This is a genomic window from Roseateles saccharophilus, from assembly GCF_031458095.1.
Classification (GTDB): Bacteria; Pseudomonadota; Gammaproteobacteria; order Burkholderiales; family Burkholderiaceae_C; genus Pelomonas; species Pelomonas saccharophila_A.
In genome coordinates this window covers 113323-225949 of record NZ_JAVDXU010000005.1, presented here as the reverse complement: position 1 = coordinate 225949, position 112627 = coordinate 113323, and the positions used below count along the sequence as shown (strand labels likewise).

At 68.9% G+C, this 112627-nt stretch carries 105 protein-coding genes, 2 tRNA genes and 1 riboswitch (2 of these 108 running past the window's edge); of the genes, 49 read left to right on the top strand and 58 right to left on the bottom strand.

Features of this window, described 5'->3' with window-relative positions:
- The 8 genes from ccmC to J2X20_RS26395 form a co-directional block, all read left to right on the top strand.
- On the top strand, positions 1-603 hold the 3' portion of the coding sequence (ccmC, locus tag J2X20_RS26430) for a heme ABC transporter permease CcmC (RefSeq protein ID WP_310272101.1). 150 nt of this gene lie to the left of the window's left edge; only the last 603 of its 753 coding nucleotides appear in the window; the start codon falls outside the window, past its left edge; its stop codon occupies positions 601-603.
- Between the two features lie 91 nt (positions 604-694).
- The gene (gene ccmE / locus J2X20_RS26425) at positions 695-1114 is read left to right on the top strand and encodes a cytochrome c maturation protein CcmE (RefSeq protein WP_310272099.1); all 420 of its coding nucleotides are present in this window, start codon (positions 695-697) and stop codon (positions 1112-1114) included.
- Complete coding sequence (locus tag J2X20_RS26420; RefSeq protein WP_310272096.1) at positions 1111-3048, top strand: heme lyase CcmF/NrfE family subunit; 1938 nt, start codon at positions 1111-1113, stop codon at positions 3046-3048. Before ccmE ends, J2X20_RS26420 begins: the two co-directional genes overlap by 4 nt.
- Positions 3045-3569, top strand: a complete 525-nt coding sequence (locus J2X20_RS26415) for a DsbE family thiol:disulfide interchange protein (RefSeq protein WP_310272092.1) — start codon at positions 3045-3047, stop codon at positions 3567-3569. Before J2X20_RS26420 ends, J2X20_RS26415 begins: the two co-directional genes overlap by 4 nt.
- A gap of 4 nt (positions 3570-3573) precedes the next feature.
- Positions 3574-3909, top strand: a complete 336-nt coding sequence (locus J2X20_RS26410) for a cytochrome c-type biogenesis protein (RefSeq protein ID WP_310272089.1) — start codon at positions 3574-3576, stop codon at positions 3907-3909.
- Positions 3906-4529 carry a tetratricopeptide repeat protein gene (locus J2X20_RS26405; RefSeq protein ID WP_310272086.1) on the top strand — a complete coding sequence of 208 codons (624 nt, stop codon included), beginning with the start codon at positions 3906-3908 and terminating at the stop codon, positions 4527-4529. The genes J2X20_RS26410 and J2X20_RS26405 overlap by 4 nt, the downstream gene beginning before the upstream one ends.
- Positions 4526-5911 carry a chromate efflux transporter gene (gene chrA, locus J2X20_RS26400; RefSeq protein WP_310272083.1) on the top strand — a complete coding sequence of 462 codons (1386 nt, stop codon included), beginning with the start codon at positions 4526-4528 and terminating at the stop codon, positions 5909-5911. The genes J2X20_RS26405 and chrA overlap by 4 nt, the downstream gene beginning before the upstream one ends.
- A complete protein-coding gene (locus tag J2X20_RS26395) occupies positions 5908-6873 on the top strand; it encodes a glycoside hydrolase family 88 protein (RefSeq protein WP_310272080.1) in 966 nt (321 codons plus the stop codon). The genes chrA and J2X20_RS26395 overlap by 4 nt, the downstream gene beginning before the upstream one ends.
- On the opposite strand, the gene J2X20_RS26390 is transcribed toward J2X20_RS26395, so the two are convergent.
- Both J2X20_RS26390 and J2X20_RS26385 read right to left on the bottom strand, forming a co-directional pair.
- Entirely contained in the window at positions 6870-7562 is a 693-nt protein-coding gene (locus tag J2X20_RS26390; RefSeq protein ID WP_310272077.1) for a hypothetical protein, read from the bottom strand. The two genes, J2X20_RS26395 and J2X20_RS26390, sit on opposite strands and share 4 nt — an antisense overlap.
- Positions 7563-7623: 61 nt before the next feature.
- Positions 7624-8157: an EVE domain-containing protein gene (locus tag J2X20_RS26385; RefSeq protein ID WP_310272074.1), complete on the bottom strand. Its 534-nt coding sequence runs from the start codon at positions 8155-8157 to the stop codon at positions 7624-7626.
- A 294-nt stretch (positions 8158-8451) separates the two neighbouring features.
- On the opposite strand from J2X20_RS26385, the gene J2X20_RS26380 reads away from it, so the two are divergent.
- The 3 genes from J2X20_RS26380 (at position 8452) to J2X20_RS26370 (ending at position 11780) form a co-directional block, all read left to right on the top strand.
- Positions 8452-11088, top strand: coding sequence for a TonB-dependent receptor (locus J2X20_RS26380; protein WP_310272071.1), 2637 nt, complete (start codon positions 8452-8454; stop codon positions 11086-11088).
- Positions 11089-11130: 42 nt separating this feature from the next.
- Entirely contained in the window at positions 11131-11337 is a 207-nt protein-coding gene (locus J2X20_RS26375) for a hypothetical protein (protein ID WP_310272068.1), read from the top strand.
- Positions 11338-11423: 86 nt separating this feature from the next.
- Positions 11424-11780 (top strand): hypothetical protein, encoded by a 357-nt coding sequence (locus J2X20_RS26370; protein WP_310272066.1) that lies wholly within the window; start codon positions 11424-11426, stop codon positions 11778-11780.
- A 54-nt stretch (positions 11781-11834) separates the two neighbouring features.
- On the opposite strand, the gene J2X20_RS26365 is transcribed toward J2X20_RS26370, so the two are convergent.
- From J2X20_RS26365 to J2X20_RS26335, 7 genes are all read right to left on the bottom strand, one after another.
- Complete coding sequence (locus tag J2X20_RS26365; RefSeq protein ID WP_310272063.1) at positions 11835-14006, bottom strand: putative bifunctional diguanylate cyclase/phosphodiesterase; 2172 nt, start codon at positions 14004-14006, stop codon at positions 11835-11837.
- A gap of 136 nt (positions 14007-14142) precedes the next feature.
- Complete coding sequence (locus tag J2X20_RS26360; RefSeq protein WP_310272060.1) at positions 14143-15519, bottom strand: sulfatase family protein; 1377 nt, start codon at positions 15517-15519, stop codon at positions 14143-14145.
- 4 nt (positions 15520-15523) lie between these two features.
- A complete protein-coding gene (locus tag J2X20_RS26355; protein WP_310272058.1) occupies positions 15524-16276 on the bottom strand; it encodes an energy transducer TonB in 753 nt (250 codons plus the stop codon).
- A gap of 18 nt (positions 16277-16294) precedes the next feature.
- A complete protein-coding gene (locus tag J2X20_RS26350) occupies positions 16295-16747 on the bottom strand; it encodes an ExbD/TolR family protein (RefSeq protein WP_310272053.1) in 453 nt (150 codons plus the stop codon).
- Positions 16744-17169 (bottom strand): ExbD/TolR family protein, encoded by a 426-nt coding sequence (locus J2X20_RS26345; protein ID WP_409034210.1) that lies wholly within the window; start codon positions 17167-17169, stop codon positions 16744-16746. The genes J2X20_RS26350 and J2X20_RS26345 overlap by 4 nt, the downstream gene beginning before the upstream one ends.
- A gap of 14 nt (positions 17170-17183) precedes the next feature.
- On the bottom strand, positions 17184-17966 hold the full coding sequence (locus tag J2X20_RS26340; RefSeq protein ID WP_310272047.1) for a MotA/TolQ/ExbB proton channel family protein: 783 nt from the start codon (positions 17964-17966) through the stop codon (positions 17184-17186).
- Positions 17967-18048: 82 nt separating this feature from the next.
- Positions 18049-19167, bottom strand: a complete 1119-nt coding sequence (locus J2X20_RS26335) for a sigma-54 interaction domain-containing protein (RefSeq protein WP_310272043.1) — start codon at positions 19165-19167, stop codon at positions 18049-18051.
- 114 nt (positions 19168-19281) lie between these two features.
- Between J2X20_RS26335 and J2X20_RS26330 the strand changes: the two genes are divergently transcribed.
- Together J2X20_RS26330 and J2X20_RS26325 are read left to right on the top strand one after the other, a co-directional pair.
- A complete protein-coding gene (locus J2X20_RS26330) occupies positions 19282-19836 on the top strand; it encodes a DUF1439 domain-containing protein (protein WP_310272041.1) in 555 nt (184 codons plus the stop codon).
- A gap of 142 nt (positions 19837-19978) precedes the next feature.
- Positions 19979-20359 (top strand): hypothetical protein, encoded by a 381-nt coding sequence (locus tag J2X20_RS26325; RefSeq protein WP_310272040.1) that lies wholly within the window; start codon positions 19979-19981, stop codon positions 20357-20359.
- 20 nt (positions 20360-20379) lie between these two features.
- On the opposite strand, the gene J2X20_RS26320 is transcribed toward J2X20_RS26325, so the two are convergent.
- From J2X20_RS26320 to J2X20_RS26305, 4 genes are read right to left on the bottom strand one after another with little or no spacing between them, the layout of a single operon-like run.
- The gene (locus J2X20_RS26320) at positions 20380-21963 is read right to left on the bottom strand and encodes a hybrid sensor histidine kinase/response regulator (RefSeq protein WP_310272037.1); all 1584 of its coding nucleotides are present in this window, start codon (positions 21961-21963) and stop codon (positions 20380-20382) included.
- Positions 21960-22415, bottom strand: a complete 456-nt coding sequence (locus tag J2X20_RS26315; protein WP_310272033.1) for a response regulator — start codon at positions 22413-22415, stop codon at positions 21960-21962. The genes J2X20_RS26320 and J2X20_RS26315 overlap by 4 nt, the downstream gene beginning before the upstream one ends.
- Positions 22381-23853 (bottom strand): sensor histidine kinase, encoded by a 1473-nt coding sequence (locus J2X20_RS26310; RefSeq protein WP_310272030.1) that lies wholly within the window; start codon positions 23851-23853, stop codon positions 22381-22383. The genes J2X20_RS26315 and J2X20_RS26310 overlap by 35 nt, the downstream gene beginning before the upstream one ends.
- Positions 23850-24878, bottom strand: coding sequence for an ABC transporter substrate-binding protein (locus tag J2X20_RS26305; protein ID WP_310272027.1), 1029 nt, complete (start codon positions 24876-24878; stop codon positions 23850-23852). The genes J2X20_RS26310 and J2X20_RS26305 overlap by 4 nt, the downstream gene beginning before the upstream one ends.
- 339 nt (positions 24879-25217) lie before the next feature.
- Between J2X20_RS26305 and J2X20_RS26300 the strand changes: the two genes are divergently transcribed.
- The 6 genes from J2X20_RS26300 to J2X20_RS26275 all read left to right on the top strand — a co-directional run bounded on the left by J2X20_RS26300 (position 25218) and on the right by J2X20_RS26275 (position 31952).
- Positions 25218-25886 (top strand): methyltransferase, encoded by a 669-nt coding sequence (locus J2X20_RS26300; RefSeq protein ID WP_310272025.1) that lies wholly within the window; start codon positions 25218-25220, stop codon positions 25884-25886.
- A 12-nt stretch (positions 25887-25898) separates the two neighbouring features.
- Positions 25899-27131, top strand: a complete 1233-nt coding sequence (locus J2X20_RS26295) for a hypothetical protein (protein WP_310272021.1) — start codon at positions 25899-25901, stop codon at positions 27129-27131.
- Positions 27122-27952 carry an arginase family protein gene (locus tag J2X20_RS26290; RefSeq protein WP_310272018.1) on the top strand — a complete coding sequence of 277 codons (831 nt, stop codon included), beginning with the start codon at positions 27122-27124 and terminating at the stop codon, positions 27950-27952. Before J2X20_RS26295 ends, J2X20_RS26290 begins: the two co-directional genes overlap by 10 nt.
- A 105-nt stretch (positions 27953-28057) precedes the next feature.
- Positions 28058-28489, top strand: coding sequence for a hypothetical protein (locus J2X20_RS26285; protein WP_310272016.1), 432 nt, complete (start codon positions 28058-28060; stop codon positions 28487-28489).
- A complete protein-coding gene (locus tag J2X20_RS26280) occupies positions 28486-29949 on the top strand; it encodes an ATPase domain-containing protein (RefSeq protein ID WP_310272011.1) in 1464 nt (487 codons plus the stop codon). The genes J2X20_RS26285 and J2X20_RS26280 overlap by 4 nt, the downstream gene beginning before the upstream one ends.
- A 20-nt stretch (positions 29950-29969) precedes the next feature.
- Positions 29970-31952, top strand: a complete 1983-nt coding sequence (locus J2X20_RS26275) for a diguanylate cyclase domain-containing protein (protein WP_310272008.1) — start codon at positions 29970-29972, stop codon at positions 31950-31952.
- A gap of 56 nt (positions 31953-32008) precedes the next feature.
- Here J2X20_RS26275 and J2X20_RS26270 read toward each other — a convergent pair whose 3' ends face one another.
- Entirely contained in the window at positions 32009-32842 is an 834-nt protein-coding gene (locus J2X20_RS26270; RefSeq protein ID WP_310272006.1) for a MipA/OmpV family protein, read from the bottom strand.
- Positions 32843-32903: 61 nt separating this feature from the next.
- Positions 32904-33992: a GTP 3',8-cyclase MoaA gene (moaA, locus tag J2X20_RS26265; RefSeq protein ID WP_310272003.1), complete on the bottom strand. Its 1089-nt coding sequence runs from the start codon at positions 33990-33992 to the stop codon at positions 32904-32906.
- A gap of 142 nt (positions 33993-34134) precedes the next feature.
- On the opposite strand from moaA, the gene J2X20_RS26260 reads away from it, so the two are divergent.
- Positions 34135-34527, top strand: a complete 393-nt coding sequence (locus J2X20_RS26260) for a ribonucleotide reductase subunit alpha (RefSeq protein ID WP_310272000.1) — start codon at positions 34135-34137, stop codon at positions 34525-34527.
- A 1-nt stretch (position 34528) separates the two neighbouring features.
- On the opposite strand, the gene J2X20_RS26255 is transcribed toward J2X20_RS26260, so the two are convergent.
- The 23 genes from J2X20_RS26255 to J2X20_RS26145 all read right to left on the bottom strand — a co-directional run bounded on the left by J2X20_RS26255 (position 34529) and on the right by J2X20_RS26145 (position 62656).
- Positions 34529-35218, bottom strand: a complete 690-nt coding sequence (locus tag J2X20_RS26255) for a carbonic anhydrase (protein WP_310271997.1) — start codon at positions 35216-35218, stop codon at positions 34529-34531.
- Between the two features lie 4 nt (positions 35219-35222).
- The gene (locus tag J2X20_RS26250; RefSeq protein WP_310271995.1) at positions 35223-35972 is read right to left on the bottom strand and encodes a peptidylprolyl isomerase; all 750 of its coding nucleotides are present in this window, start codon (positions 35970-35972) and stop codon (positions 35223-35225) included.
- A gap of 3 nt (positions 35973-35975) precedes the next feature.
- Positions 35976-36677 (bottom strand): respiratory nitrate reductase subunit gamma, encoded by a 702-nt coding sequence (gene narI, locus J2X20_RS26245; RefSeq protein WP_310271993.1) that lies wholly within the window; start codon positions 36675-36677, stop codon positions 35976-35978.
- Positions 36674-37366: a nitrate reductase molybdenum cofactor assembly chaperone gene (narJ, locus tag J2X20_RS26240; protein ID WP_310271990.1), complete on the bottom strand. Its 693-nt coding sequence runs from the start codon at positions 37364-37366 to the stop codon at positions 36674-36676. Before narJ ends, narI begins: the two co-directional genes overlap by 4 nt.
- An 11-nt stretch (positions 37367-37377) precedes the next feature.
- Positions 37378-38901, bottom strand: coding sequence for a nitrate reductase subunit beta (gene narH, locus J2X20_RS26235; RefSeq protein WP_310271986.1), 1524 nt, complete (start codon positions 38899-38901; stop codon positions 37378-37380).
- A gap of 17 nt (positions 38902-38918) precedes the next feature.
- Positions 38919-42710, bottom strand: coding sequence for a nitrate reductase subunit alpha (locus tag J2X20_RS26230; RefSeq protein ID WP_310271983.1), 3792 nt, complete (start codon positions 42708-42710; stop codon positions 38919-38921).
- A gap of 11 nt (positions 42711-42721) precedes the next feature.
- Complete coding sequence (locus J2X20_RS26225; protein ID WP_310271980.1) at positions 42722-44053, bottom strand: MFS transporter; 1332 nt, start codon at positions 44051-44053, stop codon at positions 42722-42724.
- Between the two features lie 120 nt (positions 44054-44173).
- A complete protein-coding gene (locus tag J2X20_RS26220; RefSeq protein WP_310271978.1) occupies positions 44174-45814 on the bottom strand; it encodes an MFS transporter in 1641 nt (546 codons plus the stop codon).
- Between the two features lie 19 nt (positions 45815-45833).
- Complete coding sequence (locus J2X20_RS26215) at positions 45834-47099, bottom strand: MFS transporter (RefSeq protein ID WP_310271975.1); 1266 nt, start codon at positions 47097-47099, stop codon at positions 45834-45836.
- Positions 47100-47227: 128 nt separating this feature from the next.
- Positions 47228-47899, bottom strand: coding sequence for a response regulator (locus tag J2X20_RS26210; protein WP_310271972.1), 672 nt, complete (start codon positions 47897-47899; stop codon positions 47228-47230).
- Positions 47896-49761, bottom strand: a complete 1866-nt coding sequence (locus tag J2X20_RS26205; protein ID WP_310271969.1) for a type IV pili methyl-accepting chemotaxis transducer N-terminal domain-containing protein — start codon at positions 49759-49761, stop codon at positions 47896-47898. The genes J2X20_RS26210 and J2X20_RS26205 overlap by 4 nt, the downstream gene beginning before the upstream one ends.
- A gap of 62 nt (positions 49762-49823) precedes the next feature.
- A complete protein-coding gene (locus tag J2X20_RS26200) occupies positions 49824-50036 on the bottom strand; it encodes a DUF3079 domain-containing protein (protein ID WP_310271966.1) in 213 nt (70 codons plus the stop codon).
- A 12-nt stretch (positions 50037-50048) separates the two neighbouring features.
- A complete protein-coding gene (locus J2X20_RS26195) occupies positions 50049-50693 on the bottom strand; it encodes a hypothetical protein (RefSeq protein ID WP_310271964.1) in 645 nt (214 codons plus the stop codon).
- 28 nt (positions 50694-50721) lie between these two features.
- Positions 50722-51906 (bottom strand): NnrS family protein, encoded by a 1185-nt coding sequence (locus tag J2X20_RS26190; RefSeq protein WP_310271961.1) that lies wholly within the window; start codon positions 51904-51906, stop codon positions 50722-50724.
- A gap of 15 nt (positions 51907-51921) precedes the next feature.
- On the bottom strand, positions 51922-52206 hold the full coding sequence (locus tag J2X20_RS26185) for a DUF2249 domain-containing protein (protein ID WP_310271958.1): 285 nt from the start codon (positions 52204-52206) through the stop codon (positions 51922-51924).
- Between the two features lie 134 nt (positions 52207-52340).
- On the bottom strand, positions 52341-53693 hold the full coding sequence (locus tag J2X20_RS26180) for a porin (protein ID WP_310271955.1): 1353 nt from the start codon (positions 53691-53693) through the stop codon (positions 52341-52343).
- Positions 53694-53757: 64 nt separating this feature from the next.
- Positions 53758-53904 (bottom strand): hypothetical protein, encoded by a 147-nt coding sequence (locus tag J2X20_RS26175; RefSeq protein WP_310271953.1) that lies wholly within the window; start codon positions 53902-53904, stop codon positions 53758-53760.
- An 81-nt stretch (positions 53905-53985) separates the two neighbouring features.
- The gene (locus J2X20_RS26170; RefSeq protein ID WP_310271950.1) at positions 53986-54792 is read right to left on the bottom strand and encodes an oxidoreductase; all 807 of its coding nucleotides are present in this window, start codon (positions 54790-54792) and stop codon (positions 53986-53988) included.
- A gap of 169 nt (positions 54793-54961) precedes the next feature.
- Entirely contained in the window at positions 54962-55855 is an 894-nt protein-coding gene (locus tag J2X20_RS26165) for an NAD(P)/FAD-dependent oxidoreductase (RefSeq protein WP_310271947.1), read from the bottom strand.
- Positions 55856-55946: 91 nt separating this feature from the next.
- Positions 55947-56795: a class I SAM-dependent methyltransferase gene (locus J2X20_RS26160; protein WP_310271944.1), complete on the bottom strand. Its 849-nt coding sequence runs from the start codon at positions 56793-56795 to the stop codon at positions 55947-55949.
- 112 nt (positions 56796-56907) lie between these two features.
- On the bottom strand, positions 56908-60048 hold the full coding sequence (locus tag J2X20_RS26155; protein ID WP_310271941.1) for an efflux RND transporter permease subunit: 3141 nt from the start codon (positions 60046-60048) through the stop codon (positions 56908-56910).
- Positions 60045-61178: an efflux RND transporter periplasmic adaptor subunit gene (locus J2X20_RS26150; protein WP_310271938.1), complete on the bottom strand. Its 1134-nt coding sequence runs from the start codon at positions 61176-61178 to the stop codon at positions 60045-60047. The genes J2X20_RS26155 and J2X20_RS26150 overlap by 4 nt, the downstream gene beginning before the upstream one ends.
- The gene (locus tag J2X20_RS26145) at positions 61175-62656 is read right to left on the bottom strand and encodes an efflux transporter outer membrane subunit (RefSeq protein WP_310271936.1); all 1482 of its coding nucleotides are present in this window, start codon (positions 62654-62656) and stop codon (positions 61175-61177) included. The genes J2X20_RS26150 and J2X20_RS26145 overlap by 4 nt, the downstream gene beginning before the upstream one ends.
- Positions 62657-62734: 78 nt before the next feature.
- Here J2X20_RS26145 and J2X20_RS26140 point away from each other — a divergent pair, with 78 nt between their 5' ends.
- Positions 62735-63373 (top strand): TetR/AcrR family transcriptional regulator, encoded by a 639-nt coding sequence (locus J2X20_RS26140; protein ID WP_310271934.1) that lies wholly within the window; start codon positions 62735-62737, stop codon positions 63371-63373.
- Positions 63374-63631: 258 nt separating this feature from the next.
- Here J2X20_RS26140 and J2X20_RS26135 read toward each other — a convergent pair.
- Positions 63632-63708, bottom strand: a tRNA-Ile gene (locus tag J2X20_RS26135).
- A gap of 59 nt (positions 63709-63767) precedes the next feature.
- Positions 63768-64775, bottom strand: coding sequence for a heat-inducible transcriptional repressor HrcA (gene hrcA / locus J2X20_RS26130; protein ID WP_310271931.1), 1008 nt, complete (start codon positions 64773-64775; stop codon positions 63768-63770).
- A gap of 67 nt (positions 64776-64842) precedes the next feature.
- On the opposite strand from hrcA, the gene J2X20_RS26125 reads away from it, so the two are divergent.
- From J2X20_RS26125 to J2X20_RS26100, 6 genes are all read left to right on the top strand, one after another.
- Complete coding sequence (locus J2X20_RS26125) at positions 64843-65709, top strand: NAD kinase (protein ID WP_310271928.1); 867 nt, start codon at positions 64843-64845, stop codon at positions 65707-65709.
- A gap of 10 nt (positions 65710-65719) precedes the next feature.
- A complete protein-coding gene (gene recN, locus J2X20_RS26120) occupies positions 65720-67417 on the top strand; it encodes a DNA repair protein RecN (protein WP_310271925.1) in 1698 nt (565 codons plus the stop codon).
- Positions 67414-68328, top strand: coding sequence for an RNase adapter RapZ (gene rapZ, locus J2X20_RS26115; RefSeq protein ID WP_409034206.1), 915 nt, complete (start codon positions 67414-67416; stop codon positions 68326-68328). Before recN ends, rapZ begins: the two co-directional genes overlap by 4 nt.
- Before the next feature lie 199 nt (positions 68329-68527).
- Positions 68528-68914: a BlaI/MecI/CopY family transcriptional regulator gene (locus tag J2X20_RS26110; RefSeq protein ID WP_310271921.1), complete on the top strand. Its 387-nt coding sequence runs from the start codon at positions 68528-68530 to the stop codon at positions 68912-68914.
- On the top strand, positions 68911-70644 hold the full coding sequence (locus J2X20_RS26105) for a M56 family metallopeptidase (protein ID WP_310271918.1): 1734 nt from the start codon (positions 68911-68913) through the stop codon (positions 70642-70644). Before J2X20_RS26110 ends, J2X20_RS26105 begins: the two co-directional genes overlap by 4 nt.
- Positions 70645-70646: 2 nt before the next feature.
- Positions 70647-71783: an FAD-dependent oxidoreductase gene (locus tag J2X20_RS26100; RefSeq protein WP_310271915.1), complete on the top strand. Its 1137-nt coding sequence runs from the start codon at positions 70647-70649 to the stop codon at positions 71781-71783.
- On the opposite strand, the gene J2X20_RS26095 is transcribed toward J2X20_RS26100, so the two are convergent.
- The 4 genes from J2X20_RS26095 to mutM form a co-directional block, all read right to left on the bottom strand.
- Positions 71780-73531 carry a methyl-accepting chemotaxis protein gene (locus tag J2X20_RS26095; RefSeq protein ID WP_310271913.1) on the bottom strand — a complete coding sequence of 584 codons (1752 nt, stop codon included), beginning with the start codon at positions 73529-73531 and terminating at the stop codon, positions 71780-71782. The two genes, J2X20_RS26100 and J2X20_RS26095, sit on opposite strands and share 4 nt — an antisense overlap.
- A 77-nt stretch (positions 73532-73608) precedes the next feature.
- On the bottom strand, positions 73609-73911 hold the full coding sequence (locus J2X20_RS26090) for a hypothetical protein (protein ID WP_310271911.1): 303 nt from the start codon (positions 73909-73911) through the stop codon (positions 73609-73611).
- Between the two features lie 3 nt (positions 73912-73914).
- Positions 73915-74946 (bottom strand): A/G-specific adenine glycosylase, encoded by a 1032-nt coding sequence (gene mutY / locus J2X20_RS26085; protein ID WP_310271908.1) that lies wholly within the window; start codon positions 74944-74946, stop codon positions 73915-73917.
- On the bottom strand, positions 74931-75749 hold the full coding sequence (gene mutM / locus J2X20_RS26080; RefSeq protein ID WP_310271905.1) for a bifunctional DNA-formamidopyrimidine glycosylase/DNA-(apurinic or apyrimidinic site) lyase: 819 nt from the start codon (positions 75747-75749) through the stop codon (positions 74931-74933). The genes mutY and mutM overlap by 16 nt, the downstream gene beginning before the upstream one ends.
- Positions 75750-75790: 41 nt before the next feature.
- On the opposite strand from mutM, the gene J2X20_RS26075 reads away from it, so the two are divergent.
- The 6 genes from J2X20_RS26075 to J2X20_RS26050 all read left to right on the top strand — a co-directional run bounded on the left by J2X20_RS26075 (position 75791) and on the right by J2X20_RS26050 (position 80790).
- Positions 75791-77536: a tetratricopeptide repeat protein gene (locus tag J2X20_RS26075; protein WP_310271902.1), complete on the top strand. Its 1746-nt coding sequence runs from the start codon at positions 75791-75793 to the stop codon at positions 77534-77536.
- On the top strand, positions 77533-78048 hold the full coding sequence (locus J2X20_RS26070) for a lipoprotein insertase outer membrane protein LolB (RefSeq protein WP_310271899.1): 516 nt from the start codon (positions 77533-77535) through the stop codon (positions 78046-78048). Before J2X20_RS26075 ends, J2X20_RS26070 begins: the two co-directional genes overlap by 4 nt.
- Entirely contained in the window at positions 78045-78938 is an 894-nt protein-coding gene (gene ispE, locus J2X20_RS26065) for a 4-(cytidine 5'-diphospho)-2-C-methyl-D-erythritol kinase (protein WP_310271896.1), read from the top strand. The genes J2X20_RS26070 and ispE overlap by 4 nt, the downstream gene beginning before the upstream one ends.
- Before the next feature lie 40 nt (positions 78939-78978).
- Positions 78979-79055, top strand: a tRNA-Gln gene (locus J2X20_RS26060).
- A 64-nt stretch (positions 79056-79119) separates the two neighbouring features.
- On the top strand, positions 79120-80082 hold the full coding sequence (locus J2X20_RS26055; protein WP_310271893.1) for a ribose-phosphate pyrophosphokinase: 963 nt from the start codon (positions 79120-79122) through the stop codon (positions 80080-80082).
- Positions 80083-80163: 81 nt separating this feature from the next.
- The gene (locus J2X20_RS26050) at positions 80164-80790 is read left to right on the top strand and encodes a 50S ribosomal protein L25/general stress protein Ctc (protein ID WP_310271890.1); all 627 of its coding nucleotides are present in this window, start codon (positions 80164-80166) and stop codon (positions 80788-80790) included.
- A gap of 51 nt (positions 80791-80841) precedes the next feature.
- Here J2X20_RS26050 and J2X20_RS26045 read toward each other — a convergent pair whose 3' ends face one another.
- Genes J2X20_RS26045 through J2X20_RS26030 form a run of 4 tightly spaced genes read right to left on the bottom strand, consistent with a single transcriptional unit; the run spans position 80842 to position 89893 of the window.
- Positions 80842-82230, bottom strand: coding sequence for an efflux transporter outer membrane subunit (locus tag J2X20_RS26045; RefSeq protein WP_310271887.1), 1389 nt, complete (start codon positions 82228-82230; stop codon positions 80842-80844).
- Between the two features lie 4 nt (positions 82231-82234).
- The gene (locus J2X20_RS26040) at positions 82235-85342 is read right to left on the bottom strand and encodes a multidrug efflux RND transporter permease subunit (RefSeq protein ID WP_310271884.1); all 3108 of its coding nucleotides are present in this window, start codon (positions 85340-85342) and stop codon (positions 82235-82237) included.
- The gene (locus J2X20_RS26035; RefSeq protein WP_310271881.1) at positions 85339-88461 is read right to left on the bottom strand and encodes a multidrug efflux RND transporter permease subunit; all 3123 of its coding nucleotides are present in this window, start codon (positions 88459-88461) and stop codon (positions 85339-85341) included. The genes J2X20_RS26040 and J2X20_RS26035 overlap by 4 nt, the downstream gene beginning before the upstream one ends.
- 10 nt (positions 88462-88471) lie before the next feature.
- Positions 88472-89893 carry an MdtA/MuxA family multidrug efflux RND transporter periplasmic adaptor subunit gene (locus tag J2X20_RS26030; RefSeq protein WP_310271877.1) on the bottom strand — a complete coding sequence of 474 codons (1422 nt, stop codon included), beginning with the start codon at positions 89891-89893 and terminating at the stop codon, positions 88472-88474.
- Between the two features lie 82 nt (positions 89894-89975).
- On the opposite strand from J2X20_RS26030, the gene pth reads away from it, so the two are divergent.
- From pth to J2X20_RS25965, 13 genes are all read left to right on the top strand, one after another.
- Positions 89976-90608, top strand: a complete 633-nt coding sequence (gene pth / locus J2X20_RS26025; protein WP_310271874.1) for an aminoacyl-tRNA hydrolase — start codon at positions 89976-89978, stop codon at positions 90606-90608.
- The gene (locus J2X20_RS26020; protein ID WP_310271870.1) at positions 90605-91015 is read left to right on the top strand and encodes a hypothetical protein; all 411 of its coding nucleotides are present in this window, start codon (positions 90605-90607) and stop codon (positions 91013-91015) included. Before pth ends, J2X20_RS26020 begins: the two co-directional genes overlap by 4 nt.
- Positions 91011-91244, top strand: a riboswitch (cobalamin riboswitch). It overlaps the preceding gene by 5 nt.
- 65 nt (positions 91245-91309) lie before the next feature.
- Entirely contained in the window at positions 91310-93178 is a 1869-nt protein-coding gene (locus J2X20_RS26015) for a TonB-dependent receptor domain-containing protein (protein WP_310271867.1), read from the top strand.
- Between the two features lie 7 nt (positions 93179-93185).
- A complete protein-coding gene (gene cobU, locus J2X20_RS26010; RefSeq protein WP_310271864.1) occupies positions 93186-93734 on the top strand; it encodes a bifunctional adenosylcobinamide kinase/adenosylcobinamide-phosphate guanylyltransferase in 549 nt (182 codons plus the stop codon).
- The gene (locus J2X20_RS26005; protein WP_310271861.1) at positions 93727-94584 is read left to right on the top strand and encodes an ABC transporter substrate-binding protein; all 858 of its coding nucleotides are present in this window, start codon (positions 93727-93729) and stop codon (positions 94582-94584) included. The genes cobU and J2X20_RS26005 overlap by 8 nt, the downstream gene beginning before the upstream one ends.
- Positions 94584-95564 (top strand): FecCD family ABC transporter permease, encoded by a 981-nt coding sequence (locus J2X20_RS26000; protein WP_310271859.1) that lies wholly within the window; start codon positions 94584-94586, stop codon positions 95562-95564. The genes J2X20_RS26005 and J2X20_RS26000 overlap by 1 nt, the downstream gene beginning before the upstream one ends.
- Positions 95561-96319, top strand: coding sequence for an ABC transporter ATP-binding protein (locus J2X20_RS25995; protein ID WP_310271856.1), 759 nt, complete (start codon positions 95561-95563; stop codon positions 96317-96319). The genes J2X20_RS26000 and J2X20_RS25995 overlap by 4 nt, the downstream gene beginning before the upstream one ends.
- Complete coding sequence (locus J2X20_RS25990) at positions 96316-97605, top strand: cobyrinic acid a,c-diamide synthase CobB (protein WP_310271853.1); 1290 nt, start codon at positions 96316-96318, stop codon at positions 97603-97605. Before J2X20_RS25995 ends, J2X20_RS25990 begins: the two co-directional genes overlap by 4 nt.
- A 3-nt stretch (positions 97606-97608) precedes the next feature.
- A complete protein-coding gene (gene cobO / locus J2X20_RS25985) occupies positions 97609-98178 on the top strand; it encodes a cob(I)yrinic acid a,c-diamide adenosyltransferase (protein ID WP_310271850.1) in 570 nt (189 codons plus the stop codon).
- A complete protein-coding gene (locus J2X20_RS25980; protein ID WP_310271847.1) occupies positions 98178-98519 on the top strand; it encodes a DUF1636 family protein in 342 nt (113 codons plus the stop codon). The genes cobO and J2X20_RS25980 overlap by 1 nt, the downstream gene beginning before the upstream one ends.
- Positions 98516-99430, top strand: coding sequence for an adenosylcobinamide-phosphate synthase CbiB (gene cbiB, locus J2X20_RS25975; protein WP_310271845.1), 915 nt, complete (start codon positions 98516-98518; stop codon positions 99428-99430). Before J2X20_RS25980 ends, cbiB begins: the two co-directional genes overlap by 4 nt.
- Positions 99427-100422 (top strand): aminotransferase class I/II-fold pyridoxal phosphate-dependent enzyme, encoded by a 996-nt coding sequence (locus J2X20_RS25970; protein WP_310271842.1) that lies wholly within the window; start codon positions 99427-99429, stop codon positions 100420-100422. Before cbiB ends, J2X20_RS25970 begins: the two co-directional genes overlap by 4 nt.
- Complete coding sequence (locus J2X20_RS25965; protein ID WP_310271840.1) at positions 100419-101861, top strand: cobyric acid synthase; 1443 nt, start codon at positions 100419-100421, stop codon at positions 101859-101861. The genes J2X20_RS25970 and J2X20_RS25965 overlap by 4 nt, the downstream gene beginning before the upstream one ends.
- On the opposite strand, the gene J2X20_RS25960 is transcribed toward J2X20_RS25965, so the two are convergent.
- Entirely contained in the window at positions 101858-102718 is an 861-nt protein-coding gene (locus tag J2X20_RS25960) for an OmpA family protein (RefSeq protein ID WP_310271837.1), read from the bottom strand. The two genes, J2X20_RS25965 and J2X20_RS25960, sit on opposite strands and share 4 nt — an antisense overlap.
- A gap of 109 nt (positions 102719-102827) precedes the next feature.
- On the opposite strand from J2X20_RS25960, the gene J2X20_RS25955 reads away from it, so the two are divergent.
- Complete coding sequence (locus J2X20_RS25955) at positions 102828-103832, top strand: S1/P1 nuclease (RefSeq protein WP_310271834.1); 1005 nt, start codon at positions 102828-102830, stop codon at positions 103830-103832.
- Here the strand turns inward: J2X20_RS25955 and J2X20_RS25950 are convergent.
- The 3 genes from J2X20_RS25950 to J2X20_RS25940 all read right to left on the bottom strand — a co-directional run bounded on the left by J2X20_RS25950 (position 103829) and on the right by J2X20_RS25940 (position 107393).
- Positions 103829-105163 carry a DUF1501 domain-containing protein gene (locus J2X20_RS25950; RefSeq protein ID WP_310271831.1) on the bottom strand — a complete coding sequence of 445 codons (1335 nt, stop codon included), beginning with the start codon at positions 105161-105163 and terminating at the stop codon, positions 103829-103831. The two genes, J2X20_RS25955 and J2X20_RS25950, sit on opposite strands and share 4 nt — an antisense overlap.
- Complete coding sequence (locus J2X20_RS25945; protein WP_310271828.1) at positions 105160-106896, bottom strand: DUF1800 domain-containing protein; 1737 nt, start codon at positions 106894-106896, stop codon at positions 105160-105162. Before J2X20_RS25945 ends, J2X20_RS25950 begins: the two co-directional genes overlap by 4 nt.
- An 89-nt stretch (positions 106897-106985) precedes the next feature.
- Positions 106986-107393, bottom strand: a complete 408-nt coding sequence (locus tag J2X20_RS25940; protein WP_310271825.1) for a RidA family protein — start codon at positions 107391-107393, stop codon at positions 106986-106988.
- Positions 107394-107507: 114 nt separating this feature from the next.
- Between J2X20_RS25940 and J2X20_RS25935 the strand changes: the two genes are divergently transcribed.
- Positions 107508-108425, top strand: coding sequence for a LysR family transcriptional regulator (locus J2X20_RS25935; protein WP_310271822.1), 918 nt, complete (start codon positions 107508-107510; stop codon positions 108423-108425).
- A gap of 1 nt (position 108426) precedes the next feature.
- On the opposite strand, the gene J2X20_RS25930 is transcribed toward J2X20_RS25935, so the two are convergent.
- The 4 genes from J2X20_RS25930 to hisF all read right to left on the bottom strand — a co-directional run bounded on the left by J2X20_RS25930 (position 108427) and on the right by hisF (position 110609).
- Positions 108427-108678 (bottom strand): YfhL family 4Fe-4S dicluster ferredoxin, encoded by a 252-nt coding sequence (locus tag J2X20_RS25930; RefSeq protein WP_310271819.1) that lies wholly within the window; start codon positions 108676-108678, stop codon positions 108427-108429.
- Positions 108679-108802: 124 nt separating this feature from the next.
- On the bottom strand, positions 108803-109300 hold the full coding sequence (gene coaD / locus J2X20_RS25925) for a pantetheine-phosphate adenylyltransferase (RefSeq protein WP_310271816.1): 498 nt from the start codon (positions 109298-109300) through the stop codon (positions 108803-108805).
- Positions 109297-109845 (bottom strand): 16S rRNA (guanine(966)-N(2))-methyltransferase RsmD, encoded by a 549-nt coding sequence (gene rsmD / locus J2X20_RS25920; RefSeq protein WP_310271810.1) that lies wholly within the window; start codon positions 109843-109845, stop codon positions 109297-109299. Before rsmD ends, coaD begins: the two co-directional genes overlap by 4 nt.
- Positions 109846-109847: 2 nt before the next feature.
- On the bottom strand, positions 109848-110609 hold the full coding sequence (gene hisF / locus J2X20_RS25915; RefSeq protein WP_310271809.1) for an imidazole glycerol phosphate synthase subunit HisF: 762 nt from the start codon (positions 110607-110609) through the stop codon (positions 109848-109850).
- 112 nt (positions 110610-110721) lie between these two features.
- On the opposite strand from hisF, the gene J2X20_RS25910 reads away from it, so the two are divergent.
- Entirely contained in the window at positions 110722-111321 is a 600-nt protein-coding gene (locus J2X20_RS25910) for a CHRD domain-containing protein (protein ID WP_310271806.1), read from the top strand.
- A gap of 241 nt (positions 111322-111562) precedes the next feature.
- Here the strand turns inward: J2X20_RS25910 and hisA are convergent, their stop codons facing one another.
- Entirely contained in the window at positions 111563-112312 is a 750-nt protein-coding gene (gene hisA, locus J2X20_RS25905) for a 1-(5-phosphoribosyl)-5-[(5-phosphoribosylamino)methylideneamino]imidazole-4-carboxamide isomerase (protein WP_310271803.1), read from the bottom strand.
- A 66-nt stretch (positions 112313-112378) separates the two neighbouring features.
- Positions 112379-112627: the end of an imidazole glycerol phosphate synthase subunit HisH gene (gene hisH, locus J2X20_RS25900; RefSeq protein WP_310271800.1), read on the bottom strand. Its footprint extends 399 nt past the window's final position; the window shows 249 of its 648 coding nt (coding positions 400-648); its start codon lies beyond the right edge, outside the window; it ends in the stop codon at positions 112379-112381.

Here is a 112627-nt window from a genome sequence, read left to right as displayed (position 1 = left end):
CAGCAGGGCGAGGCCTACCGCATCCTCTATCTGCATGTGCCTGCGGCCTGGATCGCGATGGTCTGCTATGCCGCCATGGCTTTCTGGGCCCTCTGGGGCCTGGCCTGGAAGACGCGGCTGGCCTTTGTGCTGATGCGCTCACTCGCCCCCACCGGCGCCCTGTTCGCCGTGCTGACGCTGCTGACCGGTTCGCTCTGGGGCCGGCCCACCTGGGGCGCCTGGTGGGTCTGGGATGCGCGCCTGACCTCGGCCCTGCTGCTGGCCCTGCTCTACATCGGCTTCATCGCCCTGACCTCGGCCGTCGACACGCCCGACGACCCCAAGCGCGGCGACCAGGCCGGTGCGCTGCTGGCCCTGGTGGGGGCGCTGAACCTGCCGGTGCTGTATTTCTCCGTCAGCTGGTGGAACACCCTGCACCAGGGCGCCTCCATCAGCACGCGCGGCAGCGCGATTGCGCCCGAGATGCTGGCCGGCCTGCTGCTGTCAACGCTGGGCTTCTGGTCCTACGCCGGCGCAGCGGTGCTGAGGCGCGCCAGGCGGCAACTGCAGGCGCGTGTCGAGTCGGAAGCCCATTGGCCGCGCGCCCTCGGGAGCCTGGCATGACGGAACTCTTCGGCACCCACGCGCCCTATGTCTGGGCCTCGCTCGCGGCCGTGGCCGTCGGCATCGCCATCGAACTCTGGTCTCTGCACCGATGAAACCTCGCCACTTTCGCCTCTTCGGCCTGCTCGCCATGCTGGCCCTGTTCGCCCTGGCCGGCGGCCTGGTGCTGAAGGCCTTCCGCCAGAACCTGGTCTTCTTCGTCACGCCCAGCGAGATCGCCCGCGGCGAGGCACCGGCCGGCGCGCGCTTTCGCCTCGGCGGGCTCGTGCAGGCGGGCTCCGTGCAACGCGACGGCAGCAACCTGAGCTTCACCATCACCGACGGCGCTCAAGCCGTCAAGGTGAGCTACCGCGGTCCGCTGCCCGACCTCTTCCGCGAGGGCAAGGGTGTCGTCGCCCAGGGCAGGCTGGCCGGCCTGGGCTTCGTCGCCGACGAGGTGCTGGCCAAGCATGACGAGAACTACATGCCGCCCGAGGCCACCGCGGCCATGAAGCAGGCGAGCGCGCGATGACACCCGAGCTGGGTCAGTTCGCTTTGCTGCTGGCGCTCGCCGTCACGCTCGCACAGGCCGTGCTGTCGCTGTGGGGCGCGCAGGCCGGACATGCGCGCTGGATGGCGCTGGCGCGGCCGTTGGCCAGCGTGGGCTTCGGCTTGGTCAGCTTCGCTTTCGCCACGCTGGTGGCCAGCTTCGTCCAGGTCGACACCTCGGTCGCCTATGTCGCCGCCAACGCGAGCCGCGAATTGCCGCTGGGCTATCGCATCACGGCGACCTGGGGCGGGCATGAGGGCTCGCTGCTGCTGTGGGTGTGGATGCTGTCGGCCTGGGGTGCCCTCGTCGCTGCGCGCAGCCGTGCGCTGCCGACTGCCTTCGCCGCGCGGGTGCAGGGCGTGCTCGGCGCCGTGGCGGCCGGCTTTCTCGCCTTCATCGCCTTCACGTCCAACCCCTTTGCCCGCCTGCTGCCGGCACCGCTGGAGGGTCGCGACCTGAACCCGCTGCTGCAGGACCCCGGCATGGCGGCCCACCCGCCGCTGCTCTATCTGGGCTATGTCGGCTTCGCGGTGGGCTTTGCCTTCGCGGTCGCGGCCCTGCTGGACGACGCACCCGATGCCCGCTGGACGCGCTGGGCCCGGCCCTGGGTGCTGGCCGCCTGGTCGGCGCTGACAGGCGGCATCCTGCTCGGCAGCTTCTGGGCCTATTACGAACTGGGCTGGGGCGGCTTCTGGTTCTGGGACGCGGTCGAGAACGCGGCCTTCATGCCCTGGCTGCTGGGCACGGCCCTCATCCATTCGCTGGCCGTCGCCGACAAGCGGCCGGGCTTTCTGCGCTGGAGCCTGCTGCTGGCCCTGCTGGCCTTTGCGCTGTCGCTGCTGGGTACCTTCCTCGTGCGCTCGGGCGTGGTCAGCTCGGTTCATGCGTTCGCGAGCGACCCTTCCCGCGGCCTCTTCATCCTCGGCTTGCTGGCTTCAGCCGTCGGCGGGTCGCTGACGCTGTATGCGCTGCGCGTGGGGCGCTTGCCGGCCACCGAAGGCTATGCGCTGGGCTCACGCGAATCCCTGCTGCTGCTGAACAACCTGCTGCTGGCCACGGCCACCGGCACCGTGCTGCTCGGCACCCTCTACCCGCTGGCGGCGGAGGTCATCAGCGGCACCAGGCTGTCGGTCGGTGCGCCCTATTTCGACACCGTCTTCCCGCCCCTCATGCTGCCTCTGGTCGCCTTGCTCGTCGTCGGGCCGCTGGCGCGCTGGCGGGCCGCGGCTCTCGGCGCCGTGAAGCCCTTGCTGCCGCTGGCCTTGGCCGCGCTGGCCAGCGCCGCGGTGCTGGCGCTGGCGCTGCAGGGCTCGTTGTGGCTGGCGGCCGGCATCGCCACCGGCCTGTGGGCCCTGGGCGGCACGCTGGCCCTGGCCTGGCGGCAGCGCGCCGCCTGGCGCCAGGGCCTGCCGCTGTGGCTGGCCCATGCCGGCGTGGCCGTCTTCGTGCTGGGGGTGACGCTGGTACGCAGCCTGGAGCAGGCGCATGACGTCCAGCTCGCGCCCGGCGAGCAGTTGCGCGTGGCCGGCCATCTGCTGGACTTTCAGAAGCTGGAGGCGGCGAGCGGCGCCAACTACCGCGCCGCCCGCGCCACGCTGAGCTGGCACCGCGGCGGCGAACCCCTGCTGCTGACGCCCGAGAAGCGGGTCTACACGCGTCGCCAGGCCGCGATGACCGAAGCGGCCATCTCGCGCAGCCTGTGGCGCGATGTCTACGTGAGCCTCGGCGACGCCGATGCCGACGGCCGCTGGGCGGTGCGCCTGCAGGTCAAGCCCTTCATGGGCTGGGTCTGGACGGGCGCCTTGCTGATGGCCGCCGGCGGCCTGTGGGGCGCCCTCGCGCACCGCCGTGGGCGGCGCGCGGCGTCCGGCATCGAGCTGCAGCCTCATTTCGTCCCCACGCTGTCGACGCCATGAAACTCAAGCTCGCCGCCCTGATTCCGCTGCTGGCCAGTGCCGCCCTGGTCGCCCTGCTCGCGCGCGGCCTGAACCGCGACGCGCGGGCCGAAACCACTTCACCGCTGATCGGCAAGCCGGCGCCCGCACTGGACCTCGAGCGCCTGGACGGCGAGGCCCAAGCCTTGCAGGGCCAGGTCTGGGTGCTCAACGTCTTCGCCTCCTGGTGCGGGCCCTGCCGCACTGAACTGCCGGTGCTGGGCCAGCTGGCGCAGCAAGGCGGCGTGCGCATTGTCGGCCTGGACTACCGCGACACGCCCGAACTGGGCCTGGCCTTCCTGAAGCGCCACGGCAACCCCTACGCGCTGACCTGGCTGGACCCGCTGGGCCAGGGCAGCCTGGCCTGGGGCATCACCGGCGTGCCTGAGACTTTTGTCATCGACAGGCGCGGCATCGTGAGGCTGCGGCACACCGGACCGGTGACGGCGCAAGACTTGAACCAGCGCCTGCTGCCCCTGATCGAAAGGCTCAAGCGTGCGTAGCCTGGTGCTGATCTCCCTCTTGCTGGCGACGGCCGCGCGTGCCGACGGCCTCGATGCCCGCGTCGAGCGCCTGGCCCAGGAGCTGCGCTGCGTCGTCTGCCAGGCCCAGAGCGTGGCCGAGTCCAATGCGCCGCTGGCCGTCGACATGAAGCGCCGGCTGCGCGAGGGCCTGGCCGCCGGCCGCAGCGAGCAGGCGCTGAAGGACGAACTGGTGCAGCGCTATGGCGAGCAGGTGCTCTACCGCCCCGCCCTGCATGGCGGCACCGTGCCGCTGTGGTTCGGCCCGCTGGCCCTGCTGGGCGTGGGCGGCCTCGTCTACTGGCGCAACGCCAAGCGATGACTGCCGGCTTCGTCCTCGCCGCCGCCACCGTGGCCCTGCTCGCGCTGCTGCCGCTGGCGCCGGCCTTGCTCGGCGGCCCCGGTCCGCGTGCCTGGCGCAGCGCCGCGGCCCTGGGCCTGGCCCTGCCGCTGGCGGCCGGCGTTCTCTATGCGCGGCTTGGCCAGCCTGAAGCCATCAACCCGCCGCCCGCCAACCCGGTGCAGCAGATGGTGCAACGCCTCGCCGACCGACTGCAGCTCACCCCCGACGATGCCGAAGGCTGGGCCCTGCTGGCCCGCGCCTACGAACAGCTCGGCCGCCCCCACGATGCCCTGCCCGCCTATGAGCAGCTGGAGCGCCTGCGCCCCGCCGACCCTCAACCCCTGAGCCAGCACGCCGTCACCCTGGCCCTGGTGCAGGGCAAGGGCTTGGACGGCGAACCCGAGACCCTGCTGCAGCGCGCGCTGAAGCTCGACCCCAAGCACGTACCGACGCTGGCCCTGCTCGGCAGCGCCGCCCATGAACGCGGCGACACCGCGGCGGCGGTGGCCTACTGGCGCCGCGTGCTGGCCGAGGTGCCGGCCGACAGCGACATCGCCGCCTCGCTGCGCGACAGCATCGCGAAGGTCCAGGGACGATGAGCAGGGCCTACATTGCGGCTGGTCTCGCATCAGGAGCTCCAGCCATCAACGCGCCGCCGCAATCCATCGCCTTCTGGGAAGCCTTGCGCTTCTGGCTCAAGCTCGGCTTCATCAGCTTCGGCGGGCCTGCCGGGCAGATCGCCATCATGCACACCGAACTGGTCGAGCGGCGCCGCTGGATCAGCGAGAAGCGCTTTTTGCATGCGCTGAACTACTGCATGGTCCTGCCCGGCCCCGAGGCCCAGCAGCTGGCCACCTATATCGGCTGGCTGATGCATCGCAGCTGGGGCGGTATCGTCTCCGGCGCCCTGTTCGTGCTGCCGTCGCTGTTCATCCTCATCGCCCTGTCCTGGGTCTATCTGGCCTGGGGCCAGCTGCCCGTCGTGGCCGGCCTGTTCTATGGGCTGAAACCCGCCGTCACGGCCCTGGTCGTGCATGCCGCCCACCGCATCGGCACGCGGGCGCTGAAGAACGCCTGGCTGTGGGGCATTGCCGCGGCGGCCTTCGTCGCCATCTTTGCGCTGGACGCGCCCTTCCCCCTCATCGTGCTCGCGGCCGGCCTCATCGGTCACATCGGCGGGCGGCGCGCGCCGCACATCTTCGCCCTCGGCGGCGGCCATGGCGCGGCCAAGCAGAGTTACGGCCCGGCCCTGATCGCCGACGACACGCCGACGCCGCCACATGCCGTCTTCACGCGCGCACGCCTGGCGCGCGTGCTGGCCATCGGCCTCGGCCTGTGGGGGGCTGCCATGGCCGGCCTGGTCGCCGCCTACGGTCTGCAGGGCGCGCTGACGCAGATGGGCTGGTTCTTCACCAAGGCCGCGCTGCTGACCTTTGGTGGCGCCTATGCCGTGCTGCCTTACGTCTACCAAGGCGCCGTCGAACACCACCAGTGGCTGAGCGGCACTCAGATGATCGACGGCCTGGCTCTGGGCGAGACGACGCCGGGGCCGCTGATCATGGTGGTGGCCTTCGTCGGCTTTGTCGGCGGCTGGACCCAAGCCCTCTTCGGGCCTGACGCCCTCTTCCTCGCCGGTGCAGCGGCCGCCAGTGTCGTCACCTTCTTCACCTTCCTGCCGTCCTTCGTCTTCATCCTGGCCGGCGGGCCGGTCATCGAGTCCACCCATGGCAAGCTGAAGTTCACCGCGCCGCTGACGGCCATCACGGCCGCCGTCGTCGGCGTCATCCTCAACCTCGCGATGTTCTTCGCCTGGCATGTGCTGTGGCCGCAGGGCTGGAGCGGCCGCTTCGACTGGATTTCGGCCTTGATCGCCGTGGCCGCGGGCGTGGCGCTGTTCCGCTTCAAGCTCGGCGTCATGCCCCTGCTGGGCTTGTGCGCCGGCCTGGGTTTTGCGCTGAGCCTGGCAGGCGTGGCGGCGTGATTCGCCGCGAGCTGCTGCTGGCCGCTCTCGCCCTGCCGATGCCGGGCCACGCCGCTTCGCCAGGGAACATCGCTCGACAGCTGGCCGAGAGCTACCCGGCCACTGCGTCGCCCGGCTACGTCGGCGCGCTGATCGGCGCGGCCCAGCGCCGCCTGGGACTCAAACCCAATCGGCCCGCCCCGCCTGCCACGCTGCCTGACGAATGGCCGCAGCGCGCCGGCTATGCGGCCTTTGCAGAGGCCGCTCGCGACGACGGCGACGAGGCGGCTCGCCTGCTGGCGCTGCAGGCGCTGCGCGCTTCCATCGTCGACACGCCCCAGGGCCCGCGCGTCGCCGGCCTGCGCGCCTGGACCGACGATCTCTTCATGCCGACGCTGCTGTTCGACCGCGCTCTGCCGCTGCTGCCCGCGGCCGAGCGGCTCCGCGCGGCCGAGGCGCTGAACGCCTCGCTGCTGGCCCTGGCCGAGCGCCTGCAGCGTGCCGACGGCCTGTTCAATCACGCCGTCGGGTCGCCGGTGGCCTGGGGCCGCGGCAATGGCTTCGCGGCCCTGGCGTTGACCCAGGCGCTGACCGGGCCTCTGCCCGATTCACCCGCGCTGCTCGCCCGTTTGCAGGTCCATCTGCAAGCCGTCCTGCCGCTGCAGCGCGATGACGGCCTGTGGCGCCAGGTGCTGGACCATGCCGGTGCCGCGCCCGAGCTGACCGTCACGGCCATGAACCTGGCCGCCCTCGTGACGGCACGCCGCCAGGGCTGGCTGCCCGCCAGCTCGCTGGATGACGCCATCGGCCGCGCCTGGACGGGCGTGCAATCGCGCTTCGATGCCGACGGCGGCTTGCGCGATGTCTGCGCCGGCACGCCGGCCGGGCCGACGCTGGATTTCTATCTGCAGCGGCCGATGGTGAACGGCCGCGATGAGCGCGCCGCAGCGATGGTGCTGCTGGCGGCGCTCTCCGTGGCCTAGTTTTGCTGGCTCAACAGCGCCTTGGCCGCCTCGATGCGCAGGGCCAGCGTGACCGTCTCGTCGTTCAGCACCTGCTGCAGAAAGCGCCTCGGGTCCAGGTCTGCACCCGCCGCCTTCGCGAGGGGCACCGGAGATGCCACGGGCTGCAGGCCCTGCAGCAGCGCGTCGAAAGCCGCCGGCTTGATGCTCTCCAGCCGCGCGAGCAGATCGGCCTGCCCTTCGATGCCCGGTGGAATGTCCAGCCACGGCGTGTCGGCAAACACCGGCGCGAGGTCGGGCGCGACAAAGGCCGACCAGTTGCCCGTCGACGCCTGCTCCGCGGGCACGAGGGCGGTGCCGAAAGACTGCCCCGACGGACTCCAGCGCAGGCGCGAAGGCGGCGCGATGTCCGCCAGATAGCGCGACTGCAGATGCGCGAGAAACGCTGCCGCACGCGCTGCGCTCACCGGTTGCTGCAGCGAGAACCACAGCTGCAGCCCGTCGGTGCCCGATACGGCGATGGCGGGTGCCGGCCACTGCAGGTCCAGTTGCACGCCGCGCCAGACCCGGGACAGCGCCTCCCAGTCGGCCGGTCCGGTCAGCTCCATGACCATGGCCCGCATCTGGCCCGCCTCATCCATCAAGCGCCCGCCATCCTCGGGCGAGGGCAAGAGATACAGGCGGTGCAACTCGGACTGCAGGCGATTCATGGCTCGGACGGAGGTCGGACCGCGCGAATCTACCGCAGCGCGCCGCAGCCCCGCCTGGCGCTCACAAACCCAGTGCCCGCACATCCGCGCCCATGGCTTCGGCGATCAGCCGCATGTCATGGTCGCTGATGGCGAACAGCCCGAAGCGCAAGGCATAGCCCCAGCGCGCGCGGTCCTGCACGAACTCGAAGTGGTCGAGCAGGGGCGCGATGGCTGCTTCGGCGGCGGGCAGATAGTCCACATCCTTGCGATAGGGCACGAAGCCGTCGCCCATGTCGAAGGCATAGGCCTCGCCCGGCTTGACCACACCCAGCGACACGAAGGCCTGCAGCTTGTCGCTGCCACCCATGGTGACGGTGGGCGCGTAGTAGGCCACGCGGTCACCCGGCTTCACGCGCCGCAGCGGTGCAACCTTGCCATGGCAGACCTGCATATAGCCAGCATCGGGCTGCGCGCAGCCCCGGCGCGCATGGGTGGCGCTGGCCACGGCAATCCAGTTGCCGCGCGAAGCGGCCGCGGCGGGGGCCGCCGATTCGGTCCACAAGGTGGCCTGCCGGAAGGTCTGGCTCTCGGCTGAGCTGATGGCGTTTCTCATGGCACAACTGGTGTTCGATGGTGAGGTCGCCATGATGGCCAAAGGCGTGACAAGCGCTTGTCAGCAGGTGAGAGCCACGCATGGCCCGCTAGGGTCAACACCGAGCCCGCTATGCCTGTTTGAGCCTTGAGCTATGCCGCCTCGGGCAGGGCGATGTGCTTTCGCTCCCACACATCCGAAAACACGATAGCTGCGGGCGAAGAAGTCATAGGTTTGGCATGTAACCGCTCCGTACCATTTTTGCAGCCGGCCCCACCAGAGGGCCGTCTTCACAACGAAAACCCCGGAGACCCCATGCCAAAGAACCCCTTCAAGCCGACCCGGCTGGCCCTGCTGTTGCCGGCTTTCGCGCTGCTGCCCGCCGCGGCACAGACCACGCCGAATGACAACGATGCCAGCAAGCTGGACACCGTCATCGTCAGTGGCATCCGCGCCTCGGTGCGCAAGGCCCTGGACACCAAGGAGGCGTCCAACAGCATGATCGAGGTCATCGCCTCGGAGGACATCGGCAAGCTGCCCGACACGACCGTCGCCGAGTCCCTCGCCCGCCTGCCCGGCCTGTCCGCCGGCATCGACCGCGGCAACGCCAGCCAGATCGTCGCCCGCGGCCTGGGCCCGCGCTTTGTCGGTGCGACGTTGAACGGCCGCGAGTTCGCCTCCTCCGAGCCCGACCGCGCCGTGCGCTTCGAGATGTTCCCGGCCGAGTCGGTGTCGGGCGCCACGGTCTACAAGACGCAGTCGGCGGAGATCGTCGAAGGCGGCATCGCCACCACCATCGACCTGCAGACCGTACAGCCGCTGGCCTACCGCGAGCGCACCGTGTCGCTGAAGGCCGACGCGCTGTACTACCAGCTCGGCAAGGACATCCAGGGCGCCAAGAAGCTTGCGCCGCGCCTGGGCGGCATCTATGTCGACCAATTCCTCAACCGGACGCTGGGCGTGGCCCTGGCCTTCAGCTACTACGACCAGCCCTCGCTGGAGGATCGCGTCGACAACTGGGGCTTCAACGAGACCCACTCAGCCGACGTGACCGGCGACGGCAAGGTCGACAAGACGCCCTGGGGCTTCCAGAACGGCGTCAAGAAAGGCACCGACAAGCGCTCCAGCCTGCTGGGCAAGGTCGAATACAAGCCGAGCAGCAATGTCGCCATCACCGGCGACGTCTACGCGGCGCGCTCCAACATCCTCGAACCCACCCTCGTGCACGTGGAGGGCAATGTCGGCAACTGGGACGGCTGGCAGAGCGGCAACTTCAGCAAGGTCACGACCGACGGCGGCTACGTGACCGGCGCCACGGTATCCGGCGTCAACCTGGACAACCTGAACGCGCGCTGGAAGCAGAACATGCGCAACTTCGCCGCCGGCCTGAACGGCAAGTTCAAGCTCGACGACTGGCAGCTCGATGCCGACATCGCCCGCTCCACCGCTGGCCGCGACACGATGTGGACGGCCGTGCAGATGAGCATGCTGCAACCCGGCTCGGTCACCTGGAGCTTTCCTCGCGACGGCTGGATGACCTATGGCTTCAGCACCGACACCGGCAACCCGGCCAACTTCTCCACCAACGTGACCGAGCAATGGGGCCCGACCTATGTGGGCAAGCTCAACGACTCGCTGAACTCCCAGCAGTTCAACGCCAGCCGCGCCGTCAAGTGGGGCGACATTAGCAAGCTCAAGTTCGGCCTGCGTGCCACCCAGCGCGACAAGTCCTATGCCCAGACCTCGTGGTATTACTCGGGCGCAGCCACCGTGCCGACCAGCGCCTTCCAGCGCGTGACGGTCGCCGGCCGGCCCGACTTCATCGAGTTCGCCGAAGGTTTCGACAGCGCCGTGCCCAAGTACTTCGGCAATGCCGCGCTGAGCGCCGACGGCCGCAGCCCCACCACCAGCGACCTGGTGCAGAACAGCTGGCGCGCCAAGGAAAGCAGCAGCGCCGCCTTCGCCCAGGCCGACCTGAACGGCAGCGTCTTCGGCGACCTGAGCTACCGCGGCAATGTGGGCCTGCGCGCTGTGCACACCAGCCAGACAGGTTACGGCATGGAGCAGGTCAACAGCGGCGCGCCCACGCCCGTGTCGGCCGGCACCAGCTACACGCGCTTCCTGCCCAGCCTCAACCTCATCCTCAACCTGGATGCGGAGGACGTGAACCAGCTGCGCTTCGGCGTCTCGCGCGCCATGGCCCGCGCGCCGCTGGACGTGATGAACGCGGCCCACACCGTCAGCATCGACCCCAATGGCGTCAACCCGACGACGGTCTCGGGCGGCAACCCGCAACTCAAGCCCATGATGGCCAGCCAGGTCGACCTGACCTTCCAGCGCTACTTCGACAAGGACAGCCTGGTCTCGGTGGGCCTGTTCTACAAGCACATCAGCGACTACATCGGCATCGCCTCGGTGGCGGGCACGTTCAACGGCAAGGCGGCCTATTACACGCAGCAGGTCAATCGCGACGGCGGCAACGTCAAGGGCATTGAGCTGGTCTATCAGCAGGCCTTCACCAAGCTGCCCGAGCCGTGGAACAGCCTGGGGCTGATGGCCAACTACACCTACAGCGACAGCAATATCAAGGAGAACGGCGACCGCAGCGGCGGCTCGTTCACGCCCATCGCCACCAACGGCCTGATGAAGAGCAACGGCGGCCTGACGCTCTGGTATGCCCGCAACGGCTTCGAGGCCCGCCTGGCCGCCAACCACCACTCGGCCTACAACCGCGCGCCGACCTGGGACTCGACCGCCTTCCAGCTCAACGGCGCCGAAACCTGGGTGTCGGCCAATGTGTCGCAGCAGCTCACGTCGCAGCTGCAGGTGCGCTTCGGCGTCGAGAACGCCACCAACCAGCGCGTCACCTACACCGACCCGCTCAACCCCTGGCACCAGAGCAACTTCCAGTTCGGGCGGCGCTTCAACGTGGGGCTGACCTACAAGCTGTGATGCCGGCGTAGCATGAGCGTTCCAACGTCGTATCGGGACGCCATGAAGCACCCTCTCGTGACCGCCCTCCTCCTCGTCGCCGCCCTGGCCTGCTACGGCTTTGGGCTGGGCGGGGACATCGCGCTGCTGCTGGCCCTGGGCGCCGTCTTCGAGCTGGGGTTCTGGGCCCGCGCGGTGCCGGGCTTTGGCTTGCTGTCGCGCAAGCGGGAGCAGCGGGCCGAAAGCGCGTCAACAGGTCACCCGGGGTAACCGGAAATCTCTGCCCGTCCGGCCGCCCGGCTTGACGGGCATTGGAATTGCCCCTCCCGCCTGCCAGCAATGGGTAGGGCACGGCCATGCTGGCCAAGCCCTGTCAGTGCCTGATCCAGCAGGAGTACGTCATGAACATGCGCCAATCCACTTCATGGCAGACACCGGTCCGCGCGACGGTTGCCGCAGCGGCCGTGGTCGCGATCGTCTTGCCCCTCACCGCGCAAACCCAGACCGCCACCGAGATCTATCAGCAGGAACGCGCCAACTGCCTGGCCGGCAAGACCCAGCAGTCGCAGGCCGACTGCCTCTACGAAGCCCGCTCGGTGCTGCGTGACCGGCGTGCCGGTGGCCTGGAGCCCGGTGAATCGCCTGCGGCAATTGCTCCCACCGGCGATGCCGCCGGGGCGGATGCACTGCCGCCGCGTGCCGACCGCCACTGAGCTTCCCTGGCGAATCCGCCGGGTGGCATCCGGCCGACATCGCGGCGCGCTCTACTAGCCCGTCGCACCAGCCCCGCCGTCCATCATGAGATGACCACCCAGCACGGACGGCGAGAAATCGGCTGTGCCAACGGGTTTTCGCCCTTCGGTCCAGGCCTCGAGCGTCGCGGCAGCCATCGGCCGCGCCAGGAAATAGCCCTGCAGCTCGTCGCAATGCAGCGCCAGCAGGATGTCGCGCTGCCCCTGGGTCTCCACGCCTTCGGCGACGACGCGCAGCCCGAGTTCATGGGCCAGCTGGATGACGGCACTGACGATGGCCCTGGCATCGGCGCTGCCCTCCACGTCGCAGACGAAGCTGCGATCGATCTTGAGCTGGCGCGCGGGCAGTTGGCGCAGATAGCTGAGGCTGGAATAGCCGGTCCCGAAATCGTCGATGGACAGAAACACGCCGATGCGGGCCAATTGCTCGAAGGCGCGCTGGGTGCTCTTGATGTCCTCCATCGCGACGGATTCGGTGATCTCGCAAAGCAGTTGCGAGGGCTCGACGAAATTCCTGGCCAGCGCCGCTTCGATCCGCCTTGCGAGGTCTTCCTCGCGCAACTGATGCACCGACAGATTGATGGCCACGCGCATATGCAGGCCGATCTCGGCCCAGGCGTGCATCTGCCGGCAGGCCTCGTCGATGACCCAGTTGCCCAGGCTGTTGATGAGGCCGAAGCGCTCGGCAATCGGGATGAACAGGCCCGGATTCAGCAGGCCGCGCTCCGGATGATTCCAGCGCAGCAGGGCTTCAACGCCGCGGATCTGGCCGTGCTGGCCATCGATCTTGGGCTGGTAGTGGAGCTGCAATTGCCCTTGATCGATGGCGAGCCGCAGGTCGTTCAGCAGATGGAGTTGCTCTTGTGCGCCCTCGTCCATATGGGTCTCGTACAGCGCATAGGTGCTGCCGCCGGCGCGTTTGGCGGTGTACATCGCGGCATCCGCATGCATGACCAGCTTGGCGCCATCACCGTGATCAGGGTAGGCGGCGATGCCGACCGACCCAGACAAGGCGACCCGGCGGCCACCGATCTCCAGAGGTGCCGCCAACGCCTCGATCAGGCGGCGGGCGAGGCTGACGCAGTCCGCCAGGCTGCTGACGTCCTCCATCAGCAGCACGAATTCGTCGCCGCCGATGCGCGCCACCGTGTCGGCATCGCGCGCCGCTGAACTCAGGCGCACGGCGACCTCCTTCAGCACGGCATCGCCAGCGGCATGGCCCAGCGAGTCGTTGATCGGCTTGAAGCCGTCGAGATCGACAAACAGCACCGCCACCTTGCCGGCATTGCGTTCCGAAATCTGCTCCCCGGCGCGCGCATGGCGCTGCAGCGCATGGGCCAGGCGGTCTTCGAACAGCATGCGGTTGGGCAGGCCGGTGAGCGGATCCTGGAAGGCCCGCCGCCGCAATTCCTCGTTGGCCGTTTCCAGCTTCACGTTCGCGACCTTCAGCGAGCTGCGCATGCGAGCGTCCAGGGTCGACGTGAACAGGGTCATGGCCAGCAGTGCAATGGACGACACCGACACCACCATCCCGAGCTGCGGGCCCGCCAGCGCATCCGCGCTCAGGCAGACGGTGCCGGCCGGGAAACTCGCCGCCGCCATGCCCGTGTAATGCATGCCGCAGATGGCGATGCCCATCACCAGGGCTGCCAGCGGCTGGAAGATCATGCCGCGCTTCTCCCCCATCTTGCGCAGCCAGAAGAAGATCAGCAAGGCCGCCGCCGACGCGCCGATCGCGATCAACGCCGAAGCCGCCACCAGCAAGGGATTCCAGACGATGCCGGGCGACATGTCGAGAGCGGCCATGCCCGTGTAGTGCATGGCGCAGATGCCCAGGCCCATCGCGATGGCGCCCCCGGCCAGGCGGCGCCAGTTGAGCTCGCCCTGGCTGGCGACAAACAGCGCAATGGCCGACACGGCGACGCCGGCAATCCACGAGGCCACCGTCAGCCCCACGGTATAGCCCAGCGGAATGGGCAGGGAGAAGGCCAGCATGCCGACGAAATGCATGCACCAGATGCCCGTGCCCATCGCCAGCGAGCCGCCTATCCACCAGCTCAGGGCCACGCCGCGATCGCGGGTGCGGACACGCTTGGCCAGGTCAAGCGCGACAAAGGACGCAAAGCTGGCGATCAGCAGCGACGCGGCGACGACCCACGGGGCATAGCTGGAGGGCAGATATTGCATGGCTGGCCGTTCGCCTCCCTGGCGCCAGATAACAGCAAGACTCGACGGAACTTGCGTGTTCCGCAGCGCTGCAAACGCCACCAACTCTACCCCGCTTGGCCGCTGCGCACGATGCCTTTGGGCGTGGCACTCTGGCTCAGCCCCCAGGCCTGTCCGCCTGCACCTTGGGACTGATCCTGTAACTCCTCACATCCTCCGTGATCGGCAGCATGGTCGCGTCCCAGGCCAGCCAGTCCGCCCGCAGCCTGGCAAGACGCTCAGGCTCACGCTCCGCCAGGTTGGCGCGTTCGCGCGAGTCCTGGGCGAGGTTGAACAGGAACTCGTTGCCGTTGATCTGCAGATACTTCCAGTCGCCCTCGCGCAGCGCGCGCTGGGCGTTGGACTTGTAGCGCCAGAACAGCTTGCGCTCGACAGCGGCAGCCTGGCCGAGGATCTGCGGCAGCACATTGGCGCCGTCACTCGGATAGTCGGCCCGCGGTGCGGTGCCGGCCGCAGCCAGCAAGGTGGGCAGCCAGTCCATGCTGATGACGACCTGATCGCTGACCTGGCCGGCCTTCACGCGCGCCGGCCAGCGCAGCAGCGTGGGCACGCGGATGCCCCCCTCCAGCAGCTCGGACTTCTGGCCGCTGAAGGGCCAGGTGTTGGAGAAACGCTCGCCGCCGTTGTCGCTGGTGAAGACGACGAGGGTGTTCTGTGCCAACCCTTGAGCCTCCAGCGTGGCCAGCACGCGGCCCACCGCTGCGTCCAGCGCGCCGACGATCTCGCCGTATTTCTTCAGGCTGCCACCGTCGCCGTGGTTGAGATTCTTCAGCTGGCGCGACACGGCCTCGTCGCCCGGCCCCTCCCAAGGCCAGTGCGGGGCGGTGAAGTGCAATGACAGCAGAAACGGTTGGGCGGCGGTCTGCCGGCGCACAAAGGCCTGGCCATGCTCGGCAATGAGGTCGGTGTAGTAGCCGGCCTTGTCGACGCGCACTTCACCTTCGAAGAGATCGGGCGGCAGGTTGGCGCCGACGCCGGCCTTGTGGCTGAAGTAGTCGACCGCGCCGCCGGTGTTGCCGAAGAACTCGTCATAGCCGCTCTTCAGCGGGCCGTACTTGGGCAGGGCACCGAGATGCCATTTGCCGAACAGCGCGGTGCGGTAGCCGCGCGCCTTCAGCAGCGACGCCAGCGTGGGGTGATCGGGCGGCAGGCCGAGCTGGTCGCCACCAACGGGCTCCTCCAGGCCGCCGCGCAGCCGGTACTGGTAGCGGCCAGTGATGAGGCCGAAGCGCGTGGCCGAGCAGACGGCCGAGTTGGCATAGCCCTGGGTGAAGCGGATGCCCTGGGCGGCGAGCCTGTCGAGATTGGGCGTGGCGTAGTCGCGCTGGCCGTAGACGCCGAGGTCGGCGTAGCCCATGTCGTCGGCCAGGATGAAGAGAATGTTGGGCGGTGTGTCGGCAGCGCGGGCCGTGGCCGGCAGCAGGGCGAGTGCACCCAGGCCCTGCAGCAGGCCGCGTCGGGAAGAAGAGGTCATCGGGTCAGGAGAAAATCACGGGCAAGGAGACTTGGATCTCGTCGGCGCCACCGGCCGTGCAGCGCATGCGCTTGACTGCCGCCTGGACGTATTTGTAGTACTCCTTAGGACCGGACTGCGGCAGCACGTCGACGACCTGGTTGCCGCGGATCTTGATCAGCGTCTGCACGGTGCCGCGGATGCCGACGCGGTCGATGGCTTCCTCCAGCGCGGAGGCCAGCACCGCCTCGTAGCCCGGGCAGGCCAGGCTGATCTCGCGCTTGACGATGGCCGGAGGCGCCGGCGGCGGTGCCGGCACAGGGGCCGGGGCCGCGGCGATGACAACGGGTTCCTTGGGCGGCTGGGCCTGCACGACCTGGATGGGCGCTGGCGGCGGCGTGACGACAGGCGCGATCTCGGGCGGCGGCACGTAGGCCGGTGGCGGCGCGATCTTCTGCACGGGCTCGATCTTGACGACCTTGGGCGGCGGCGGTGGGGGCGGCGGAGGCGGCAGCACCTCGGGCAGCAAGGCCATCTCGATGGGTTTCTTGATGACCTCGACGGCCTTGGATGCGAGGCCTGTCGTCAACGCCCAGCCCAGCACGACATGCAGGCCGACGACGACGGCGATGCCGGTGCCGCGGTTGGCGCTGACCGGCGGCTTCAGCTGCGAGCGCAGCGGCGACGCGGCGGCCAGCGGCGCGGGGGCGACCAGGCGCCGCGGCGCCGGGCGGGTGTCGTCCAGCGTCAGTCCGCCGGGCAAGAGCACTGCACTCATCGTGATCTCTCCTACTGCTTATCGATCGTCGAGAAACTGCTCGCTGCCCGTCACGCCCAGCTTGGTCAGCCCGGCCTGATGGGCCGCCGTCATGACGGCCGCGAAGTTGTCGTACTTGGCGCCGGGCTGAGGGCGCACATGCACCTCAGGCTGGGTGGCCTGCTTGCCGGCGGCGTCGAGGCGCTCGCGCAGCGCCACTTGGTCGGCGATGGCCTCGCCGTTCCACAGCACCGCCTCAGGGGTGATGTCCAGGCGCACGACCTCGGGCGGGACCGGCGGCGGCGCTGAAGGCGGCGCGATGGGCAGGTTGAGCTTGACGCTGTGCAGCTGGACCGGGATGGTGATGATGAGCATCACCAGCAGCACCAGCATGACGTCGATCAGCGGCGTGGTGTTGATGTCCGGCACCGGCAGGGCCGAGTTGATCTGGCGGCGCGCGCGGGCCGCCTTGCGCAGGGGTGAAGCGCTCATGGATTTCGAGCCGGCGGTTCGGTGATGAAGCCCACCTTGGCGATGCCGGCGCGCTGGGCGGCCAGCAGCACGCGGCCCACGGGGGCGTAGTCGCTGCCGGCGTCACCGCGCACATGCACCTCGGGCTGGGGTTGCTGCCGAGCGATGCCCTTGAGCCGCTCGAACAGGGCGTCCCTGCTCGCCACCGGCGCGTCGAACCAGTAGAGCTTGCCGTCGCGCGAGACCGTGATGACGACGTCCTTGGGCTCGCTCTCGCGCACCTCGTTGCGCTGCTTGGGCAGCTCCACGGGCACCGAGAAGTTCACGACCGGGATGGTGATGAGGAAGATGATGAGCAGCACCAGCATGACGTCGACCAGGGGCGTCGTGTTGATGGACGAGACCGCCTCTTCGGAACCCGTGGCGCCTTGGGCGAGCTGGATGGCCATGGTGGGTCTCAGGCCAGCGCTGGCGTCAGTCCGGCGGATTGCGGCTCGGCGGCAGGCTCTTCATGGCCCGAGCCCAGCAGCACCGAGTGCAGCTCGCCGGAGAAGTCGCGCACCTCGTCCAGCACCAGGGCATTGCGGCGCAGCAGCGCGTTGTAGCCCAGCACGGCGGGCACGGCCACCGCGAGGCCGATGGCCGTCATGATCAGCGCCTCGCCCACCGGCCCGGCCACCTTGTCGATGGAGGCCTGGCCGGCGACACCGATGGCGGTCAGCGCGTGATAGATGCCCCAGACCGTGCCCAGCAGGCCGACAAAGGGCGAGGTGGAGCCCACGGTGGCCAGCAGGCTCAGGCCGGTGGAGAGCTGGCGCTGCACACGCTCGGTGGCGCGGTGCAGGGACAGGTCCACCCAGTCGGCGAAGTCGACCTTGGCGCGCAGGCCGTGGTGGCGCTGGGTGGCCTCCAGGCTGGCCTCGGCGATATAGCGGTAGGGGCTCTTCTCCGACAGCTTCTCGGCGCCCGCCTTGACGGTGCCGGCGCTCCAGAAGTCCCTCTGCGCGGCGCGCGACTGGGCGCCCAGGCGCGCCTGCTGCAGCAGCTTGGTGATGATGACGTACCAGCTGCCGGCACTCATGGCGACGAGGGTGAAGAGCACGGCCTTGGTGACGGCATCGCTCTTCTCCCAGACGGAGCCGACACCGTAGGGGTTGTCGCCCTGGGCGTGGGCGGCGCCGGCGATGAGGAGCAGGGCAAGCGGCGCAAGGGCGCGACGGGCAAAGGTGGAGGTGTTCATCGGCGTTGGAGGGATTGAATCTGGGGACCGAGGCAGTGTGCGCAGCACTCGCCCAAGCGCGAACTAAGCTTTTCGCGTTAGCTCATGCTGCGACGTGAAGACGCACGTCCTGATGGCTGGGCTCGTGCGCCACCTCGTGCGAGACGCGGGCAGGCATGGGCAGCAGGTCCAGGCGCTTCAGATGGGTGCGCAGCACATTGCGCGTGATGCCCAGCAGGGCCGCCGTGTGCACCTGGTTGTGGTGGCAGTGCCGGTAGGCCGCGCGGATCAGCGCCGATTCGACGCGGGCATGCAGGGCCTGCGGGGCCTCGTCGAACAGGCGCTCGAAGACGCGCTCCAGCACCTCCTCCTCATCGACGGTCCGGGTGGCCGCAGCGGGCACAGCGATCTGCGGGCGGGCCACCGCATGCAGTTGCAAATCGTCGCGGGTCACGCGGCCGTCACGGCAGATGATGAGCGCGTAATGGATGACGTTTTCCAGCTCGCGGATATTGCCCGGCCAGGCGTAGGCCAGCAGGGCCTCACGCGCATCGGCACCGAGGCGCACGTCGGCCAGGCCGAGGCGGCGGCTGTAGACGTCGATGAAATGCTCGGCCAGCGCGAGGATGTCGCCGGGGCGCTGGGCCAGCGGTGCCAGTTGCAGCGTGGCGACGCTGAGGCGGTAGTAGAGGTCGGCGCGGAAATGGCCGGCGGCCACGGCCTGCTCCAGCCTCACATTGGTGGCGGCCACCAGGCGCACGCGCACGTCGATGGGCTTGCGCGAGCCGATGCGCACCACCTGGCGCTCCTGCAGCACACGCAAGAGTTTGACCTGCACCGACAGCGGCAGGTCGCCCACCTCGTCCAGGAACAGCGTGCCGTCGGCCGCAGCCTCAAACCAGCCGGCACGCGCACTGGTGGCACCCGTGTAGGCCCCGGCCTCGTGCCCGAAGAGTTCGGCCTCGACCAACTGCTCGGTGAAGGCGCCGCAGTTCACCGCCAGGAAGGGGCCGCGGCGGCCGCTGCTGTTGTGGATGTGGCGGGCGATCAGCTCCTTGCCGGTGCCGGTCTCGCCGATGATGAGGACGGTGGCGTCACTCGCGGCCACGCGCTCGGCCTGGGCCAGCAGAGCGCGCGAGGCCGGGTCGTCGAATACCAGCGCCTTGGCGCGGATCGACAGCACCTGGTGCTGGGAGTCGGGGAAGGTGAGCAGGCGTGTCATTGCCGGCACTCTAGGCAGCGCCCTCCAAACAGGGAACGCCGCTTTGCGCAGATGCATATGCGCTCAACGTGGTGACCTGCGGCATCCCCGGCCGCGGCAGGCACACTCGAAGCCATGAGCCGTCGCCTTGCCGCCATCACCGCCGCCCTGCTCGCCGCCGTGGCCCTCGCCACCTGCGGAGTCGTCAGCCGCATTTCCGACGGCCATCTCGACATCGAGCAGGCCGAGCTGCAGGCGCGCATCGCGCCGCGCTTCCCGACCCATCACTGCAAGCTCCTCATCGCCTGCCTGGACCTGTCCAACCCCGTCGTCGTGCTGGCCGAGGGTGAGGACCGCATCGGCCTCAATGTCGACGCCAAGGTACAGCTGGGCGGCAAGGAGCGCATCGGCCGCGTGGGTTTCACCGGCCGGCCGCGCTATGTGCCCGCCGATGGCCAGCTCTTCCTCGACGATCTGCAGATCACGACGCTGGAGCTGGCCGGCCTGCGCGACGAGTACGCCGAGATCGTCAAGCGCAGCGGTCCGGGCATGATCAACGCCCAGTTGCAGTCCCACCCCATCTACACCATCGATGCGAGCACGGCCAAGGGGACGCTGACGAAGCTGGCCGTGCGTGACGTCAAGGTCGTCAACGGCAAGCTGAGGATCGACTTCCGTCCGGGCAGCTAGGCCTGCGGCATCCGGTCGCGCAGGAAACAACGCGCAACTTGTCCCCGCTTCGCGTTAGCAGGCGTTCCAAGGGGCGCCGGCTTCGAAGCATCGCGATACATCCGCCGGGAGGGAAGTGCAGGGCCTGGTGCAGACTGGCCCGATGACTCTGCACATCGACGACAAACAGACGACATTGACCTCTGAGCAAACCCTCACCGGCTGGCGCCGCGAGTTCTGCGTCGAGTTGCTTGGCGAAGGCCAGGCACGCATCTTCCTGCGGGCCGTGGAGGCCGCCTCGCTGAAGGCCACCGAACTGCATCGCGGCGTGCTCTTCCACCGTGTGGGCTCGGGCTTCAGCGATCTGGCCGGCTGCGTCGCCGCGGCACGCGATCCGCTGGAGAGGCTCGCCGGCACCGCCGCGCGGCAGCAGCCGAGCAAGGACAATCTTTTCGCCGCGGTGACCTATGACCGCAATGCCTGGGAGGCCGTCGTCAGCGCCGTGGAGCAGTGGCAGCGCCGGCCCGCGTCCCGCAGCGCCTGAGCCGGCACGTCTGCCGGCTTTCAGCCTGCCGTGGCCAGCAGCCGCGCAACCAGGGCGCTCAGCTCACGGAAGGTGTCTTCCTTCTCCAGCAGGGCACGAACGCCTGCCGCAGCCGCCTGTTCGCGCAACTCGTCGGTGATCAGGCCCGAGCTGATCACGACCGGCAAGCCGGGGCGGATGGTGGCGATTTCATGCGCCACATCGAGGCCCGAGCGGCCCGGCATGTTGAAGTCGGTCACGAACAGGTCCACCGATCCGGGTGATTCGGCGACGGCGGCAAGCGCGGCGGCGGCCGTCGTGTAGCCGCTGCAGCGATAGCCGGCACGCTCGAGGAGACGCACGACGACCAGCATGACGGTTTCGTCGTCGTCGAGATAGACGATGTGCTCGCCATGCCCCGGAGACGGTACCTGCGCCGCACCTTCCACGCTCGTCACCGACATCGGCGGATTGACCGCGGGCAGGTAGAGATGGAAGGTGCTGCCGCGGCCGGGCGCGCTGTCGATGGCAATGCTGCCCTGGTGGGCGACGACGATGCCATGGACGACCGACAGGCCCAGGCCTGTCCCCTGGCCGGTGGGTTTGGTCGTGAAGAAGGGCTCGAAGATCCTCTCGCGGGTCGCGGCGTCCATGCCCCTGCCCGTGTCGCTGACCCACAGATGGACATAGGGGCCGGCCACCAGGCCGGACAGGGCCCGGGCGGTCGCTGCGTCCAGATGCGTGGGCTCCAGGCCGATGACGATCTTGCCGACTTCGCCGTGCAAGGCGTGCCAGGCATTGGTGCTCAGATTCATCAGCACCTGCTGCAGCTGGGTGGCGTCGCCGTCGACGTGCAGGGGCTCGTCGCACAGGCTCAATTCCAGCTCCACGCCGGCCGGCAGGGTCACGCGCAGCAGGCCATAGGTTTCATCGACGATGGGCCGCAGCGCGACATTGCGCAACTGCTGCGGCTGGCGGCGGCTGAAGGTCAGGATCTGGCGGACGAGATCGCGCGCGCGCAGGCCAGCCTTCTGGATTTCGCTCAGATTCACCAGCGCGGGATGGCTGGCCTCGAGCTCGCCGCGCGCCAGCTCGACATTGCCGAGGATGGCGCCGAGGATGTTGTTGAAGTCGTGGGCGATGCCGCCGGCCAGGGTGCCGAGGGATTCCATCTTCTGGGCCTCGCCGAGCTGCACCTCGAAACGCCTCAGCTCGGCCTCCGCCTCGCGATGCGCGGCGCGGCGGGCGGCCTGAACGAGCTCACGCTCCAGCACCGGTGCCAGCCGGCTCATGTTGTCCTTCATCACATAGTCGTTGGCGCCGGCCTTCATCGCCACCACCGCCGTCTCCTCGCCGATGGTGCCGGAGACGAAGATGAAGGGAATGTCCAGGCCGGTGGCGCGGAAGGCATTGAGCGCTTCCAGGCCGCTGAAGCCCGGCATGCTGAAGTCGGAGATCACCGCATCCCAGGGTCCCTGGACGAGGGCGGCCTGCAAGGCCGCCAGGTCCTGGACGCGCTGGAACTCGGGCGCGAAACCAGCGCGGCGCAGCAGGCGCATCGCCAGGCGGACGTCGTTCTCCGAGTCCTCGATGGCCAGAACCCTGATCGGCTGAGCTGCATTCATGACGAGGCCGGCCGCGGCGGCAATTGGTTGAGCGCGAGCCAGTAGATGCCGAGCACCTTGACCGCTTCGACGAACTCGGTGAAGTCGACGGGCTTGCGGACATAGCTGTTCGCACCCAGTTTGTAGCCGGAAACGATGTCCTGCTCCTCCTTGGACGAGGTCAGGATTACCGCTGGAAGCAGGGCCGTGCGGGGGTCGGCGCGCAAGGCCTTGAGGACGCCCAGGCCGTCCAGCCGGGGCAGCTTCAGGTCCAGGATGATCAGCGTCGGCAGCGGCGCCTCGGCACGCCCGGCATGGGCGCCGCGCGCGAACACGAAATCCAGGGCCTCCACGCCGTCGCGGGCGACGACCAGCGGATTCATCAGATGGCTGCGCTTGAACGCGCGCAGCGTCAGCGCGACATCGTCAGGGTTGTCCTCAACCAGCAGGATGACCTTGCTCTCGTCGTTCATCGGTGTGCTCCAGGATACGGAAGAAGAAGCTGGCCCCGCCGCCAAGGCTGGCCTGGGCCCACAGCGGCCAGCCATGGCGGCGCAGCACGCGCTGCACGATGGCCAGGCCGACGCCGGTGCCGGGGAAGTCGCTTTCGTGATGCAGGCGCTGGAAGGCGCCGAACAGGCGATCGGCATAGGCCATGTCGAAGCCGGCCCCGTTGTCGGCGACAAAGCAGATCCTGTCTTCGCCTTCCCGGCGCATGCCGACGCGGATGACGGCGTCAGCGGTCTTGCCGGTGAATTTCCAGGCGTTGTCGAGCAGGTTCTGCAAGGCGATATGCATCAGCTCGCGGTCGGCCTGCACCAGCATGCCCTCGTCGATCTCCCAGCGCACGCTGCGCTCGGGCTGGCCGCGGGCCAGGTTGGCCGCCATCTCGCGGGCCATGGCGCTGAGGTCCACCGGCTGGATGCGCAGCTCGGCCCGGGTCACCCGCGCCAGGCCGAGCAGCTCGTCGATCAGCCGCCCCATGCGCTGGCTGGCGCCGCGGATGCGCTGCAGGCTGTCGCGGGCCTCCTCGTCCAGCTGGTCGCCATAGTCCTCGAGCAGGGCCAGCGAGAAGCCGTCCATGCTGCGCAGCGGGCTGCGCAGGTCGTGCGAGACCGAGTAGCTGAAGGACTCGAGTTCGTTGTTCAGCGACACCAGCTCCCGGTTGCTGAGCTCGAGCTGGCCGAAGGAATCCCGCAGCGCACGCGTCATCGCGTCGAAATGGCGCGCCATCTCGCCGAGTTCGTCATCGCTGCCGACATCGAGCTCGAACGACCAGTTGCCGGCGGCGACTTCGCGGGTGGCCTGCTCGAGCCGCGCGATCGGGCGCAACACGTCGCGCCGGAAAACCCAGACGGCGGCAGCCGTGATCAGCGCCATCAGCGCCAGCCCCGCGGCCGTCACGAGGACGACGCGCTGCTGCGTCTCGTCGATGCGTTCACCCGCATCGTCGATCAGCTGGGCCGCTTCCACGAGGCTTCTCTGCTGCAGGATCAGCAGCCGGCTGGACACCTGGGTCTCGAAGCGCCGCTGCACCTCGTCGTCGGCAGCGGTCGCAGCTTGCGCAGGTCCGACCTCAGCGAACAGGCGGTGGCTGGCTTCACCGTTCGCGCGCAGCTCGGCCAGCGTCCGGGCCGCCGCGTCGTCGACAGGAACCGGCCGGGCCAGCAGGCCCTCGAGCCGCTGCCAGACGGCCTGCTCCTGCAGCCGGGCGCGCTCGCGGCGGTTCAGCAGGTATTCGAAGGTCACCATGCGCATGTCGTTGAGCGCGCCGGCGATCGCGGCGCTGTGGCGGCGCCGTTCGACGGCGGCACTGACCTGGGTATTGGCCCAGGCGATGCTGGCGGCAATCAGCGCCATGGCGCCGAACATCAGCGCGGCGGCGATGCGGGCCTTGCTGCTGATCTTCATCGCACCACCGTCACCCGCCCCGGGCTTGCTGCCTGCAGGGCCGTGAAATTGAGATGGGCCAGGAAGTTGGGCATGGGTTGCGTGGGCGCATAGCCGCGCGCCATCGCCCAGCCCGCCACGTCCTCCAGCGTGACCAGTTGGGCCTGCTGCTCGTCGACCTCCAGCTCCAGGGCCTGCCAGGCCGGCTCCAGCGCCTCGGTGCTGAGCTTCAGGCGTTCGGCCAGCAGGGTCTTGGCCTGCAGCGGGTCGGTCTGCACAAAACGCTCGGCGTCCAGCAGCGCCAGCAGCAGCCGGCGCAAGGCTTCGCCGCGGGCCGACAGGAACTCGCTGCGGCCGACCAGCACATAGTTCTGCGCATAGGCGTCAGGGGCGCGGAAGGACACGATGGCGTCCCCCAGGGCCAGCTCGGCCTCGTGGCGGACCGGCTGCCAGGCGGCGATCGCATCCACGCTGCCACTACGCAGCGCCTCGACCAGGCGGGTGGGCGACAGGTCCACCAGGACCAGGGACTGCGGCGCCAGGCGATGGCGCACCATGAAGGCCCAGAGGAAATATTCGCCGCTGGTACCCAGGGTGACCCCCACCCGCCGCCCCTGCAGCTCGCCCGGCGAGGCGATTTCGCGGTCGCGGCGCGCGAGCACGGCCAATTCATTGGAGGCGCTCGCCACCGCCGCCGCAATGCTCAGCGGCGCCCCCTTGAGCACCTCGATGACGATGGGCACGTCGGCGGCGGCGGCCAGATCGGCACCTCCTCGCAAGAGCTCGGCCAGGGCGGCCTTGCCATGGGTCTGCGCGAGCACAGTCACCGCCAGGCCGCGTTCCTCGAAGAAACCCCTGGCTGCGGCGATATGGATGAGGCCGGCATGCGGCGCCTGAGGAAGGGCGATGGAAAGCTTCTCGGTCACGGCGGGCGCTGCGCTGCGGCGCCGGCCGATGCCCCAGGATGCGGCCAGCACCGCCAGAGCGGCCAGACCCATCAGGTGACGGCGATTCAGGCTGCGACCCGGGGGGGGCGGAGCGCTCATTTGGTCCTCCCGCATCCAACACGCCCAGGCCGTGAAGCCGTCCGGATAACGGGTCAAGTGTGCTGGCTATGTCCGTTTGGGCCAAGGGTACGGGCATGCCCCCGGTCTTGCAAGGCCTGTCGTGCGGCGCGAACGCCACGACTTCACGGACCGCCAGGTGTTTCGTCCGCCCCGGGGCGGGCCACCCCTGCAGATCTGAGCGCCTGCGTCCAAATAACGGTTTATTCGATTGCCATATGACCATAAAACGGCAATGCTCGAGACCGCGCCAGCAGCCTGCCGCAAAACCTGAACGGCAGGCGCAGAGAAGGCGCGCGGCAAACTCCATGGAGGCGGCGGATGGACTTGACCAGCTTTACCGACCAGTGGCAGGCGCAGCGGCAGCAACTCTTCAAATCCGTGCCGCCCGAAGGCCGCAAGGTGCGCTATCTGGGCATGGAGTTCCTGGTCTATCCCAACACCTTCTGGCCCTTCGCCGACAGCCTGCCGCTGGTCAAGCACTTCAAGGTCAGGCCCGGCGAAAGCGTGCTGGACGTGGGCACCGGCTCCGGCGTCATCGGCATCTTTGCCTGCTACCAGGGCGCCGCACGGGTGGTGGGGGTGGACATCAACCCCGCGGCCGTCCAGAGCGCCACCCATAACGCCCAGGCGCATGGCTTTGCCGGCACCATGGAGGTGCTGCAGTCCAATTTGTTCGAGGCCCTGGGCAAGGAGCAGTTCGACGTCATCACCGCCAACCTGCCGTTCCGCAACAAGCCGGCGCATGACGTGGTGGCCATGTCCCAGTGGGATACCGACTTCCGCACCAACACCCGCTTCTTCGCAGAGGTGGGTCGGCACCTGAAGCCCCAGGGGCGCATCTACTTCGTGCAGTCCAATTTCGGCGAAATCGAGGCCATGCAACGCCTCGCGCAGGCCGCGGGCCTGCAGACCAGGGAGCTGGCCAGCGAAGCCATCGACGAGACCCGGCGCCAGCAATTCTTCGTCTACGAGATGTCCCGGGCCTGACGCACGGCTGCCGTGGACAGCTTCCTGCCGGCCATCAAGTCGCGCCGCGACGTTCCCGGTTCCGAGCTGGACCTGATGGTCCGAAGGGTGGTGGTCATCCTGTCCGGTTCGCGTGGCGGGTCCAGCCTCTTCAAGGAGACCCTGGCCCGGCATCCCCGCATCGCCTCGCTGGACGGGGAGCTGGATCCGCTGCTGGCCCTGTCCGGCAACGGCTTCAACCAGAACTCCGACAGCGATTGCATCGAATGGGTGGCCAACGCCGCCGAGCTGACCAGCAGCATCCTGGACGAGATCTCCTTTGCCTCGAACGAGCTGCTCGACACCGAGCTGCTGCTGAGGAAATGGAAGAACCGCCTGCTGCTGCAGTTTCCTTGCTACTTCCTGGGCCCCGAGCAGCGCCTGGAGCGCTCGCTGGAGGCAGCATTGAGCCAGTTCGACCGCGGCGACCGCCGCAGCGAGGCCGAACTGCAGGACCTGGTGCTGCGCACCGTCTTCGCCGACGCGCCCTGGCGCATCAGCTACTACGACGGCAAGGCGGCGGCCGGGGCCGGCCTGTATTTCGACGAGCCCCTGAAGATCGAGGAGCCGCCCTTCGTCGTCCCCACGCTCAGGCGGCGCCCGTTCGGCCTGGCGGACGTGCGCGATTCGGTGCTGCTGTTCAAGGCGCCGTCCGACGCCTATCGCATCGGCATGTACGAGCAGCTCTTCCCCAATGCCGAGGTGAGCTATATCCACCTGACGCGGGGTTTCGCTCAGTCCGTCAACGGCCTGATGGACGGCTGGCTCTATCCGCTGGGCTTCTTCTCGCACGACCTCAGCAAGATCGGCTGCGAGCTCGACATCCGCGGCTATTCAGACACCGTGGCCTTCGGCCGCAAATGGTGGAAGTTCGACCTGCCGCGCAACTGGCGGGAATTCACCCGCGCGAGACTGGAGGAGGTCTGCCTGAACCAGTGGTATTCCATCCACGACGCCATCCTGCGCAGCGGCGTCTGCACCCTGCGCCTGTCCTTCGAAGACTTCATGGCCGACCCCGCCACGGCACTGCGGACCATCACCGACCATCTCGGCCTGCCCGCCATGGAACTGCCGGCCTCCCTGCCCGTCAGGATGGCCACCGAGCCCCCGCGCTTCAGGCGCTGGCACAAGCGCGGCCCCATGCTGCTGGCGCTGGGCCGGCGGGCCGAGGTGCGCGAAATGATGGGCAGGCTCGGCTATCCCATGGAGCCCGACTCATGGCTGTGAACGCAAGACTTCTCCTGCCCTTTCTGATGGGCCAGCGCCGCGACGGCCTGCGCCGTGTGCTCGACATCGACGCCCATCCCTGGGAGGTGCTGGCGCCTGAGCAGTTGCAGGAGACGCGGATCGACGACCCCGTGACCAAGCTGCGCAACCTGGGCAGCCTCTACGCCCTGCTGGCCGCACGCGCCGCCGCTCTGGTCCGCAGCGGCTGCCGGCCGGTCAGCATCGCCGGCGACTGCGTCTCCAGCCTGGGCATGCTCGCCGGCCTGCAGCAGGCCGGCCGGGCGCCCGAACGCGTGCTCTGGCTCGACGCCCACGGCGACTTCCACACCTGGTCCAGCTCCCAGACCCAATACATCGGCGGCATGCCCCTGGCCCTGTTCGTCGGCCGGGTCGACCATGACGCCGACCCGCGCAGCCAGGCGGCGCTGGCCTGCCTGGCCACCATTGGCGTGCAGGCCTACCCCGAGCCGCAGATCGTTCTGGCCGATGCGCGCGACCTCGACCCCGGCGAACGCGAGGCCCTGCTGGGTTCACAGATCCTGCGCTGCCCGCTGGACGAGGTGCTGGCCCATCTGCGACCCCGGGAGCGCATCTATCTGCACTGGGATACCGATGTCATCGACGACGCGGCCCTCATGCCGGCGCTCAAGTACCACGTGCAGCGCGGCCCCAGCGCCGCCGACATCGCCACCCTTTTCGAGGCCCTGCGCGCCTACGACATCGTCGCCGTCTCGGTCTCCGCCTGGCATGCGGAACAGGACGAGGACAACCAGACCGCCCGCGTCTGCCTGGAGATATTGAACACGCTGCTCCACACCTGATGCCTCGCGGCGATCGTCCGCTCCCAGCCTGCCGCTCCACGTAGGGAGGACGAGGAGGCCGCAGGCGCCTACACTTGAAGCTCAAGCCCCCTACTTCTTTCGCTCATGGCCACACGAGAGAGCAGCCGGTTGACGGTGCCTCTTGCATTCCATGTGGGAGAGGGGGCCGACTCCCGGCAGATTGCCGACGCGATCGGTGCAATGTGGACGGACATCGAGTCCGCTCTGCAGCCCGTTTTCGGCCGTCGCGGCGTTGATGCGCTGTTCAAGCGGACCGTGCACCTCACGGCAGCCCAGCACCCCTGGCTTGAACCCGCCAAGGCCGGTGCTGATGGCACCGCATGCGACCTGGCCCAGCTCAAGACGCTGTTTGTCGCCCAGCCGCCCACGGCGGCTGCCGAGACGGGCAGCGCGCTGTTCCTGCATTTCCGCGAGTTGCTCGCGTCGCTCATCGGGCCACGGCTGAGCGAACAACTGCTGCAGACCACCGGGTCGAGCTCTTCAAGCGCTGCTGCAGCGCAGGACCCCAAGCCATGACATCCAAAGTGACGATCAACAGCCTGGCGACCGGGGTCCCGGGGCTGGACGACTTGCTGGGTGGGGGCCTGCCGGAGTTCTCCTTCAACCTCATTGCCGGGCAACCGGGCTGTGGCAAGACGACGCTGGCCCACCAGATCATGTTCGCGCTGGCCACGCCGGAGCGCCCGGCGCTGTACTTCACCGTGCTGGGTGAGCCGCCGCTGAAGATGCTGCGCTACCAGCAGCAGTTCTCCTTCTTCGACCCAGCCGCCATCAACCGCAGCGTGCGCTTCGTCAACCTGTGTGACGAAGCCATGGCCGGCGACCTGCATCGCGTGCTGGCCCGTATCACCGAAGAGGTGGCGGCGCATGAGCCGGCATTCGTCTTCGTCGACTCCTTCCGCTCCGTGGTGCTGGCCACCAAGGACGACGGCAACGCCCACGCCCATCTGCAGCACTTCATGCAGCAACTCGGCATGCTGATGACGAGTTGGCAGGCCACCACCTTCCTGATCGGCGAATACTTCACCGACACCGATGCCAACCCCGTGTTCACCGTGGCCGACGGCCTGATCTGGATGCGCCAGAACGTGCAGCGCAACGCCATGGTGCGCAAGATGGAGATCATGAAGATGCGCGGCCAGCCCTCGCTGCCGGGGCTGCACGCCTTTCGCATCACCGGCGACGGGCTGCAGATCTTCGTGCCCGGCAAGCTGGCCGCGCCGCCCGAGGAGGCCGCCGTGCCGTCGCGCGCCACCACCGGCGTGCCGGGCCTGGACGAGATGATGGGCGGCGGCCTGCCGCGCGGCTACTCGATGCTGGTCGCCGGGCCGTCGGGCTCGGGCAAGAGCATCATGGCCGCAGCCTTCCTGAACGCCGGCGTGCTGGCTGGCGAGACCGGCGTCATCGCAGCATTCGAGCGGCGTCCCACGCGGTTGCGCAACCAGGCGCTGGCGCAGGCGATCGCACAGGACCGCATCGGCCTGGTGGAGAGCCACGCGCCGGACATCTCCATCGAGGAGGTCATGCAGCTGCTCGCCGCGGAGGTGCACCGTCTCAAAGCCAGCCGGGTGGTCATCGATTCGCTGTCGGGCTTCGAGCTGGCGCTGGGGCCGTCGTTCCGCGAGGACTTCCGCGAATCGCTGCTGCGCCTGGTGACCTCGCTGACCGGCATGGGTGTCACGGTGTTGATGACCTCGGAACTGGAGGACCGCTACACCGACCTGCGCTTCAGCCCCTACGGCACCGCGTTCATGACCGACGCCATCATCGTGCAGCGCTACATCGAGGTGGAAAGCCGCCTGCGCCGCGTGCTGGCGGTGGTCAAGGTGAGGGACAGCGCGCATTCCGACGAACTGCGCGAATACAGCATCGACGATGGCGGCCTGCGCATCGGTGCCCCGCTGACCGAGCAGGAAGGCCTGCTCGGCGGGCGCCCGGCGACGCGACGACGCGCCACGCCGGTCGGCGAGATGTAAGGGCACAAAGGGCTGATGCGATGAACCCCGAGCACAAGCCCGACCCCTCCCTGCACGCGACGCTGGCAGCAGAGGTCGCCATGCTTGAGCGTTCAGCCGTGGCCGCGCGTGCCGAACTGGCCGCCTTGTACGCCGACCTGGCTCAGGCTCGGGTCCAGATTGGCGACCACCCGATGCACCAGCTGTTGGAGGCCGACAGGCAACTGGCGCCGGACGCCCTGCGCGCCCCCGAGCTCGATGCCCTCGATGCTCTGCCCAACCGGGTGCTGCTGATCGACCGCATGGCCCAGGCCCTGGCGCACGCCCGGCGCAACGACACCCGGCTCGCGCTGCTGTTCCTGGACCTGGACGGGTTCAAGGCCATCAACGACAGCCGCGGGCGCCAGGTCGGCGACGAGGTGCTGCGCATGGTCGGGCAATGCCTGGTCGCTTGCGTACGCGGCGTGGACACGGTCTGCCGCCTGGGCGGCGACGAGTTCGTGCTGCTGCTCAGCGAGATTGCCGAGGCGGCGGACGCCGGCCTCGTGGCGGACAAGCTGCTGGCGTCCCTGGCCGAACTGGCCACCCCGGGCCGGGTGCCGGTGTCCGCGAGCATTGGCGTCAGCGTGTTCCCCGACGACGCGACCGACGCCGAGGGACTGGTGGACTGCGCCGACCGTGCGATGTACGGCAGCAAGCGTGCGGGAGGCGGTTGCTACCGGTTCTTCTCGGCCTTGGGGTCGCATCCGGGTGATGCCCAGCAAGACCTGCAGAGCGATCCCGCCCGGCGCGAGGAGCGCGGCACGCGCCTGCGTGATGCGAACGAAAAGCTGGTGCTGTCGGCCATGGCGGCGTCGGCAGCAGTGGAGCAGCAGGAGCAGATGCTGGCTGGGTTGCAGACTGCGGCCAGGAACAAGGACGAGTTCCTGAGCGTTCTGGGCCACGAACTGCGCAACCCGCTGGCGCCGCTGCTCACGACGCTGGACGTGCTGCGAATGCGCGGTGGCGGCTACGAGACGGTGGAACACGCCACCATGCGCCGCCACGTGTTCCACATGGTGCGTCTGGTGGACGATCTGCAGGACGTTGGCAAGATCGCGTCCGGCAAGGTGGAGCTGCGGGTGGAGCGCGTGCCCATCGAGCATCTGGCCTTGCAGGCCATCGCGCTGGCCAAGCCCCTCATGGAGCAGCGCCAGCAGCATTTCGCGTTTGCCGACAGCCCCGAGCGGCTGGCCTGCTGGGGCGACCCGGTGCGCCTCACGCAATGCCTGTCCAACCTGCTGATCAATGCGGCCAAGTACACGCCTCCCGGAGGCAGCATCTCGCTGACGACAAGCCGCGACGGCGAGCAGGCAGTCATCGCCGTGAAGGACGACGGCAGGGGCATCTCCGCGTCGGCACTGCCCGACGTGTTCAACCTGTTCTTCCAAGAGCGGGTGGACGCGAACTCGCTCACGGGCGGGCTGGGCGTGGGGCTGGCCCTGGTGCGCAGCCTGGTGGCGCTGCACGCCGGCAGCGTGGCCGCGAGCAGCGCAGGCCTAGGGCGGGGCAGCGAGTTCGTCATCCGGCTCCCGCTCATCGACGAGGAGGATGGGCCACAAGCAGTGCGAGGCAGTCAGCCGACCGTCGCGGCCCTGCACCCGCCACGCCGTGTCCTCATCGTCGACGACAACTACGACGCGGCGGACTCGCTGGCCGAGTTGCTGCGCCTGTACGGGCATGAGGTGTGGGTCGCCACCCATCCCGTCGCCGCGCTGCAGATGATCGGCGCCGCCGCACCCGAGCTCGCGCTGCTGGACATCGGCCTGCCCGGCATGGATGGGTACGAGCTGGCAGCGTTGATCCGGCAGGAGAACCCCGGGCTGCAGGTCGCCCTGGTGGCGCTCAGCGGCTATGGGCGTGCAGCCGACCAGGCCCGCAGCGCGCAGGCGGGCTTCCATGCGCATCTGGTCAAGCCGGTCGACATTGAAGCGCTCGAGCGCATCCTGCAATCAGTTCAGCCCTCGCCCATGCCGGCAGACTGAGGCGCCCGGCGGCATGGAGGATGCGCCACCCGCTGGCGCGAGAAAGCCAGCGTCCGCTACCAGCGGCAGCAACGATAGGCCAACCCCACGCCCGCGGAGAAGGAACTGCGTTGCTGCGTCAACGGACTCGCCGCGGCATCGCCCACGAGGCGTGAAACGCCGGCGTTGCCGAAGAGGATCCATCTCGGTGTCAGCGCCGTGGTGAAACCCAGCCCGCCATACACATCCCGCGCGCCCGCGCCCGGCGAGAAGGCCGGCAAGCCGGACGCCACCGATTGCTCGGGCGTCACGCCAAAGTAGGTGCGCATGTTCTGCGCACTCGCCAGGGAGGCCCCGACGCTGGCGGACCACTCGGTGCGCTCGGTGACGCGCTGGTGGTAGCCGAGATCGACGCTGCCGACGGCGCCGCCGCGCCGGCCCAGCAGATCCTGGGAGATGTTGCCGCTGAGGTCCCAGCGCTCGGCCAGCTTCCAGGAGGCGAAGAACCGCCCGCGCAGCGTGCGCTTGACGTCCGGCAGGCCCTTGAGGTGTTCCGAGTCGCCCGACGTGCGCCCGCTGTCGAAGCGCAGGGCCGCGCCCAAACGGAACTGGTCGCTGCTGAGCAGCAGCGCGCTCGCTCCCGGCCCTTGCGGGTCCGAAGCGAAGTTCATCACGCCGCCCGCCCGCGACGTGCTGATGCGGAACCGCCCCCACTGATAGGCCCACAGCGGACGCAGCTTCACGATGCGCCGGTCAGATCCCTCGTACTCCGGCTGCGACAGGGCCATGGCCCCCACCAGCCAGTTGCTTGCCGTGGGTGTCTGGGGGGCCTCGTCGTCTGCCCGGCAGTTCGGTGCGGCCAGCAGGAAGGAGGACAGGATGCAAAGTGAGAGACCGGGGCGTGCGAGCATGCCCACATGATCGTGGAGGGGGCTTAAGTCAGACTTAAGGCCGCATGCCTGGGCGGGCCTGTCACCCGCCCAGCACGTGCATGTCGGCGCGCTCGGGCCGTTGCGGGCGCAGCCGTTCGCGCTGCTCGGAGTAGGCGTCGCCACGTCCAGCCCAGATGGCGGCCAGCCGGTCGTGCAGCAGCGATTCGCTGGCGTGGGCGCCGCGCAGGAGGTTGCGCAGATCGTGGCCGTGGGCGGCGAACAGGCAGGTGAACAGGCGCCCGTCCGCCGTCAGCCGGGCGCGTGTGCAGTCGCCGCAGAAGGCGTGACTGACGCTGCTGATGAAGCCGATCTCCCCGGCGCCGTCCACGTACTGCCAGCGCTGGGCCGTCTCGCCGCCGCGCGTGGCCGGCAGGGGCTGCAGCGGCCAGCGCGCCGCGATGCGCGCGCGCAGCTCGTCGCTGGGCAGCACCTCGTCCAACCGCCAGCCGTTGTGGCAGCCGGCGTCCATGAACTCGATGAAGCGCAGCACCATGCCGCTATCGCGGAACTGCGCCGCCATGGGCAGGGCTTCGCCGTCGTTGGTGCCGCGGCGCACCACCATGTTGACCTTGATCCTGGCAAAACCCGCCTGCTGCGCCGCCTCCAGGCCACGCAGCACTTCCGCCACGGGGAAGCCGACGTCGTTCATGCGCTGGAAAACGGCGTCGTCGAGTGCGTCGAGGCTGACGGTCAGGCGATTCAGGCCGGCGTCCCGCAGCTCGCCAGCCTGGGCGGCCAGCAGGCTGCCGTTGGTCGTCAGCGCAAGGTCCGGCGGCGTGCCGTCGAGCGTGCGCAGTGAGGCGAGCTGGCGGATCAGCTCGGGCAGGTCGCGGCGCAGCAGGGGTTCGCCGCCGGTCAGTCGCAGCGTGCGCACGCCCAGGGCCAGGGCCTGGCGGGCGACCTGGGCGATCTCCTCGAAGCTCAGCAGCTGCGCCTGCGGCAGGAAGCGGTGGCCAGGACCGAAGCGGCTGCGCGGCATGCAGTAGCTACAGCGGAAGTTGCAGCGGTCGGTCAGCGAGATGCGCAGGTCACGCCAGGGGCGGTGGCGGCGGTCGTGCAGCGGGCCGGCGGCCGGCGGTGCCGCGGCGCGGCGCGGGATCCAGAGCAAAGGGGCGGTCCTCGCATCCATGGCGGCATTGTGGGCGGCGGCCCCGGCCCGGCCCATCGGGCCGTGGCAGGAGGTGGGCGGTGCCCGCCTAGTCCCTTTGGCGTATCCCCGCCTCCGCCATCGGGCGCGACACGCCCCGGCCGTGCGCGCTTAGGCTGGCGTCATGAACATCCAACATTTCGACGACCTGCTGGCCATGGCCCGCAATCAGCGCGAGCCGCAGCGCCTGCTGATGGTCTTCACCACGGCCGAATGCGAGCCCGACGCGACGCCCGAGCAGCGCGCCGCCCATGCCGCCGGCGAGGGTGGGGTGCTGCACCCGCTGATGTGCGTGGACAAGGATCCGGGCGAGGTGGCGGATTTCGCGGCCCTGGCCGCCGAGGCCCGCCAGGCCGGCCCGGCCTGGCAGCTCATGTTCACCGCCGCCCTGGCCGGCCGCACGTCCGCCAGCGAGATCCAGCGCATGCTGGACCTGCTGGTCAAGCGGGTGCAGGCCGGTGAGTTCGGCGGGCTGCTGCCTTTCAACCCCGCCGGCGAAGTGGTGCTGATCGGCTGAATCACGCCAGCGGCACGCCGCTGGCGTCCAGGCCGTCTTCCTCGGCACTCAGCACGTAGGGTCCGGTGCCGGCGTTGTCGGCCCGCGAGGCCGGCACGAAGGCGCCGACGCCGACGTCAAAGACGTGCACCTCGCCGTCCTCGATGACGTAGTGCCAGCCGTGCAGCGTCAGCGTCCGGGCCTCGACCCGCTCGCGCACCATGGGGTAGTCCATCAACCGCTCCAGCTGCAGCACGATGGCGCGCTGCTCGGTGCGGCGCATCACCTCGGGACCAGGCTCGGCCACGGGCAGTGCGGCCTCGCGGCCCAGGTCCAGCCAGCGCGCCAGGTTCTGTGCTGCGGCCGGCACTTCGCCGTAGAGCGCACGGATCGCGCCGCAATGGCTGTGGCCACAGACGATGATGCGACGCACCTGCAGGTTCAGCACGGCGAACTCGATGGCCGCCGCCGTACCGTGGAAGCCCTGGCTCTGGTCGTAGGGCGGCACGAAGGCGCCGACGTTGCGCACCAGGAAGAGCTCGCCCGGCCCGGCGCCGGTGAGCAGGTAGGGCACCAGGCGCGAATCCGAGCAGCCGATGAAGAGGGTCAGCGGATGCTGGCCTTCATCGACGAGATGACGGAAAAGCGAGCGCTGCTGAGGGAAGGCGTCCGTCTGGAAACGCCGCAGGCGTTCGAGCAGCTCGTCGGGCATGGCGCTACTGCACCAGCGGCGACTGGGGCTGCTGCAGGTCGACGCCCCGAAGACGGGCCTCGAAGGCCAGCGCCTGCAGATACTGCCGCAGCGCGCTGATCTCGTGCAACTGGCGCATCCGCAGCGCCACCGCCTCCCGGATCTGCTCGAAGGCAGGAAGCCTGCCCGGCTCGCGTGCGTCGATGGCGACGATATGCAGGCCGAAGCGGCTGTGCAGCAGTTGCGGCAATACGCCGATCTCGGTGCGCCCGAAGAGTTCCCGGGCAAATTCCGGCGCGCAGTCGGCGGCCGTCAGCCACCCCAACTGGCCGCCCTCCGCGCCGCTGGGGCAGTTGGACAGCGTCCTCGCGGCCTCGTCGAATGCGGTCCTGTCGCTGGCCCGCACCTGGATCAGCTGCCCCTCGGCGCGCTCGCGCAGCCGGCTCACGTCGACGCCGGGCGTCACGGCGAAGAGGATGTGCCGCACCTTGAGCCTTTCACCTTCGGCGAACTGGCGGGCATGGGCGTCGTAGTGGCGGCGGCAGGCCGCCTCGTCCAGTTCGGGGCCGGCGAGTTCGCGCGCGAGCAGCGCCTCGATGGCCTGGCCGGCCGCCTCGCTGATGGCGCCCTCGCGGGGTGTCGGATCGTCGGCGCCCAGCAGGCCCAGCGCCTGCGCCCGCTGGCGCAGCAGTTCGGTGCATGCACGCTGGCGCAGCGTCTCGTCGTCGAGCAGTTCGTCGGCAGCGGCGATCTCGATGTCGTTCACATGGGCCATGGCTCAGCCTCGCTTGGGAAGATTCAGGCGGCGCGAACGCACGACCTGGTAGGGGCGCAGCACGTAGAAGACAGACGCCAGGCCGCTCCAGACATGCACGAGGCGGCTGAAGGGGAAGAGCAGGAAGATGGTCATGCCCAGCACCATGTGCACCTTGTAGGGCCAGGCCAGGGCCACCAGGCCGCTGGCGTCCGGATTGAAGGTGACGATGCGCTGCGCCCAGTCGGACAGCACCAGCATGACCGAGCCATCGCTGTGGGACAGCGAGAAGGGCAGCGTGACGAGGCCCAGGCTGAGCTGCGTCCAGAGGATCCACAGGATGGCCAGGTCGGTGCGGTGGCTGGTGAGGCGGATGCGCGGGTCGGTCATGCGGCGCCAGATCAGCATGCTCAGGCCGATGAAGCAGGCCGTGCCGGCAATGCCGCCGGCGACGATGGCCAGCATCTGCTTGTTGGCCGGGCTGATGAAGTGCTCGTAGACGGCGTGCGGCGTCAGCATGCCGACGCTGTGCCCGACGAAGAGGAACAGGATGCCGGCATGGAAGAGGTTGCTGGCCCATTTGATGCTGCCGCTGCGCAGCAGCTGCGAGCTGTCGCTCTTCCAGGTGTACTGGTCGCGGTCGAAGCGGGCCAGGCTGCCCATCAGGAAGACGGCCAGGCAGATATAGGGGTAGACGACGAACAGGAAGTTGTGTGCGGCGTTCATGCCTGGGCTCCCGGTTGGGGTGCGCGGGTCTTGCGCACGATGTGGATGGGCTGCGGCTGCTCGGGCCGCGACTGGCCGGCCGACGAGCAGCCGCCGAAGGCTTCGGGTTCGGCCCAGTCCTCGTCGAGCTCGGGCTCGGGCGGGATCTCCACACGCTCGGCACGCTCACCCGCCAGTTCGAGCGTCGCGGCCAGCACGCTGGCATAGGGGCTCTGGCGGCGCCGCAGCGCGCTGAAGATGACCCGCGTGATGTGGGCGATCTCGGCAAGGAAATCGCGTGCCTCGCGCGCCGGCTGGGTGCTGGTGAACTCCAGCACGACGGCCAGGTGGTCGGGCAGCTCGCCGGGCGCGAGATAGAGGCCGGCGCGCTCATAGGTCTGCTGCAGGTCGACCATGGCCGGGCCACGGTCGCGCGAGTCGCCATGGATGTGCTCGAACAGGTGCAGGGCCGTGCCACGGCCGCGGTCGAAGAGGTCGACGAACTCGGCCTCCACGGCCAAGGGGTCGTCGCGATGAAGGTGCTGCAGCAGCGCGCACAGCTCGTCGATGCGGGCGGCCGGCAGCGCGGCCTCGCGCTTCAGCGCCTGTTGAAGCTCGGGCGCGGCAGCGCGCAGGGCCGCGTCCGGGTAGCGCAGCAGCGCGGCGAGCACGCGCAGGCTGTAGGGGGCGGGAGTAGGCGTTTTGAACATGGCGGCCGTCCTCAGATCGTTGCCTTGATGGGGATGGTCCGCTTCTTCTCCGAACCGAAAAGGCTGGTCTCGGTGACGCCCTCGGAGCAGCCGTTGCCGAAGCTGAAGCCGCAGCCGCCGCGCACGTTGAAGGCGTTCTCGGCGTACTCGCGATGGGTCGTCGGGATGACGAAGCGGTCCTCGTAGTTGGCGATGGCCATCACGCGGTACATCTCTTCCACGTCGGGAGCGAGCAGGCCGACCTGGTCGAGCACGGCACGGTTCTCGACGCCGTCCACGTGCTTGCCGCGCTGGTAGGCGCGCATGGCCAGCATGCGTTCCAGCGCCCTCTCCACCGGCCAGGTGTCGCCGGCCGTCAGCAGGTTGGCGAGGTATTGCACCGGGATGCGCAACTGCTTGACGTCGGGCAGCTCGCCCACGGTGCCGAGCTGGCCCGCATTGGCAGCCGCGCTGATGGGCGACAGCGGCGGCACATACCAGACCATGGGCAGGGTACGGTACTCGGGGTGCAGCGGCAGGGCCACCTTCCAGTCCACGGCCATCTTGTAGACGGGGCTGTTCTTGGCCGCCTCCAGCCAGTTGTCGGGGATGCCGTCCTTGCGCGCCTGCGCGATGACCGCGGGGTCGTTCGGGTCGAGGAAGATGCCGAGCTGCGCCTGGTAGAGATCCTTGTCGTTGGGCGTCGCCGCGACCTCGGCGATGCGGTCGGCGTCATAGAGCAGCACGCCCAGGTAGCGGATGCGGCCGACGCAGGTCTCGGAGCACACCGTGGGCTGGCCAGCCTCGATGCGCGGGTAGCAGAAGATGCACTTCTCGGCCTTGCCGCTCTTCCAGTTGTAGTAGATCTTCTTGTAGGGGCAGCCCGAGACGCACATGCGCCAGCCGCGGCACTTGTCCTGGTCGATGAGGACGATGCCGTCTTCCTCTCGCTTGTAGATGGAGCCCGACGGGCAGCTTGCGACGCAGGCCGGGTTCAGGCAGTGCTCGCACAGCCGCGGCAGGTACATCATGAAGGTGTTCTCGAAGCGGCCGTAGATGTCCTTCTGCACGTCCTCGAAGTTCTTGTCCTTGGAGCGCTTGCTGAACTCGCCGCCGAGGATCTCCTCCCAGTTCGGGCCCCATTCGATCTTCTCCATGCGCTGGCCGGTGATGAGACTGCGCGGGCGCGCGGTCGGCGCGTGCTTCATCTCGGGGGCCGATTGCAGATGGTCGTAGTCGAAGGTGAAGGGCTCGTAGTAGTCGTCGATCTCCGGCAGGTTGGGGTTGGCGAAGATCTTCATCAGGAGCTTCCACTTGCCGCCCTGGCGCGGCTCGATGCTGCCGTCGGCCTTGCGGACCCAGCCGCCGTTCCAGCGGTCCTGGTTTTCCCATTCCTTGGGGTAGCCGATGCCGGGCTTGGTCTCGACGTTGTTGAACCAGGCGTACTCGACGCCGGGGCGGCTGGTCCAGACGTTCTTGCAGGTCACCGAGCAGGTGTGGCAACCGATGCACTTGTCCAGGTTCAGCACCATGCCGATCTGTGCGCGAATCTTCATTTGCGTCGTCCTCTTGCTCAGGGGTTTTCGCCTTGCGACTGGTAGGCCGCGGCGAGGTGGTCATCGCGCGGCGTATCGAGCCAGTCCACGCGCTTCATCTTGCGGATCACGACGAACTCGTCGCGGTTCGTGCCGATGGTTCCGTAGTAGTTGAAGCCGTAGCTGTACTGGGCATAGCCGCCGATCATGTGGGTGGGCTTGGTGACGATGCGCGTCACCGAGTTGTGGATGCCGCCGCGCACCCCGGTGATCTCGCTGCCGGGGGTGTTGATGATCTTTTCCTGCGCGTGGTACATAAGCGTCATGCCGGGGTTCACGCGCTGGCTGACGACGGCGCGGGCAGCGATGGCGCCGTTGATGTTGAAGAGCTCCACCCAGTCGTTGTCCTCGATGCCGGCGCGTTTCGCGTCGTCCTCGCTGAGCCAGATGACCGGGCCGCCGCGGTTGAGCGTCAGCATCAGCAGGTTGTCGCTGTAGGTGCTGTGGATGCCCCACTTCTGGTGCGGCGTGATGAAGTTCAGCACGATCTCCGGGTTGCCGTTGGGCTTGATGCCCTGGATCTCGCCGGTCGTCTTCAGGTCCACAGGCGGGCGGTAGCTGCTGAAGCCCTCGCCGAAGGCGCGCATCCAGCGGTGGTCCTGATAGAACTGCTGGCGGCCCGTCAGCGTGCGCCATGGGATCAGCTCGTGCACGTTGGTGTAGCCGGCGTTGTAGGAGACCTTCTCGCTCTCCAGGCCGCTCCAGGTCGGCGAGCTGATGATCTTGCGCGGCTGGGCCTGCACGTCGCGGTAGCGGATCTTCTCGTCTTCGCGGTGCAGGGCCAGGTGCACGTGCTCGCGGCCCGTGGCGCGGCCTTGAGCCTCCCAGGCCTTGACGGCGACGTGGCCGTTGGTCTCGGGTGCCAGCTGCAGGATGACTTCGCAGGCGTCGATGTCGCTGACGATGCGCGCACGCCCCGCGGCGTCCACGCCGTTGAGCTCGGCGAGCTGCTCCACCTCGGTCCTGGTGTCCCAGCCTATGCCCTTGCCGCCGTTGCCGAGCTTCTCCATCAGCGGCCCGAGCGAAGTGAAGCGCTCATAGGTGGCCGGGTAGTCACGCTCGACGACGGCGATGCTGGGTGCCGTCTTGCCGGGAATGAGATCGCACTCGCCCTTCTTCCAGTCCTGCACGTCGAAGGGCTGGGCCAGCTCGGCCGGCGTGTCGTGCATCAGCGGCGACATCACGACCTCCTTCTCCACGCCCAGGTGTCCCTTGCAGACCTCGCTGAAGGCCTTGGCGAAGCCCTTGTAGATCTCCCAGTCGCTCCTGGCCTGCCAGACCGGGTCCACCGCCGCGGACAGCGGGTGGATGAAGGGGTGCATGTCGCTGGTGTTGAGGTCGTTCTTCTCGTACCAGCTGGCCGTCGGCAGCACGATGTCCGAATACAGGCAGGTCGTGCTCATGCGGAAGTCCAGAGTCACCAGCAGGTCCAGCTTGCCCTGCGGTGCCTGCGCGTGCCAGCGCACCTCGCGCGGCTTGGCGTCGTCGGCGCCGAGATCCTTGCCCTGCACGCCGTTCTCGGTGCCCAGCAGGTGCTTGCAGAAATACTCGTGGCCCTTGCCGCTGGAGCCCAGCAGGTTGGAGCGCCAGACGAACATGTTGCGCGGCCAGTTCTGCGGCGCGTCGGGGTCCTCGCAGCTCATCTGCAGCGAGCCGTCGCGCAGGCCCTGCACGACATAGTCCTTGGGCGCCAGGCCCGCGGCAGCGGCGTCCTTGACGACCTGCAGGGGGTTGGTCTTGAGCTGGGGGGCGCTGGGCAGCCAGCCCATGCGCTCGGCGCGCACGTTGCAGTCGATCAGGCTGCCGTCGAATTCGGCGCGCTCGGCCTCGGTGGCCAGCGGCGACAGCACCTCGTCGACATTGAGCTTCTCGTAGCGCCACTGGTCGCTGTGGGCGTAGAAGAAGCTGGTGCTGTTCATCTGGCGCGGCGGGCGCACCCAGTCGGTCGCGAAGGCTAGCGGCACCCAGCCCGTCTGCGGACGCAGCTTCTCCTGCCCCACGTAATGCGCCCAGCCGCCACCGCTCTGGCCGATGCAACCGCACATCATCAGCAGATTGATGACACCGCGGTAGTTCATGTCGCAGTGGTACCAGTGGTTCATCGCGGCGCCGATGATGATCATCGACTTGCCCTGGGTCTTGTGCGCGTTCTCGGCGAACTCCCGCGCGACGCGGATGACCTGGGCGCGCGGCACGCCGGTGATGGCCTCCTGCCAGCCGGGTGTGTAAGGCGCGTTGTCGTCGTAGTCGACCGCCCCGCTGCCAAAGCCGCGATTGATGCCGTATTGGGCCGCCTGCAGGTCGAAGACCGTCGCGACCAGGGCCTCGCCGTCGCTGGTCTTGAGCCGGGTCGCCGGCACGCGGGCACGATGGCTCACGCCGTCCTGCTGGGGGTTGGGCGTGAAGTGTTCGCTCGCGCTGCCGGCAAAGTAGGGAAAGGCGACGTCGACGATCTCGTGCGCCTGCTCGCCGTCCTCGACGAGGGAGAGCTTCAGGCGCACGTCGCCGCCGCCTTCGGCCTCCTTGGCTTCGAGGTTCCATTTGCCAGTGTCGTCGCGGCCCTCCGCGCCCCAGCGGAAGCCGATGGAGCCATGGGGAAGCACCAGCCGGCAGGCGGCGTCGAAGGCCAGCGTCTTCCATTCCGGGTTGTTGGCCTGGCCCATCTGGCCCGCCAGGTCGCTGGCGCGCAGGTAGCGCCCGGGCACGCGGGACTTGCGGCCGTCGGGCAAGGTCTGCTCTTCCAGCATGACCAGCAGCGGCAGGTCGGTGTAGCGGCGCGCGTAATCGTCGAAATAGGGACTGCGCTGCTTGAAATAGAACTCGTTCAGCGCGACATGGCCCATGGCCATCGCGAGCGCCGCGTCCGTGCCCTGCTTGGGATGCAGCCACAGGTCGGCCAGCTTGGCGACCTCGGAGTAGTCGGGCGTCACCGCCACGGTCTTCGCACCCTTGTAGCGCACCTCGGTGAAGAAATGCGCGTCGGGCGTGCGCGTCTGCGGCACGTTGCTGCCCCAGGCGATGATGTAGTTGGAGTTGTACCAGTCGGCCGATTCGGGCACGTCGGTCTGCTCACCCCAGATCTGCGGGCTGGCCGGCGGCAGGTCGCAGTACCAGTCGTAGAAACTCATGCAGACGCCGCCGATCAGGCTCAGGTAGCGGCTGCCGGCGGCATAGCTGACCATGGACATCGCCGGGATGGGCGAGAAGCCGATGATGCGGTCCGGGCCGTGCTGCTTGATCGTGTAGACGTTGGCCGCGGCGACGAGCTGGTTGACTTCATCCCAGGTGGAGCGCACGAAGCCGCCCATACCGCGCAGCTGCTGGTAGTCGCGTCGCGCCGCCTCGTCGGCCTGGATCAGCGCCCAGGCGTCGACCGGGCTCCTGGCGACGGCCAGGGCCTCCCGCCAGCGCTTGAGCAGGCGCCCCCGCACCATGGGGTACTTCACGCGGTTGGCGCTGTAGAGGTACCAGCTGTAGCTCGCGCCCCGCGCGCAGCCGCGCGGCTCGTGGTTGGGCAGGTCGGCGCGCGTGCGCGGGTAGTCGGTCTGCTGGGTCTCCCAGGTGACGATGCCGCCCTTGACGTAGATCTTCCAGGAGCAGGAGCCGGTGCAGTTCACGCCATGCGTGCTGCGCACGATCTTGTCGTGCGCCCAGCGGTTGCGGTAGGCGTCTTCCCATGTGCGGTCCTCGCCGGTGCTCACGCCGTGACCGCCGGCAAAGGCCTCGCGCGGAAGCTGGAAAGCGGTCAGTCGATCCAGGAAATGGGACATGGGTTTCTCCGTTAGCAGAACAGGGGGGCGTTGCGCCGGCCGTAGAACCACCAGCAGATGGCCATGCAGCTCAGATAGAACGCCAGGAAGCAATACAGCGCGGCCTGGGGGCCGCCGGCGAGCGAGATCGCGCTGCCGAAGCTCTTGGGGATGAAGAAGCCGCCGTAGGCGCCGACGGCCGAACACAGCCCGAGCGCAGCGGCGCCCTGGGCCTGCGCCTCGTGCATCGAGCCGCGGGCACGCCGGGCCTCGCGCAGGAAGCCCAGGGGCACCATGCGGAAGGTGCTGCCGTTGGCAACGCCGGCCGCAATGAATATCAACAGCAAGCCGGCGGCGAAGATCAGCTCACCCCCTTGCTTGCCCAGACTCGCGAGCAGCCCAGCCACACCGAGAGCCAGTCCACCAAAGCAGACGAGACTGACACGCGCACCGCCGAGCCGGTCGGCCACCCAGCCCCCCAGGGGACGAGCCAGCGCGCCGAGCAGCGGGCCCAGCCACACGAGTTGCTGCGCACCGTCGAAGCCGGGGAACTGGCTGCGCAACAGCAGCGGACAGGCGGCCGAGAAGCCGATGAAGCTGCCGAAGCTCCCCAGATAGAGCCAGCTCATCAGCCAGCTATGGCGGCGCGTGAAGAGCTGGGCCTGCTCGGTCATGCTCACGCCACCGGATGGGAAATCGTCCATGCCGAGCCACGCCGCCAGGCTGCTCGCCGCGATCAGCGGCAGCCACACCAGGCCGGCGTTCTGCAGCCACACTCGGCCATCGCCCTGGGCTGTCAGGCCGAAGAGATCCAGGCCGATGACGACCGGCACGGCCCACTGGACCAGACCCACGCCCAGGTGCGCCAGGCCGGCCCCCACGCCCAGCGCGAGACCCTGCTCCCCCGCAGGGAAGCAGGCACTGATGTGGGCCATGCCGCTGGCGAAGTTGGCGCCGCCCAGGCCGCACAGCAGCGCCAGCGCGACCATCCATTCATAGGGCGTGGTCGGGTCCTGCACGGCCCACGCAACGCCGGCGGCCGGCAGCAGCAGGCTGGCGGTGGACAGTGCGGTCCAGCGCCTGCCGCCGACCCAGGGCACGGCAAAGCCGTAGAAGATGCGCAGCGTCGCGCCGCAAAGAGCCGGCAGCGCGCTCAGCCAGAACAGTTGATTGGTGCTGTAGCGAAAGCCGGCGGCAGGCAGGTGCACCACCAGCACGGACCAGAGCATCCACACCGCGAACGACAGCGCCAGCGCGGGAACCGCGAAAACGAGGTTGCGCAGCGCGACGGCCCGGCCGCGGGTGGCCCAGAAATCCGGATCTTCCGGATTCCAGGATTGCGGCACGGACAGGGACTGCGACATGGAGGCCATGCTCCCGCGCGCGCCCTGCGCTGGCCATCCATCGCCGGACGGGTTCGCCCGGCGCGTTAGGACGAGGCGCGGCAAGGTAGACATCGTTCTTTCGGACGATGGGTGGCTGGATCAGGGATTGCGGATCTCTGCGCCGCGGCGCAGGTAGAACCACCAGTTCAGGACGAGGCACACGGCGTAGAAGGCGGCGAAGCCATAGAAGGCCAGCTGCGGCGTGCCTGCCTTGATCTGCTCGCCGATCAGCACGGGCGCGACGAAGGCGCCATAGGCGGCCACGGCCGACGTCCAGCCCAGTACCGGGCCGGCCTGCTGCCGGTCGAAGATGACGCCGACGGAGCGGAAGGTCGAGCCGTTGCCGACACCGCTGGCAGCGAACAGCAGCACCATCAGGCCCATGAAGGCCGGGAAGAATTGCTCGGGCGTGGCCGAGCCGTAGGCCTGCTGCATGACGTAGCCGACCGCCACCGAGGCGAACACCATGACGGCCGAGATGACCTGCGTGACGATGGAGCCCCCGACCTTGTCCGAGATCCAGCCCCCGATGGGCCTGACCGCTGCCCCGACGAAGGGGCCGATCCAGGCATAAGTCAGCGCGGACGGCGCGTTCGGGTTCTTCAGCGTGTGCGTGATCACGCCGGCTGCGTCCGGCACATGCTGGAAGCCGAAGATGATCGTGATGGCCAGCGGCAGGGCCATGGAGAAGCCGATGAAACTGCCGAAGGTGACGACGTACAGCGCCGTCAGGCTCCAGGTGTGCTTGTTGCGGAAGATCGCGAACTGCTTGGCGACGTTCTCCTTCATCGCACCGAAGGCCGCCAGGCGCATGACGAGCAGCGCAGCAACGATGTCCAGAGGGATCGCCACCCACATGTTCAGCAGCCCCAGTCCGGTGGGCGCCGGCAGGTAGAGGTAGAGCATGCCGATCGACGGCACGAAGGCCAGCGAATAGAGGTAGGCGATCTTCAGGAAGGCCACCAGCGGCGAGCCGGCCTGGGGCGTCACCGTCTTCAGGTTGTTCATGCCGAACCAGCACAACGCCGCCAGCGGCACCAGGGACAGCGTCCACGCGAAGCCGGCGTTCTGTATCCAGGTCTGGGTGCCCGCGGGGATCTTGCCGAAGATCCAGCCGCTGGCCTTCACCAGCGTCATGGGTTCGCCGGTCAGGCCGAAGAAGCTCAAGGTCATCACCAGCGGAATGACGACCTGCATCGTCGTCACGCCGAAGTTGCCCAGGCCCGCGTTCAGGCCCAGCGCCGTGCCCTGCAGCCGCTTCGGGAAGAAGGTGCTGATGTTGGACATCGACGACGCGAAGTTGCCGCCGCCCACGCCCGACCACAGCGCCATCAGCTGGAAGGCCCACAGCGGCCAGTCCTTGTGCTGCAGTGCGATGCCGGTGCCGATGGCCGGCGCGAGCAGCATGGCGGTGGTCAGGAAGATGGTGTTGCGCCCACCGGCCATGCGGATCAGGAAGGAGGCCGGGATGCGCATCGTGGCACCCGAGATGCCGGCGATGGCCGTCAGCGTGAACAGCTCTGCCTGGCTGAACGGGAAGCCCAGGTTGAGCATCTGCACGGCGATGATGCCCCACATGCCCCAGACGGCGAAGCCGCACAGCAGGGCCGGGATGGAGATCCACAGGTTGCGATAGGCGATGCGCTTGCCGGTGCGTTCCCAGAAGGCGTCGTCCTCGGGGCGCCAGTCCGCGATGTCGGCGCCGCTCGCCGGGACGCCGGCGCTCGGGTTCTTGCTCATGATGGAATCCTTTCGGCGCTCAGCCGGCGAGGTGGAATTCGGGCGCGTTGCGGCCCATGACTTCGGTCTTGCGCACTTCCGTCCAGTACATCCAGATCAGCGAGACCCAGACGACGCCGTACATCAGCATGAAGGCGCTGGAGCGGATGCCGGTCAGGTCCAGCAGCGCGCCGAACAGGATGGGCAGCACGAAGCCGCCGAGGCCGCCGGCCAGGCCGACGATGCCGCTGATGGCGCCGATGTTGCTGGGGTAGTCGTCGCTGATGTACTTGAAGACCGAGGCCTTGCCGAAGGCCCAGGCCACGCCCAGCACGGCCAGCAGCGTGGTGAAGGCATAGACGTTCAGCCCGATGTGGAAGGTCTTGGCTCCTGCCGTCGTCGCGATGGTGAAGTCGGTCTGCGGGTAGCTCAGCAGGAACAGGCAGATCCAGCTCACCCACATCACCCACCAGGTGACCTTGTGGGCGCCGTATTTGTCCGACAGCAGGCCGCCGATCGCGCGCAACACGCCGCCGGGCAGGCTGAAGCAGGCCGCCAGCAGCGCGGCGACCCGGATGTCCAGGCCGAACTCGCCGACGTAGTACTGCACCATCCACAGTGCCAGCGCCACGTAGCCGCCGAAGACGATGCTGTAGTACTGGCAGTACTTCAGGACCCGCGGGTCCTTCAAGGCCTTCAACTGCTCGCGAAAGCTCACGTTGCTGGTGACGAGGTGAGCTGGGTTGCTGTGGCTGAACAGCCAGAACAGCACGACGGTGCCGGCCATGATGGCTGCGTAGACCTGCGGCACCATGGCCCAGCCAAAGCTCACGAGCAGCGCCGGCGCCACGAACTTGTTGACGGCCGAGCCGGAGTTGCCCGCGCCGTAGACCCCCATGGCCATGCCCTGGCGGCTCTTGGGGAACCAGCGCGCGACATAGGGCGTGCCGACCGAGAAGGAGCCGCCCGCCAGGCCGACGAAGAGTCCGATGACGAGGAAGTGCCAGTACTGCGTCGCGTAGGCCATCAGCCAGATGGCCGGCACGGTGGCGAGCATCAGCAGGGCCATGACGATGCGACCGCCGTAGCGGTCGGTCCAGATGCCCAGCGGCACGCGCACCAGCGAACCCGTCAGCACCGGCATCGCCGTCAGCAGGCCGAACTCGGTGGCATTGAGCCCGAGCTGCTTCTTGATCGGAATGCCGATGACGCCGAACATCATCCAGACCATGAAGCACACGGTGAAGGCCAGGGTGCTCACGATCAGGACCGACCAGGCCTTGCGGTCCACAGGGGCTGCTCTCATGCGGTTTGCTCCTCAGTCACGATGCAGAGGACTTTCCCGCGCGCGCGCCGCGCCGCATATTCACCGCTAGACCAGCCGGGCACCGCCCGCTGGGAGGACGCCGGCCGGGCCGGCCTCGTCATTAAGGACTAGGCGGCCATGCGCTGCTGCGTCACCAGCACGGCGGCCTGCACGCGCGAATCCAGCTCCAGCTTGCGCAGCAGATGCTGCACATGGATCTTCACCGTGGTCTCGGCGATGCCCAGGGCGCGTGCGATGTGCTTGTTGGAGTCGCCATGGGCGATCAGCTCGACGATCTCGCGCTCGCGCGGCGACAGCGCGGCGAAGGGATCAAGCGGGGCCGCAACGGCCGTCGACGCCGCCTCGGCCTCGTGGCGGAAGGCCGTGGCCAGCTTGCCAGCCATCTCGGCGCTGAAGCTGGACACGCCGCGCACTGCGCGCTCGATGGCCTGGGTCAGCTCGTGGTTGTCGGCCGTCTTGAGCAGGTAGCCGCAGGCCCCGGCGCGCAGCGCGGCGCCGAGATCGGCCTCCGACTCGCTCATCGTCAGCATCAGGACCTGCGCTGTGGGCACGGCAGCCTTCAGCGCGGGCAGTGCCTGTACACCCGATACGCCGGGAAGGTGGTTGTCCAGCAGGATGACCTGGGGCCGCAGCTCCGCACACAGACGCTCGGCCGCGCCGGCGTCGCCGGCTTCGCCCACGACCTGCAATTGCGGCTGCGTCGCCAGCAGTGCGATCAGGCCGCGGCGGAACAGGGTGTGGTCGTCGACCACCAGGACTCGGATGGCATCGGCATTCATGGGTTCACCGCCTCGGGCTCGGGAAGCGAGATGCGCACCAGCGTGCCCGCTCCGGGTTGGGATTCGAGCGCCACGGCGGCGCCCACCTTGGCCGCGCGCTCGCGCATGATGCGCAGCCCCACGTGGCTGTCGTCGTGCGCGTCCTGCGCCGCGTCGAAACCGCAGCCATCGTCGCGCACGTCGATCTGCCAATGCGGCTGGTGAGCCAGGCTCACCTGCACGCGCTGCGCCTGGGCGTGCTTGCGCACGTTGGCCAGCGCCTCCTGCACGACGTGCAGCAGCTGCACCTGCACGTCGGCCGGCAGCGGCGCGCCATGCCCGTCGACCTTGAGCTCCGCCTGCAGGCCGCTTTGCAGGCGGAACTTCTGCAGCGTCTGCTGCAAGGCCGGCAGCAGGTCATCACCGTCCGTGCGGGTGCGGAAATGCATCAGCAGCGCCCGCACGTCGGCCGTGCTCTCCTTCAAGCCGAGCTCCAGCTCCTCGATCAGCCGCGCTGCGCCGGCGCTGTCGCCGGCCTGCCGGGCGTCCTTCAGCAACTGCAGCTGGATCTTCATGAAGGCCAGGCCCTGGGCGATGGAATCGTGCAGCTCGCGAGCCAGCATGCCACGCTCCTCCGCGACGGCGGCTTCACGTCGCAGGGCTTCGCTGCGCAGGCCGTCCATGGCGGTCGCCAGGTGGCTGGCCAGGCTGTCCAGCAACTCCCGGTCGGCCTTGGTGGGCTGCGGCATCTCGCGAAAGAGCAGATCCACCTCGCCCATCACCCGGCCCTGCACCGTCAGCGCAACGGTCGTCACGGCCACGAAGCCCGCCTTGGCGCATCGCGACTCCTGCCCGCCCACCGGGGCGATGGCGATCACGCGCGCCTGCGGCCTGGGGCTGCCGCAATGGCATTCGCCGGGTGCCAGGCAGCGCTCGGCCTCCAGCAGCGCTGGCGGCAGACCCTGCGCGGCCAGCAGCACCATGCGCTGTTGGCTCGGGTCCATCCAGCGCAGCATGACGGCGTCGGCGCCGGCGACGCGGCGCATGCGCTCGGCGAAACCGGCCGCGAGCTCGCGTTGCGACGCGGCTCCAGCGGCGAAGGCCGTCGCTTCGTAGAGGGCTGCCAGGCGCTGTTGCTCCAGGCGCAGGTCGGCCGTCTTGCGGCGCACCTCGTCTTCCATGCCGCGGTAGACGGACTCCAGCCGTTGCGCCATGCGGTTGAAGCCGCGCGCCAGCTCGCCGAACTCGTCCAGCGAGTCCTCGGCGACGCGCGCGCCCAGGGTGCCCTGCTCCAGAGATTGCAAGCCGTGGCGCAGCCGGTCGACCGGCGCGAACACGACGAGGTGCGAGGCATACAGGAAGATCAGGGACGCGGCGATGGCCAGCCCCACCAGCGCCAGCTGCACGCTCGACAGCAGCGAACTCCAACCCGCCATGCGTGCTTCGACGGCATCGACGAGGACGTCGATGCGCCGGACCAAGGCCTCGGCCTGAGCCCCGGACGGCACCGGCCGGCCGGCGGTCGACGCCGCCTTGAGCTCGCGCCAACCCTCGTGCACGCCCTCGTAGGCCCGCAGGGTGGCCGCGTCGCGCGGCAGGAACAGCGGTCGCGCAGGGTCGCCCGACACCAGCAGTTGCAGGGAGGCCTCATAGGCATCGACCAGTGCCGGCAGGCGGTCACCCGAAGTGGCGCTGCCTTCATAGGCCAGCCGCCAGGTCTGCATGCGCAGCCGCCCGGCCTCGTTCACGGCCGCCGCGCCGCCTTCCAGCTGCCACCCTATCCACAGCGTGAGCCCGATGGACGCCAGCGCGATGCACAGCAACGCAGCCCCCAGGATGCCGACCTTGGTGGCGAGGCGTGCGCGGTTCCAGCCGATGGACATGCGGCGCATTCTGGGCAGCCCACCGCGCAACGACCTTGACGCCGCGCAAGGTTTGCGACGAATCACTCCGCTACCGTATCCGGCGCCAGGGGCGGCTCGGCGAGGTCCCTGCCGTCCAGGCCCCAGTTCATCCAATCGTCGCCGAAAAGTTCACTGGGATGGGGTGTGGCGACCGAGCCGTTGCCGCACTGCAGGGAATCGGCGGGGCAGTAGCGCTCGCATCCCCAGCAGATCCGGCCCGGGTTCGCGGGGCGGATCGGAAACTTCTTCGCCATGGTCGGCCTTGCCTACGCTGCCTGCGGCGCCAGGTCGCTGCCGAGCCGGCAGACGGGGCGCACCATGAACACCCGGCGGTCTCGCCCATGCTCCAGCAGCAGCGAGCGCACGCGCGCCTGCCATAGCGTGGCGAGGCTGTGCTCCTGCTGCGCCGTCGTCTTGCCGGACGACAGCAGTGCCACCAACGCGTCCAGCTCGGGCAGCCCCGGCATGGACGATGTGTCCATGCCGACGTCCACGGCGGCGTGCGTGTCCAGCCGCGTGAAGCGCAGCGCCAGCACCAGGTCGGGCCGGTTGCGGATCAGCCCGGCCCGGCTGAAGCGGCCGCCCAGCCCCTTGAAGCCCGAGCCGCCGGCCGCGCCGGTGAGCATCTGCACGACGGTTGCGACGACGCCGCTGTTGCCGGAGCGGGCGTCGTCGCGGAATTCCACCTTGATGCCGCCGCGCTGGGGCAGACCGCTGGGATAGAGCTGCTCAAGCGCCAGCCAGGTGAGCCAGTAGGCCGCCGCGACGGTGGCGCAGGAATGCCCGGTGAGCCTTACGGCGTCGCCATATCCGTACTCGAAGATGCCGTCCTCGGCGCAGCCCAGCACCCGGGCCAGTGGGTCCTGCACCCTCAGGCGGGGGACTTCGTCGAAGTAGTCGGGCAGCTTCATGGTGGGGTGCTCGTCGGGGTTGAGAGGCTCAGCCCGGCCGGCCGTCGACGCGGGAGCGCGACAGCACGGGCCAGTAGCGCACGGCATACAGGCCGAAGCCGGCCGACCACAGCAGCGCCGAGGCCAGTGCTGCGTGAACGGCCTGGCCCGGCGCGGCCAGCGGCAGCGCCACGCGCACGGCGGCCGCCAGGGCGATCAGCAGGTAGCAGGCGGTCTCATACCGGTCGGCTCGCAGCGGCCGCCCCGTGTGTCCGCGCGCGGTGCGCGTCATCATGCCGATGACGAGGCCGCCGATGGCGCCCACAGTCAGCGCGTGCGTGGCCAGCGACGGCATGACCCAGCCCATCTCGGCCAGGCAGCGCAGCCCGAGGTGGACGGGCACCCACAAGTAGCCCAGATGCAGCACCCACAACAGCGGCAGCCGCAGCGTCTTCCAAGGGCGCCAAAGCGCCCAGCGCCAGGCGTGCGCCGTGCCGGCGGCTGCGGCGAGGGCAGCCATGAAGCCGCCCTGCAGGCCCATGGCATCGGCAGCCAGCAGCGCCAGCACGCCACCGAGCGAGGCCTTCTCCACCCAGGGGTGGCGGGCCGCACCGGCCCCGGGCGCACCGTTGTTCGTGAACATCGGGATGACGCGCCCGCCCATGACCGCCAGGATGAAGAGCACGACGTCCAACGCCAGCTGGATGCCCAGCCCGCCGGACATCGCCACCATGCCCATCCGTGTCAGGTGCACGAAGCCGGCTGCGCCCGCCAGCAGCCCCAACAGCCCGACGAAGAAATAGTTGCGCCGGTTCCCGGCTTTGGCGAATGGCAGGGCCAGCGCAAGTGCGGCCGCAAGCGGGAAAGCCACGTTGGCCGCCGCCGCGGCCATGGCATAGGGCGTCAGCACCAGGATGCGCGCCAGCACCCACAGTGCCGCCAGCGCGCCGAGCCGCCAGCCCGTGGGCGTGGGCAGGCCCGTCCAGTTCTGGCCGGCAGTGAACAGGAAACCCACGATCACGGCCAGCGTGAACCCGAACAGCATCTCGTGGGCATGCCAGACCGGTCCGGCCAGATAGACGTGACCTAGCGCGCCCGAGTACTGCAGCACCCACAGCGGCACCGAAAGCGCCGCGAAAACGCTGGCCAGCAGATAGAACGGCCGAAATCCCAGCGCGAACAGCGCACAGACCTTGGGCGTCGCCTGGGGCGGCTCGTGCAAGCTCAGCAGCATCGCCGTTCGCCGGGCTCAGCCACCACAGCAACCGCCGCAGCAGCCGCCACCCTGGCCGGCCGCCTGCCGCGTGATGCGCACCCGCCAAGTGTCGGGGCCGCTCTGCAACGCCTCCCAGGCAAATCCACCGGGCAGTTCCGCCTGCAAGCCGTCTCGCAGCCGCAGCGGGTCCTGGTCGTTGATCAATTCCACCGAGTCGCGCGGTGCAAGGCTGCGCATGGCACCGGAAATGCGCTCCTGCCACTCGTGCGGATGAAAGTTGCGCAGATCGATGGGCGCACAGTGAAGGTCGAGATTCATGGGACGGCCTCGGAAACATTCAGAGCGAATGCAGCGATGCTAGGAGTCCACCTCGACCCTCTCCTTGACGCACGTCAAGGCGGATTCGAACCACGCGACACGGACGGCGAGCGGTGGGGCGCTTCAGGGCCTCCTCAAAAACTGTGTCGGATGCCAAACGCGAGAATGCTGGACCTCCCATCCGGCGAGACACCGATGCCATTGAAAGCTGGTGTCTCGCGCAACCCAAGCGCAGCGAGGATCGCGTCAGGGCCGCCGGAAATATTGATCGGCCTCGCTCCCGACGGAGTCACACCCACAATGGGCAACACGGTACCTTGCCGGTCTTCCGCGACGGCCAGCCGCGAATAGAGCACGGTGCGCTTGGACAGCAGATAGTCCACGCCCAGAGAGATGCCGACGTTCTTGCCGCGGGTGAAATTCGTGAAGCGGCTCTCGCCGGCCTCGCCGATCCAGACGAAGTTGCCGATGGGAACCCGCGCGCCGACAACGAAGGTTTGAATCTTCGGGTCGAAGCCGCCGGCACCGGGCAGGCTCAGCGGCGGCTGCCCAGGCAGATTGAGGACGTCCCCATCGAAGTAGCGCCCCTCGTGGTACATCGCATGCAGCGACGGACCATCCACTGACAGCATGTACTTTCCAGACAGCGCGACACCCCAGTAGCGATCCAGCTCGAAGATCGAACCGCCCTGGGACAGCACGGGCACGTCGAACTCGTTGTAGTGAAAGCCCGCGCTCAGGCCGAACGTCGGCGCGGTGTAGCCAAGAAACAGCCCGCCGGAGCGGCCCCGCTTGCCACCGGATTCCGAGCCCGAGGCTTCGGCGCCTGAAGTGGCGCCCCCCAGCATCGAGCCGGTGGCAGCGGTCACGGCGCTGCCACGCGCCGGGCTCACGATGCGCGAAACGCCGGCGTTGGGGCTGTAGGAAACGGCGGCAGCGAATCCACCCACCCGGGCCCAGTAGCTGACCTGGTTGTCCTGCCTGATCTGCAGCGTGTTGGTGACAAGGCCTGCGGTGAACAGATCGGTACCGGCGAGGCCGTCGGGCGTGCCCGCCGCGAAGGAATAGAAGATCGGCGCGTACTGGCGACCGAGGCGGACCTCGCCGCCGGGCGTCGCCACGTACACCATGGCTTGCTTGCCGAAGAAGCGGCCGTCCTGGGACAGGCTGCCGTCGTCGCTGCCGGGCTGCGACTCCAGGACGAAGCCCGCGGCGTAGCCACCACCCAGGTCCTCACGCCCCTTGAAGCCCAAGGTGTTGGTGCGCGAGAGGCTCGGCGTCACCCGTGTCTTGGTGCCCGCGCTGCCTGGCGGAAAGATCAGCGCTGCGGATGCGCCCGTGGGCGAGCCTGCGCTGCCTGTCGTCTTGTGCGTCGTGTCGACCGCGGTGTCGATGTTGCCGTAGAGCGTGAGGACCGCTTGAGCGCTGGCCCCGAATGCGCAGACGGAAAGCGCGGCTGCAAGGCCGACGCGAGTACGAATATTCATCTTGTCCCCGGATTGGTTTTAGTTGGGATGGCGGGCCAACGGCTCGCGCTGGCCACGGCTGAATTCAGGAGGTCTGCTCACAGCCCGCAGGCGTGTAGCTGAGCTCTCGCTGAATCTGGGGCGCATCGCACGCCTTCTTGTTGACCGGTGCGGCACAGCCGGCAAGCGCGGCGAGCACCGCCAGGAGAGAAACGCGCAGGACAGTCTTCATGGGTGAGCTCCTTCAAGGTTGGCCCCGGCTGGGGCGTCGTGCGGCAATGACTTGCCGAAGGGAATCCGCATTGGTCTGGGCTCAGCCCAGGCCGAGCTGCTTGCGCAGGCTTTTGTCGACAGGGCCAGCGGGCATGAAGCGGCGCAGCTTGGTCAGCAGCGAGGCCTGGCCCGGGGGCGTGCGGCGCATCCGCCAGGCGCCGAAAGCCGCATCGACGATGGTGTTGGCGACGGTCGCCGGGTCATCGCCGCCATCGACATTGGTAGAGAACGACCGCGTGACCCGCTGGCGTTCTTTGTCGTAGGCATTGATCAACGTGGCCACGTGGGGCGTGTTGGCCTCGAGGCTGGTCTTCGTGTAGGAAGGCTGGACCAGGGTCACGCGGACGCCGAACTGGCGCACTTCGTGATCCAAGGATTCCGACAGCCCTTCGAGGGCGTGTTTGGATGCGGCGTAGAGACCCATGTAGGGTCCCGGCAGAAAACCCAGCACGGAGCTGACGTTGATGATCCTGCCCTGCCGCAGCTCCCGCATGTGCGGCAGGACCGCCTGCGAGACTCTGAGCACGCCCAGCACGTTGGTGTCGAACAGGGCGGCCGCCTCGGCAGGCATGGTCTCCTCCACCGCGCCGATCATGTTGACGCCGGCGTTGTTGACGAGGACATCGACGCGACCGGCGCGGCTGATCACTGTCAGCACGCCGGCGAGCACCGAGGCGTCGTTGCGAACGTCCATCTCGACCAGCTCGACACCTGTGATCGGGGTCGCCTTCTGGAGGTTGCGCAACGTGCCGAAGACGCGGCTGCCGCGGGCGACAAACTTCTTGGCTGCCGCGAGCCCGATGCCGGAGGAAACGCCTGTGATCAGGACAACAGCTTGGTTGGTCATGAAGATCTCTGGTTGGTTCAGATGAATGAGGGCGAAGCGCGGCCCCACGCGTGCCAATGCACGCGCGACTTTTCGACATGTGGATGCCGCTGCTGGCGCGGATCGCGCCCTAGCGGAATTCGCCCTTCTGGCGGTAGCCCGCGGCCACCGACAGAAGGGATCAAGGCACTCAGGTCAGCATCGACTGCTGGGCGAAGATGCCCGCCATCGCGCCCTGCCACGTTGCCTGGGTGACCGAGGGCAGGAAGGGCGTGGCGAGGTCGCCGGCGGCGTAGATGCCGGGCACGCTGGTTTGGCGGCGCTCGTCGACCTTGAGGGCGATGCCAACGGGCGTATCGACCGTGACGAGGCCCAGGGACTCATGCAGGCTGGCGGACGGTTTGTTGCGCGGATGGGCGAACAGGACGTCGACCGCGACATTGCGGCCGGACTCGACATTGACGGTGGCGATATGGCCCTGGTGATGGGCGATCTCGATGATGCGACCATCGACGACAGGAATCTTGCGGCGCGCCAGGTCGGCCTGGATGTCGGGCGCAATGTCGTGCCCATCGGCGAAGACGGTCAACTTGTCGGTCCAATCGAGGAAAAGCCTGGCGGACTGATGCGACTGCGGGCCGGACCAGACGAGGCCCCAATGCTGGCCGGCGACTTCAAAGCCGTCGCAATAGGGGCAGGGCACGATGGACGTGCCCCAGCTTTCGGCAAAGCCCGGCACATCGGGCATCTGGTCGGTGACGCCATAGCTCAGGATCACGCGGCGCGCCCCCAGGGTTTGACCATCGCCGGTGAGGACGGAGAAATCGTCGATGGCGCCGGCGACGCTGTCGGCCCGCGCATTGACCAGCCTGATCGCGGGATAGCGCGCCAGTTGCCGCCGCGCCTCGGCCAGGATGTCCAGCGGTGGCTTGTGATCGTGGCCGAGCAGGCCATGCGAGTGGCGGGCGTTGCGATTGCGTGGCAGGCCGGTATCGAGGACGGTGACCTTGCGGCCCGCACGGCCGAGCTGCAGGGCGGCGGCGAGGCCGGCAAAGCTGCCGCCGATGATGATGACGTCATTCATGGTGATGGGCTCCGTTTTGTGGATCGAGGGGGCTGGGCTTGGCAGTGGACTGAACGTGAGCGAGGCTGGTGGTGGGAAAGCACGGCCAGCGTCAGAAGGTCTCGTCTTGAGCCGGCTTTCGAGCGAGAACTTCGATGGGGATGATTCGCGCCTCGGCAAAGCCGCGTGACGAGTTCGCGATGGCTTGGGCCGCAATGTCGCTGTCCATCAGCATTGCCGCGCGCCTGGGCGGCTTCTCGCCGCGCTCGGCCAGCGCGCGAGCGCGCGCGCCAAACGCCAGGGTTTCCTCAAGCGTGCTTTGCAATCGAATGACGTCGAAACCCGCTGCCAGCAGGTCGCTCCGCGTCTCCTCCGGTGTCGCCAGGAAGCTGGTGCTCGCGCTCCTCGCCCAAGGCGCTGGATAGTCGAGGTCCCCGCCTTCGCCCTTGGCAACCTCCGAGAGCCCCAGCCAGGCGCCCGGCTTGAGCACCCGGTGAATCTCGCGATAGAACGCGGGCTTGTCAGCGATGTTCATCGACACATTCATCGAGTAGGCGCCGTCGAAGCTGCCGTCGGCGAAAGGCATCGTCAGCGCATTGCCCAGCTCGAACGTGACCCTGCCATCGAGATTGAGCAACTGCGTCAGGTGGCGGGCAACGTCGCAGAATTCCGGCGTCAGGTCGATCCCGGTGACCCGGCAACCGAAGCGGTTTGCGAAGTAGCGCGCCGGCCCGCCGATGCCGCTGCCAATGTCCAGGATGTGGTCAGACGCGGTGACATCGACCTGGTCGGCAACCGCCACCGTCGCCTCCAGGCCGCGGCCATGAAACTGGTCGTAGGCCGCGAGCGCCTCCACGCTGGGGTGATCGGGGTTGGTGCCATCCGCCGCCAACGCCGCGTTGAGCCGCGAGAGAAGGTCGCCTGCCCCGTAGTGACTGGAAACTTCGCGATCAGTGTTCATCGACTTCGTCCTTCAACGGTTGCGGTGAGTGGATGTCGATGCAGCGGCGAGCCGCCCTGGCTCGGCCCTGTCGATGATTGCCGTGAGCACGGCAAGCTCGGTGTCGACGTGTTCAGGCATGGGAACCTCCGTCCGCAAGCGGTGCGCCGAGCGCTGCGGTCGCACCCGCTTCTGCAGGCGTCTGTGCGGGGCTGTCGCGCCGGATGCGGAACCAGGCGGCGTACAGCGCCGGCACGAAGACGAGGGTCAGCGCCGTGGCCACCACCAGGCCGCCCATGATCGCGATGGCCATCGGGCCCCAGAAGACGCTGTGCGTGAGCGGGATCATCGCCAGCACGGCGGCGGCCGCCGTCAGCACCACCGGACGCGAGCGCCGCACGGTGGCCTCGACGATCGCAGCCCAGGGCGCGATGCCGCGTGCGACGTCCTGGTCGATCTGGTCGACGAGGATGATCGAGTTGCGCATGATCATGCCGCTCAGGGCGATCACGCCCAGCAGCGCGACGAAGCCGAAGGGCGCGTTGAACAGCAACAGCGCCGGCACCACGCCCACCAGCGCCAGCGGCGCCGTCATGAAAACCATGAACAGGCGCGAGAAGCTCTGCAGCTGGATCATCAGCAGCGTCAGCATCACCGCGAACATCGCCGGGAACACCGCGAACAACGCCACGTTGGCCTTGTCGCTCTCCTCGATCGCGCCGCCTTCTTCGATGCGGTAGCCCGCTGGCAGGCTGTCGATGATCGGCTTGAGCGAGGGCCGGATATGCGCCGTGGCGTCGGGGCCCTGCACGCCATCGACGACGTCGCTGCGCACGGTGAGCGCCATGTCCCGGTTGCGCCGCCACAGCACCGGCTCCTCGAAGCTCGGCTCGACGCGGGCCACCTGCGAGAGCGGCACGGTCACGCCGCTGCGCGTGAACAGTTGCAGGTCGCCCAGCTGGCCGATGCGCTTGCGCTCCTCGGGCGTGGCCCGCACGACCACGTCGATGAGTTCCTCGCCGCGGCGGATCTGCGTCACCGGCGCACCGTCCAGCGTGGTCTGCACCAGGCTCTGGACGTCCGCCGTGGACAGGCCGAGCAGCCGCGCCTTGTCCTGGTCGACATGGACCTGCACCGAGCGGACCTGCTCGTTCCAGTCCAGTTGCGTGTCGCGCACCAGCGGGCTCTGGCGCACCGTGTCTCGCACGCGGTAGGCGATCTCGCGCACCTGCGCCTTGTCCGGGCCGATCACGCGGAACTGCACCGGGAAGCCCACCGGCGGGCCGAATTCCAGGCGCGTGACACGGGCGTTGACGTCAGGGAGCGCCTCGTCCCTGGCGAACAGCTCCATCAGGCGGGCGCGCACGCGCTCGCGCTGCTCGGTCCCCGCCGTCTTGATGACGAACTGGGCGAAGCCCGGGTTCGGCAACTCCGGCTGGATCGACAGATAGAAGCGCGGCGTGCCGGCACCGGTGTAGGCGGTGAAGAACTCGATGTCCGGGTCCTTCGCCAGCCGGGCCTCGAGCAGCTTCACCTGGGCGGACGTGGCGGCGAACGATGCGCCTTCGCGCAGGCGCAGGTCAACCAGCAGTTCCGGCCGCGAGGCGGTGGGGAAGAACTGCTGCTGCACCGCCAGCATGCCCGCTCCGGACAGGGCGAACACCAGCACCGTGATGGCGAGCACCCAGGTCCGGCGATGCACCGCCCAGTCGACGATGCCGCGCAGCCGGCGGTAGACGGGCCGGTCGTAAGGGTCGTGGTGTTTGCCGTGTTCGTGCTGGCTCGCCAGGTTCTTCGGCAGCAGCAACACGCCCAGGTAAGGCGTGAAGACCACGGCCACCAGCCACGACAGGATCAGCGCCGTTCCGACGACCCAGAAAATGCCGCCCGCGTACTGGCCGGCAATCGACTTGGCGAAGCCCACCGGCATGAAGCCCGCGGCCGTGACCAGCGTGCCGGTCAGCATCGGAAAAGCGGTGGACGTGTAGGCGTAGGTGGCCGCGCGCAGCCGGTCCCAGCCTTCCTCCAGCTTCACCACCATCATCTCGACGGCAATGATGGCGTCGTCCACCAGCAGGCCCAGCGCGATGATCAGCGCCCCGAGCGAAATGCGATCGAGGTTCCAGCCGGCGGCGTACATCACCGCCGCGACCAGCGCAAGCACCAGGGGCACCGACGCGGCGACCACGATGCCGGTGCGCCAGCCAAGGAACAGGAAGGACACGGCCAGCACGATCGCGAGCGCCTCCAGGAACGAACGCTCGAACTCCCAGACCGACTCGGCCACCACGCGCGGCTGGTCGGCGTATTGCTGGATCTCGACCCCGGCCGGGATCTCCTGCCGGATCTGGGCCAGCCGCTGCTCCAGCGCCTTGCCGAAGTCCAGCACATTGCCGTTTTGCTGCATGGTCACGCCGATGGCCAGGACCGGCACGCCGTTGTGCCGGATGCTGAAGCTGGGCGGGTCCTCATAGCCGGTGCGCACGGTGGCGATGTCGGTCAGCCGCAGCAACTGGCCACCAACTTCCAGCGTCACGTTGGCGACGTCCGCGGCGCTCTTGAGCCCGCCGTCCACGCGCACCTGCACACGGTCGTGCCTGGCGTCGGCCGAACCGGCGGGCGTCACCAGGTTCTGGCGCGCCAGCGCGTCGAACACCGCCGTCGGCGCGATGCCGAGCGACGCCAGGCGCCGGGTCGACACCTCCACATACACCCGCTCGGCCTGCTTGCCCAGCACGTCCACCTTGGCGGCACCGGGCACGCTCTGGAGGCGGCGCTTCACGTCCTCGGTGAGCGTCAGCAGTTCGGCCATCGACAGCTCGGGTGCGCTCAACGCATACAGCACGCTGTAGCGGTCGTTGTACTCGTCATTGAAGAACGGCCCGCGCACGCCCTCGGGGAACTCCTGGCGCATGTCGCCGATCTTCTTGCGCGCCTGGTACCAGGCGTTCACCAGCTCCTCCTTGCTGCTGCCGCCCTTCATCCACAGCGTGATGCCGCCGTAGCCCTGGCGCGAGAAGCTGCGCACGTAGTCGAAGTGATCGAGCTCCTGGAGCCGACGCTCGATGCGGTTGAGCACCTGGTCCTGCACGTCCTGCGCGGTGGCGCCGGGCCAAGCGACGATGGCCGTCATCTGCGGCACGTCGAAGTTCGGGTCTTCCAGCCGGCCCAGCCTGCTGAACGAAAGGCCGCCGACGATGAGCGTCACGATGATCAGGAACAGCACCATCGGCCGGTGCGTGACCGCCCACTCGGAGAGATTGAAGCGCTTCATGAGCTGCTCTTCGCAATAGCGGCCGTGGCGGCGTCGGGGGTGCGCTCGATGGCGCGCACGGCAGTGCCCGCATCGAGCTTCTGAGCGCCCACGCTGACGACCTTGCTGCCCGAGGTCAGGCCCGTGACCCGAACCGTGGCGTCGTCGATGGAGACCACCTGGACCGGCGTGAACACGAGGCCGGAGCCCTTGGCGTTCACAGCCCACACGCCGGCGGGGCCACTGCCCTTGACCAAGGCACTCACGGGCAGCTCTGCGGTCGCGAGGCCGGCCTGCGACCCCGACAGCGTCAACTGCATCGTGCTGCCCAGCGGCAGCGCAGCCACCGTTTCGCGCGATTCGGGCGCCGCCGCATAGCGCGCGCGGTAGGTCCGGCCTTGCACGCTGGCCTGCGGCGAGAGCTCGCGCAGCACGAGGCGGACCTGCGATTTCGCATCATTCCAGGGGGCCGCCGTGGCGACCAGGCCTCGCGCCCGGCCTAGCCAATCCTCGGGCAGCTCGGCGACGATCTCGCGTGCGCCGTCACGGGCCAGCGACAGCACGGGCTGGCCTTCCGCGACCACCTGGCCGCGCTCGAAGCGCAGCGTCGTGACGACGCCGGCGTAGGGGGCCACCAGCGTGGCGTAGGCCTCGCGATTGCGCGCCAGCTCGAGCTGGCGATTCGCCTGGTCCAGCCGCGCCGCGGCGGCGTCGGCACGCGCCTTCTGCCGCTCGTGGTCGGCGGCGGCGACCGATCCGTCCGCCAGCAGCCGGCGAAAGCGCGCCTCGTCGGAAGCGGCCTGCTGCGCGTCCACGGACGCGGCCTGCACCTGGTCCGCGGCCGCCTTCACCGCCAATTGGTAGTCGGCAGGATCCAGACGGGCCAGGACCTGGCCGGCCTTGACGCTGCCACCGACTTCCACGAGCCGCTCGACCACCTTGCCTCCGGTCCGAAAGCCCAGCTCCGTTTCCACGCGGGCATGGACCACCGACGTGAAGCTGCGGGTCTGCGCGGAGTTGGCCGGTGTCACGGTCGTCACGAAGACCGGCTTCACGGCGGCGGCCGGTGCGGGCGGTTTGCTGCAGGCCGTCAGCATCAGGCTGGCGATCGCGATGCTTGAGAGCGAGAGGGCGGGGAAGATCTTGTTCACTGGGGCGTCCTTGCGGCAAGTGATGTCATGGCTGTGCCGGGCTGCGTCATGGGAAACCCACCGCCCAGGGCTTTGTAAAGCTGCACGTCGGCGAGCGCCTGCTGCAGGCGGCCCTCCGACAAGGCCAGTTCGCTGGCCAGCACGGAGCGCTGCACGTCCAGCAGAACCAGCAGGTCGATCTGTCCTTCGCGCTGCAGCGACTCGGCGCGCTGCAGCGAACGGCGGCGGTGCTCGACGGTGAGCGCGAAGGCCGCGTTGCGCTCGGCCTCCTGCGAGCGCACCAGCAGGCTGTCTTCGACCTCCTGGACCGCCAGCAGCACCGCCTTCTGCCAGACGAGCAGAGCCTCGTCGGCGCGCGCGGACTGCACGCGAACGCCGGCATCGATCCGGCCGGCGTTGAAGACCGGCATCGCGAAGGCCAGGGCGACGTTGGAGAAGTGAACCGGCGCGAGATCGAGCGCGTTGAGGCGCAAGTCTTCGCGACCCACCAATGCGCTCAGGAACAGCTTGGGCCACCACTGGGCGCGGGCTTCGGCGGTGCGCAGTGCCTCGGCACCGACGTGCGCCTCGGCGGCGACCAGGTCAGGGCGGCGCCGCAGCAACTCGCTGGGCTGGCCCGCCGCGATGGCGCGCGCCGCCGGCCACGCGAAGCCGTTGTCGACGTCGACAACGCGCGCCGACGGGTTGCGGCCGAGCAGCACGGCCAGCTTGGTCTGGGTGGTGCCGACCAGCATCCGCAGCGCCGGCATCTGGGAATCCAGCGCGTCGGCTTCGGCGCGCGCGCGGTCGTGGTCGAACTCACTGGCCTGGCCTTCGCGCAGCCGGCTTTCCACGCGGCTGGCGGTGTCCCGTTGCGCCTTCGCCAGGGCCTGCACGATGCGCAGCCTCTCATGGGCGCTGCGCAGCACGAAGTATTGGCGCGCCACCTCGCTGGCGACCAGCAGGCGGGCGCCTTGCACGCCTGCAGCCGCCGCCGTGGCGTCGGCCTGCGCCGCGTCGCGCGCGGCCCGCACGCCCCCTGCCAGGTCGATCTCCCAGGCCACATCGATGCCGGCGCGCAGTGCGCGGGTGTCGGGCTGACCTTGCTTGACCGCTGCCGGCAGGCCGCTCTCACTGCGCGAGGCCGATGCCTGCACGCCCACTGTCGGCCACAGGCGGGAGGCCTGGGCATCTGCGCCCGCGCGGGCCTGGGCGACGCGCTGGAGCGCGATGGCGATGTCCTGGTTGGCGCCCAGCGCTTCCTCAACCAGCGCGGTGAGAGCGGGATCTGCCCAGGCGGCCCACCACGCAGCGCCCGCGGCTGCACCTTCCGCCTGCGCCGCAGGGCTGTTGGCAAAGGCGGCCGCAAGGGGCACCGAGGGCGCGGGAGCCCGCACGGCGGGTGTCGAGCACGCCGACAGCACGGCCCCAGCGGCGAGTGACAGAAGGCGGGTTGCCGCGGAGACCGATCTGCGGTTGCGCCGGGAGGAGGAGGTCATGGGCGATTAGTTGTTGGACGCATTAGTACAGTAATGTGGTGCAGATATAGTGAACTGTCAAGTACACGAAATTTGCCCATGTCCGACCAACCCGTTCTTGCTCCCAAGCCCCAGCGGGGACGCCCGCGCGATCCCGAGCGCTGCAGGCGCATCCTGGAAGCGGCGCGAAGGCACTTCAACGAGCATGGCCTGGAGCGCGCCAACGTGGATGCCATCGCCGCGGACGCCGGTGTCTCCAAGATGACCGTCTACAGCAACTTTGGCTCCAAGGAGAGGCTGTTCCAGGCGGTCGTGCACGAAAGGACAGCGACCACGGTGACTGGCGTCCAAGGCGCTGAATCGCTGGACCCGGACCAGCCGGAGAAGACGCTCCTGGCGATCGGCGCCCGGTTTCTTGCATTGACCCGCGGGGACGCCCTGGGCACGCTGCGCTCTGTCTACGGCGTCGCAGGGGCGCAGCCGGATGTCTGCCGAGAGTTCTACAAGGATGGCCCTGAGCGCTTTAACGGTGAACTGGCTGCATACCTGCGCCGTGCGCACTCAGCGGGCACGCTGAAGGTGCGCAACCCACTTCAGGCAGCGGACCTGTTCCTGTCGATGTTCTTGGGCTCCGGACACTTCCGCGGGCTGCTGATGCTCGAGAAGCCAGCCCCTCGGGAAGACAGAGCTCTTTTGCGCGAGGCCGTACGGGTCTTCATGGCGGCCTACGGCGCGTAGGCGAGCAGGCGATCGAATTGCCCGCCTTTGCCGTGGCCCTTGGGCATTTGTTCCCTGGGACGCTCAGTGGTCGGTTTTGGCAGGAGCCGCCGCTCAGGTGGTGAGCCGCGAACGGCTCAAATCAGCCTGCAGCCGACATCTAGCCTGCGCTTGATCGGAGCATGAAGGGACGGCGCAACTTTTGAGGCCTCCGCATTAATGCGTTGACACCGACCGCCAACAACAGACCAGCCTTCGCAGCTAACCTGTTGATTTTGTTGGTAGGCCGTATTGGACTTGAACCAATGACCAAAGGATTATGAGTCCTCTGCTCTGACCAACTGAGCTAACGGCCCCCGGGGAGGAGGCGCGGATTCTAGTCAGGGTCCGGACGCCCCCCCCAATCAGCGCCGGATCAACGCTGACTCAGCGCCTGCCCCACCATCCGCGATGTGATGTCGACGATCTGGATCATGCGGTCATAGGCCATGCGGGTCGGGCCGATGACGCCCAACGTGCCCACCACCTGGCCGTCGACCTCGTAGGGGGCGCTGACGATGGACAGTTCCTCATAGGGCACGACCTGGCTTTCGCCGCCGATGTAGATGCGCACGCCCTCGGCGCGGCTGGAGGTGTCCAGCAGCCGCATCAGCTGGGTCTTCTGCTCGAAGAGGTCGAAGAGACGGCGCAGGCTGCCCATGTCGTGGCTGAAGTCCTGCACGGTCAGCAGATTGCGCTCGCCGGAGACGACGACGCGCTCTTCCTGCTGCTGCATGGCCTCGCTGCCGACCTGCACGGCGGCGCTCATCAGGCCGGCGATCTCGCCGCGCAGCGCATCGACCTCGTGGCGCAGGCGCTCGCGCACGGCCTCCAGCGTCAGGCCCGCATAGCTGGCGTTGAGGCGGTTGCTGGCCTCCTGCAACTCACCCTGGCTGAGGTCCTGGGCGGTGAAGATGACGCGGTTCTGCACGTCGCCGTCGGGCGAGACGAGGATGACGAGGACGCGGCGCTCGCCCAGGCGCAGGAATTCGATGTGGTGGAAGACGCTGGGCTTCTTGGGCGAGGTGACGACGCCGACGAAGCTGGACAGGTTGGACAGCATCTGCGCCGCGCTGGCGATGACGCGCTGGGGCTGGTCGGGCTGCAACTGGGCCGTCTCCACGCCGATGAGGCCGGGCTGGGCCGTCAGCATGGTGTCCACAAACAGGCGGTAGCCGCGCGCCGTCGGGATGCGGCCGGCGCTGGTGTGGGGGCTGGCGATGAGGCCGAGCTCTTCCAGGTCGGCCATGACGTTGCGGATGGTCGCCGGGCTGAGTTCCAGGCCCGAGGCTTTGGACAGCGTGCGCGAACCCACGGGCTGGCCGTCGGCGATATACCGTTCGACCAGGGTTTTCAGCAGGGATTTGGAGCGCTCGTCGAGCATGCCGCCATTCTATGAACTCCCCGTTTCTTACCGGGAGAGGCGATACCCCTGTGGTGTAATTTGCTGCATGGCCGAGCGCTTCAGACATGTCGCCATCGTGGGCAAGCATCAGGCGCCGGGCATCAGGCCGGTGCTGGAAGAGATTGCCCAATTTTTGTGCAGCCAGGGGCTGGATGTCTCGCTGGAAGCCGCCACCGCGCTCAACACCGGCCTGACGGACTACGACGCGCTGTCCAACGACGAACTCGGCCGCCAGTGCGACCTCGCCGTCGTCATCGGCGGTGACGGCACCATGCTCGGCTTTGCGCGCGACATGGCCCGCCACGGCATTCCGCTGGTGGGCATCAACCAGGGGCGGCTGGGCTTCATCACGGACATTCCCATCGAGCGCTGGCGCGAGTCGCTGGCGCCGGTGCTGGCGGGCGACTACGAAGTGGAGCCGCGGTCCATGCTGGAAGGCGCGGTCTGGCGCGACGGCGAATCGATTTTCTCCGGCCTGGCCCTCAATGACGTGGTCGTCAGCCGCGGCGGGACCTCCGGCATGGTGGAACTGAAGGTCAACGTCGGCGAGCAGTTCGTCGCCAATATGCGCGCCGACGGTTTGATCGTGGCTTCGCCCACCGGTTCCACGGCCTATGCGCTGTCGGCTGGCGGGCCCATCCTGCACCCGAGCATCGCTGGCTGGCTGATCGTGCCGATCGCCCCCCACACCCTGTCGAACCGGCCCATCGTCCTGCCCGATCTGGGCGAGGTGCGCATGGAGATCGTCGCCGGGCGCGATGCCTCGGTGAACTTCGACATGCAAAGCCTCGCCAGCCTGCTGCACGGCGACACCATCACCGTGCGACGCAGCCAGCACCAAGTCCGCTTCCTGCACCCCAAGGGCTGGAGCTATTACGCGACCCTGAGACGCAAACTGCGTTGGTATGTTTAGAGCCTGACCCATGCTGCGGCACCTGAGCCTGAAGGATTTCGTCATCGTCCCCGCGCTGGAGCTCGACTTCGAGCCCGGCTTTGCCGTGCTGACCGGCGAGACCGGCGCCGGCAAGTCCATCCTCATCGACGCCCTGCAGCTGGCCCTGGGTGGCCGCGGCGACGCCGGCGTCGTGCGCGAGGGTGCGGCCAAGACCGAGATCTGTGCCGAGTTCGACACGCCCGCCCATCTGCGCGCCTGGCTGGACGAGGCCGGCTTTGACAGCGAAGACAGCCTGCTGCTGCGCCGCGTCATCGACGCCGCAGGAAAAAGCCGCGCCTGGATCAATGGCGGCGCCGCCACGCTGACCCAGCTGCGCGAGCTGGCCGACCACCTGCTGGACATCCACGGCCAGCATGCCTGGCAGGGCTTGACCCGCCCCGCCGCCGTGCGCGAGCTGCTGGACGGATTTGCCGGCCTGGATACCGCGCCGCTGGCCCGCGCGCATGCGGCCTGGAAGCAGGCCTCGGAAGCTCTCGCCAAGGCCCAGGGCCTGCAGGCCGAGGCCCTGCGCGAACGCGAGCGCCTGGCCTGGCAGATCGGCGAGCTCGACGGCCTCGCGCCGGCCGAGGGCGAGTGGACGGAGCTGAACGCCGAGCACGAGCGCCTGTCGCATGGCCAGTCCCTCATCGACGCGGCCAAGTCCGCCCTGGATGCGCTGGAAGAGGCCGAGCCCAGCGCCCAGTCGCTGGCCGGCGGGGCCCTGGATCAGCTCGAGCGCGTGCTCGACCATGACGCCCGCCTGCTGCCCGCCGTGCAGGCCCTGCGCGATGTGCAGGCCCAGCTGCAGGACGCCAGCCACACGCTGTCGGCCTATCTGCACAAGACCGATCTCGACCCGGCCCGCCTGGCCGAGCTGGACGAGCGCGTGTCGGCCTGGATGACGCTGTCGCGCCGCTACCGCCGCCAGCCGCAGGACCTCCCGGCGCTGCTGGCGCAATGGCGGGCCGAGCTCGCCCAACTCGACGCCGCCAGCGACCCAGCCCAGCTGGAGGCGGCCCTGGCTGCGGCGCGCCAGGCCTTCGACAAGGAAGCCCAGGCCGTCAGCCGCGCCCGCAGGAAGGCCGCGCCCCAGCTCGCCGCGGCCGTCACCGCGGCCATGCAGCAGCTCGGCATGGCCGGCGGCCGGTTCGACATCGCGCTGACCGCGACCGAAGGCCCGCAGAGCTTCGGTCTCGAATCCGCCGAGTTCCTCGTGGCCGGCCATGCCGGCAGCACGCCGCGGCCGCTGGCCAAGGTGGCCTCGGGCGGCGAGCTGTCGCGCATCGCCCTGGCCATCGCCGTGACCACCAGCCAGGCCGCCACCGGCAATGCGCCCGGCACGCTGATCTTTGACGAGATCGACGTCGGCATCGGCGGCGCCGTGGCCGAGACCGTGGGCCGGCTGATGAAGCAGCTCGGCCATTCGGCGGACGGGCGGCGCCAGGTGCTGGCCGTTACCCATCTGCCCCAGGTTGCCGCCTGCGCCGACCGCCATCTCGTCGTCGCCAAGGCCCTGCAGGGCTCGACCACCGTCAGCTCCGTCAGCCCGGTCGTCGGCGAGGCACGCGTTGCCGAGGTTGCCCGCATGCTGGGAGGCGAGCGCCTGTCGTCCACCAGCCTGGCGCACGCGCAGGAGATGCTGGAGGCGTCCACATCCACGGCCAAGACGAAGAAGGCCCGGTCATGAGCCTCGAAGCCGACCTGCATGGCGATGTGGTGCTGCTGACCGGCATGTCCGGCGGCGGCAAGTCGGTGGCCATGCATGCGCTGGAAGACGCCGGCTATTTCTGCGTCGACAACCTGCCCGCCGAGCTGCTGCTGGACTTCCTGCGCCTGGAGCAGCAACGCGGCGAACGCCGTGTCGCGATCGCGGTGGACGTGCGTTCGGCCAGCTCGCTGCCGCTGCTGCTGCCGCTGCTGAAGGACTTGCGCGCCACCGGCGTGCCGGTGCGCTCCATCTTCCTGGACGCCAGCAACGACGCGCTGATGCGGCGCTTCTCCGAGACCCGCCGCCCCCACCCGCTGCGCGAGGACCGCGATACCGGTTTCGGCGGGCTGGACGGCGCCGCGGAAGACAGGCACCGCCTGCTGCTGGACGCCATCAAGCTGGAGCGCGAGCTGCTCGGCGGCCTCAAGGCGGAGTCCACCGTCATCGACACCAGCCAGTTGCGCCCGGCCCAGCTGCGCGCCTGGCTGGGTGATCTGGTCGGCCCCAACGCCGGGACCAAGCTGACCCTGGTCTTCGAGAGCTTCGCCTTCAAGCATGGCGTGCCGAGTGACGCGGACTTCGTCTTCGATGTGCGCGTGCTGCCCAACCCCTATTACGACCGCGAACTGCGCCCGCTGAACGGCCGCGACGCGCCGGTGGCGGCTTATCTGGCGGCCCAGCCCGAGGTCGGCCTGATGATGGGCCAGATCGCCGGCTTCCTGTCGCGCTGGCTGCCCAATTTCGCGGCCGACCAGCGCAGCTACCTGACCGTGGCCATCGGCTGCACCGGCGGCCAGCACCGCTCGGTCTATCTCGTCGAGATGCTGGCGCGCCAGTTCAGCCATCACGGCCACGTGCTGAAGCGCCACCGCGAGTTGGATGCAAGATGACCTGAGCCCCTCGCCCAGTCTCGCTCGCTGAACGCGGACGCGACTGGTCGGTCCCCCGAGGGGACGGCGATGCATGCCGGATTGACCAGCATGCACATCGCCAGAGCGGGCCGGCTAGGGAGCGGCCCGGCGCTCGGCCCGCCGCAAATTCAGAACGCAAGTTCTAGACATGGAGTTCTAGAACGATTATTCTGAACGCATGAGTCAAACACCCTCCGCCAAGCCGACGGCGGCCGAGCTGGATCTGCTGCAGGTGCTGTGGCGCCTCGGCCCCGCCGACGCCAAGGCCGTGCACGAGGCCCTGCTGCCCGAGCGCCCCGAGGCCACCTATGCGACGGTGCTGCGCCAATTGCAGGTCATGCATGGCAAGGGCCTGCTGAGCCGTGACGAGAGCCAGCGCCCACAGCTCTACGCCCCCGTGCACGCCCAGGACAAGCTGCAGCAGTCGCTGATGAAGGACTTCATCGCCAAGGCCTTTGCCGGCTCGGGCAAGGCCCTGGTGCTGGCGGCCCTGAAGAACCATGTCAGCGCCAAGGAGCGCGCCGAGATCCGCCAGCTGCTGGGCGGCACCGGAGACAAGGCATGAGCCTGGACCTCGCCATGAATGCCTGGGGCTGGGCTCTCGTGAACTTCGTCTGGCAAGGCGTCGTGGTCGGCGCCGTCGTTGCCGTGCTGCTGGCCTTGATGGGCGGCGCGTCGGCGCGCTGGCGTTATGCCGTCTGCGCGGCCGGCCTCGCGCTGTGCCTGGGCCTGCCGCTGGCCCAGTGCCTGGATCTCTCGCCCGCCGAAGGCCAGTTCATGGATGAGCTGCCGCCCCTGGCCGAGCAGATGCCCGCCCTCGTCGCGGCCTGGGCCCTGGGCACGGCGCTGATGCTGGCCCGCCTGGCCCTGGGCCTGGTCTGGGTCGGGCGCGCACGTCGGCGCAGCAAGCCGGCGCCGGCCGAATGGCAGGCGCGGCTGGACACTCTGGCCCGCCGGCTGGGCCTGAAGCGCGCCGTCAGCCTGCGCCTGCTGCCTGAATTGGCCGGCCCCATCGCCCTGGGTACGCTCAGGCCCTGCGTGCTGCTGCCGGCCGCCCTGCTCACCCGCCTGCCCGTCGACCTGCTCGAAGCCCTGCTGGCCCATGAACTCGCCCATGTGAGGCGCTGGGACTATCTCGCCAACCTGCTGCAGAGCGCCGTCGAGGCCCTGCTCTTCTTCCACCCCGTGGTCTGGTGGCTGTCGGCCCGCATGCGCCATGAGCGCGAACTGGTGGCCGACGAGATCTCGGCCGAACTGGTCGGCCAAGAAGGCCGCCGCCGCCTGGCCCTCGCCCTGCACGCCCTTTCCGAACTGGATTCCTCCCCGATGCCCTCATCCCCTGCCTTGGCCGCCCGTGGCGGCGACCTGCTGGCCCGCATCGAGCGTCTGCTCGCACCCCGTCCCCAGGCCACCGGCTGGAAGCTGGCCCTGCCGGCCCTGCTGATCGCCGCCACCAGCTTCGTCGTGCAGGCCAAGGGCCGCGACCCCGTCGAAGCGCCGGCGCCCATCGCCCAGGCCGCGGCCGCCGACGAGCTGCCACCGGCCCAGCAACTGCGCCTGCCGGTCAATGCCAAGCATGTCGTCGTCATCGATGACGCGACTGGCAAGGTGCTGATGGCCCGCGACGCCGATGCCGTCGTGCCCATCGCCTCGCTGACCAAGCTGCTGACGGCCATGGTGGTGCTCGACGCCAAACTGGACCCGACCGAGAAGCTGCGCATCACCAGCGACGACGTCGACACCCTCAAGCACAGCAAGTCCCGAGTGCGCGTGGGCACGCAGATGAGCCGCCAGGCCGCGCTGGAGATGGCATTGATGGAATCCGAGAACCGCGCCGCCGCCGCCCTGGCCCGCACCTTCCCGGGCGGCGAGGCCGGCTTCGTCAAGGCCATGCAGGCCAAGATCCACGCCCTCGGGCTCAAGCACACCGCCATCACCGACCCGACCGGCCTGTCGCCGGCCAACACGTCGACGGCGACCGAGATGGCCACCGTGACGGCGGCGGCGGCGCGCTATGGCGAGATCGAGCGCATCACCAGCGTCAAGAAGGCCAAGACGACGGTTGATGGGCGCACGCGCGAGCTGCGCAACACCAACCGGCTGGTGGGTGCCAAAGGCTGGAATATCCGCGTCTCCAAGACCGGCTACACCGAGGAGGCCGGCCGCTGCCTGGCCATGCGCATCCTGAACGGCAAGCGGCCCGTCACCGTCGTGCTGCTGGACGCCGATGGCTCGGCCAACCGGCTGCGCGATGCCGCATTGATCCGCAAATCGCTGGCAAAGCAGGCCTCCTGATCGTGCAGCGCCGCCACCTGCTCGCCGCGGGCAGCGCCACGCTGGCCCTGCCTGCCTTCGGCCTGGACTTCGCCGCGCCCCGCGCGCCGGCCGCCATGCGCGCCAGCGTCGACCGCATCATCGACATCACCGTCGGCATCCGCCCTTTCCGCGCCCAGGGACCGCGCATCGAAGCCGAGAAGCGCTTGGGCAAGACCCTCGTGCACCACTACGGCCATGGCGGCAGCGGCTGGTCGCTGTCCTGGGGCTCGGCCCAGCGCGCGCTGGCCCTCGTGCAGGCCGGCGGCGCGCGGCCGGGCGAGCGCATCGCCGTCATCGGCTGCGGCGCCATCGGCCTGACGACGGCGCGCACCGCCCAGCAGGCCGGCTACAAGGTCAGGCTCTATGCCAAGGACAGGCCGCCGCGCGTGCATTCCTCGGCCGCCACCGGCCTGTGGACGCCGGACTCGCGCATCGTCGCCAGCGAGCACGCCAGCGAGGCCTGGACGGCGGAGTGGGAAGCCATGGCGCGAGCATCGTTCAAGGTGCACCAGGGCTATCTCGGCCTGCCTTCGGGGCCCGTCGAATGGCATGACGGCTACGTCGTCGCCGACGAGGGCTTTGATCAACCCCTGCCCAGCTATGCGGCCCACGGCAGCGAACCCGACTACCCCGAGCTGTCCTCGCGCATCGCCGACCTGCGCCCGCAGGGCCGGGAACTCGCGGCCGACGAGCACCCCTTCCGCAAGCCGCATGCGCGCCGCTTCACGCAGCTTGTCTTCAACATCCCGGCCTATCAGCGCCTGCTGCTGGAAGACTTCGCCCGCGATGGCGGCGAGCTGGTGCAGCGCGAGTTCCGCCAGCCGCGCGACTTCGCCCGCCTGCCCGAGCGCGTCGTCGTCAACTGCATGGGCGACGGCGCGCGCAAGCTGTTGAACGACGTCGGCATGACGCCGGTACGCGGCCAGACGGCGCGGCTGATCCCCCAGCCCGAGGTGGACTACGCGCTGATCTACCGCGGCCACAACCTCGTCGTGCTGCCGCGCCGCGACGGGCTGCTCGTCGCCGCCATGGGCGAGCACGACTTCGGCAGCGACGAACTGCAGCCCGACCGGGCCCAGACCGAGGCCGCCGTGCAGCGGCTCGCGGGTCTGTTCTAGAAGGTCTCCCAGTCGCCTTCGGCCGGGCTGGGCGCCGCCGCAGCAGGCTTGGGCGCCGATGCGACCGGAGCGGGGGCGGGCTGCGGCGCCGGCCTGACAGCCGGCCGCGGTGCGGTCTTGGGCGCTGCCGGCCTGGCCACCATCGCCGGCTTGGGCGCGTTGCGCGGGGCGGGCGCGGCAGCCAGGCCCGCCTCGACGCGGAAGGCCGCCACCGCCTCGGTCAGCTTGGCCGTCTGCATGCGCATGCTTTCGGCCGCCGCAGCGGTCTGCTCCACCAGGGCGGCGTTCTGCTGCGTGGCCTGGTCGAGCTGGCTGACGGCCGCGTTGATCTGGCCGACGCCTTCGGACTGCTCGCGGCTGGAGACGGTGATCTCGCCGACGAGGTCGGTCACCTTGCGCACTTCGTTGACCATCTGGCCGATGGTCTCGCGCGCCGCCAGCACCTGGGTGCTGCCGCTCTCGACCTTGGAGACGCTGTCGCCGATAAGGCTCTTGATCTCCTTGGCCGCCTCGGCGCTGCGCTGGGCCAGCAGGCGCACCTCGCCGGCCACGACGGCAAAGCCGCGGCCCTGCTCGCCGGCCCGCGCCGCCTCGACGGCCGCATTCAGCGCCAGGATATTGGTCTGGAAGGCGATGCCGTCGATGGTGCCGATGATGTCGGAGATCTTGCGGCTGGAGGCCGAGATCGCGTCCATGGTCGTCACGACCTCGCCGACCGCTGCCCCACCGGCGCCGGCCACTTCGGAAGCATGGTTGGCGAGCTGGTCGGCCTGGCGGGCGTTGTCGGCATTGGCCTTGATCTGGGCCGCCATCTGCTCCACCGACGCCGCGGTCTCTTCGAGGCTGGAAGCCTGGCTCTCGGTGCGCGCCGACAGGTCGGCATTGCCCTGCGCGATCTCGGCCGCCGCCACATTGAGCTGGTCGCAGCCCTGGCGCACGCCCGCCACCATGCGCGCGAGGTTCTGCGTCATCTCGTCCAGCATGCTCAGCAGCTGGCCGAGTTCATCGCGCGAGCTGCTGTGCAGGCGCTGGGTCAGGTCGCCGCCGGCCACGGCACTGACAGCCGCGGAGGCCTTCTGCACCGGACCGGTGATGGAGCGCGTGATGGCCAGCGCCGCCAGCACGCCGATGACCAGGGCCACGAGCGACACGATGCCGAAGATCAGCAGCACACGACGGTAGGCGGATTCGGCCGCCTCGGTGGTGGCGCCCGCCAGCTTCTCGTTGTAATCCCACCATTTGTTGAGGCTGTCGCGCAGGGGCAGGAAGACGGCGCGGGCCGCCTGGCTCTGCTCGCGCGCTGCCGTGCCCTGGGTCGGGTCGGCTGCGCTCTCGTCCGAGGCCTTGAGGATCTTGTCCTGGGCCACGAAATAGGCTTCGGCCCCCTCGCGCACCGTCTTCAGCAGCGCCCGGTCCTGGTCGTCGACCGCCAGCAGCTCATAGTCCTTGAGGCGCTGCCGGATGTTGTCCCGGACCTTGGCGACCTCCCCGGCAAGCTGCTTCTTCAGCTTGTCGTCCTCGGTGAGGATGTGCTGCTGCTCGAAGCGCCGCGCATCGGACACGGCGCCATCCATCTGGTGGATGAGGCGCAGCGAAGGAAGGATGTTCTCGGGGTAGTACTCGGCGTAGTGATTGATCGACCTCGTCAACAACGCGCCCACGCCCGCCATCGCCATCATCAGCGCCAGCAGCACCGCAAAAGCCAGGCCCAGGCGCGTTCCGACGCGCAGATTATTCAGTCCGTTCACGGCTGTCCCCTCGTCGTTGTTCGGAGGACTGTGCCCGTTTCACCCTGGGCAGGCAATGCGTGTGCAGCCTCCGTTTGTCAACTTTCGGACGGCTCGGCCTCCCCCAGCAGCAAAGCGAGCAGCACGGCGGTGCCGATGGGCATGAAAACGACGATGGCGATGAGCCAGGGCACGAAAGCCCGGCCTGTGCGCCGCACCAGCTGCATCATGAAGACGCAATGCATGGTGCCGGCCACGACGAGGCCCAGGCCCAGCAGGGTCAGCCGGGATGCCGGCGGCTCGCCGTCCTGCGTGCTGCTGATGAGCTGCCACAGGCACAGGCCCGCCACGAGCAGGGTGATGACCGCGTACTCGATGCCGCTCTTGATATGTGCTTTCATGGCTCAGCTTTCCCCGATCAGTTTCTTCAGCGGCGCGGGCAGCGCATAGCCTGCTAGTTTCTCGCGGGCGACCCAGGTGCCGCCAGGCAGGTTTCCCTCGGGGGCTTCGGCCCGCATGGTGTGCAGCACCCAGTCGAAATGGGTCAGCGCATGCTCGATGCGCGGCAGCGTCTCCAAGGTGACATCGGGAGACAGGGCCGCGCGGGCGCTGGCCTCGTCGTCGAACATGGGCAGGGTCCACAGGCCAGCCCAGACGCCGGTGGCGGGCCGCTGCTGCAGCAAGACCTGGCCCTCCGCCCTTTCCACCCACAGCCACCAGTTCTCGCGGCGGCCGCGCTTGAGCTTCCTGGTCTTGACGGGGTAGCGCGTCGGATCGCCGTCTTGCTGACCGCGGCACATGGCCTGCACCGGGCACAGCAGGCAGTTCGGCGAACGCGCCGTGCAGACCGTCGCACCCAGGTCCATCAGCCCCTGGGTGTAGCGGTCGACATCGCGTTCGGGCAGCAGCCCGGTGGCGCGGTCCCAGAGCCTTTTCTCCGCGGCGCTGCTGGCCAGGTCGCCGTCGAAGGCGAGCACCCGGCCAAGCACGCGCTTGACGTTGCCGTCCAGGATGGCAACGCGCTCGCCGAAGCAGAAGGCTGCGATGGCCGCGGCGGTGGAGCGGCCGATGCCGGGCAGCGTCTGCAGGCCGGCCGCCGTGTTCGGGAACTCGCCGCGATGCAGCTCGGCCACGGCGCAGGCGCAGGCGTAAAGGTTGCGCGCCCGGCTGTAGTAGCCCAGGCCGGCCCACTGGGCAAGCACCTCGTCCAGCGTCGCCGCGGCCAGGTCGGTGACCTTGGGCCAACGCACGAGGAAGCGCTCGTAGTAGCCGAGCACCGTCGTCACCTGGGTCTGCTGCAGCATGACTTCCGACAGCCAGACGCGGTAGGGATCGCGCGTGTTCTGCCATGGCAGGGTGTTGCGGCCGTGGCGGCGCTGCCAGGCGACGACGGTCTTGCCGAAATCGTCGAGATCGGCGATCAGCGTTTCTGGCATGACGGGCAGAAGAAGGTGGAGCGCTGGCCCTGCACGATGCGCCGGATGGGCGTGGCGCAGCGCAGGCAGGGCAGGCCCTCGCGGCCATAGACCTGGGCTTGCATCTGGAAGCTGCCGGCCACGCCGTGCGCATCGCGGAAGTCGCGCAGCGTCGTGCCGCCCGCCTCGAGGGCCTGGCCGAGCACGGTACGCACGGCGGCGGCGAGCTTGTCGGCACGCGGGCGGCTGAGCTTGCCGGCGGGCAGGCGGGGATCGATGCCGGCCATGAAGAGGGCCTCGCAGGCGTAGATATTGCCGGCGCCGACGACGATGTCCCCTGCCAGCAGGGCCTGCTTGATGGACACGCGCCGGCCGCTCAGGGCCGCATGCAGATGCAGGCCGTCGAAACGCTCGTCGAAGGGCTCCAGGCCCAGGCCGCCCAGCAAGGTGGCCACCGGCTCGGCATCCAGGGCCGCCGCCCAGACCACGGCGCCGAAGCGGCGCGGGTCGGTCAGGCGCAGCAGACCGCGGTCGGTGTGCAGGTCGAAATGGTCATGTGCGCCCGGCGCCGGCGTCGCCTCCAGGAAGGCCAGCGACCCCGACATGCCCAGATGCATCAGCAGCCCGCCACGATTTTCGAGCGGAAGCCACAAATATTTACCGCGTCTTTGCGTGCTGCCGACGCGGCTGCCCAGCAGGGTTTCGGGGTCCACGCCTATCGGCCAGCGCAGGGGTTTTCCCAGGCGCAGACCGGTCACCCGGGCTCCCTGGATGGCGTCCGCAAAGCTGCGGCGCGTGACTTCGACTTCGGGCAACTCGGGCATGAGGGCGAAATCATAATCAGCCCCTGTCTGTCGGAGTTCGAATGCCTTTGTCCACTCGCCGCGTGATCGCCGCGGCCGCCCTGCTGGCCGCCCTGCAAGTCCATGCCCAGGAAGCCGCCGTTGCGCCCGCGCCTGCTGAGCCGCTGACGAATTCCGCCATGGACGCACCGCTGTTCTATCAGTTGCTGATCGGCGAGATCGAACTGCAGAACGGCCAGGCCGGCGTCGCCTTCCAGGTGCTGCTGGATGCCGCCCGGCGCACTGGCGACGAGGAACTGTTCAAGCGGGTCATCAACATCGCCGTCCAGGCCCGCGCCGGCGACCAGGCCCTGATGGCTGCGCGCGCCTGGGCCGAGACGGTACCAACCTCTTCCGAGGCGCTGCAGAACTGCGTGCAACTGCTCGCCGTCATGAACAAGCCGGCCGAGGTGCCGACGCCGCTGGCAGCGCTGCTGCGCGTGGCGCCTGCCCCGCAGCGCCCAGCCCTCATCCTGGCCCTGCCGCGGCTGTTCCAGCGCTCACCCGACCCGAAATCGGTGCTGACCGCGCTGGCGCCGGTGCTGCAGACCCAGACCGGCCCGCTCAAGCCCGCGGCCCTCTACACCGAGGCCCGGTTGTCAATCAACGCCGGCCAGAACGCCCGCGCCCTGGCGCTGGCCCGCGAACTCAACCAGCTCGAGCCCGAGGGCGACGATGCCATGCAGCTCGCCGTCGACCTGATGCCCTCGGAGCCCAAGGCCGAAGCGCTGATCACCGAGAGGCTGCAGCAAAAGCCCGAACAGCATGCACTGCGCCAGGCTTATGCCCGCGCGCTGATCCTGGGTCAGCGGCCCGCCGACGCCGCGCGGGAATTCCGTGCACTGACCGAGGCGACGCCTGATAACCCCGCGCCCTGGCTGGCGCTTGGCGCGGTCGAGCTGGAGCTCAAGCACGCCGCCGCCTCGGAAGCCGCGCTTCGCGAGGCGCTGAAGCGTCTGGACACGCCGGCGTCGGGCACCGATGCCGAGATCAAGGCCCGGGCCGAAGGCCGCCAGCAGGCCTGGCTGATGCTGTCGCAGGCCGCTGAACAGCGCGGCGACCTCAAGGCGGCCGAGGCCGCGCTGCAGAAGGTCGATGGCAACACCCTGGAGCTGCGCTATCGCCGCGCCAGCCTGCTGGCTCGCCAGGGCAAGCTCGCCGACGCCCGCAAGCTGCTGCAACCTGCCGCCGACGCCAGCGACCAGGACGCCCGCGCCACCCTGCTGGCCGAGGCTCAGCTGATGCGCGAGCAACACGATTACCCGGCCTCCCTGGCGGTCCTCAAGAAGGCAACGACCCGCTTCCCCGCCGACCCTGACCTGATCTACGAACAGGCCATGATGACGGAGAAGGCCGGTCATTTCGACGAGATGGAAACGCTGCTGCGCAAGGTCATCGAGATCAAGCCCGACTACCACCACGCCTACAACGCGCTGGGCTATTCGCTGGCCGAGCGAAATCTGCGCCTGCCCGAGGCCAAGCAGCTCATCGAGCAGGCCTTGAAGCTGGCACCGGGCGAGCCCTTCATCGTCGACAGCCTGGGCTGGGTCGAGTTCCGCCTGGGCAATCTGGCCGAGGCCGCCAAGCTGCTGCGCCAGGCCCACAACGGCCGGCCCGACGCCGAGATCGCCGCCCATCTCGGCGAAGTGCTGTGGGCCAGCGGCGCCGAGGACGAGGCGCGCAGCGTCTGGCAGGAAGCCGCCCGCCGCGAGCCGCGCAACGAGGCCCTGCGCGAAACCATGGACCGCCTGAAGGTCAAGCCGCGATGAGGCTGGCAGCGGCTTTCATCCTCGCGCTCGGCCTCGCCGGCTGCGCCCAGCTGCCACCGGCCCCGCCTGCCAGCCCGGAATCCCGCCTCAGCGGCCGCATCAGCGTGACCGTGGCGGGCGACGTGCACAACCGCGGCACCGGCGGCGCGGCCAGCTTCGAACTTTTCGGCGGCCCGCAGGCCGGCCGGCTGGAGCTCACCTCGCCGCTGGGCGCCCTGGTGGCGCGCGCCAGCTGGCAGCCGGGCCGGGTGACGCTGCAGACGCCCAATGACGAGCGCCGCTTCGACGACCTCGACGCGCTGACCCGCGAGCTGCTGGGCGAGCCCATCCCCGTGGCCGCCCTGTTCGACTGGCTGCAGGCCCGCCCCTGGCCGGCCGCGCCGCACAAGCAGACGGCCGCCGGCTTCGAGCAGTTGGGCTGGCGCATCGAACCCAAGCTGCCCTCCCTGGTCGCCATCCGCCTGGCTGAACCCACCGTCACGCTGCGCGCCCGGCTGGACAGCGGCGAATGAAGGCCCTGTACGACCTGGCTGCACCGGCCAAGCTCAATCTCTTCCTGCATGTCGTCGGCAAACGCGCCGACGGCTACCACCTGCTGCAGTCCGTCTTCGTGCTGGTCGACTGGGCCGACACCCTGCATGTGGAGTGGCGCGCCGACGGGCATCTGCACCGCCATGACGTGCTGGGTGGCGACCTGCCGGCCGACGACCTCTGCCTGCGCGCCGCGCGGCTGCTGCAGGCCGAGACCGGCTGCACGCTGGGCGCCGACATCCACCTGGAGAAGCGCCTGCCCGCCGGCGCCGGGATGGGAGGCGGCTCGTCGGACGCGGCCACCACGCTGCTGGCGCTGAACCGGTTGTGGGACTGCGGCTTGCCGCTGCAGCGCCTGCTGGCCCTGGGGCTCAAGCTCGGCGCCGACGTGCCCTTCTTCCTCGGCGGCGGCCCGGCCTTCGTCGAGGGCATTGGCGAGATCCTGCATCCGCTCACCCTGCCCGGGCAGCGCTTCGCCGTCCTCAAGGGGCCGGCCGGCCTCGCGACTAGAGACATCTTTTCCAGCCCACTCTTGGCAAGGTCCGAAAACTTGGCTATAGTCGCGGGCTTTCCTGCCTTGGCAAGAACAGCTGAAAACCTGGTGAACGGCTTTGGTCGCAATGACCTGCAGCCCGCCGCCGAAGGAATCAGCAGTGAAGTGCGAGACGCGTTGCAACAGTTGTCCGAAGTTTTCGGCAACGCCCGGATGACGGGCTCTGGCGCAGCAGTCTTTGCCCGGCTCGCCGGGGACGGAAAAGATGGCAAGGACGATCAGTCCCTGGCGACATTGCTGAAGGCTCAGCCTTCGGGGTGGACCGGTCGAATCTGCCACAGTCTGGCTCAACACCCGCTCGCGGGCTGGGCCGGCTGACAAGGGTCTTGGGGTGCAGCAGCTCTGCTGTGTCCTGTGTAGGGGAGTCGCCAAGTTGGTCAAGGCATCGGATTTTGATTCCGACATGCGAGGGTTCGAGTCCTTCCTCCCCTGCCAAATTTCTGTTTTTCGCTGAACCGGCTCGGCGCTCAGCGAGCCACTGATACCCCAGAGGCTCCCAGTGCTGCTCAACACGGTTCTCTTCACCGGCAACGCGAACCCGGTTCTTTCCCAGGAAATTGCGACCCATCTCGGCCTTGAGCTGGGCAAGGCCGTGGTCGGCCGTTTCTCCGACGGTGAAGTCACCGTCGAGATCCAGCAGAACGTCCGCGCCCGCGACGTCTTCGTCATCCAGCCCACCTGCGCGCCGACGAACGAGAACCTGATGGAGCTGCTGATCATGGCCGACGCCCTGAAGCGCTCCAGCGCCCGCCGCGTCACCGCCGTCATCCCCTACTACGGCTATGCCCGCCAGGACCGCCGCCCGCGTTCCACCCGCGTGCCGATCTCGGCCAAGGTCGTGGCGAACTGCCTCGAGACCGTTGGCGTCGAACGCGTGCTGACCATGGACCTGCACGCCGACCAGATCCAGGGCTTCTTCGACATCCCGGTCGACAACATCTACGCGTCGCCCGTGCTGCTGTCGGACCTGAAGAGCCGCAACTACCAGGACCTCGTGGTCGTTTCGCCGGACGTCGGCGGCGTGGTGCGTGCCCGCGCCCTGGCCAAGCAGCTGGGCTGCGATCTGGCCATCATCGACAAGCGCCGCCCCGCCGCCAACGTGTCCGAAGTGATGCACGTCATCGGCGAGATCGACGGCCGCAACTGCGTGATCATGGACGACATGATCGACACCGCCGGCACCCTCGTGAAGGCGGCCGAGGTGCTGAAGGCGCGCGGCGCCAAGAGCGTCTTCGCCTATTGCACCCACCCCATCCTGTCGGGCCCGGCCATCGAGCGCATCGCCGGTTCGCAGCTGGACGAAGTCGTCATCACCAACACCATTCCGCTGACCGACGCGGCCAAGGCCTGCAAGAAGATCCGCCAGTTGTCGGTGGCCTTCCTGTTTGCCGAGACCATCCGCCGTATTTCCGACGGCGAATCGGTCACCTCCCTTTTCTCGGAACAGAACAACAACTTCTGATCCGAATTCGTCGCGGTCGCAAGACCGCTTTCCCATACGGCGCCTGGTCGCGGGTGCCGTTTCTCTTTTTGGAGATAAACCATGAAGTTCGTCGCTTTTGAGCGCAAGCTGCAGGGGACCGGAGCGAGCCGCCGCCTGCGAGTCGCCGGCAAGGTGCCCGGTATTGTTTTTGGTGCTGGTGAGCCCGTCATGATCGAACTCGATCACAACGCGCTGTTCCACGCCCTGAAGAAGGAAGCCTTCCACAGCTCGCTGCTGGACATGGAGCTGAACGGTTCCACCACGCAAGTGCTGCTGCGTGACTTCCAGATGCATCCGTACAAGCCGCAAGTCCTGCACTGCGACTTCCAGCGTGTGGACGGCACGACCAAGATCACGAAGAAGGTCCCGATCCACTACGTCGGCGAAGAGACCTCCGTGGCCGTCAAGACCGACCACTGCACGGTCAACCACGTCGTGACCGAGCTGCTGATCTCCTGCCTGGCCCAGCAACTGCCCGAGTTCATCGAGGTGGACCTGTCTGGCCTGACCAAGGGTCACTCGCTGCACGTCAACGACATCAAGCTGCCCGCTGGCGTCAAGGTCGTCACCCACGGCAAGCCCAACCCCGTCCTCGCGACGCCGGTTGAGCCCAAGGCCGAAGAAGTCATCGTCGCCGCCGCTCCGGCCGCCGACGACGGCAAGGGCAAGAAGAAGGGCAAGAAGTAATTCCTGCCTGGCTTCATGCCAAGAACAAAGGGCTCCTTCGGGAGCCCTTTTTCATTGCGGCGGCATGCGCCCGCCCAGGTTCTTCAGCAGCAGATTGGCCGCCACCAGCTGGCGGTTGCGCGAAGACAGCAGATTGGCCTCGGCCGACAGCGCCGAGGCCTGCGCGGCGCTGACGTTGAGGAAACTGACCGTGCCGGCGCGGTATTGGGCCAGCACAATCTCGAGGTTGCGGCCGGCGGCCTCGAAGGCGTCGCGCTGCAGGGCCAGCGCGGCACCCGACTCGGCGAACTGCACCAGGTTGTCCTCGACCTCCTGGAAGGCCGTCAGCACCGCCTGGCGGTAGTTGGCCGTGGCGGCCTCGGCCGAGGCGCGGGCCTGGGCTGACGCCAGCTTGCGCTGGCCGCCGTCGAAGATGGGCTGGGCCACCGCTGCGCCCAGGCTCCACAGCAGATTGGGCGCCGACACCAGATTGGACCAGGACGAGCCGCGATAGCCGGCGCTGGCGGACAGGTCGAAGGAGGGGAAGAAGGCCGCGTCGGCGATGCCGATCTGCGCATAGGCCGCCGTCTGGCGGGCACGTGCTGCAGCGATGTCGGGACGCTGGGCCAGCAGCGTCGACGGCACCAGCTCCGGCACCGGTGGCAGCTCGGGCAGGCGAGCGTTGGCCAACAACTGGAACTGGCCGGCCAACTTGCCGACCTGGGTGGCGATGGAGTGCTCCAGCTGGGCGCGCTCGGCTCGCATGTCGCTGAGCTGGGATTGGGCGCTGCGCAGCTGGGTACGGGCCTGCAGCACATCGGTCTGGGCGACCACGCCGCTGGCATAGCGTGCCTCGGTCAGGTCAAGGGCACGCTGGTTGGCGACCACCGTGCGCTCCAGCAGCGCCTGCTGGGCCTCGGCGGTGCGCAGCGCGAAATAACTTTGCGTCAGGGTCGCCTGGGCCGACAGACGCAGGGCCGCCAGATCGGCCTGGCTGGCCTGGTAGTTCGCGCCGGCGGCCTTGACGCCCTCGGCGAGCCGCCCCCACAGGTCGATCTCCCAGGCCGCGTTGGCCGTCAGCGAGTTGTTGGTCGACACCGTGCGCTGGCCGTTGCCGCTCTCGGCAGTCGCCGAACGCGTGGTGCCGCCGTTGACGGACAGCGTCGGGAAGATGGCCGAACGGCTGGCGCTCAGCACGGCGCGGGCCGAGCTGACCTGTGCGAGGGCCGCGGCGAGATTCTGGTTGCCGACGACGAGGTCGGCCTGCAGTCCGTCCAGCACCGGGTCCTTGAACATCGTCCACCAGGCTTCTGGCACGGCCACCTCGGGGGCGACGCGGCGCCATTCGGTCGAGCCCGTGAATGCGGCCGGTGGCGGGGCTTCAGCTGGCGGACGCTGGGCCGTGATGGCGCATCCGGCGAGGGCCAGGGCGAGAGGAAGAACAAAAGCAGTCTTCAGCATGGCTTCAGGTCGCTGTCTGGAGGACGGGGGCCGGCGCCGGTTTGCGCCTCTTGCGGCTCAGCCTGTCCATGCAGCAGAACACGACGGGGGTGGTGTAGAGGGTCAGCAGCTGGCTCAGCAGCAGCCCGCCGACGATGGAGATGCCCAGCGGCACGCGCAGCTCGGCGCCTTCGCCATGGCCCAGGGCCAGAGGCACGGCGCCGAAGACGGCCGCCACGGTCGTCATCAGGATGGGCCGCAGCCGCAACAGCGCCGCGCGGTAGATGGCGGCACCGGGCGACAGGCGGCTGCCGCGCTCGTCGGCCGCATGCTGGGCCGAGATGGCGAAGTCCAGCATCATGATGGCGTTCTTCTTCACGATGCCGATCAAGAGGATGACGCCGATCAGCGCAATGATGGTGAAGTCGGTCTTGAAGGCCATCAGGGCCAGCAGCGCGCCGACGCCGGCCGAGGGCAGCGTCGAAAGAATCGTGATCGGGTGGATGAGGCTCTCGTAGAGCATGCCCAGCACCAGATAGATGGTCACGATGGCCGCGAGGATGAGCAGGGGCTGGGACTTCAGCGAGGCCTGGAAGGCCTGGGCCGTGCCCTGGAAGCTGCCGCGCACCGACACCGGCGCGCCGCTGCCGGCGACGGCATCGTTGATGGCCGAGACCGCATCCGACAGCGACACGCCCTCGGCGAGGTTGAAGCTGATGGTGCTGGCTGGCGTGCCGCTCTGGTGGTTGACCGACAGCGGCGTGTTGGTTGTCTCCACGCGCGCCACCGCCGACAGCGGCACCTGCTGGCCCGAGCTGCTGGTCAGCATCAGGCGGTCCAGGGTCTGCGGGCTTTGCAGCCAGACGGGGGCCAGCTCCATGACGACGCGGTACTGGTTCAACGGGTTGTAGATGACGCCGACCTGGCGCTGGCCGAAGGCGTTGTTCAGCGTGCTGTCGACGGCGCTCATGGTGATGCCCAGCCGCGCCAGCGCATCGCGGTCGACGACGAGGGAAGTCTGCGTGCCCTTGTCCTGCTGGTCGGTGTTGACGTCGGTGATCTCGGCCACCTCGGTCAGCGCGCGGCGGATGCGCGGCTCCCAGGTGCGCAGGTCTTCCAGACTGTCCGACTGCAGCGTGTACTGCAGCGAGGCATTGGCCTGGCGCCCGCCGATGCGGATGTCCTGCACCGGTGCCATGAAAAGGTTGGCGCCCGGCACCTTGGCCAGCTTGCCGCGCAGCCGGTTGATGACGGCGTCGATGCTCTCGTCTCTGTCCTTCTGGGGTTTAAGGCTGATGAACATGTTGGCGCTGTTGCGCTGGCCGCCACCGGTGAAGCCGGTCACATTGGCGATGGCCGGGTCGGCGCGCACGATGTCGTGGAAGGTGCGCAGCTTGAGCTGCATGGACTGGAAGGACGAGGCCTGGTCGGCCTGCACGCCGCCGATCATCAGCCCCGTGTCCTGCTGCGGGAAGAAGCCCTTGGGAATGGTCATGTAGAGATGCACGTTCAGCGCGACGACGCCGGCCAGCACCAGCAGCGCGATGGGCTGGTGGCGCAGCGTCCAGCGCAGCGTGCGGCGGTAGCCGCGCATCAGCCGGCGCTGCAGGCGCGCGAGCAGCTGGCCGACGCGGCCCGGCTTTCTCGCCTCGGCATGCGGCTTCAGCAGGGTCGCGGCCATCATGGGCGTGGTCGTCAGCGACACCACCATGGACACCAGGATGGCCACCGACAGCACGACGGCGAACTCGCGGAACAGCCGCCCGACGATGCCGCCCATGGCCAGGATGGGGATGAAGACGGCGATCAGGCTCAGAGAGATCGAGACCACCGTGAAGCCGATCTCGCGCGCGCCCTTCAGCGCCGCCTCGCGCGGCGGCACGCCGCGCTCGATGTGGCGCGAGATGTTCTCCAGCACGACGATGGCGTCATCGACGACGAAGCCGGTGGCCACCGTCATCGCCATCAGCGACAGGTTGTCGATGCTGTAGCCCAGCAGATACATGAAGCCGCAGGTGCCGGCCAGCGACACCGGCACGGCCACGGCCGGCAGCAGGGCCGCGCGAAAGCGCCGCAGGAAGATGAAGACGACGACGATGACCAGGCCGAAGGAAATGGCCAGCGTGCGCTGCACCTCCCTGATGCTGCCGCGGATGGTGGACGTGCGGTCCATGACGACGTCGACATTGATAGCCGGCGAGATGGAGGCGCGCAGCTGCGGCAGCAGGGCGCGCACCGTGTCCACGGTCTCGATGATGTTGGCGCTGGGCGCCTTGTTCAGGATCAGCAGCACGGCGGACTTGCCGTTGGCCAGGCCGTCGTTGCGCAGGTCCTGCACGCTGTCCTCGATCTGGGCCACATCGCGCAGATGCACGGCGGCACCGCTCTTGTAGCTCAGCACCAGAGGCGCGTAGTCGGCGGCCGTGCGGGCCTGGTCGTTGGCGGTGATCTGCCAGTAGCGCTCGTCGCTTTCCAGCTGGCCCTTGGGCCGGTTGGCATTGGTGGCGACGACGGCCGCCCTCACCTGCTCCAGCGAGATGCCCTGGGACGACAGCTTGTTGGGGTCCAGCTCGATGCGCACCGCCGGCAGGGCGCCGCCGCCGACGCTGACCTGGCCGACACCATCGACCTGCGACAGGCGCTGGGCCAGCACGGTGGAGGCGGCGTCATACATCTGGCCGCGCGTCAGCGTGTCCGAGGTCAGCGCCACGATCATGATGGGCGCATCGGCCGGGTTGACCTTGCGGTAGCTTGGGTTGCTCGGCATGCCGGTGGGCAGCAGGGCTCGCGAGGCGTTGATGCCGGCCTGGACGTCGCGGGCGGCGCTGTCGATGTCGCGGCTGAGGTCGAACTGCAGCGTGACGCGGCTGCTGCCCAGCGACGAGGACGAGGTGATCTCGGTCACGCCGGCGATGCTGCCCAGGGTGCGCTCCAGCGGTGTGGCGACCGTGGCGGCCATGGTGTCGGGGCTGGCGCCGGGCAGCGACGCGCTGACCGAGATGGTCGGGAACTCGACCTGGGGCAAAGGCGCGATGGGCAGCAGCAGATAGGCGATGGCGCCGGCCAGGGCCAGGCCGCAGGTGATCAGCGCCGTGCCGATCGGCCTTTCGATGAAGACGCGCGAGGGGTTCACGCCGCCGCCTCCGCAGGCTTGCTGCGGCCACGCTTGAGCCGCGCCGCCAGCGCCGCAAAGCCCAGATAGATAACCGGCGTCGTGAACAGCGTCAGCAGCTGGCTGACGATGAGGCCGCCGACCATGACGACGCCCAGGGGATGGCGCAGTTCGCTGCCCACGCCCGTGCCCAGCATCAGCGGCAGGGCGCCCAAGAGTGCGGCCATCGTCGTCATCAGGATGGGCCGGAAGCGCGTCATCGCGGCCTGATGGATGGCCTCGCGCGGCTTCATGCCCTGATCCCGTTCAGCATCCAGCGCGAAGTCGATCATCATGATCGCGTTCTTCTTGACGATGCCGATCAAGAGCACGATGCCGATGATGGCGATGATGCCGAGGTCCAGGCGAAAGACCAGCAGGGCCAGCAGGGCGCCCAGGCCCGCGGACGGCAGCGTGGACAGGATGGTCAGCGGGTGGATGGTGCTCTCGTAGAGCACGCCCAGCACGATATACATCGTCACGATGGCCGCGAGGATGAGCAGCAGCGTGCTCGTGAGCGAGGCCTGGAAGGCCAGGGCCGCGCCCTCGAAGCGGGTCTCTACGCTCAGCGGCAGCTGCAGCGCATCGACCTCGGTACGGATGGCCTTGACCGCCTCGCCCAGGGACGCACCCGGCGCGAGGTTGAAGGAGATCGTCGACGACGGGAACTGCGCGACATGGTTGACGGCCAGCGGCGCCAGCTTCTCGCTGAAGCGCGCCACCGAGCTCAATGGCACCTGCACACCGCTGGCGCCGGGCACATACAGGCTCTTCATGCCATCCAGGCCCTGGCGGTATTCGGGCGCCACTTCCAGCACGACACGGTATTGGTTGCTCTGCGTGAAGATGGTCGAGATCAGCCGCTGGCCGAAGGCGCTGTACAGCGCGCTGTCGATGGCCGCCACGCTGACACCCAGCCGCCCGGCCGCATCGCGGTCGATGTCGACATAGGCCTGCAGCCCCTTCTCCTGCTGGTCGCTGGCCACGTCGGCAATCTGCTTGATGCCGCGCAGCCTCTCCAGCACCGCCGTCGTCGAACGGCTCAGCTCGGCGGAGTCGGGCGAGGACAGCGTGAACTGGTATTGCGTCTTGGCGATGCGGTCCTCGATGGTCAGGTCCTGCACCGGCTGCAGATAGAGGGCGATGCCGGGCTCGTCGGCCGCCGCGTCGGCGATGCGGCGCGCAATCCCGGCCGCGCTGCCACTGCGCATTTCCTTGGGCTTGAGGGAGATCTGCAGCCGACCCTGGTTCAGCGTCGTGTTGCCGCCGTCCACGCCGATGAAGGACGAGACCGTCTCGACGGCGGGGTCCTTCAGCACCCGCTCGGCCAGGCGCTGCTGGTGCTCGGCCATGGCGCCGAAGGACGTGGACTGGGCCGCCTCGGTGATGCCCTGCAGCTGGCCGGTGTCCTGCACCGGGAAGAAGCCCTTGGGCACCAGCAGATACAGCACGCCCGTCAGACCCAGCGTCGCGATGAAGACGACCAGGGTCGCGGCCGAGCGGTCCAGCACCCAGTCCAGCATGCGGCCATAGCCGGCGATGGTGTCGTCGAAGGCCTTGCCGACGCGCTTCCACAGCCAGCCATGGTCTTCATCGTGCTCATGCTTGAGCAGGCGGGCGCACATCATCGGCGTCAGCGTCAGCGACACAAAGGCCGAGATCAGGATGGACACGGCCAGCGTGATGGCGAACTCGTGGAAGAGGCGGCCCACCACGTCGCCCATGAAGAGCAGGGGGATCAGCACCGCGATCAGCGAGACCGTCAGCGAGATGATGGTGAAGCCAATCTGCTTGGAGCCGGTCAGCGCCGCGTCATAGGCCGACACCGCCTCACCGCCCTCCTCCATGTGCCGCGCGATGTTCTCAATCATCACGATCGCGTCGTCAACGACAAAGCCGGTCGAGATCACCAGCGCCATCAGCGTCAGGTTGTTGATCGAGAAGCCCGCCATGTACATGACGCCGAAGGTGCCGACCAGCGACACCGGTACGGCGACGGCCGGGATGATGGTGGCCGGCAGGCTGCGCAGGAAGATGAAGATGACGCCGATGACGAGGACGACGGCGAACAGCAGCTCGTGCTGGACGTCGGTGACCGAGGCGCGGATGGTGGTGGTGCGGTCGCTGAGCAGCTGCACGTCCAGAGACGCCGGCAGGCTGGCCTGCAGCTGGGGCAGCACGGCGCGCACGCGGTCCACCGTGTCGATGACATTGGCACCCGGCTGGCGCTGCACGTTCAGGATGACGGCCGAGACCGACGACTTGCCCGCCTGGCCGGCCCAGGCCGCCAGGCGCAGGTTCTCGGCGTCATCCACCAGCTGGGCCACGTCCCTGAGGCGCACGGCGTTGCCGTTCTTGTAGGCGATCACCAGGTTGGCGTATTCCGAGGCATTGCGCAGCTGGTCATTGGCGTCCAGCGTGGACGCGCGCAGCGGGCCGTCGAAGCTGCCCTTGGACTGGTTGACGTTGGCGGCCGAGATGGCGGTGCGTACATCGTCGATGGACAGGCCCAGCGTGGCCAGCGCGCCCGGGTTGGCCTGGATGCGCACCGCCGGCCGTCGCCCGCCGGCAATGCCGACCAGGCCCACGCCCGGCACCTGCGAGATCTTCTGCGCCAGCCGGCTTTCCACCAGGTCGTGCACCCGGGTGATGGGCAGGGTCGATGACGACACGGCGATGGTCAGCACCGGCGCATCGGCCGGATTGACCTTGCTGTAGACCGGCGGCATGGGCAGGTCGCTGGGCAGCAGGTTGCTGCCGGCATTGATGGCGGCCTGCACCTCCTGCTCGGCCACGTCCAGGGCCAGGCTCAACTCGAAGCGCAGCGTGATGACCGAGGCGCCGCCCGAACTGGTGGACGACATCTGCGCCAGGCCCGGCATCTGGCCGAACTGGCGCTCCAGCGGCGCGGTGACCGAGGACGTCATCACGTCGGGGCTGGCGCCGGGGTAGAGGGTGGTGACCTGGATGGTCGGGTAGTCGACCTCGGGCAGGGCCGACACCGGCAGCAGCCGGTAGGCCAGGGCGCCGGCCAGCACGATGGCCAGCATCAGCAGCGAGGTCGCGACCGGCCGCGCGATGAAGAGGCGGGACGGGTTCATGCTCCCAACCTCACTGAGACGGGGCCGAGGCGCGGTGCTCCTGCAGCCAGGCGCGACGGTCCTCGGGGCTCATGGCCCTGAGCTTCTCGACCATCTCGGGCGGTACGCGGCTTTCCCAGCGCGGGCGCTCGCCGTCGCCGGCACTGCTCGCCGCCGAGGCGCCACTCGCCGCGCTGGCCGCACCGGCGCCGCGGCGCCCACGTCCGCCACTGGCACCGGAAGCCGCGCCGGCCGGCGCCTTGATGACCTCGGCCTTGCCGCCGTCGCGCAGCCGGTCGGCACCGTCGATGACGACCTGCTCGCCGGGCTTGACCTCGCCCTGCACGGCCGTGGCATCGCCGTCGGTCGCCAGCACCTGCACCTTGCGCAGCGCGACCTGGCCATCGGCCACCACATAGACGAAGGTGCCCGGTGCGCCGCGCTGCACGGCGGCCACCGGCACGACGGTGGCGTCCTTCAGCGTGTCCAGCTGCAGGCGCACATTGACGAACTGGTTGGGGAAGAGGCCACCGTCCTTGTTGTCGAACAGGGCCTTGACCTTGATGGTGCCGGTGGTGGCGTCGATGGCGTTGTCGGTACTGGCGACGCGGCCCTCGGCCAGCTTGCTGCGGCGCTCGCGGTCCCAGGCCTGCACCGGCAGGGCCTGCTTGTCGCCCAGCTGCTGGCGGATGCGGGCCAGGCGCGCATCCGGCACGGCGAAGACGACGGCGGCCGGCTGGGTCTGGGCAATGCTCAGCAGGCCGTTGGCGTCGCCAGGCGTGATGTTGTTGCCCAGGTCGGCCTGCTTCAGGCCCGCCTGGCCGGCGATGGGTGCCGTGACGCGGGTATAGGACAGCTGCAGCTTGGCGTTGTCCACGGCGGCCTGGTCGGACAGCAGCGTGGCCTCCAGCTGGCGCACCAGGGCCTGCTGGGTGTCCAGCTGCTGGCGTGGCGCGGCCTCCTTGGCGACGAGGTCCTTGTAGCGGGCCAGGTCGGCGCGGGCATTCTCCAGCTGGGCCTGGTCGCGGGCCAGCGTGGCCAGGGCCTGGTCGCGCGCGATCTCATAGGGCCTGGGGTCGATCAGGGCCAGCACCTGGCCGGCCTTCACGGGCTGGCCTTCGTGGAAATAGATGGCCTTGAGCTCGCCGCTGACCTTGGCATGCACGACGGCGGTGTTGGCCGAGGCGATGCTGCCGATGGCGTCGACGACGACGGCCATGTCGCGCTTCTGCACGGCGGCCACGGTGACAGGCTGGGGCCCGCTGCGGCCAAAGCGCCCGCCGGCAGGCCTGCCCGCACCGGCCCCGGACGCCGCCGATGCCGCGCCGGCCGGTCCCTCGGCGCCTTCGCCGCCCCGGCCCTTCCACCACCAAGCGCCGGCCGCGATGGCGATGACGGCCACCACGATCCAGATCCAGGTCTTGTTGCTACCCTTGGAATCCTTGTTCTGCATTCGGTCCACTCCTGGTTGCAGCCAAGTTTCCCGGCCGAATGTAGCTGCAGCATTGCTGGGGGCAAAAGCTACGATCACGTCCATGATCAAGCTGATGGTGGGCCTGGGCAATCCGGGTGCCGAGTACGAAGACACGCGCCACAACGCCGGTTTCTGGTGGATTGACGGCCTGGCCCGCGGGCTCAAGGTCAGCCTCTCGCCGGACAAGGCCTATCACGGGCTGGTGGCCCGGGTGAACCATGCCCCCGGCGCCAGCGGCCCGGTCTGGCTGCTGGAGCCCATGACCTATATGAACCTGTCCGGCAAGTCGGTGGCGGCCCTGGCGCGCTTCTTCAAGATCGCGCCGGAGGAGATCCTGGCCATCCACGATGAGCTGGACCTGCCGCCTGGCGAGATGAAGTTCAAGAAGGGCGGCGGCGACGGCGGCCACAACGGCCTGAGAGACATGCGGGCCCAGCTCGGCAGCGGCGACTTCTGGCGGCTGCGGCTGGGCATAGGCCACCCGGGGCACAAGGCCGAGGTCGCCAACTATGTGCTGCGCAAGCCGCCGCTGGCCGAGCGCCAGGCCGTGGAGGACTGCATCGAGAAGAGCTATGGCGCCGTCGAGCTGATGCTGAGCGGCCAGATGGACAAGGCCTTGGCCAAGATTCACGCCAAACCGCCGCGGCCCAAGCCCCCCAAACCCGCGCCGCCGGTAGACACTCCGGCCTCATGAAGCCTCTGCTGCTGGTTCTGGTTCTCGCACTCACACTGCCGGTCCTGGCGCAGACCCAGACCCGCAGAGCCCATGTCTACCGCTGTGGCCCCGAGGGCCGTGACCTGCGCGACTCGCCCTGCCCCGGCAGCGGCGCAGCCAGCAGCATTGATTTCGACCAGCCCAGCGCCGCCGACAGCAAGGCGGCCCGTGAGCGCCACCTGGCCGACGCCAAGCAGGCCGCGGCCCTCGCCCAGGCGCGCCGCGCCAGCGAGGCCGAAGCACGCCAACTGCGTGCAAAGGCCGTCGGCCTGCAGGCGCCGCCCCAGCCGCCCCAGGCCGCCAGCGCTGCGCAGGTCGTCAAGCTGAAGCCGCCCAAGACGGCCAAACCGCACAAGCCGTCCACCGCCGCCAGCGGCCATCGATAGAATCCCGCCCGTTGGTGCTCGCGCCCGCCTTCACGGCGGCTGCAGTTCAACGGGAATCAGGAGGACGCGCGGCCACGCCGCAGATCTAACCTGAGCTGTCCCCGCAACGGTAAGTGGACGAGGCTGTCGCGCCTCTGTCTTTCGACCACATGGCCACTGGTGCGTGCACCGGGAAGGCGTCGAAAGGAAGTCCACCAGCCCGGATACCGGCCAACGACGGGGCTTCTGCGGAAGCCGTTTTTCAGCCTTGCTGCGGGGGTCAGCACGGCTGGGTGTTCGTTCGCGTCTCATTTCATGCCTCACTCCCTCCTCGCGGCCCGTCGGTCGCTGCTCGCCCTGGCCGCGCTGGCTTGTGTCTCGTCCGCCCATGCCCAGACCAAGCTCGACACCGTCGTCACCACCGCCACTCGCACGCCCCAGCGTCTGTCGGAAGTGCTGGCCGACCTGACCGTCATCACCCGCGCCGACATCGAGCGCCAGGCCGCATCCAGCGTGGCCGACCTGCTGCGCAGCAACGGCTGCGCCGAGATGGTCCGCAATGGCGGCGCTGCGTCAACGACCAGCCTCTTCCTGCGCGGTGCCGACACGCGCCACACGCTGGTGATGGTCGACGGCGTGCGCATGGACTCGCAGTCCACCGGCGGCGCCAGCTGGCAGGGCATCCCGGTCTCCCAGATCGAGCGCGTCGAAGTGTTGAAAGGCCCGGCCAGTGCCATCTACGGCTCGGACGCCGTCGGCGGCGTCGTGCAGATCTTCACCCGCAAGGGCGGCGGCAAGGTCAGCGCCGACTTCGGCGTCGGTCTGGGCACGCAGGGCACGATGAAGGCCGACGGCGGCCTGTTCGGCAGCCAGGGAATCATCGACTTCGCCTTCACCGGGGCCATCGAGGAGAGCGACGGCTTCAACTCGACGGTCGACGTGCCGGGCTCCTTCAGCTACATCCCTGACCGGGACGGCTGGCGCAAATACCAGGGCACGGCGCGCATCGGTGCCCAGCTGGCCGAAGGCCAGCGCGCCGAACTGATCGTCATCAGGAACCACATCAACGGCCAGTACGACGCCTCCAAGTCCAGGCCCCTGGCGGACGACCGCAGCCTGCAGGACACCGACGCGACCCGCCTGGCCTGGACGGCGCAATGGGCACCGGCCCTGCAGACCCAACTGAGCTATGGCGAATCGCGCGACCGCTACGAGACCTCGCCCTCACCCTATCTGACCGTCACCAAGGTCAAGAACCTGGCCCTGACCGGCTCCTACGTGCTGGGCCAGGGCCAGCAGATCAACTTCCAGGGTGAACGCATCGAGGACCAACTGGAGAACAGCGGCCTGGTGACGGCCGGCGTCGGCAAGCGCCACCGCAATGCCATCGGCGCGGGCTATCTGCTCAACGCCGGCGCCTTCAGCTTGCAGGCCCACGCCCGCCACGACGACGACAGTCAGTTCGGCAGCGTCGACACCGGCACGCTGCTGGCCGGCTATGAGGTTGTGACCGGTTTGCGCGTGGTCGGCTCCATCGGCAATGCCTTCCGTGCGCCGACCCTCTACCAGCAGGGCACCGTCTACGGCCCCGACCTCAGCAAGCCCGGCGTCAAGCCGCTGGAAGCCGAGCGCGGTCGCAATGTCGAGTTGGGCCTGAAGTACGGCAGCGGCGACACCGAATTCACCGCCACGGCCTATCGCAACCGCGTCAGCAACCTCATCATCTTCGGCGCGGCCGGCAGCTGCCAAAGCGCCTTCGGCTGCTACCAGAACGTGTCTGCAGCCCGGCTGCGTGGCGTGACCCTGGCCGGCAACACCAAGGCCGGCATCGTGAACCTGCGCGCCACCATGGACTTCCAGAAGCCCACGGACGCCAGCACCGGCCTGCTGCTGGCCCGCCGCGCCAAGCGCCTGGCCACGCTGGGGGCCGACACCGAGCTGGGCGAGTGGCTGCTGGGCGGCAGCGTGCAGGCCTCGGGCGCACGCTGGGACAACGCCGCCAACACGCGCAAGCTGGGCGGCTACGGCCTCGTCAACTTCAACGCGCAGTACAAGATCCGCAAGGATCTGAAGCTGCAGCTGAACCTGGACAACGCCTTCGACCGCGAGACCTCGACGGCCTATGGCTATGCCTCGGCGCCGCGCACGGCGCTGATCTCGCTGCGCTTCACCCCCACGCTCTAATGGCGCCATGAGCGCACACGAACTCATCGTCGGCGGCCAGCGCAGCGGCAAGTCGCGCCGGGCCGAGAAGTTGGCCCTGGCCTGGCCGGGCCGCGTGGTGGTCATCGCCACCGCGCTCGCCGCCGACGCCGAGATGCGTGAGCGCATCGCCCATCACCGCGCCAGCCGGCCGGCGGGCTTCGAGACCCTCGAAGCCCCGCTGGCCTTGAGCGCGGCCCTTCAACAAACCGACGACGCCGCCGCCCTGGTCGTCGTCGACTGCCTGACGCTGTGGCTGGTCAACTGGCTGATGCCGGTGAGCGGAACACCCGACGCAGCCGGCTGGCAGGCCGAGCGCACCGCGCTGCTGGGTCTGCTGCCGCGGCTGCAGTCGCGCGTCGTCTTCGTCTCCAACGAGGTCGGCTGGGGCGTGAGCCCGCTGGGCCGCGAGGTGCGCGACTACGTGGACGAGCTCGGCCGGCTCAACCAGGACGTGGCCCGTCGCTGCGGCCAGCTGACACTGATGGTCGCGGGCCAGGCCTGGACCCGCCCCGTCGAGGATGCTTCGGATGCTTGAACGCCTGTTTGCCCTGTTGCTGCTGGCCCTTGCGCTGCCGGCTGCCGCCGTTGAGATCAAGGACGATCTCGGCCAGGTGACCCAGATCGCCGCGCCGCCGCAGCGCATCGTCAGCCTGCTGCCCTCGCTGACCGAGACCGTCTGCGAACTCGGCGCCTGCGCTCGCCTGGTCGGCGTCGACCGCTATTCCAACTTCCCTGCGCAGGTGAACGCAGTCCCGAAGCTCGGCGGCATGGAGGACACCAATGTCGAGCTGATCGCGTCGTTGAAGCCCGACGTCGTGCTGGTCGCCGTGTCTTCGCGCGTGGCCGAGCGGCTGAAGACCCTGGGGCTCAAGGTCATCGCGCTGGAGCCGCGTTCCTACAAGGACGTGCAGCGCGTGCTCAACATCATCGGCCAGGTGCTGGGTGTAAGCGATGCCCAGCGCGTCTGGCGCCAAATCGAGGCCGGCGTGGCCGCCGCCGCCAGCAGCGTGCCGGCCTCGGCCCGCGGCGTGCGCGTCTATTACGAGGTCGCCAGCGGCATCTGGGCCGCCGGCGAGTCCTCCTTCATGGGCGAGACCCTGACCAAGCTCGGCGCCGGCAACATCATTCCCGCCAGCCTCGGCCCCTTCCCCAAGATCAACCCCGAGTTCGTCGTCAAGGCCAACCCGGCCCTGATCATGATCGGCCAGCGCGGCTCCGAGGGCCTGACCCAGCGCCCCGGCTGGGACCGCATCGACGCCATCAAGCGCGGTCGCATCTGCATCTTCAAGCCCGAGGAAGGCGACATCCTCGCCCGGCCGGGCCCGCGCATGGCCGAGGCGGCCCAGATCATGGCCCGCTGCTTGCGCGAGAAAGCGTCCTCATGATGAGCCTGCGCCCCGGCGTGCTGCTGACCCTGCTGCTCATCGTCGGCGCCGCTGGCGTGCTCGCTGGCGTGCTTGTGGGCAGCACCGGCTGGGCCGACCTGGGCAGTGACAGCATGAGCATCATCCTGTGGGAGATCCGCCTGCCGCGTTCCCTCGGCGCCTGGTGGGCCGGCGCCCTGCTGGGCATGGCAGGTGCGATGTCGCAGGGGCTGTTCCGCAACCCGCTGGCCGATCCCTATCTGCTGGGCAGCGCCTCGGGCGCGGGCCTGGCCGTCGCCATCGCGCTGGCACTGACCGGCATCTCGCCGCAGACCTCCTCCCTGCTCGCCCACATCGGCCTGACCGGCATCGCCTTTGTCGGCACCCTGGTGGGTGTGGGCCTGACGCTGATCCTGGCGCGCGGCGTCGAGCAGACGCTGCGGCTGCTGCTGGCCGGCGTCGTTGTCGGCGTCGTGCTGAATGCGCTGACGGGCCTGGCCACGCTGTGGGCGCCCGACATCCTGCGCGCCATGCAGGCCTTTTTGCTCGGCAACACCGGCCTGCTGGGCTGGAGCAGCGTCACCGTGATGACGGGCTGCGGGGTCGCCGCCGTCGTCATCGGCCTGCTGGCCAGCCCCGCCCTGGATGCACTGACTCTGGGCGAGGCGACCGCCGCGTCGCTGGGCATGCGCATGGGCCTGATGCGACTGCTGCTGATCTTCGCCTTCGCGCTGGCCACCGGGGCAGCCGTGGCCCAGACCGGCATCGTCGCCTTTGTTGGCCTGGTTGCGCCGCATCTGGTGCGCACCCTCTGCCCCATGCTGCATGGCAAGCTCATCCTGATGTCGGCGGCGGCGGGCGGCGCCCTGCTGCTGATCGCCGACGTGGTGGCGCGGGGGCTGATGCGGCCGCAGGAACTGCCGGTGGGGCTGGTCACCGCCTTGCTCGGCGGCGTTTATCTATTGGTGCTGATGCATAGACGGGGAGCGCCCAAACGATGAATGCGCTGCACGCCCGTATCGAGCGCGTCCGCATCGACGGCCGCGACCTCATCCACGGCATCGACCTCGCCGTCGCCCAAGGCCGCTGGACGGCCATCGTCGGCCCCAACGGCGCCGGCAAGTCGACGCTGCTGCGCGCCATCGCCGGCCTGCAGCGCTGCGAAGGCGCGGTGCAGCTCGCCGGCAAGCCGTTGAACGACTGGCCCAGCCGCGAACGCGCCCGCCAACTCGCCTGGATGGGCCAGCAGGAAAGCGGTGCCGACGACCTGATGGCTCACGACGTCGTCATGCTCGGCCGCCTGCCGCATCGCCCCTGGCTGGCGCCACCCACGGCCGCCGACCAAGCCGCCGTGCAGGCGGCCATGCAGTCCACGCAAAGCTGGGCCTGGCGCGAACGCCGGCTGGGATCGCTGTCGGGCGGCGAACGCCAGCGCGTACTGCTGGCCCGCGCCCTGGCAGTCGACGCGCCGCTGACGCTGATGGACGAACCGCTGGCCCACCTCGACCCGCCCCACCAGGCCGAATGGATGGCCCTGGTGCGCGAGCGCGTCGCGGCCGGCCACAGCGTCGTCAGCGTGCTGCATGAACTGCACCTCGCCCTGCAGGCCGACCACCTCGTGCTGATGGCCGACGGCCGCATCGTGCACAGCGGCGCGCCGGGCGACGCCGCCACGCATGCGGCGCTGCGCCAGGTCTTCGGCCCCAGCCTGCACATTGCACAGATCGAAGGGCGCTGGGTCGCCCTGCCCCTATGACTTCCTGCGCCGCCCTCTTCATCAGCGCCCCGTCCTCGGGCTCGGGCAAGACCTGCGTCACCGCGGCCATCGCCCGCTCTCACGCCCGCCGCGGCAAACGCGTGCGCGTGTTCAAGACCGGCCCCGACTTCCTCGACCCCAGCATCCTTGAGCGCGCCAGCGGCCACCCCGTCTACCAGCTCGACCTCTTCATGGGCGGCTTCCAGCATTGCCAGGCCCTGCTGGCCGAGGCCGCTCGCGAGGCCGACCTCATCCTCGTCGAAGGCGTCATGGGCCTGTTCGACGGCGCCCCCAGCAGCGCCGACCTGGCCGCTGCTTTTGGGCTGCCCGTCGTCTGCGTCATCGACGCCTCGGCCATGGCCCAGACCTTCGCCGCCCTGGCCACCGGCCTGGCGCGTTTCCGGCCCGAGCTGCACCACTGCGGCGTCATCGCCAACCGCGTCGGCAGCGCGGCGCATGGGCGCATGGTGGGCGAAGGCCTGCCCGACGAGCTGCCGCTGATTGCCGCCCTGCCGCGCGAGCCCAAGCTCATCCTGCCCGAGCGCCACCTCGGCCTCGTGCAGGCCCTGGAGCAACCCGCGCTGGACGCCCAGCTCGAGGCCTGGGCCGACGCCTGGGAGGCCGGCCTGCGGCCCGGCCTCGCCTTCAAGCCGCTGCATTTCGAAGACATGGCCGAGCCGCCGCCGCCCCGCCAGCTGGCCGGCCGGCGCATCGCCATCGCGCGCGACGCGGCCTTCGGCTTCATCTATCCGGCCAATGTGGACCTGCTGCGCACCCAGGGGGCCGAACTGGCCTTCTTCTCGCCGCTGCGCCACGAAGCCCTGCCCGATTGCGACGCCGTCTGGCTGCCCGGCGGCTATCCGGAACTGCATGCCGACACCCTCGGCGCCCATCCGACCCTGGCCACCGCGCTGGCCGACCACGTCGGGGCCGACAAACCCCTGCTCGCCGAATGCGGCGGCATGCTGGCCCTGCTGGACGAACTGACCGACGCGGCCGGCGATACCCACCGCATGGCCGGCCTGCTGCCCGGCCGTGCCCATGTCCAGCACCGCCTGGCGGCCCTGGGCCTGCAGGCCATCACCTGGCCCGAGGGGCCGCTGCGCGGCCACAGCTACCACTACTCGACGCTGCAGACGCCGCTCGCGCCTGTCGCACGGGCGACCAACCCCAACGGCGGCAAGACCGCCGAGGCCCTCTACCAGCAGGGCTCGCTGCGCGCGAGCTATGTGCACCACTACTTCCCGTCCAACCCCGAGGCCATTGCGACCTTCTTCAAGGGCTGAACCATGGAAATCGAAAAACCTCCGGTCGACCGCGAACGCGTCATCCCCAGCGGCGAGCGCCGCGGCCTCGTCATCGTCCATACCGGCGACGGCAAGGGCAAAAGCACCGCTGCCTTCGGCCTGGCGCTGCGCGCCCATGGCCGCGGCAAGGCGGTGCGCATCTACCAGTTCATGAAGGTGCCCAGCGCCCGCTTTGGCGAGCACCGCGTCTTCGAGCAGCTCGGCGTGCCCATCGAGGGCCTGGGCGACGGCTTCTCGTGGAAGAGCAAGGACCTGGAGCATTCCGCCGAGCTGGCCCGCGAGGGCTGGGGGCGGGCCGAATCGGTCATCCGCGCCGGCGACCATTTCCTCGTCGTGCTGGACGAGATCATGTACCCGCTGCGCTATGGCTGGCTGGCGCTGGACGCCGTGCTGGCCTGCCTGCGCGAGCGCCCGCCGCATGTGCACGTCGTGCTGACCGGGCGTGGCGCGCCGGCCGAGCTGATCGAGCTGGCCGACACGGTCACCGAAATGGCCATGATCAAGCACCACTACAAGGCCGGCGTACCGGCCCAGCGCGGCATCGAGGACTGATGAGCAGCGCCCTCGTCATCTGCACCACCTGCGCCGACGGCCAGGGCCAGGCCCTGCTGGAAGCCGTCGAGAACGAGGCCCTGGCGCGCGACTGGACATTGCCCGTTCGCGGCCAGGCCTGCATGGCGGCCTGCAAGCAGAGCTGCACGGCGGCCCTGCAGGGCCTGGGCAAGCACAGCTATCTGTTCGGCCAGCTCACGCCCGACGCGGCCAGCGTCGAGGCGCTGCTGGCCGTGGCCGCCCAGCATGCGGAGCCGGGTGACGGCCTGCTGGCCTGGGACCGCCGGCCCGACCGGCTCAAGGGCGGGCTGGTGGCGCGCCTGCCGCCACTCGCCCCATGAACCTGTTGCTGCCGCTGGCCATGGCCGTGGCCCTGCTGGTGGACCGCCTCTTCGGCGAGCCCCCGGCCTGGGCCCATCCGGTCGTCGGCATGGGGCGCTATCTCGGCCTGTTCAAGTTGACGAAGCTGCCGCCGGCCCTGGGCTTCATGGCCGGCGCGCTGGCCTGGCTGGTCGGCGCCGCGCTGGTGGCCTTCATCGCGCTGTGGCTGGAGGGCTGGGTGCTGATCCTGCTGAAGCCCTGGAGCTCGGCGCTGGGCTTCGTGGGCACTGCGGTATTGACCGGACTGCTGCTGAAGCCTTTGCTCGCGTGGCGCATGCTGGCCGACGAAGCGATGGCCGTGGACGCGGCCTTGAATGAGTCGCTGCAGGCCGGCCGCGCGCGGTTGTCCCGCCTGGTCAGCCGCGACACCGCGGCGCTGACCGAGACCGAGGTGCGCGAGGCCGCCATCGAGACCCTGGCCGAGAACCTCAACGACTCGGTCATCGCGCCGCTGTTCTGGTTCGCCATCGCCGGGCTGCCGGGCGCGGCCATCTACCGCTTCGCCAACACGGCGGATGCAATGTGGGGCTATCGCGACGAGCGCGAGTGGTGCGGCAAATGGGCGGCGCGGGCGGACGACCTGCTCTCGTGGCTGCCTGCGCGGCTGACAGCGCTGATGCTGCTGCCGCCGTCGCTGCCCGCGCTCGCGCGCGAGGCGCGCCGCACGCCGTCGCCCAACAGCGGCTGGCCGATGGCCGCCATGGCGCTGCGGCTGGGCCTGCGGCTGGGCAAGCCCGGCGTCTATACGCTGCATGCCGACGGGCGGTCTGCAGCACCCGACGACCTGCACGCGGCGCGTGCGGTGGCGTGGCACGCTCTCGTCGCCGGCAGCGCACTGATCGCCCTGCTGGCCTGGACGCTGAGGTCATGACCCACCCCCTACTGCCCGAACACGGCGGCCCCGACGACGGCCCGGCGGTCGCCCATGACTTCTCCACCAATGCCAATCCCCTGGGCCCACCGCCCGCTTTGTGGGCCGCCGTGCAGCAGGCCGACCGCCACGCCTATCCCGACCCCGACTACGGCGCGCTGCGCCGCCATCTCGGCCCGGCCGAAAGCGTGGCGCCCGAACGCATCCTGCCCACGGCCGGCGGTGCCGAGGGCATACGCCGGCTGACGCTGGCCGCGATGCTGTCGGGCCTTCGCGAGGTCTGGGTGCCTCAGCCCGGCTTTGGCGACTACGCCCTCGCCGCCCAGACCCTGGGCCTGGCCGTGAAGCCCTATGTCGACTCGGCCCACGTCCGCCCCACGGCACCGTCCCTGGTCTGGATCTGCGAGCCCTGCAACCCGACCGGCGCAAGCGCCGCCGCCTGGCCCGACCTGGCCGGGCACCTCGTCGCCGCCGACCGCGCCTACGAGCCCCTGCGCCTGCAGGGCGAGACGCCGGCCTTGCCTCCCGGCGCCTGGCAGTTGATCTGCCCCAACAAGGCCCTGGGCCTGACCGGCGTGCGCGCCGGCTATCTCATCGCGCCGGCTCAGGATGCGGCCTGGGCGCAGGCCCTGTCGCTGGCGCCGAGCTGGGTGCTGTCGGCGGAGGGCGTCGCCATGCTGATGCACTGGCACGATGAGGCGACCCAGTCCTGGCTGGCCGATGCGCGCGCCCAGTTGCGCGAATGGGCGGCGGCGCAGCGCCACATGCTGGCGGCCCTGGACTGGGAGGCGCAGCTGCCGAGCTGCACGCCATTCTGGCTGGCGCGGCCGCCGCGCGCCGACATCGCGCTGCGGCTGCGGGAGCGCGGTATCCGCGTGCGCGACGCGGCCTCCTTCGGCCTGCCCGGCTGGGTGCGCGTGTCGGCCCAGCCGCGGCGCAGCCAGGACGCGTTGCAGCAGGCCCTGCTTGAAATCGAAAGCGAAGACTCATGAGTGCGAAAACAGTGATGGTGCTCGGCACCACCAGCGGTGCGGGCAAGAGCTGGCTGGCCACGGCCCTGTGCCGCTGGTATGCCCGCCAGGGACTGAAGGTCGCGCCCTTCAAGGCCCAGAACATGAGCAACAACGCCCGTGTCGTGCCGGGGCTGAACGGGCTGATGGGCGAGATCGGCTCGGCCCAGTACTTCCAGGCCCTGGCCGCCAAGCGCGTGCCCGAGGTGCGCATGAACCCGGTGCTGCTCAAGCCCGAGGCCGACACGCAAAGCCAGGTCGTCGTGCTCGGCGAGGTCGACCCGGCCCTGTCCAGCGTGCCCTGGCGCGAGCGCAGCGCCCTGCTGAAGCCGCGCGCGCGAGCGGCCCTGCACGAGCTGCTGCGCGAGAACGAGGTCGTCGTCATCGAGGGCGCGGGATCGCCGGCCGAGATCAACCTGGCGCCCAGCGACTACGTCAACCTGGGCACGGCGCGCGACTCCAAAGCCGCCTGCCTGCTCGTCACCGACATCGACCGCGGCGGCGCCTTCGCCCATCTCTATGGCACCCACCAGCTGATGCCCGAGGACGTGCGCGCCCAGGTCAAGGGCTTTGTGCTGAACCGCTTTCGCGGCGACGCCGGCCTGCTGGCGCCGGGGCCTGAGCAGCTCGAGCATCTGACCGGCGTGCCCACCATCGCCACGCTGCCGATGTGGCGCGGCCATGGCCTGCCCGAGGAGGACGGCGTGTTCGACGACGCGGCCACCGGCAGCGGCCTGCGCATCGCCGTCATCGCCTATCCGCGCATCTCCAACCTCGACGAGTTCCAGCCGCTGCGCCAGCTCGCCGGCGTCCGCCTGTCCTGGGCCCGCGAGCCCAAGGATCTGCAAGGCGTGGACTGGATCATCCTGCCCGGCTCCAAGTCCACCGCGGCCGACCTGGCCTGGCTGCGGGCGCAGAAGCTGGACCTCGCCATCAATGCCCACCGCGGTCGGGTGCTGGGCATCTGCGGCGGCCTGCAGATGCTGGGCGAGGCTCTCATCGACACCCATGGCGTGGATGGCAATGCGCCGGGCCTGGGCCTGCTGCCCCTGGTCACCGCCTTCGAGCGCGAGAAGCTGCTGCGCAGCACCGAGTTCAGCTTTGCCGCTTCACTGGACGGCGGCTGGCAAGGCCTGGCCGGCGTGCGGGCGAGTGGTTACGAAATTCGCCACGGCCGCACCCAGCCCCACTCCGGTCTGCCGCCGCCCCAGGTGGCCTTGCGCAACGCGGCCGGCGAGGCCGTGGGCTGGCAGTCGGGCCAGGTGCTGGGTGTCTATGCGCATGGACTGTTCGAGCAGCCGGCCGTCCTCAAGGCCCTGTTCGGCCAGTCGGGCCGGTCTCTGGATGCTGTGTTCGATGGCCTGGCGGATTTCGTCGACCTGCACTTCCAGCCGGGCCGGCTGGCGGGCCTGATCGGCTAGGGCTTTTTCACCAGTTCGACGCGCCGATTCTTGGCGCGGCCCTCTTCGCTGCGGTTGTCGGCAATCGGTCGTTCCGCGCCGAAGCCCGCGGCGCTGAGGCGGGCGGCCGCGATGCCGCCGCCCACCACGGCATTCATCACGCTCTTGGCGCGCTGCTCCGACAAGGTCTTGTTGGCCGGGGCCGAGCCGACGTTGTCGGTGTGGCCCTCGACAGCGATCTTCAGCGTCGGTGCCGCCTTCAGCATGGCGACGATCTCGCGCACCGTGGCCTGGCCGTCCGGCTTGAGCTCGGCCTTGTTGGTGTCGAAGTTGATATACAGCGCAATGAAGCCGTTCTTGTTGATCTCGTCCAGCATCTTGTTGGCGCTGACCACCTGCTGCATGGCCGCCACCTCGACGACGGTCAGCTTGTAGCTCTGCGTCGGCGCGCTGAAGATGCCCGGCTCCACCAGCACCCACACCTCCTTGCCGCCGGCGTTCACGCGCAGCGTCGTCTCGCCGCCATCGCCGTCCTTGGGCAGGCGCTCGTAGACCACTTCGCCACCAATGCCCTTGATGGCGTTCTGGTAGTTGCGGATCAGCTGCAGGGCGCTGGGCTGGCGGTCGACATCGTTGTGGAAGTAGAGGATGTCCGTCATGTCACCCTCGACGCGCTTGCGTGTCGGGTTGCCATCGGCGCCACGGGCCACGGCGAAATCTGCGCCATTGAAGTTCTTGGCGTATTCGACGATGTGCGAATTCGGGAAGCGCGTCAGCAGTGGATGGTCCTTGCTGCGCGCCACGTCGGCCGGCTGGGCCCAGGCCAGGTTCAGGCACAACAGGAACAGGCCGGCGAGGCGGGCAAGCTGAAGTCTCATGGCGGGTCTCCTGACTCGGGAGGTGAGCGCCTTGATGCTACCCAACGCCACCGCTGGCCCAGCCGGCGACAAGGCAAGATTGCGGGTTTGATCGACCGACAAGCTCCGCATGCATCGCCGTCTCGCCACCGCCCTGATCGCCGCCGCGCCCCTGCTGGCCCATGCCTGGGGCTCCGACGGCCACCAGACCGTCGCCACGATTGCCGCCGGCCTCATCCAGGGCAGTCCCGCCGAGGCCCGCGTGGCCGCCCTGCTGGGTGACATGGACCTGGCCCAGGCCTCAATCTGGGCCGATTGCGCCAAGGGCATCTCGCCCAGCCAGGGCTATGCCTATCCCAACCCCGGCAAGTTCCCCGCCTGCGCCCAGCTGGAGACGCCGGAGCGCATTGCCGAGATGGCTGACTATGTGAAGCGCAACGATCGCCAATGCGAGATCGGCCTGGACGAGGACAGCTGCCACAAGCAGATGCACTACGCCGACATCGCCATCCAGCGTGGCCGCTACCAGCCGGGTGCGGTGGGCGCGCGGCCCGACGATGTCGTCGGCGCACTGCGCGCGGCCATCCGGGTGCTGCAGGGCCAGCCCTCCACCGGCCAGCCCAACTTCAAGAGCCAGCGCGAGGCGCTGATCATCCTTGTGCATCTGGTGGGCGACATCCATCAGCCCCTGCATGTGGGCAGCCTCTATCTCGACGCCCAGGGCCGGCCCGTCGATCCAGACAAGCAGGGCTTTGACCGCGCCAGCTTCACCATCGGCGGCAACAGCTTGCTGCTCGATCCGGCAACGGGGATCAAGAATTTCCATTCGTTCTGGGACAACGTGCCCGAGGCCTTCAGGCCCCGGCATGTCGACGCCGCCTGGCTGGCCGAGGCACGCCGGGTGCAACCGGATGCGGGCAATGCGCTGGACTGGCCGGCGGGTTGGGGGCGCGAGTCGGTGGCCCTGGCCGCCGTCGCTCACCAGGGCCTGCGCTTCAGGCCCAAGCAGGGCGAGAACTGGCAAGTCAGCCTGCCGGAGGGCTACGAGGCCAAATCGGACGCGATCAAACGCCAGCAGCTGAGCCGGGCCGGTGCCAGGCTGGCCCGGGTGCTGAAGATGGCCTTCCCCAACTAGGCCCAGCCGGCCATCCGGTCAAAGCCCGCGCCATGCGGCCACACCGCCGCCAGCGTCGTCGCGTCGGCGCCAAACCAGCGCGCCAGTTCCGTGCCGAGCTGGTCGGTCGCCGTCGTCGGCAGCCACACGCCCTGGCCGACGTCGTCCGGGCCGTTGATGGTCAGGTCCGGCATGCGCCCCAGCAGCTTGCCGCCGTTGGCGCCGCGCGCCGCGCCGCCGACGGCGAAGTGGTGGTTGCCCCAGGCATGGTCGGTGCCGGAGCCGTTGCTGGCAAAGGTGCGGCCGAAATCGCTGGCGCTGAACAGGGTCACGCCGTCGGCCAGGCCCATGGCCGTCATGGCGGTGTTGAAGGCGGTGACGGCGGCGTCGATCTCGGCGAAGTTCTCGTTCTGGCGCTGCAACTGGTCGTCGCCATGGGTGTCGAAGCCGCCGATGGACGTGAAGAAGCATTGGCGCGACAGGCCCAGGGCCCCGCGCGCGGCGATCAGCTTGGCCGCCATGCCGAGCTGGCGGCCGAGACCCGTGTCGGGGAAGACGGTGGTCACCGTGCTGCTGGACAGGGCCGCGGCCAGGTTGCGCTGCACCTCCAGGCTGCGGCTCATCATGTTCAGCCAGGTCTGCTCGAAGGGATGGCTGCGCGCCTCGGCCAGGGTCGCGGCGACGGCGGCGGAGAGCGGGTCGCTGCCGGACTGGGCGTTCGGGTCATAGAAGTCAAAGCCAAAGCGGCCCGAGGCCGACACGCGATAGGGCGTCAGTGCCTTGTCGCCGGCCTCCCAGACGTTGCCGCCGGACAGGCTGATGGCCGCATAGCCGCGGTTGGTCTGGCCTTCGGCCACGGCGCGCTCCAGCAGCCGGCCACCCCAGCCGTTGCGCGGAGGCGCTTCGACGACGCCGCTCTGCCAGGCGCCCTGCTGGTCGCTGTGGGAGAACAGGTTGTAGGGCAAGGGCACGCTGCGCGCGTCGTATTGCGCCTTGGTGGTGGGCTGCAGCAAGGGGCCGATATTGGCGATGAGGTTGGCCTGGCCCGAATTGACCAGGGACTGCAGGCCGGTGAAGGCCGGATGCAGGCCCAGGCCGGTGGCGTTGGACAGGGTGAGCGGCAGCAGCGTCGCGTTGTCCAACGCGAGATTGGGCCGGGCGCGCTGGTAGGTCGTGTAGCGCGCGTCGGTCGGCACCAGCAGGTTGTTGCCGTCATTGCCGCCGAACATGAAGACGCAGACCAGGGCGCGGTAGTCGCCTGCGGCGGGCGCGGTCTGAGCAAGGGCGCGCATTTGCGCCCAGGGATTGAGGGCGGCGAAACCGCCCAGCTGGAGCAGGTGGCGGCGTTTCATCGCTGAATCACATGGTCGGGGCAGAGGGCGGTGACGATCAAGGCGGCCCTGACCTTGTCGGTCTTGCCCTTGACTGCGCCGATGAGGGCGGTCAGGCGCTCGCGCGTCGAGCTGCTCATGCCGAGGTTGAAGAACAGCAGGTCGAGGCGGTCGATCAGCGCGCTTGCATCGAGGGCCGCGAGGCTGGCCAGGTCGAGCTTGAGGCGGTGCTCCTCGGGCCAGCCATAGCCGCCGCTGTTGAACAGGTCGGCGAAGAAGTTCAGCGAGCCGGCAACGGCCGTCTCGCCGCTGATCTGGAACTCCGGCGCCACCCAGCCTTGGGCGGCGATGGGTCCCGCCGGCCGGTAGCCGGGTGAGTAGAAGTTGAAGACCGAGGGCGCCAGCAGCGGGCTCTGGCCCAGGGCGTCGTCGCTGCTGTCCAGGTACTGGATGCGATTGAGGCCGCTGGTGCTCTTCGCGCCCAGGCCGCGCAGCATGTTGGCAAAGCGGATGACGGGCTCGCGCTGCTTGGCAACGTTCGCCGCCGGGTTGTCGCCACGCGCTTCGGCATCCATCAGCACGGCGCGCACGACGGCCTTCAGGTTGCCGCGCGCGCCGGCGCCGTCGTTGACGAACACCGCGGCGACGCGGCCCACATAGGCGGGGCTGGGGTTGCTGGTCACCAGGCGCTGGATGAGCTGCTTGCAGAAGAAGGGCGGCACATTGGGATGCTGGAAGATGGTGTCCAGCGCGTCCTTCATGTCCTGCTCGGGCGTCTGGCCGGCGGTCAGGGTCTTGCCGTCCAGCAGCAGTTTGTCGCCGGGCGAGTGGTAGCTGACCCAGGCCTTCATCGGCACCGTCCACAGCGCCTCGATGTTGTCGTCGTGGTTGTGGAACTGCGAGTTCTTGCTGTTGTCCAGGCCGCCGAAACTCCAGCCGCTGAAGGCCTTGGCAAAGCCCCTGACGACGGCCTCGTCATAGGTGGCCTGGGTCTTGGCTGCAGAGTCGAGCTTCGGTGTGCCATCCGCATTGAGCTGGATGAGGCCGACGGAGAAGAGCTGCAGCACCTCGCGCGCGAAGTTCTCGTTGGGATGGGTGCCCTTGCTCGCGTTCTCCTTCTCGCTCTCCAGCATGTTCAGGTAATAGCCCATGGCCGGGTGCAGGGCGACGTCCTGCAGCAGCGTGCGCCAGTTGCCGAAGGCGTTGCGGTTGAGCATGTCCAGATAGCTGCTCATGGCCGCGGGCCGGATGTCGGGCGCGATATTGCTGATGACGAAGATCTGCAGCAGCGCCCAGGTGACCCGCGCACGCAGTTGGTCCTCGCCCGTCAGCCATTGCTGCCAGACAGCCTCGTAGCTCATCTCCTCGCTGATGCGCGGCGTTTCACCGGCCGCCTGGTCGCGGCCGCGCTGGCTGTTCAGATAGTCCATGTGCAGGGCCGCCGGCTTGGCGAACTGCGCGGTCAGCCAGGCGTCGAAGCCTTGGACGACGAGGGCATCCACCTGGGCCGGGCCGGTGACGCCGAAACTGGCCTGGCTCAGGAAGCGAGCCGCGTCGCGGCGGCTGGGTGGGGGCGCTGCGCTCGGCGTGGGATCGGGAGTGGAGGGCGTGGCGGGCCCGGGGTCGGAGCCACCACCACCACCTCCGCCGCAGGCCGCCAGGAACGCGGCAGCAGCCAGAGCCGCCGAAGCCGTGCCCGCGTTCAGATCAGGCGCTGCCTGTTCGAGCTCCGTCGTATCGGTCTTGTTGTCCACCACGCTGCCTCCTGCGTCGCGCTGCGACTCTAGGCAGGCACGCCGCTTGCCGGCGTGAGCAAAGGTGACGAATGTTGCTGCGCCTCAGGTCAGGCGGCTGCGGCCCTCGGCAGCTTGGCGATGACCTTGATCTCGAATTGGAAGCCGTAGAGCCAGGTGACGCCGACACCGGTGAGCGTCGGATGGGGCGCCTCGCCCCAATGAGCCATGACGACCGGCCAGACGCGCTCGAAATTCCGCTCTGGATCGACGATGTACACGGTCACGTCCACCACATCGTCGAAGCTGCAGCCGGCCGCGGCGAGCACGGCATTCAGGTTCTCGAAGGCCAGTTGCACCTGCTGCGGCAGGTCGGGCTCCGGCGCGCCGTCGGGCTGGCTGCCGACCTGGCCGGAGACGAACAGGAAGCCATTGGACCGGATGGCCGGTGAGTAGCGGTTGCGCTCGTACAGCGCCTGGCGGCCGGCGGGAAAAACAGCGTCGCGTGCGGAAGACATCGGATCTCTTTCGGGGTTGAAGACACACAGCCACTCTAGGCACGCGCCTTTCCCCGATAAACCGCGCCAACCCACAATCAGTTTTTGCCAGCGCCAAACAATCGGAGCCAACCCATGGATCGTTTCGACGCCCTCCAGGCCTTCACGCGTGTCGTGGAGACGGGCAGCTTCACCAAGGCGGCCCGGGCGCTCGACGTGAGCAACACCACGGTCACGCAACTTGTGCAGCAGCTGGAGGCCCGCTTGCGCGTGAAGCTGCTGCATCGCACGACGCGACAAGTGCGCGTGACGGAGGACGGCGCCGCCTACTACGAGCGCGTGGTGCGGGTGCTGGCCGACCTGGAGGATGCCGACACCGGTCTGTCCAACGCTGCTGCCGCGCTGCGCGGCCGGCTGCGCGTGGACGTCCCCAGCCCGCTGGCGCGGCTGGTGCTGGTACCGGCACTGCCGGACTTCCAGGCCCGCTATCCGGACATTGAACTGCACCTGGGCGTCAGCGACCGCATGGTCGACGTCATTGGCGACGACGTCGACTGCGTGTTGCGCGGCGGCGACCTGGCCGACTCGACCCTGATGGCTCGCCGGGTGGGCGACTTGTCGATGGGCGTGTACGCTGCGCCGGCCTATTTGGAACGCAGCGGCAATCCGACCCATCCGCGTGACCTGGCCGATGACGCGCATCGCCTCGTGGGCTATCTGCGCTGGCGCAGCGGCCGCATTGCGCCCGTCACGATGCACCGCGACGGCGAAACGGTGGCCCTGCATGGCCGCCACGCGCTTGCAGTGGACGACGGCAACGCCTACCTCGCTGCAGGCCTGGCCGGCCTGGGCGTGCTGTGCGTGCCGCGCTACATGGCCGAGCCGCACGTGGCCCGTGGGGAACTGCGGCCTTTGCTGCCCGGCTGGCAGGTGGAGCCCATGCCGCTGTACGTCGCCTTCCCGCCGCATCGGCACGTCAGCGCCAAACTGCGCACCTTCATCGACTGGGTGGTGGGTGTGCTGGCGCAGCAAGCCCACATCGCAAGGCCCTGAATCAGGCCTTGCCGGTCAGGCGCTGGTACTTCTGCATCAGGGTCTCACGGCTTTCGACATGGGCCGGGTTGATGGGGATGCAGGCGACGGGGCAGAGCATCACGCACTGCGGCTCGTCGAAATGGCCGACGCACTCGGTGCACTTGGCCGGGTCGATCTGATAGAACTCCTCGCCCATGGAGATCGCGTTGTTCGGGCAGGCGGGTTCGCAGACATCGCAGTTGATGCATTCGTCCGTGATCATCAGCGCCATGCTGGGCCTCCATCGGGCGGACGGACGAATACGGCAAGCGCCTGCATGCGCTCGCCGCGCAAGGCGGGCCAAGGCATGCCTTGCCGATTCCCGCCTCGCGTGTCAGTGATCATCAAAGCCATGATCAGCTCCTCTTGAACTTCGCGTCCAATCGGGCGAGAACCCCGGGCGACACAAACTCCGCCACCTCGCCCCCCAGCGTCGCGATCTCGCGCACAAAGGTGCTGGACGTGTACTGGTGGTGCTCACCGGGTGTCAGGAAGATGGTCTCGACCTCGGGCATCAGCTTGCGGTTCATGCCGGCCATCTGGAACTCGTATTCGAAGTCGCCGCCGGTGCGCAGGCCGCGCACGACGACGCGGCCGGCGTGCGTGCGGACGAAATCGCGCAGCAGGCCCTCGAAGGCGATGACCTCGACATTGCCCAGCGGCGCCGCCACCGCGCGTGCCATCTCCAGCCGCTCGTCCAGCGAGAACATGGTCTTCTTGTGGTGGCCGACGGCCACCGCCAGCACCAGGCGCTCGAACATGCCGGCGGCGCGGCGCATCAGGTCCTCGTGGCCCAGGGTGATGGGATCGAAGGTGCCCGGATAGACGGCCGTGATGGTGGTGCGGGAGGTCATGACGCTGGATTGTCCTCGCGTCTCAGCAACTGGTAGTGCACGGCCCCGGCACGCCCCTGGCGCCACGCGGTGAATCCCGCCGGTGCGGGGATGTCGTGAGGCGACTCGACGTAGATCAGCCCGTCCTCGGCCAGCAGCGCCACAGCGGCGGCGAGCGCGCGGTCGAACAGGTCATCCGCAAAGGGCGGGTCGAGAAAGATCAGGTCGAAGCGGTCGGGGCAGGCCGTCATCCAGTTCAAGGCATTGGCCCGGTGGATGGTGATGGCGCCAGCCTGCAAACGTTTCTGGCTCGCCCGCAGGCCGTCCACCAACGCGGCCTCGCGCTCGACCATCACCACGGTGGCAGCTCCACGCGAGGCCGCCTCGAAACCCAGCACCCCGCTGCCGGCAAAGGCGTCCAGCACGCGCCAGCCGTCCAGCGTCTGGCCCAGCCAGTTGAAGAGAGTCTCGCGGACGCGGTCGGACGTCGGGCGCAGGCCCGGCACATCCGGGACGGGCAGCTTGGAACGCTTCCACTGGCCGCCAATGATGCGAACCTCACCCATGCTCACCGACGAACAGGAATGCCCCGCGCCGCCATCAGCGCCTTGGCCTCGCCCACCGTGTGCTGGCCGAAATGGAAGATGCTGGCGGCCAGCACGGCGTCGGCGCCGCCCTTGGTGATGCCGTCGGCCAGGTCTTCCAGCGAGCCGACGCCGCCCGAGGCGATGACGGGCACGGGCACGGCATCGGACACGGCGCGGGTCAATTCAAGATCGAAGCCGCTCTTGGTGCCGTCGCGGTCCATGCTGGTCAGCAGGATCTCGCCGGCGCCGAACTCGGCCATCTTCTTCGCCCACTCGACCGCATCCAGGCCGACGTTCTTGCGCCCGCCATGGGTGTAGACGTCCCAGCCCGAGCCATCGGCACGGCGCTTGGCGTCGATGGCGACGACGATGCACTGGGCGCCGTATTTGTCGCTGGCGGCGCGGATCAGCTCGGGGTCGGCCACGGCGGCGGAGTTGAAGCTGACCTTGTCGGCGCCGGCATTCAGCAGCCGCCGCACGTCGGCCACGGCGCGCACGCCGCCGCCCACCGTCAACGGGATGAAGACCTGGCTCGCCACCGATTCGATGATGGGCAGGATGAGGTCGCGGCCATCGCTGGTCGCGGTGATGTCGAGGAAGGTCAGCTCGTCGGCGCCCTGCTCGTTGTAGCGGGCGGCGATGTCCACCGGGTCGCCCGCATCACGCAGGCCGACGAAGTTGACGCCCTTGACCACGCGGCCGGCAGTGACGTCGAGGCAGGGAATGATGCGTTTGGCGAGCATGGGCAGGGGGACGGAAAACCAGCCTGGATTATTCCTTTGCTGATTAGGTCTTCGCAGCGACCGTGAAGCATCGCCCAATCGCGGCTGCTGAACCCACCCCACGGAGACGACGATGAGACTGACCGCCCCTGCCCTGCTGGCCACGACCCTCACCCTCGGGGCCGCAATGGCCTCAGCCCACCCGGTGACCTATATCGGCACGCTGAGCAATCTGGGCGAGCCCGCTGCGGCGGCCAGTTCGCTGGGCACCGGAACGGTCAGCATCGTCTTTGACGACGACGCCTTCACGATGAAGGTCGACGTGACCTTCAGCGGCATGAGCGGCAACACGACGGCCAGCCATATCCACTGCTGCACGGCGGCGGCGGGCACGGGCTCGGCGGGTGTGGCGACCCCGGTCCCGACCTTCCCCGGCTTCCCTCTGGGCGTCACTTCGGGCAGCTATTCCCAGACCTTCGACCTGACCCAGGCCTCAAGCTGGAACCCAGCCTTCATCACCGCCAATGGCGGCACGGTGTCGAGCGCCTTCGCCGTCTTCTCGACGGGCTTGGCCGGCGGCAAGGCCTATCTCAATATCCATTCGACACTGTCAGCCGGCGGCGAGATTCGGACCTTCCTGGTGCCGGCGCCGGTGCCGGAACCCGAGACCTATGCCTTGATGCTGGCCGGCCTGGGCCTGCTGGTGCTGCGCCGGCGCAGCATCGGTCGCTGATTCAACGCGCCTGTATCGCAGACGGATTGGTTTTCGGGCCGAGCGCCGGGCCGCTCCCTAGCCGGCCCGCCATGGGGACGTGCTTGCGGCTCGATGCCGCAAGCGTCGCCGTCCCCTCGGGGGCTGAGGCCGGACACATCGCGCCCAGTGGGCGGGATGTGCCTGCCGAAGGGCTGCGGCTCTTGCCGCAGCGCGGTCTGCAAGACCGACCAAGGTACTCCTTGGGCGAGGGGTGCTCTTGCTAGCCGGCCGCCGCCATCAACTCGTCGGCGCGCACCTGGGCTGCGGTGAAGTCCAGCGCGCCGGTATAGATGGAGCGGCCGCAGATGACGCCCTCGACGCCGTCGCCGAAGACGGCGCACAGGCGTTCAATGTCGGCGATGTCGGACAGGCCGCCCGAGGCGATGACGGGAATCGTCAGCGCCTGGGCCAGCTTCACGGTGGCCTCGATGTTGATGCCGGTCAGCATGCCGTCGCGGCCGATGTCGGTGTAGATGATGCCTTCGACGCCGTAGTCCTGGAACTTCTGGCCGAGGTCGATGACCTCGTGGCCGGTCAGCTTGCTCCAGCCATCGGTGGCGACCTTGCCGTCCTTGGCGTCCAGGCCCACGATGATGTGGCCGCCAAAGGCGCTGCAGGCGTCCTTCAGGAAGCCTGGGTTCTTGACCGCGGCCGTGCCGATGATGACGTAGCTGAGGCCGTCGTCCAGATAGCGCTCGATGGTGTCGAGGTCACGGATGCCGCCGCCGAGCTGGATGGGGATCTCGTCGCCCACCTCCTTGATGATGGCCTTGATGGCCGGCTCGTTGACCGGCTTGCCCGCGAAGGCGCCGTTCAGGTCCACCAGGTGCAGGCGTCGCGCGCCGGCATCCAGCCAGCGGCGCGCCATCGCGGCGGGGTCTTCGCCGAAGGTGGTGGAGTCATTCATGTCGCCTTGCTTGAGGCGGACGCAGCGACCGTCTTTCAGGTCGATGGCAGGGATCAGCAGCATGGCCGAGGGCTGAGGGGCTGGGGAAAAGGATTCGGGGACGAGAAGGTGCAGACCGGCGTGGGTCGATCAGGGCTTCCAATGGAGGAAGTTGCGATACAGGGCAAGGCCCAGCGCGGCACTTTTCTCGGGGTGGAATTGGGTCGCAAAAATATTATCCCGGGCCACCGCACAGGTAAAGCGAGTGCCGTAGTCGGTCTCGCCGGCGCTGTGTTCGGGCAACGCGGTGGTCGCGTAGAAGCTGTGCACGAAGTAGAACCAGCTTTCGTCCGGGATGCCATCCCACACCGGGTGGGGGCGTGGCTGGTGCACACGGTT

Coding starts and splice junctions, on each gene's coding strand:
- ccmE (WP_310272099.1), top strand. CDS start 695: ATGAAACCTCGCCACTTTCGCCTCTTCGGCCTGCTCGCCATGCTGGCC.
- J2X20_RS26420 (WP_310272096.1), top strand. CDS start 1,111: ATGACACCCGAGCTGGGTCAGTTCGCTTTGCTGCTGGCGCTCGCCGTC.
- J2X20_RS26415 (WP_310272092.1), top strand. CDS start 3,045: ATGAAACTCAAGCTCGCCGCCCTGATTCCGCTGCTGGCCAGTGCCGCC.
- J2X20_RS26405 (WP_310272086.1), top strand. CDS start 3,906: ATGACTGCCGGCTTCGTCCTCGCCGCCGCCACCGTGGCCCTGCTCGCG.
- chrA (WP_310272083.1), top strand. CDS start 4,526: ATGAGCAGGGCCTACATTGCGGCTGGTCTCGCATCAGGAGCTCCAGCC.
- J2X20_RS26390 (WP_310272077.1), bottom strand. CDS start 7,562: ATGAATCGCCTGCAGTCCGAGTTGCACCGCCTGTATCTCTTGCCCTCG.
- J2X20_RS26385 (WP_310272074.1), bottom strand. CDS start 8,157: ATGAGAAACGCCATCAGCTCAGCCGAGAGCCAGACCTTCCGGCAGGCC.
- J2X20_RS26380 (WP_310272071.1), top strand. CDS start 8,452: ATGCCAAAGAACCCCTTCAAGCCGACCCGGCTGGCCCTGCTGTTGCCG.
- J2X20_RS26375 (WP_310272068.1), top strand. CDS start 11,131: ATGAAGCACCCTCTCGTGACCGCCCTCCTCCTCGTCGCCGCCCTGGCC.
- J2X20_RS26370 (WP_310272066.1), top strand. CDS start 11,424: ATGCTGGCCAAGCCCTGTCAGTGCCTGATCCAGCAGGAGTACGTCATG.
- J2X20_RS26365 (WP_310272063.1), bottom strand. CDS start 14,006: ATGCAATATCTGCCCTCCAGCTATGCCCCGTGGGTCGTCGCCGCGTCG.
- J2X20_RS26360 (WP_310272060.1), bottom strand. CDS start 15,519: ATGACCTCTTCTTCCCGACGCGGCCTGCTGCAGGGCCTGGGTGCACTC.
- J2X20_RS26355 (WP_310272058.1), bottom strand. CDS start 16,276: ATGAGTGCAGTGCTCTTGCCCGGCGGACTGACGCTGGACGACACCCGC.
- J2X20_RS26350 (WP_310272053.1), bottom strand. CDS start 16,747: ATGAGCGCTTCACCCCTGCGCAAGGCGGCCCGCGCGCGCCGCCAGATC.
- J2X20_RS26340 (WP_310272047.1), bottom strand. CDS start 17,966: ATGAACACCTCCACCTTTGCCCGTCGCGCCCTTGCGCCGCTTGCCCTG.
- J2X20_RS26335 (WP_310272043.1), bottom strand. CDS start 19,167: ATGACACGCCTGCTCACCTTCCCCGACTCCCAGCACCAGGTGCTGTCG.
- J2X20_RS26330 (WP_310272041.1), top strand. CDS start 19,282: ATGAGCCGTCGCCTTGCCGCCATCACCGCCGCCCTGCTCGCCGCCGTG.
- J2X20_RS26325 (WP_310272040.1), top strand. CDS start 19,979: ATGACTCTGCACATCGACGACAAACAGACGACATTGACCTCTGAGCAA.
- J2X20_RS26320 (WP_310272037.1), bottom strand. CDS start 21,963: ATGAATGCAGCTCAGCCGATCAGGGTTCTGGCCATCGAGGACTCGGAG.
- J2X20_RS26315 (WP_310272033.1), bottom strand. CDS start 22,415: ATGAACGACGAGAGCAAGGTCATCCTGCTGGTTGAGGACAACCCTGAC.
- J2X20_RS26310 (WP_310272030.1), bottom strand. CDS start 23,853: ATGAAGATCAGCAGCAAGGCCCGCATCGCCGCCGCGCTGATGTTCGGC.
- J2X20_RS26305 (WP_310272027.1), bottom strand. CDS start 24,878: ATGAGCGCTCCGCCCCCCCCGGGTCGCAGCCTGAATCGCCGTCACCTG.
- J2X20_RS26300 (WP_310272025.1), top strand. CDS start 25,218: ATGGACTTGACCAGCTTTACCGACCAGTGGCAGGCGCAGCGGCAGCAA.
- J2X20_RS26290 (WP_310272018.1), top strand. CDS start 27,122: ATGGCTGTGAACGCAAGACTTCTCCTGCCCTTTCTGATGGGCCAGCGC.
- J2X20_RS26285 (WP_310272016.1), top strand. CDS start 28,058: ATGGCCACACGAGAGAGCAGCCGGTTGACGGTGCCTCTTGCATTCCAT.
- J2X20_RS26280 (WP_310272011.1), top strand. CDS start 28,486: ATGACATCCAAAGTGACGATCAACAGCCTGGCGACCGGGGTCCCGGGG.
- J2X20_RS26275 (WP_310272008.1), top strand. CDS start 29,970: ATGAACCCCGAGCACAAGCCCGACCCCTCCCTGCACGCGACGCTGGCA.
- J2X20_RS26270 (WP_310272006.1), bottom strand. CDS start 32,842: ATGCTCGCACGCCCCGGTCTCTCACTTTGCATCCTGTCCTCCTTCCTG.
- moaA (WP_310272003.1), bottom strand. CDS start 33,992: ATGGATGCGAGGACCGCCCCTTTGCTCTGGATCCCGCGCCGCGCCGCG.
- J2X20_RS26260 (WP_310272000.1), top strand. CDS start 34,135: ATGAACATCCAACATTTCGACGACCTGCTGGCCATGGCCCGCAATCAG.
- J2X20_RS26255 (WP_310271997.1), bottom strand. CDS start 35,218: ATGCCCGACGAGCTGCTCGAACGCCTGCGGCGTTTCCAGACGGACGCC.
- J2X20_RS26250 (WP_310271995.1), bottom strand. CDS start 35,972: ATGGCCCATGTGAACGACATCGAGATCGCCGCTGCCGACGAACTGCTC.
- narI (WP_310271993.1), bottom strand. CDS start 36,677: ATGAACGCCGCACACAACTTCCTGTTCGTCGTCTACCCCTATATCTGC.
- narJ (WP_310271990.1), bottom strand. CDS start 37,366: ATGTTCAAAACGCCTACTCCCGCCCCCTACAGCCTGCGCGTGCTCGCC.
- narH (WP_310271986.1), bottom strand. CDS start 38,901: ATGAAGATTCGCGCACAGATCGGCATGGTGCTGAACCTGGACAAGTGC.
- J2X20_RS26230 (WP_310271983.1), bottom strand. CDS start 42,710: ATGTCCCATTTCCTGGATCGACTGACCGCTTTCCAGCTTCCGCGCGAG.
- J2X20_RS26225 (WP_310271980.1), bottom strand. CDS start 44,053: ATGTCGCAGTCCCTGTCCGTGCCGCAATCCTGGAATCCGGAAGATCCG.
- J2X20_RS26220 (WP_310271978.1), bottom strand. CDS start 45,814: ATGAGCAAGAACCCGAGCGCCGGCGTCCCGGCGAGCGGCGCCGACATC.
- J2X20_RS26215 (WP_310271975.1), bottom strand. CDS start 47,099: ATGAGAGCAGCCCCTGTGGACCGCAAGGCCTGGTCGGTCCTGATCGTG.
- J2X20_RS26210 (WP_310271972.1), bottom strand. CDS start 47,899: ATGAATGCCGATGCCATCCGAGTCCTGGTGGTCGACGACCACACCCTG.
- J2X20_RS26205 (WP_310271969.1), bottom strand. CDS start 49,761: ATGTCCATCGGCTGGAACCGCGCACGCCTCGCCACCAAGGTCGGCATC.
- J2X20_RS26200 (WP_310271966.1), bottom strand. CDS start 50,036: ATGGCGAAGAAGTTTCCGATCCGCCCCGCGAACCCGGGCCGGATCTGC.
- J2X20_RS26195 (WP_310271964.1), bottom strand. CDS start 50,693: ATGAAGCTGCCCGACTACTTCGACGAAGTCCCCCGCCTGAGGGTGCAG.
- J2X20_RS26190 (WP_310271961.1), bottom strand. CDS start 51,906: ATGCTGCTGAGCTTGCACGAGCCGCCCCAGGCGACGCCCAAGGTCTGT.
- J2X20_RS26185 (WP_310271958.1), bottom strand. CDS start 52,206: ATGAATCTCGACCTTCACTGTGCGCCCATCGATCTGCGCAACTTTCAT.
- J2X20_RS26180 (WP_310271955.1), bottom strand. CDS start 53,693: ATGAATATTCGTACTCGCGTCGGCCTTGCAGCCGCGCTTTCCGTCTGC.
- J2X20_RS26175 (WP_310271953.1), bottom strand. CDS start 53,904: ATGAAGACTGTCCTGCGCGTTTCTCTCCTGGCGGTGCTCGCCGCGCTT.
- J2X20_RS26170 (WP_310271950.1), bottom strand. CDS start 54,792: ATGACCAACCAAGCTGTTGTCCTGATCACAGGCGTTTCCTCCGGCATC.
- J2X20_RS26165 (WP_310271947.1), bottom strand. CDS start 55,855: ATGAATGACGTCATCATCATCGGCGGCAGCTTTGCCGGCCTCGCCGCC.
- J2X20_RS26160 (WP_310271944.1), bottom strand. CDS start 56,795: ATGAACACTGATCGCGAAGTTTCCAGTCACTACGGGGCAGGCGACCTT.
- J2X20_RS26155 (WP_310271941.1), bottom strand. CDS start 60,048: ATGAAGCGCTTCAATCTCTCCGAGTGGGCGGTCACGCACCGGCCGATG.
- J2X20_RS26145 (WP_310271936.1), bottom strand. CDS start 62,656: ATGACCTCCTCCTCCCGGCGCAACCGCAGATCGGTCTCCGCGGCAACC.
- J2X20_RS26140 (WP_310271934.1), top strand. CDS start 62,735: ATGTCCGACCAACCCGTTCTTGCTCCCAAGCCCCAGCGGGGACGCCCG.
- hrcA (WP_310271931.1), bottom strand. CDS start 64,775: ATGCTCGACGAGCGCTCCAAATCCCTGCTGAAAACCCTGGTCGAACGG.
- J2X20_RS26125 (WP_310271928.1), top strand. CDS start 64,843: ATGGCCGAGCGCTTCAGACATGTCGCCATCGTGGGCAAGCATCAGGCG.
- recN (WP_310271925.1), top strand. CDS start 65,720: ATGCTGCGGCACCTGAGCCTGAAGGATTTCGTCATCGTCCCCGCGCTG.
- rapZ (WP_409034206.1), top strand. CDS start 67,414: ATGAGCCTCGAAGCCGACCTGCATGGCGATGTGGTGCTGCTGACCGGC.
- J2X20_RS26110 (WP_310271921.1), top strand. CDS start 68,528: ATGAGTCAAACACCCTCCGCCAAGCCGACGGCGGCCGAGCTGGATCTG.
- J2X20_RS26105 (WP_310271918.1), top strand. CDS start 68,911: ATGAGCCTGGACCTCGCCATGAATGCCTGGGGCTGGGCTCTCGTGAAC.
- J2X20_RS26090 (WP_310271911.1), bottom strand. CDS start 73,911: ATGAAAGCACATATCAAGAGCGGCATCGAGTACGCGGTCATCACCCTG.
- mutY (WP_310271908.1), bottom strand. CDS start 74,946: ATGCCAGAAACGCTGATCGCCGATCTCGACGATTTCGGCAAGACCGTC.
- mutM (WP_310271905.1), bottom strand. CDS start 75,749: ATGCCCGAGTTGCCCGAAGTCGAAGTCACGCGCCGCAGCTTTGCGGAC.
- J2X20_RS26075 (WP_310271902.1), top strand. CDS start 75,791: ATGCCTTTGTCCACTCGCCGCGTGATCGCCGCGGCCGCCCTGCTGGCC.
- J2X20_RS26070 (WP_310271899.1), top strand. CDS start 77,533: ATGAGGCTGGCAGCGGCTTTCATCCTCGCGCTCGGCCTCGCCGGCTGC.
- ispE (WP_310271896.1), top strand. CDS start 78,045: ATGAAGGCCCTGTACGACCTGGCTGCACCGGCCAAGCTCAATCTCTTC.
- J2X20_RS26050 (WP_310271890.1), top strand. CDS start 80,164: ATGAAGTTCGTCGCTTTTGAGCGCAAGCTGCAGGGGACCGGAGCGAGC.
- J2X20_RS26045 (WP_310271887.1), bottom strand. CDS start 82,230: ATGCTGAAGACTGCTTTTGTTCTTCCTCTCGCCCTGGCCCTCGCCGGA.
- J2X20_RS26035 (WP_310271881.1), bottom strand. CDS start 88,461: ATGAACCCGTCCCGCCTCTTCATCGCGCGGCCGGTCGCGACCTCGCTG.
- J2X20_RS26030 (WP_310271877.1), bottom strand. CDS start 89,893: ATGCAGAACAAGGATTCCAAGGGTAGCAACAAGACCTGGATCTGGATC.
- pth (WP_310271874.1), top strand. CDS start 89,976: ATGATCAAGCTGATGGTGGGCCTGGGCAATCCGGGTGCCGAGTACGAA.
- J2X20_RS26020 (WP_310271870.1), top strand. CDS start 90,605: ATGAAGCCTCTGCTGCTGGTTCTGGTTCTCGCACTCACACTGCCGGTC.
- J2X20_RS26015 (WP_310271867.1), top strand. CDS start 91,310: ATGCCTCACTCCCTCCTCGCGGCCCGTCGGTCGCTGCTCGCCCTGGCC.
- cobU (WP_310271864.1), top strand. CDS start 93,186: ATGAGCGCACACGAACTCATCGTCGGCGGCCAGCGCAGCGGCAAGTCG.
- J2X20_RS26005 (WP_310271861.1), top strand. CDS start 93,727: ATGCTTGAACGCCTGTTTGCCCTGTTGCTGCTGGCCCTTGCGCTGCCG.
- J2X20_RS26000 (WP_310271859.1), top strand. CDS start 94,584: ATGAGCCTGCGCCCCGGCGTGCTGCTGACCCTGCTGCTCATCGTCGGC.
- J2X20_RS25995 (WP_310271856.1), top strand. CDS start 95,561: ATGAATGCGCTGCACGCCCGTATCGAGCGCGTCCGCATCGACGGCCGC.
- J2X20_RS25990 (WP_310271853.1), top strand. CDS start 96,316: ATGACTTCCTGCGCCGCCCTCTTCATCAGCGCCCCGTCCTCGGGCTCG.
- cobO (WP_310271850.1), top strand. CDS start 97,609: ATGGAAATCGAAAAACCTCCGGTCGACCGCGAACGCGTCATCCCCAGC.
- J2X20_RS25980 (WP_310271847.1), top strand. CDS start 98,178: ATGAGCAGCGCCCTCGTCATCTGCACCACCTGCGCCGACGGCCAGGGC.
- cbiB (WP_310271845.1), top strand. CDS start 98,516: ATGAACCTGTTGCTGCCGCTGGCCATGGCCGTGGCCCTGCTGGTGGAC.
- J2X20_RS25970 (WP_310271842.1), top strand. CDS start 99,427: ATGACCCACCCCCTACTGCCCGAACACGGCGGCCCCGACGACGGCCCG.
- J2X20_RS25965 (WP_310271840.1), top strand. CDS start 100,419: ATGAGTGCGAAAACAGTGATGGTGCTCGGCACCACCAGCGGTGCGGGC.
- J2X20_RS25960 (WP_310271837.1), bottom strand. CDS start 102,718: ATGAGACTTCAGCTTGCCCGCCTCGCCGGCCTGTTCCTGTTGTGCCTG.
- J2X20_RS25955 (WP_310271834.1), top strand. CDS start 102,828: ATGCATCGCCGTCTCGCCACCGCCCTGATCGCCGCCGCGCCCCTGCTG.
- J2X20_RS25950 (WP_310271831.1), bottom strand. CDS start 105,163: ATGAAACGCCGCCACCTGCTCCAGCTGGGCGGTTTCGCCGCCCTCAAT.
- J2X20_RS25940 (WP_310271825.1), bottom strand. CDS start 107,393: ATGTCTTCCGCACGCGACGCTGTTTTTCCCGCCGGCCGCCAGGCGCTG.
- J2X20_RS25935 (WP_310271822.1), top strand. CDS start 107,508: ATGGATCGTTTCGACGCCCTCCAGGCCTTCACGCGTGTCGTGGAGACG.
- J2X20_RS25930 (WP_310271819.1), bottom strand. CDS start 108,678: ATGGCGCTGATGATCACGGACGAATGCATCAACTGCGATGTCTGCGAA.
- coaD (WP_310271816.1), bottom strand. CDS start 109,300: ATGACCTCCCGCACCACCATCACGGCCGTCTATCCGGGCACCTTCGAT.
- rsmD (WP_310271810.1), bottom strand. CDS start 109,845: ATGGGTGAGGTTCGCATCATTGGCGGCCAGTGGAAGCGTTCCAAGCTG.
- hisF (WP_310271809.1), bottom strand. CDS start 110,609: ATGCTCGCCAAACGCATCATTCCCTGCCTCGACGTCACTGCCGGCCGC.
- J2X20_RS25910 (WP_310271806.1), top strand. CDS start 110,722: ATGAGACTGACCGCCCCTGCCCTGCTGGCCACGACCCTCACCCTCGGG.
- hisA (WP_310271803.1), bottom strand. CDS start 112,312: ATGCTGCTGATCCCTGCCATCGACCTGAAAGACGGTCGCTGCGTCCGC.